This is a genomic window from Mycolicibacter acidiphilus (assembly GCF_018455725.1).
Lineage (GTDB): Bacteria > Actinomycetota > Actinomycetes > Mycobacteriales > Mycobacteriaceae > Mycobacterium > Mycobacterium acidiphilum.
Window position 1 is genome coordinate 1 of sequence record NZ_JAHCLR010000028.1, and the last position, 83525, is coordinate 83525.

The following is an 83525-nucleotide window of genomic DNA, read 5'->3' on the forward strand; positions in this document are numbered from 1 at the left end:
TCCGCAACAGCCCGGCGGGGCCGGGTAATTCTGCACGCCCGCTGTTGAGGAGTGCGCGTTTACGCGTGGTAGGGCTCGGCGCTGACCAGCGTCACCTTGACGGTCTTGCCGTTGGGCACCGTGTAGCTGCGCTCCTCGCCGACCTTGGCGTCGAGCAGGGCGCCGCCCAGCGGTGAACTCGGCGAGTACACCTCCAGCTCGCCGTCGTTGGTACGGTCCTGGCGGGTGGCGATCAGGAAGGTCTCGGTGTCCCCGTCGTCGTAGCGGACGGTCACCACCGAACCCGGCAGGGCCACCCCGGACTGCGTCGGCGCCTCGCCGACCTTGGCGTTGTTGAGCAGCTCCTGCAGCTGGCGGATGCGGGCCTCCTGCTGGCCCTGCTCCTCGCGGGCGGCGTGGTAACCGCCGTTCTCGCGCAGGTCGCCCTCTTCGCGGCGGTCGTTGATCTCCGCGGCGATCACCGGACGGTTGGCGATCAGCTGGTCGAGCTCGGCCTTGAGCCGGTCGTGTGACTCCTGCGTCAACCAGGTCACCTGAGTGTCCGTCATCTCACTGTGCTCCTTGTGTCGTCGGCCCCGGGCAGTTCGGAAAGCGGGTTTGCGCATGCCTGGGGGTACCGGCGCCGAACGGGTTCGGCGCAGGCCGACGCCGTTTTCTTGACGTCGTTCTAATGCAGCAATACACGGTCCCAGTCGGGGACCGTGTATCCCAAGAGCCTACCACCGCGGTCTCAGGGCGAGCGCAGATAACCTGGCACGTCGGTGCCGCAGCCGTAGACGTCGCCCATCATCGGGCGCTGGGAGGATTTCACCGTCGTCGTCACCTGGACGGTTGCCGAATCCGACGGAGGGACCAGCACCTCGCGCCGGCCGGTCTCACTGCCGTCCACCGCCCGCACCCGCACGATGCACACCACCGGCTGCGACGGATCCGACCGCGTCACGGTGATCTTCACCGACACCGTCTGGTCATCGATCACCTGGTAGCCGAAGAGTTCGCCCTTGACGTCGGCGCCCGACAACCGGTGATACCCGAGGATCGCCAGCCCGGTGATCGTGGCCACGGCCAGGGCGGCCAGGGCGATCGCCACCAGTCGCCGTGGGGTGGCGCGCAGTCCGGTGTTGCCGTAGCGGGCGGGGGTGGGGTCGGTCATGGTGCGGGGCGTCCCAGGGTCACGAGTCGAGTCGGGATCGGTTACCGCGCCCGGCGAACATGGTGGAACTATGGGGACCGGAAACCATCTGGAACTATAGGGCCCCTGCCGGGAACCGGCGGCCGGAAGTAGGCGGAACAGGGAATGCGCAGATGAGCGGGGCACGGCTGATGGCGGTGCACGCCCACCCGGACGACGAGTCCAGCAAGGGGGCGGCGACGCTGGCCCGCTACGCCGAAGCCGGCCACCGGGTGATGGTGGTGACGCTGACCGGCGGTGAGCGCGGCGACATCCTCAACCCCGCCATGGACCTGCCCGACGTGCACGGCCGCATCGCCGAGATCCGCCGCGATGAGATGGCGAAGGCCGCCGAGATCCTCGGCGTCGAGCACCGGTGGCTGGGGTTCATCGACTCCGGGCTGCCCAAGGGCGACCCGCTGCCGCCGCTGCCGGAGGGCTGCTTCGCGACGGTGCCGATGGAGGGGCCCGTCGAGGCGTTGGTGCGGGTGGTGCGCGAGTTCCGGCCGCATGTGATGACCACCTACGACGAGAACGGCGGCTACCCGCACCCGGATCACATTCGCTGCCACCAGGTTTCGGTGGCCGCGTTCGAGGCCGCCGCCGACTACCGGCGCTACCCGCAGGCCGGGCCGGTGTGGTCGGTCGCCAAGCTGTACTACAACCACGGGTTTCTGCGGCAGCGGATGCAGTTGCTGCAGGACGAGTTCGCCAAGCACGGGCAGGCTGGCCCGTTCGGCAAGTGGCTGGAGCACTGGCAGCCCGACCACGACGTGTTCGCCGACCGGGTCACCACCCGCGTCGAGTGCGCCGAATACTTCAGCCAGCGCGACGACGCACTGCGCGCGCACGCCACCCAGATCGACCCGAACGGTGACTTCTTCGCGGCGCCGATCGACTGGCAGCAGCGGCTGTGGCCCACCGAGGAGTACGAACTGGCGCGCTCCCGGGTGCCGATCACGCTGCCCGAAACCGACCTGTTCGCCGGAATCGAGGACGACCAGTGACTCACCTCGCGCTGCAGGCGCTGTCGATCCTCGCCGACGACGGGCCGCACAACACCGGGCCGGACTTCGGCAAGGCCAGCCCGTTCGGCCTGCTGGTGATCGTGCTGCTGCTGCTCGGCACCTTCGCGCTGGTGTGGTCGATGAACCGGCAGTTGAAGAAGGTGCCGGAGTCGTTCGACCCGGAGCATCCGGCGGCCGATCAAGCCGCCGACGAGGGCACACTCGATGACGGTGACGGTGCCGGTGACGACGAGGCGTCCTCGATGCCGTAGGGCATAGGGTTGGACGGTGGTCAACCGTCTCGCCGAATCCACCAGTCCGTACCTGCGTCAGCACGCCGACAATCCGGTGCACTGGCAGGAGTGGACGTCGCAGGCACTGACCGAGGCCGCCCGGCGCGACGTGCCGATCCTGCTGTCGATCGGCTACGCCGCCTGCCACTGGTGCCACGTGATGGCGCACGAGTCGTTCGAGGACGAGCAGGTCGCCGCGGTGCTGAACGACGGTTTCGTCTGCATCAAGGTCGACCGCGAGGAACGCCCGGACCTTGATGCGGTGTACATGAACGCCACCATCGCGCTCACCGGGCAGGGCGGCTGGCCGATGACCTGCTTCCTCACCCCGGACGGCAGACCGTTCTACTGCGGCACCTACTACCCGAAACATTCGTTCCTGAAACTGCTTTCGGCGATCTCCAACACCTGGCGCAGCCGCCGCGACGAAGTGGAGCACGCGTCCACCCGGATCGCCGACGAACTGCGGTCGATGGCGGCGAGTCTGCCCGACGGCGGCCCGCCGGTCGATGCGATGCTCTGCGATCGCGCGGTGCAGCGGGTGCTGCGTGACGAGGACGTCGAGCACGGCGGATTCGGCGGTGCGCCGAAGTTCCCGCCGTCGGCGCTGCTGGAAGCGCTGCTGCGGCACTACGAACGAACCCGGTCCGTTGCGGCGCTGGACGCCGTGACCCGCGCGGGCTCGGCAATGGCACGCGGTGGGATCTACGACCAGCTCGCCGGTGGGTTCGCCCGGTACAGCGTCGACAAGGCCTGGGTGGTACCGCATTTCGAGAAGATGCTGTACGACAACGCGCTGCTGCTGCGGGCGTACGCGCACTGGGCGCGGCGCACCGCGGACCCGGTGGCGATCAGGGTGACGCAGCAGACCGCCCGGTTCCTGCTCGATGAGCTCTCCGACCGGGACATGTTCGTCTCGTCGCTGGACGCCGACGCCGACGGCCGCGAGGGAGCCAGCTATGTGTGGACGCCGGCGCAACTGACCGGGGTTCTCGGGGTGGACGACGGGGCGTGGGCGGCAACGGCTTTCGGCGTGACCGCGGCCGGCACGTTCGAGGCGGGGGCCTCGGTGCTGCAGGCCCCGGAAGGTGCCGTCGACCCCGACGATCCTCGCCTGGAGCGGATCCGCGGCGCGCTGCTCGCGGCGCGGCGCGCCCGCCCGCAGCCCGGCCGCGACGACAAGGTGGTCACCTCCTGGAACGGGCTGACCATCACCGCCCTGTCCGAAGCCGGTGTGGCGCTGCGGGATCCGGCGCTGATCGAGGCGGCCCGGTCCTGCGCTGCGGCCGTGGTGGATCTGCACCTGGTGGACGGCCGACTGCGTCGCGCCAGCCTGGGTGGTGTGGTCGGGGAGAGCGCGGCGATCCTGGAGGACTACGGTGCGCTGGCGACCGGGCTGCTCAGCGTCTTCCAGCTGACCGGTGAGGCACGCTGGCTGGCGACGGCCACCGACCTGTTGGACAGCGCGCTGAGCCATTTCGCCGACCCGGAGCGGCCCGGCCGGTGGTTCGACACCGCCGATGACGCCGAACAGCTGATGCTGCGCCCCGGCGATCCGCTGGACGGTGCCACACCGTCGGGGGCGGCGCTGATCACCGAGGCGCTGCTGACCGCGGCTCACCTGGCCGGCGCGGACCGGGCCGACCGCTACCGGCAGGCCGCCGACGCCGCGCTGGCCGCGCACGCGCCGCTGCTGGACTCCGCGCCGCGTTCGGCCGGGCACTGGCTGGCGGTCGCCGAATGCGCCGTCGCCGGGCCGCTGCAGATCGCCGTGGCCTGCGACCCCGCCGATTCGGCGCTGCTGACTGACGCCCGCCGGCTGGCGCCGGGCGGCACGATCGTCGTCGGCGGGGCGCCGGACTCCTCGGAGCTGCTGACCGGGCGGGGCCGGGTCGACGGCGCCGACGCCGCCTACGTCTGCCGCGGTCGGGTCTGCGACCTGCCGGTGCGCGGTGCCGCGCCGTTGGCCGCGGCCCTCGGAGTGCCGGCCGGGCCGCCGGTGTAACCTGCGGCACATGACGAGCGCACCCGACCGGGCCCAGGCCATCACCGCCGCCGTGCACCGCTACATCGAGTTGCTCAACAGCGGCGGTGCCGATGACTTCGCGGCGCTGTACGCCGACGACGCCACCCTGGAGGACCCGGTCGGCGGTGAGGTGCACATCGGCCGTCAGGCGATCCGCAACTTCTATGCGGCGATCGAGAACCTGGATCGCGCAGCGGAGTTGGTGACGATCCGGGTCGCGGGCCACGAGGCGGCGTTCGCATTCAGCCTGGTCATCACCAACGGCGACCACCGGATGCGGATCGAGCCGATCGACGTGATGGTCTTCGACGGCGACGGCAAGATCGCCGGGATGAAGGCCTACTGGTCGGCGGCGAACATCACCCAGCTGTAAGGGGGCTCAGTACAGCGCCGCGAACCAGATCGCGATGTACTGACAGATCGCTGCCACCGCCGTGCAGGCGTGGAAGAACTCGTGGTAGCCGAACGTCTCCGGCCACGGGTCCGGCCACTTCAACGCGTACATGATCGCGCCGATGCTGTAGAGCGCACCGCCGACGGTCAGCAGCACCATCGCGGCCACCCCGGCGTTGTGCATGATCGTGGCGATGAAGAACGCCGACACCCAGCCCAGCAGCAGGTAGAGCGGCACACCCACCCATTTCGGTGCGGTCGGCCAGCAGACCTTCAGCAGCACCCCGGCCAGCGCGCCGCCCCAGACGATGCTCATCACCAGCCGTTCCTGTCGGCCGTGGTCCATCGCCAGCAGCGCGAACGGGGTGTAGGTGCCGGCGATGAAGACGAAGATCATCGCGTGGTCGAGCCGTTTCATCCGCATCCGGGCGGCGACGGTCTTCCAGGTGATCCGGTGGTAGGTCGCGCTGACCGCGAACATCCCCACCACCGAGATCGTGTAGACGAACGTCGCCAGGCCGGCTTCGAGCCCGGCCAGCGGCCAGGTCACCGAGATCAGCGCCGCGCCCGCGATGACCGCCACGATCGCCGAGACCAGATGAATCCAGCCGCGGGCGCGGGGTTTGGCGTGCGGTGCATCGGTAGCAGCGGGAACGTCGGCGGAATTGGACCCCGCGACCGTGTCGGTGCTCATATGCGCTTCCTGACTTCCAGCGGATTCCCCCCGGATTGCCGGTTATCTTCGTCGACCACAGTAGTCTCGGATTCCGTGGCGATCATCCCGGCGCGCCTGAAAGAGCCGCTGTATCGGATCTACGAGATGCGCCTCCGGCAGGAGTTGGCGGCATCGCGATCCGAGCTGCCCCGCCACATCGCGGTGCTGTGCGACGGGAACCGGCGCTGGGCACGCGACGCCGGCTACGACGACGTCAGCTACGGCTACCGGATGGGTGCGGCCAAGATCGCCGAGATGCTGCGCTGGTGCGCCGACACCGGCGTCGAGATGGCCACCGTCTACCTGCTGTCCACCGAGAACCTGCAGCGTGACCCGGGGGAGCTCGGGGTGCTGATCGGCATCATCACCGACGTCGTCGAGGAGATCTGCGCCCCGGCGAACCGGTGGAGCGTGCGCACCGTCGGCGACCTGGAGCTGATCGGCGCCGAACCGGCCCGCCGGCTCCGGGAGGCGGTGGAGAAGACCGCCCGGACGACCAACGGCGGGTTTCACGTCAACGTCGCGGTCGGCTACGGCGGTCGGCAGGAGATCGTCGATGCGGTGCGCGGGCTGCTCGGCAAGGAACTGGCCAACGGGGCCACCGCCGAGGAGCTGGTCGACGCGGTGACCGTCGACGGCATCTCGGAGAACCTCTACACCTCCGGCCAGCCGGACCCAGATTTGGTGATCCGCACCTCCGGGGAGCAGCGACTGTCGGGCTTCCTGCTCTGGCAGAGCGCCTATTCGGAGATGTGGTTCACCGAGGCGCACTGGCCCGCATTCCGTCGGGTCGACTTCCTGCGGGCCCTGCGCGACTACACCGCCCGGCACCGCCGCTACGGGCGCTGAGCACCGACCGCGTCGTGCAGTTCCGCCGGGGCGTCGTCGCCGAGTTCGGCGACCGCCTGCGCTGAGGTCAGGTCGTCGGCGTTCAGTTCGGTCGCGTTCTTGCCGCCCAGGTACTGGGTGAGGCCGGCCTTCTCGTAGTCGCCCTTGATCCGGTCGCTCATCAGCCCGATGTACTCCAGGTTGGGGATCAGCCGCTCGAACATGATCCGCCGGAAGCCCAGCGTGCTCGGCGCGTTCTGGGTGGCCTGATCCCAGGCCTTGAGCGGGAACTTGTGCGAGAACCACTCGTCGTAGATCTCGTGGGCCTTGAACCGGTTGCGCATCAGGATCGACACCTCGTACACCCAGTCCTCGCGCTCCCGGCGTTCCCGCTCGGAGAGCTGGGCGATGTGATCGCGCAGCGCCAGCACCCCGTAGTGCACATGCCGGGCCTCGTCTTGGATCACCATCTTCAGCAGCTGCTTGAGCAGCGGCTCCCGGGTGGTCTGGTACAGCGTGGTGAACGCGCCCAGCGCCAGGCCCTCGACCATGATCTGCATGCCGAGGAACTTGAAGTCCCACCGGCTGTCGCTCATCAGCGAGTCGATGATGACGAACAGGTTGTCGTTGATGGTGTAGGTCTTCTCCATCTTGGTCTGCAGGTAGCGCAGGAACACCTCCAGGTGCCGGCCCTCGTCCATCACCTGGGTGGCGCCGTAGAGCTTGCCGTCGACCCATTGCACGCATTCGACGGTCTGCGCGGCGGCGTACACCGCGCCCTGCTCGCCGTGCATGAACTGGCTGAGCATCCAGGCGGCGAAGTCCCAGGTGAATTGGCGTTCCTCGGCGGGGTTGAGGTGAACCCCGAAGCTCTCCACGATGTCGAACGGCACGAAGTCGCGGGACAGGATCGGGGTGGCCGGGTTGTCCCGGTCGACGTCGGTGTCCCACGGCAGGTCGGCGTCGCCGTCCCACTGGTTGCTCACCGCGCGCCGGTACAGCTCGTACATCTCGGCGAAATCGGTGCCGTAGGTGAGGCTGAAGTAGGTGCTGTGGTTGGCCTTCATCTCCACGAAGTCGCCGTGTTTGCCCTTCTCCAGCACCAGCCCACGCACCGCCGACGGCGCCATCGAGACCGCCACCTTCGGGTTCTTCATGCCGAGCATGATCCCGACCTGATCGAGGGTGGTGTAGATCTTGTTCTGGGCCTTGAGTGGCAGGCCTTCCACCATTTTGTCGACGGACAGGGTGACCATTTTTCTGCCTCCTAATCAGGGGTTATGCGTCTACGACAGCGGGTTCTAGGGCATAGGCGGAGCAGGCCAGCGTCTCACCGTTGGCCTTCTCGGCGTCGGTCAGGCAGTTCGGCTCGTCGATGCTGACCGCGCCGGAGACCATCCGCACCTTGCAGGCGCCGCAGCCGCCGACGGTGCAGCTGTAATCGAGTTTCACGCCGTGACGCAGGCCGGCCTCCAGGATCGTCTCGCCGGGCTGGGCGACGATCGTCAGATTCGACCGGCGGAACTCGATCGGCTGCGGGATCGTCGGCAGGGGAGTGGTGTGCTGAGCCGCGGCGAAGAACCGTTCGGTGTGGATGCGGCCGGCGCCGACGCCGTCGGCGAGCAGGGCGGCCGTCGTGGTCGCCATCAGATCCTCCGGCCCGCAGAGGTAGATCTCGGCGTCGGCGTGGGCCGTCAGCAACTGCGCGGCCTGCTCGGGCTCCAACCGACCGCGCGGGCCCGTCCAGTCCTCGTCGGGCCGGGAGAACACCCGGGTGATCGTCAGGCCCGGATGGTCGCCCTCGAGTTTGGCCAGCCGTTCGGCGAAGATCACCTCGGACTGCCGGCGGGCGGCGTAGACCAGGTCGATCACCCGGTCGGGGTCGTCGCGCAGGGCGGTGGCGATCAGCGCCATCACCGGGGTGATGCCGCTGCCGGCGGCCAGGAACGCCAGTGGCGCTGATGCTTTCGCCGGCAGCAGGAAGTCGCCGGTCGGGCCGATCACGGTGTACTCGTAGCCGACCGAGACGTCGTCGGCGATGAACTGCGACGCCACCCCGTTCGCGACGGTCTTGATCGTGCAGGCCAGCCGGTCGCCCTCGGCGGCGCTGATCGAGTAGGCACGTTTCACCGTCGCGCCGTCGATGTCCAGGCAGTGCGTCAGGTACTGCCCGGCCCGGAACGATATCGGCTTCCCGCCGACCGGTTCCAGCAGCAGGGTGATCGCGTCGGGGGTTTCACGCTCGATGCCGACCACCCCGACCCGGTGCCGGGGGATTCCGGTCGATTTCCCCCAGCGGGACGACGACTGCGTGGGCTGGGCGATGGTGATCGCGGGGCGGGACGGGGTGAATGCGCTGGTCAGCTTTCCGAACATGCGGCCTCCTCGGCCTCAAAAGTAGGAACGATTGCGTTCCTACAACGTAAAAGTGGTAACCGGGTGTGTCAAGATTGGATTCGTGACGAGTTCGCCCGTGGTCCGGCCGTTCCGGGGGGTCAGCGCCGAGCAGCGCCTGCAGCAGCGCCGGGCGGCCCTGCTGGAGGCGGGTCTGACCGTCATCGCCGACAGTGGCATGGCGGGCACCACCATCGAGGCGGTCTGCGCCAAGGCCGGACTGTCCAAGCGCTACTTCTACGAGCATTTCCGTTCCCGCGACGAGCTTTTCGCCGCGGTCGCCGACGGGCTGATCGCGCAGATCCTGGCCGGCGCCATCGAATCGGTAAGGGCGCACACCGAACTGGAGGACCGCTTCCGGGCCGCCTCATCCGGGGTGGTCACGTTCCTCACCGCCGACCCCCGCCGTGCGCGACTGTTCGTCGACGTGATCGGCAACGGGCAGATGTACGCCGCCGTCGGTCGCGCCGAACACGCCCTGGCGGAGTTGATCGTCGACGAGATCGTCAGGGGCACCGACACTTCGGAGAAGCAGCGGGCCCGGCAGTACGTCGTCACCGTCATCCTGGTCACCGGTACCGCGCAGGCCGTCACCGACTGGCTCGACGGCAGCAGTCAACTGACCCTGGACGACCTCATCGACACCGTCGCCAACCTGTCCACCGCGGCGATCCGGACCGTCCAGCCGAACCTGTGACCGGCCGCGGCGGCGGGGGCGCGGATGCACCCTCTACAGTTCGAAGCATGAAGTGGCAGTTGGCAGCGATGACGGTGATCCCGGCGACCCTGATCTCCGTTGCCGCACCGGCGCAGGCCGACGACGCGAGTTTCCTCAAGTACCTCGACACCCACGGGTTCAAATACCAGAACCAGCCCGGGCTCACCACCCCGGCGGGAGCGGTCCAGTTCGGCGGGATCATCTGCCAGAACCTGCGGCGGGGACGCCCGGCCAAGGACCGCTTCGGCACGAAGATCGCCAGCGGGATCAGCCAGACGTTGATCGACGCCGCGCAGCACGAACTGTGCCCGGACACCCTGACCAAGACCACGGCGCCGGTGACGACGGCGCCGGAGGTGCCGCCGACACCCGAGCCGGTGCCGCCGCTGCCGCCGGCACCGGAGCCGCCGCCTCCACCGCCGGCGCCCGAGCCGCCCCCGCCGCCAGCACCTGAGCCACCTCCGCCGCCCCCGGCGCCGGAGCCGCCGCCTCCGCCGCCGGCACCCGAGCCGCCGCCGCCACCCCCGCCGCCTACGCCTGAGCCGGCGCCGGGAACGCAGCCGCAGCCGTAGTCAGAGCTTGCGCAGGCGCAACCGGTTGATGGAGTGGTCGGCGTCCTTGCGCAGCACCAGGGTGGCCCGCGGCCGGGTCGGCAGGATGTTCTCCACCAGGTTCGGCCGGTTGATCGAGCGCCAGATGTCGCGGGCGGCGGCCACCGCCTGCTGATCGCTGAGCCCGGAGTAGTGGTGGAAATGCGATGCCGGGTTGGCGAACGCGGTGGAGCGCATCGCCAGGAACCGGGAGACGTACCAGTGCTCGATGTCCTCCACGCGGGCGTCGACGTACAGCGAGAAGTCGAACAGGTCGGAGACCATCAGCGTCGGCCCGGTCTGTAGGACGTTGAGCCCCTCCAGGATCAGGATGTCGGGGTGGCGGACCACCTGCTTGGCGCCGGCGACGATGTCGTAGCTCAGATGCGAATACACCGGCGCGCACACCTGATCCGACCCGGACTTCACCGAGGTGACGAACCGCATCAGTGCCCGCCGGTTGTAGCTCTCCGGAAACCCCTTGCGGTGCATGAGGTTCCGTCGTTCCAGCTCGGCGTTCGGGTACAGGAAACCGTCGGTGGTGACCAGGTCCACCCGCGGGTGGTGGTCCCAGCGGGCCAGCAGCGCCTGCAGCACACGGGCGGTGGTCGACTTGCCGACGGCGACGCTGCCGGCCACCCCGATGATGAACGGCACCGGCCGGTCCGGGTTCTGCTGCGGCTCGCCGAGGAATTCGGCGGTGGCGGCGAACAGGCCCTGCCGGGCGGCGACCTGCAGGTGCAGGAGTCGGGCCAGTGGCAGGTAGACCTCTTCGACCTCCAGCAGGTCGACCTGCTCGCCGAGGCCGCGCAGCGCGACGACCTCTTCCTCGATCAGGGGCAGTGGCGTCGACATACGCAGTGCCCGCCACTGCCGTCGGTCGAACTCCACGTAGGGACTCGGCTCGCTAAGCCGCCGCATGACCACACAGTCTTGCAGCCGCGGTTGCACCCGCCGCGGCGGGGGCGGTCGACTAGGCCCGATCCGCGGCGGCGCCGGAAAGCTGCGCCTGGATCCGCGAATGCGTCGCCACCGCGTCCGCACGTGCGAGCTGGACCGTCGCCACGGTCATCGCCACCACCGCCAGCGCCAGCACGGCCATGCCCAGCGGGCCGGTGTTCAGCGTCTCGCCGAGCACCACGACCCCCAGCGCTGCCGCCACCAGCGGCTGCGACACCTCCAGCGTCGGCATCGATGCGGTCAGCGACCCTGCCCGGAACGCCGACTGCTCCCAGGCGAATCCGCCGATCGCGACCAGCAGCCAGGCGTACAGCTCCGGCGACGTCGCCGCAGCGATCGGGCCGTGGTGCAGCTGGGCCATCACCCCCTTGGTCAGCACGGCGAACACCGCCCACAGCGACCCGGAGACGAACGCGAGCAGCACGGCGGCCAGCGCACCGCCGCGGATCCGCGCGGCCACCACGCAGCCGGCCAGCAGCGGCACCAGCACCCCCGCCACCAGCGCCCAGGTCTCCGCCGTACCGCGAGCCTGGCCGGCCTGCGGGTTGCCGACGGTGACGATCACGATCACGGCCGCCGTGAGCACCGCGGCCCAACTCCACTCGAAGCCGGTCACCCGGCGGGGCACCATCCGGGCGCTGATCGGCAGGGCGAACAGCAGGGAGAGCACCAGCAGCGCCTGCACCAGCAGCACCGATCCCTGATCGAGTGCCTCGGCCTGTAGCGCGATGCTCACCAGCAGCAGCGTCGCGCCCCACCGCCAGCGCCGGTTGTGCAGCAGTGTCGCGTAGAACCGCAGTCCGCCGACCGCGGTGTTGGTGAGGCGTTGCGTCGCGCGCTGCTGCAGCACGTCGCCGACTGCGACGCATAGCGCGGAACCCAGGGCGAGTGCGGCAGCGGTTCCCACTGAGGACATCGGCATTCCCCGACGCTAACAATCCGGACCCTGCCGACTTCCTGTCATATCCGTACGGTTGACGGTCATGGAGTTGATCCGGGAGTACCTGCTGCTCGGTCTGCGCTTCGACCGGGTCGAGTCCGGTTACGTCGATGCGTTCACCGGCGATCCGGCGCTGCGCCGGCAGGTGGAGAACGAACCGGCGCCTGACCCGGCCGATCTGGCCCGCCAGGCGGAGCGGCTGCTCGGCGCGCTGCCCGCCGGGTTGGATGCCGCGCGCAGCGACTACCTGCGGGTGCATCTGCGCGCACTGGCGTGCGCCGGCCGCAAGTTCGCCGGGCAGCAGGTCGGCTTCGTCGAGGAGGTGCGCGACTACTTCGACGTCGATATCGCCAAGGGCGACCCGGACCGCTACCGGGCCGCGCACGCCCGCCTCGACGAGGTGCTGGGCGGCAGCGGGCCGCTGGCCGAGCGGATGGCGGCGCACCGCCGGGCCGACGAGATCCCGCCGGAGCGGCTCGAAGCGTGCATCCACGCGTTCTCGTCGGCGCTGCGCGACCGGGTGCGCGCCGAGTTCCCGCTGCCCGACACCGAGACCATCAGCTACGAGGTGGTCACCGACAAGCCGTGGTCGGGGTTCAACTACTACGAGGGCGACTACCGCTCCACCGTCGCGGTCAACGCCGACCTCAAGCAGTTGATGGCGACCCTGCCGCGGCTGGTGGCCCACGAGTCCTACCCCGGCCATCACACCGAGCACTGCCGCAAGGAGGCCGGCCTGGTGCATCGCGACGGTCAGGCCGAACAGACGATCTTCCTGGTCAACACCCCGCAGTGCCTGATGGCCGAGGGCTTGGCGGATCTGGCGCTGTATGCCGCGGTCGGGCCCGGCTGGGGTGCCTGGGCCGAGGAGATCTACGCCGACCTGGGACTGCGGTTCGACGGGGTGAAGGCCGAGGCGGTGTCCGAGGCCTCCGCCGCGCTGGCCGACGTGCGCCAGGACGCGGCGCTGATGTTGCACGACGAGCACCGCGACGCCGACGAGGTGGCGGCCTACCTGCGGCGCTGGCTGCTGATCTCCGACGACCGGGCGCGGCAGTCGTTGCGGTTCCTGTCCTCGCCGCTGTGGCGGGCCTACACCTCGACGTATGTGGAGGGCTACCGGCTGCTGCGCGGCTGGCTCGACGCGCGTCCGACCGGGGTGAGCCTCACCGCCCGGTTCGGCCGGCTGCTCGATGAGCCGTTGATCCCGTCGTCGCTGCGGTCCGAGCTGGCTCTATAGACTGTCCGGCGTGACTGCAGCCCCCCACACCCGCCCTGCCTCCACGATGTCGACCCCGCTCGCCGAGCTCGACCCCGACATCGCCGAACTGCTCGGCAAGGAGCTGGGCCGCCAGCGCGACACGCTGGAGATGATCGCGTCGGAGAACTTCGTGCCGCGCGCGGTGCTGCAGGCGCAGGGCAGCGTCCTGACCAACAAGTACGCCGAGGGCCTGCCGGGCCGGCGCTACTACGGCGGCTGCGAGCACGTCGACGTGGTGGAGAACATCGCCCGCGACCGGGCCAAGGAGCTGTTCGGCGCCGAGTTCGCCAACGTGCAGCCGCATTCGGGTGCGCAGGCCAACGCCGCGGTGCTGCAGGCGCTGATGGAGCCCGGTGAGCGGCTGCTCGGCCTGGACCTGGCCAACGGCGGGCACCTCACCCACGGCATGCGGCTGAACTTCTCCGGCAAGCTCTACGAGAACGCCTTCTACGGCGTCGACGCGGTCACCCACCGCATCGACATGGACGTGGTGCGGGCGCAGGCCAAGGAGTTCCAGCCGAAGGTGATCATCGCCGGCTGGTCGGCCTACCCGCGGATTGTCGACTTCGAGGCGTTCCGGTCGATCGCCGACGAGGTCGGCGCCACCCTCTGGGTGGACATGGCGCACTTCGCCGGTCTGGTCGCCGCCGGACTGCACCCGTCGCCGGTGCCGCACGCCCAGGTCGTCTCCACCACCGTGCACAAGACCCTCGGCGGCCCGCGCTCCGGGCTGATCGTCGGCAAGAAGGAATTCGCTAAGCAGATCAACTCCGCGGTCTTCCCCGGTCAGCAGGGCGGCCCGCTGATGCACGTAATCGCCGCCAAGGCCGTCGCGCTGAAGATCGCCGGCACCCCCGAGTTCGCCGAGCGTCAGCAGCGGGTGCTCTCCGGCGCCAAGATCATCGCCGAGCGCCTGCTCGCCGCCGACGTCGCCAAGGCCGGTGTCTCGGTGGTCTCCGGCGGCACCGACGTCCACCTGGTGCTGGTCGACCTGCGCGACTCCCCGCTCGATGGGCAGATGGCCGAGGATCTGCTGCACGAGGTCGGCATCACGGTGAACCGCAACGCCGTGCCCAACGACCCGCGGCCGCCGATGGTCACCTCCGGCCTGCGGGTCGGCACCCCGGCGCTGGCCGCGCGCGGCTTCGGCGATGCTGAGTTCACCGAGGTCGCCGACATCATCGCCACCGCGCTGGCGGCGGGTAAGGCGGCCGACGTGCCGGCGCTGCGGGCCCGGGTCGCCAAGCTGGCGCAGGACTTCCCGCTGTACGACGGCCTGGAGGACTGGAAGCTCGTCTGACCGGGCGCGGCGGGGTCGGTGACACACACCACGATCCCGATTGCGAGAAACGTGTGAATTCGGGTTACAGTTACTTTCATGGCGCAGAGACCCGTTGCTAACGCACTGATCGTCGAACTGGAACCGGTCGTCGACGCGAACCTGAATCGGCACATCGAGTCCGTCGACCCGTGGTACGCGCACGACTACGTGCCGTTCGACCAGGGCGAGAACTTCGCGTTCCTCGGCGGCAAGGACTGGGACCCGTCGCAGGTCACACTGCCCAAGGTGATCACCGACGCCACCGAGGTGCTGCTGATCATCAAGGACAGCCTGGCCGGCTACCACCGCGAACTCGTCGAGCACTTCATCCTCGAGGACAAGTGGGGCCGCTGGATCGGCCGGTGGACCGCCGAGGAGCACCTGCACGCGATCGCGCTGCGCGAGTACCTCATCGTGACCCGGGAGATCGACCCCGACGAGAACGAGCGCGTGCGCATGCAACACGTGATGAAGGGCTACCGGGCCGAGCGGTTCAGCCAGGTCGAGACGCTGGTGTTCATGGCGTTCTTCGAGCGCATCCACGCCGAGTTCTGCCGCAACCTGGCCGACGCGACCGAGGAACCGGTGCTCAAAGGCCTGATCGGCCGGATCGCCGGTGACGAGGAGCGCCACGAGGAGTTCTTCGCCAACCTCGTCGCGCACTGCCTGGACTACGTGCACGACGAGACGGTGGCCGCCATCGCCGCCCGCGCCGCCGAACTGGAGGTGCTCGGCGCCGACATCGACCCGTACGCCGACCGGCTGCCCGGCATCGCCGAGGCCGGCATCTTCGGCCCCGACCAGCTGCGCCGGGTGATCTCCGACCGGATCAGCGCCTGGGGGCTGGCCGCGGACCCCGCGCTCAAGCAATTCGTTATCGCCTAAAGACCGCGCCGTGACACGGCGCGCCTGCCCGATTGGTGGGCGGGGCCGGGAGTACCGTCGCAATCGATGGCTAGCCAGATGCTTTGCTGTCGAAGCGGCACCTTCCGTTACGACTACGGCAGGACCGGCCCCGGTCCTGGTGTCGCAGCCCCGTTCACACGCACGTGCGGGGCCGCGCGCGCCATCCCCGCAGGAGCGCCCCGTGGCTGAAATCCGGACATATGTGCTGGACACCTCCGTGTTGCTGTCGGATCCGTGGGCTTGCACCCGGTTCGCAGAGCACGAGGTGGTCGTTCCGCTCGTGGTCATCAGTGAACTGGAAGCCAAACGTCACCACCATGAGCTCGGGTGGTTTGCCCGCCAGGCGTTGCGGCTCTTCGACGACATGCGCCTGGAGCACGGTCGCCTCGATCAGCCGATTCCGGTCGGCGCTCAGGGCGGCACGCTGCATGTCGAGCTCAACCACAGCGATCCGGCGGTGCTGCCGACCGGGTTCCGCGGCGACACCAACGATTGCCGGATCCTGACCTGCGCCGCCAACCTCGCGGCGGAGGGGCGACGAGTCACGTTGGTGAGCAAGGACATTCCGCTGCGGGTGAAGGCGTCCGCACTGGGGCTGGCCGCCGACGAATACCACGCGCAGGACGTCGTCGTCTCCGGCTGGACCGGGATGGCAGAGGTGGACGCCGCCGCTGAGGACATCGACACGTTGTTCGCCGACGGTGAGCTCGACCTGGAGGGTGCGCGGGATCTGCCCTGCCACACCGGAATCCGGTTGCTGGGGGGTAGTTCGCACGCGCTGGGCCGGGTCAACGCCGCCAAGCGGGTGCAGTTGGTCCGCGGTGATCGGGAGGTGTTCGGGCTGCGCGGCCGCTCCGCCGAGCAGCGGGTGGCGCTGGATCTTTTGCTCGACGAGTCGGTGGGCATCGTCTCGCTGGGCGGCAAGGCCGGCACCGGCAAGTCGGCGCTGGCGCTGTGCGCCGGACTCGAAGCGGTCCTGGAGCGGCGCACCCAGCGCAAGGTGGTGGTGTTCCGCCCGCTGTATGCAGTCGGTGGCCAGGAACTGGGCTACCTGCCCGGCAGCGAGAACGAGAAGATGGGGCCGTGGGCGCAGGCGGTTTTCGACACTCTGGAGGGCCTGGCCAGCCCTGCCGTGCTGGAGGAGGTGCTCTCCCGCGGGATGCTCGAGGTGCTGCCGCTGACCCACATCCGGGGCCGGTCGCTGCACGACTCGTTCGTGATCGTCGACGAGGCGCAGTCGCTGGAGCGCAACGTGCTGCTGACTGTGCTGTCCCGGCTGGGCACCGGGTCGCGGGTGGTGCTCACCCACGACGTCGCCCAGCGCGACAATCTGCGAGTCGGCCGGCACGACGGTGTCGGCGCAGTCATCGAAAAGCTCAAGGGGCACCCGCTTTTCGCGCACATCACGCTGCTGCGCAGTGAACGATCGGCGATCGCGGCGCTGGTCACCGAGATGCTGGAGGAGATCAACCCGGAAGCACTGCCGTGACTTCCCGTTGACTCTGCGCCCACGGCGGGGATCACTCGAACTTTTCCGCCGTGGCCGCAGAGTCAACGCCCGGTAGGCTGCCGGGATGCGGATCGTCACCGGTATCGCCGCTGCGCTCGCCGCCGTGACGCTGGGCGCGTGCACCGGCGGACCGGAGCATGCCGTCGACAGCGGAGCGGTGGACTGCGCGGCGGTCAAGTGTGTGGCTCTGACCTTCGACGACGGCCCTGGCCCCTACACCGATCGGCTGCTGAAGATCCTCACCGAGAACGACGCGCGGGCCACCTTCTTCCTGATCGGCAACAAGGTGGCCGCAAATCCGGCGGGCGCCAAGCGGATCGCCGACGCCGGGATGGAGATCGGCAGCCACACCTGGGAGCACCCCAACATGACCGCCATCCCGGGCGACGACATCGCCGGGCAGCTGTCGAAGGCCAACGAGGCGATCCAGGACGCGACGGGTGCGACGCCGACGCTGTGGCGCCCCGCCGGGGGCCTGACCAACAACGCGGTCAACGAGCAGGCCGACAGCCTGGGGCTGGCCGCGATCCTGTGGGACGTCATCCCGTTCGACTGGATCAACGACTCCGACACGGCCGCCACCCGGTACATGCTGATGACGCAGATCAAGCCGGGCTCGGTGGTGCTGTTCCACGACACCTACTCGTCCACCGTCGATCTGGTGTACCAGTTCCTGCCGGTGCTGAAAGCCAACGGCTACCACCTGGTGACGGTCAGCCGGCTGCTCGGTGAGCGGGCTCCGGGCAGCGTCTACGGCGGCCGGGAGAACGGTCCGCCGGTCAACGAGCTGCACGACATCCCGGCGTCGCGGATTCCGGAGTTACCGGTGACGCCGTCGCCGCCGCCGATGCCGAACTTCCCGATCACCGACATCCCCGGCGCGAACTCGGGCGGGCCGAACAACGGGGCGTGACCGGGGCGTGCCGAGTCGGCCGGAGCAGTTCGCGGCGCAGGTAGTGCTGGTTGGAGGGTGATGCCGCTAGCGCCACGGCAATGGTATTGCCGGTCGGTCCTGCGTGGCGGCGGATGCGCTTGTCGGCCTTCGCCCACGGGTAAACGCTCGCGGGGTTAGGGCAGGGGAGTGAGCTCGGTGACCCTGTCCCGGGTCGCCGCCCACAGTGTCCCGGGCGGGGTGCGCAGTTCCGGATGCCGGGTCGTCAGTTCGACGTCCACGGGTCGCGGGGCGCCGTCGGCTCCGCTCGGCGCGGGCTCGGGCGGCAGCGGCCTGCCCAGCAGGCCGGCGATGTACTCCACCCACCCGGCTTTCGTCACGACGTCGGACCCGACGGCGTGGTAGATCCCCGAACCGGTGTCGGGGGCGATGACCCGGGCGGTGGCGCGCGCGACGTGCGTCAGCGGGATCGGGAAGCGCTGTCGATCATCGACCGCCAGCGGGGAACCGTCCAGCACCGCGCGGACCGCTGCGCCGACGAAGTCCCGCGCCCCGAACAGCAGCGGCAGCCGCAGCACCACGTTGTCACCACAGCTCAGCACCGACCGCTCGGCCTCGACCTTGTGCCGGCCGTAGATCTGCAGCGGCGCCACCGGGGCGGCCTCGGCGTAGCGTCCGGGCGCACCGAACACGTAGTCCGTCGAGTAGTAGATCAGCCGGCCGCCGAGCCGGGCCGTGATCGTCGCAACTCGCTGCGCGCCAACCACATTGGCCAGATGTGAGGCCTCCGGATCCTGTTCGCAGCGATCCGGGTCGGCGATCGCGATGGCGTACACCACCGTCCGGGCGCCAGTCGACTCGATGCAGTCCGTCAGCGCCGCGTCGTCGCCCAGATCCACCTCGTCGCGTGTCAGGCCGCGCACCGTCAGCCCGTAGCCGGGCAGCAGCCGGCACAGTGCCGCGCCGACTCGACCGCCGGCGCCGAGGACCAGCACGTCGGTGCTCACGCCGAGGCCGTTATCCGGCCCAGCCACTCGGCCACCGCAGCCGAGCCGGGTCCGGGGATGTGTTCGTGCGCAGCGGCTTTCGCCGACTCGGTGGCGTTGCCCACGGCGATGCCGTACCCGGCCAGCGCGAGCATCGGGGCGTCGGAGTCGCTGTCACCGAACGCGACCACCGCCTCCGGGGTGATGCCCAGGTCCTGACACAACTCCTGCATTGCGGTGGCCTTGTCCACCCCGCGAGCCTGGATGTCGCAGCAGTCCGGGCCGCTGGTCATCGCGGTGAGGCCGGCCAGGTCGGCCACGGCAGACAGCAGTTCCGCGCGGGCCGCGGTGCTGCCGCGGCACATCACCTTGAACGCGGACTCATCGGCCAACTCCGACAAGCGATCCGGCGTGCTGCGACGGTCGGCGGTCAGGCCGGTCGCCTGCTCCTCGTGGTCGGTCGCGGCGGCTGGACCGACGGCCAGCCAGCCGGCCGGCTGGTAAACGTTCACCGCGCCGCCGCTGTCGGCGAAACGGCGCAGCAGCTCCGTCAGCAAGGTGTCCACGACGAAGGTCTCCGCGACCAGCTGCCGGCCCGCCGTCGACGTCGCGACGGCGCCGTTGAACCCGATCAGGTGTGCGGTCACCCCGAGGTCGCGGGCGAACAGTGCCAGGGATTCGATCGGCCGTGAGCTGGCGAACGCCAGCTGCAGACCCCGGTCCTGCAGATCGCGCAGCGCGCCGACGGTGCCCGGCGAGACCGGGTTGTCCGGGTCGAGCAGGGTGCCGTCGATGTCGAACACGACAAGACGCGCGCGCACAGCAGACATGGTCTGTTCCCGGCGCCCGATCAGCTCAGGAAGCGCCACTCGACGGCGGCCCGGTCGGTGATCCGGGTCAGCGCGTCGTGGTGCAGGTTCGTCGAGAAGTCCGGCTCGATCGAGAAGTCGTCCAGAACCTGCGCGAGAAGCAGTGCGCCGGTGGCGTAGATGGCTGCGGCGACGTTCGGGGCCGCTTCGGCGTGAATGTGGAACGGCATGTCCGAGCAGAAGTGCATCGCCTCGTTGAACCGGATCCGGGATTCGACTTGTTCGAAGTCCGTGTCCAGGATGTCGGCGATGCTGCCGCGCATGATCCGCCCCAACTGGTTGTAGACGCTCTCCAGATGTGGTGACCGCAGCGCGAAGTCCAGGATCGCGGTGTCGCCGCTGACCATGTGGCTGACCTCGTGGCGCCCCTCGTGCAGCAGGTCGTAGTGCCCGTTGTAGCTGTGCGACAGCTTGCCGAGGTCGTAGTAGATGTCGCAGACCGGATATCCGCGCGGATCGACCAGCCAGAACTTGTCCGACTCCTGGTCGTAGAGGATGTTCTCCAGGTGCAGGTCGCCGTGGATGTGCGGGGAGACGCCCTCGGGCGTGAGCCGGGTGACCGCGTGGGCGTCCCGCTCCAACTGCAGCAGCATCGCCGGCACGTTCGGCATGACGCGCCCGTTGACCTGCAGCCGCTGGCTGCGGATCAGTGGTGCGAAGTCCGGGTCGAGGTCAATGGTGACCGCAAGCCGGTTCCACACCCGGGTGAAGTGGTAGTCCTGCAGGTAGTTCGCCGGTGTCGGCGTCGAATGCGCCCGGTAGGCGTGGCGGTATTCGTAATCCAGCACCTGCTCGAGCACGGATGCGGCATGTCGCGGGGTGATCTGCAGGTTGAGCAGCAGGTCGCGCAGGTTGGGGTGCCCGACGTAGTCCAGCCCCAGCCGAGTGGACTCACCATCGACCTGCGAGAACAGCACCTGCGGGTAGCTGTCGCGCAGCGCCCTGGGCAGGCTGGTGTAGAACCGCGCCTCGTCGCGCAGTTTCACCGAGCCGCGGCCGGTGGCCTGCTTGTGGAAGTACGGCCGGACCCCGGACTTGGCGAACGAGCCGCCGACCCGGATCGCGTCGTTGGCGGTGACGTTCTCGAAGTCGTACCGGTGCAGCTTGCGGATCTCGGCGAGTTTGCGCAGATCGTCTTCGAAGTCGCGGTGGTTGCGGTGGTTGAGCTCCGCCAGGTCCGCCCGCGCCACCCGCGCGGCGATGATCCGCCCGTCGTCGTCGGGGTTCCGCACGATGAAATGTGCCGGGACGCGCACCGAGCGCAGCGTCAGCAGGCGGATCACCGGCGGCGTCAGTTGCTCCGCGGCACAGATGACGACCACGTCGTCGGGTGCGGTGGCACCGTCGATCACGTCATCGATCTCGTCGTCGGGGGCCAGCTCGACCAGCGTGCTGATGCCGTACCGCTGCAGCTGGGCCCGGGTGATCGCGGTTAAATCGTCCGGATCGTCGGCAGCGGTCCCGCGCTCGTGTTCATCAACGATGACTCCAAACATGCGCGGGCAGCTACTTAGCCCCGGCGGTGGCCGGATCGATCACGGTTGTACCGTCCTGTTCCCGCAATCCGGTGAAATGGCGGCGTCGATGACTCGTAGAACTCGGGCTGACGACGGGTGACCGGCTTACGTTAAGGTTTGCTCCCCGGCGTGCCAGGCTACCAGCGGGTAATGCAGAACTCCTAATGCGTGGCTCAGTGAGTTGCCTCCCATCCGCGCAACCGCGCCTCATTCTCATATACCGTGGGGGGTATACCAACCGGATGGGAGAATCATCGTGTACGACCAGCAAACGACTCCGTCGACGCAGCACACCTTCGACATGCCGAAGCCCCACGGGTGGCCGATCGAGCGGATCACCGGCCTGGTGGCAGGGGTGGTGGTGCTGCTGACCCTCGGCCTCGGACGGCTGCACACCGGCCGCTGGCGGGTGATGACCGGCTGGGTCGGGGTCAACCTGGTACTCAACGCGATGGTCGGATGGTGTCCGCTGAGCGTGGTGCTGCGCCGCGCCGGCATCCCGCTGGCCGCCGAGCAGGGCGGCAGCTGCCGAGCCTGATCCGTCAGCCCGGGGTCGGGACGAAACCCGCGCCGGCGCCACCGCGGGCGTTGAGATCGGCTATCACCGCGTTGATCGAGGTGATCTCCGGGCGGTCCCGCAGCGGGATCTTGCGAACCCAGACCTTGCCGGTGAACCTGCGCTCCGGGCAGCGTCCCGGGTCGGGGAAGTTGCCGCGGATCATGCCGACCAGCAGGCCGTCGACCGTCACCGGGGCGCCGGCGTCGTCGGGATCCCCGCAGACGTGCAGCAGCGTGGTGTCCGGGTCGGCACCCGGGGCGATCGACACCGACTTGCAGATCACCCCGGACTCCCGGCTGTTCTTGCAGGCCTGCTGACCGGGTGCCGCGTCGGGCCCGATGCCGTTGATCGGATACCCGGCGAAGTCCGCGGTCGGGGTCACCTTGGTGCGGTCGAAGGTGACCACCGCGTAGTCCAGGTCCTCGCTGGTGGCGGTGACCGTACCCAGTTCGCCCGGCGCCCAGCCGGCGGCCACCGGCGTGCCGGGAGCGCCGCAGGACGCCGAGGTCAGCCCGACGATCGCGCCGCCGCCGTCGGTGCCGATCGTGGTCAACGTGCACGGCTCGGCGCCCACGGTGATCGCGGCGCCGCCGCCCAGGATCACCGCACCGTCGGCACCGGCTGCCGGAGTGCCCATGACCGACAGCGCGACGGCCCACCCGGCGACGACCCGATACCCGATCCGCATAGCGGCGACGGTACCGACCGCAGAATGCAGTCAGGGCTGCGACCCGGTGACGGTCACAGCCCTGACGGCGATCTCAGCCGGGGTCAGGCGTCCTTGACCTTCGCCATCGCCAGCACGTCGAGGCGCTTGTCGAGCTCGGCCTCCGACAGCTTCTCGCCGATCAGGCCGCGGTCGATCACGGTCTGACGAATCGTCTTGTGCTCCTTGAGCGCCTGCTTGGCCACCGCGGCGGCCTCCTCGTAGCCGATCGCCGAGTTCAGCGGCGTCACGATCGACGGCGACGACTCGGCCAGCTCCTTCAGGTGCTCGACGTTGGCGACCAGACCGACGATGCACTTCTCGGCGAACAGCCGGGACACGTTGGCCAGCAGCGTGAACGACTCCAGGATGTTGCGGGCCATCATCGGGATGTAGACGTTGAGCTCGAACGCTCCGCCCGCGCCGCCCCAGGCCACCGCCGCGTCGTTGCCGACCACCTGCGCGGCGACCTGCGTGACCGCCTCGGGCAGCACCGGATTCACCTTGCCCGGCATGATCGAACTGCCCGGCTGCAGGTCCGGCAGCTGAATCTCGGCCAGACCGGTCAGCGGACCCGACCCCATCCAGCGGACGTCGTTGGCGATCTTGGTCAGCGACACCGCGATGGTGCGCAGTGCACCGGATGCCTCGACCAGCCCGTCCCGGGCGGCTTGGGCCTCGAAATGGTTCTTGGCGGCCCGCAGTTCGCTCAGGCCGGTCTGGGCTACCAGCGCCGCGACCACCTTGACGTCGAAACCATCGGGGGCGTTCAGCCCGGTGCCGACGGCGGTGCCGCCGATCGCCAGCTCACCCAACCGGGGCAGCACCGACTGCACGCGCTCGATGCCGGCCTCGACCTGACGGGCGTAACCGGAGAACTCCTGGCCCAGGGTGACCGGAACGGCGTCCATCAGGTGGGTGCGGCCGGACTTGACGACGGTCTTCCACTCTGCGGCCTTGCCGGCCAGTGCGGTGCGCAGCTCCTCCAGCGCCGGGATCAGGTGGCGCACAGCGGCTTCGGTGGCCGCCAGGTGGGTGGCGGTCGGGAAGGTGTCGTTGGAGGACTGCGACATGTTCACGTCGTCGTTGGGGTGCACGTCCACGCCCGCGGCCCCGGCGATCGACGCGATGACCTCGTTGGTGTTCATGTTCGAGCTGGTGCCCGAGCCGGTCTGGAACACATCGATCGGGAACTGGTCGTCGTGCTTGCCGTCGGCGATCTCGGCTGCGGCGGCGATGATCGCGTCGGCCTTGTCGGCGGCGAGCAGGCCGAGGTCCTTGTTCACCTGGGCGCAGGCCGCTTTGAGCTGGCCCATCGCCCGGATCTGGGTGCGCTCCAGACCGCGGTGCGAGATCGGGAAGTTCTCCACGGCGCGCTGGGTCTGGGCACGCCACAGGGCGTTGACGGGCACCCGGACCTCGCCCATGGTGTCGTGTTCGATGCGGTACTCAGTCATGCAATGTCCTCGCTAGATCGGTGTCAGGGCAGGGGGTAGGCGGCGTGTGCGTCGCCAGTGAAGTCGACCGCCGAGTACTCGTTGAGCTTCGACAGCCGGTGGTACGCCTCGATCATCCGGACCGTGCCGGACTTCGAGCGCATCACGATCGACTGGGTGGTGCAGCCGCCGGGGTAGTAGCGCACCCCCTTGAGCAGGTCACCGTCGGTGACGCCGGTGGCGCAGAAGAAGACGTTCTCGCCGGAGACCAGGTGCTCGGTGGTGAGCACCTCGTCCAGGTCGTAGCCGGCGTCGATCGCCTTCTGCCGCTCGGCGTCGTCGGTGGGCGCCAACTGGGCCTGGATCGCGCCGCCCATGCAGCGGATCGCCGCGGCGGCGATGATGCCCTCCGGGGTGCCGCCGATACCGGCCAGCATGTCGGTGCCCGAGTCGGGCCGGCAGGCCGAGATGGCGCCGGCGACGTCGCCGTCGGTGATCAGCCGGATGCGCGCTCCGGTGGCGCGTGCGTCGTGGATCAGTTGGGCGTGCCGGGGCCGGTCCAGGATGCAGACGGTCATGTCGCGGGGCGAGAGGCCTTTGACCTTCGCGACGGCTTTGATGTTCTCGGCGATCGGCTTGGTGATGTCCAGCACGTCGGCGGCGTCCGGCCCGACGGCGATCTTGTTCATGTAGAACACCGCCGACGGGTCGAACATCGCGCCGCGCTCGGCCACCGCCAGCACCGAGATGGCGTTGGGCATGCCCTTGCTCATCAGCGTGGTGCCGTCGACCGGGTCGACGGCGAAGTCGCAGTCCGGGCCGTCGCCGTTGCCGACCTCTTCGCCGTTGTAGAGCATCGGCGCGTGGTCCTTCTCGCCCTCGCCGATCACCACCACACCGCGCATCGAGACCGAGTTGACCAGTTCGCGCATGGCGTCCACGGCGGCGCCGTCGCCGCCCTCCTTGTCGCCGCGGCCCACCCAGCGGCCCGAGGCCATGGCCCCGGCCTCGGTGACACGCACCAGTTCGAGGGCTAGGTTGCGGTCTGGGGCTTCACGTCGAGAGGGTCCTGTCACGGTTGCCGATTCTCCCAGAGACGGGTTGGCGACCCTTAGCTGGGATACTGGCACCCGTGACCGCGGAGCCCTCACCCCCAGCCGGCCCAGTGCCCAAACCGGCGAAGCCGCGCCTGCTGCAGGACGGCCGGGACATGTTCTGGTCGATCGCCCCGCTGGTTCTGGCCTGCATCGCGCTGGCGGGACTGGCCGGGACCTGCTCGTTTCGCCCCGGCGGCGCCAGAACCGGCCCGCCGCCGTCCTACGACGTGTCCGCCGCGTTGAACGCCGACGCACAGCAATTCGGCTTCCCGGTGCGGCTGCCGAAGCTTCCCGACGGCTGGCAGCCCAACTCCGGGGCCCGCGGCAGCATCACCGACGGGCGCACCAACCCCGACGGCGGCCCCCGACTGCGGGCGCTCACCTCGACCGTCGGCTACCTCAGCCCGACCGGGATGTACGTCAGCCTGACCCAGAGCGACGCCGACGAGACCCCGCTGGTCGCGTCCGTCCACCCGGGCATGCACCCCACCGGCACCGAGGACGTCGACGGCACCGGCTGGGTGGTGTACGCCGGCGACGGCGAACCGGTGTGGACCACCCGGCTGACCGGCAAATCCGGGGCCGCCCAGCTCGCGGTCACCGGCGCGGGCACCGTCGCGCAGTTCCGCACGATGGCCGCGGCCGTCCAGTCGCAGCCCCCGCTGCCGGCGCGCCGATAGGGCGTCAGCGAGGCGCTGCCCGCCGCAGCCGGAACCGCCTGGGCTGCTGCGGCTCGTCGTCGTGGACCTGCAGTTCCACGCCCTTGTAGACAGCCAGGTACACGTCGATGGTGGTGACGATGATGATCATCAGCACCGGGCCGATCACGATGCCCCAGAAGCCGAACATGCCGATGCCGGCGAACACGGCGAGCAGCATCAACGCTGAATTCAGCCGGGCGTCGCGCGGGACCAACACCGGTCGCAGGAAGTTGTCGATGTTGGTGACGACGAGCAGGTGGAACACGAAAACGAACACCCCGCCGACGACGTTGCCGGTCAGCGCCATGCCGACGCCGAACGGCATGGTCACGATGCCGCCGCCGAGCGGGATGATCGACAGTGCGGTCAGCAGGATGGCGAAGACGAAGAACGCCTGGTGGAAGCCGCCGATGTAGATCGAGGCGGCGCCGGCCACCCCCTGACAGAACGCGATGACGAACTGCCCGCCGACGGTGCCCCGCACCATTGAGCCCATCTTGGCCAGGTACAGGTCGGTGACCTCCTCGCCGAGCGGGTTGAGCTGGCGGATCAGGGTCTGCACCTCGTCGCGGTGGGTCAACAGCGCGAGGAACACGTAGAGGAAGATGATCGCCGAGGTCACCGCCCCGACCACACCGCCGGCCGCCCCCTGCAGGACGTGCAGCAGCAGTTCACCGCCCTTCTGGGCGACCTCCACCATCGCGTGCCGCAGGGTGTCCATCGTCAGCTCGACGTGCCCGAACGGCACCCGGGCCAGCAGGTCGTTGACGAACCGCAGCGCCTTGTCGCCGAGGGCGTTCATGTCGGTGTGCTGCGCCCAGTCGGCGACGTCGCCGGCGGTGCGGGTGATCTGCGCGACCGCCAGGAACACGCACACCCCGACCGGGATGACGACGACGATGATCGCCGCCAGCAGCGTGATGGTCGCGGACAGGCCGGCGGGCAGCCGTCGGCGCAGCAGCCGGAACAGCGGGGTGAACAGGTAGGCGAACACCGCAGCCACCACGATCAGCACGAAGTAGCCCCACAGGAAGTACGCGCCGAACAGCACGCTGATGACGGTGAAGACGGCCAGGGCGCGGCGCTGCGTGAGCGTGAATTCGCTGTTCATGTGGGTACTAGCTAAGCACGGTTTTGCGGCGCACCCTGTAGATGAGGTGATTGCAATGTATGACCGTATTTTGAACACGAACTGGCGTGTCGACGTCGAATTCGACGAAGACACCACCCACACTCACGCGACGCTGCGACTGCACCTCGACGACGGGCAGACCATGACCACTCGGGGGGATGCCTACCGGCATCCCACCGATGCCAGTCAGCCGACCGTCGGCGAGGAGATCGCAGCGGCCCGCGGGCTGATCGCACTGGGCACCGCGCTGCTGGAGACGGCGTCCGCGCAGATCGAGCAGACCACCCACCATCCGGTGCACCTGTACCGGTGAGGCGGGTTACGCCTTTCCGGCGGCAGCCTTGACCTCGTTGAACAGCTTCTCGTAGTAGGGCAGGCAGTCCTTGATGGCCTGCTCGGTGGTGAACGGCGGCACGTAGCCGAGATCGCGGTGCGCCTTGTCGATCGAGAAGTAGTTGTCCAGGTAAAGCCGTTCCACCGCACCGGGTTCCAGCATCGGCTTGTGGATGCCGAACCGGAAGTGCAGCCACTGCCAGACCACCATGACGTCGCGGATCAACCGGCCCGAGATGCGGAACCGCGGCCACGTCTCGCCGAGCGCGGTCATGATCGGCCGGGCGAACTCCAGCATGTTGATCGGCTCGCCGTCGTTGATGAAGTAGGCCTGCCCGGGGGCGGTGCCACCCGGCACCAGGTGCTCGGCGGCCAGGATGAAGCCGTGAATCAGGTTGTGCACGTAGGAGTTGTCGAGCTTGGCGCTCTCCTTGCCGATCAGCACCTTGACGTGACCGGCGACGACGCTCTCGAACAGCTTGCGGAACATGGTCTGGTCACCGGGACCCCAGATGCCGCTCGGCCGAATCGAACAGGTCAGCATCCCGTCCACCCCGTTCTGCGCGAGCACGAACTGCTCGGCGACCACCTTGGTCTCGGTGTAGAGGTCGTTGAACTTCGTGGTGTAGGGCATGGTCTCGTCGCCGCCGGAGATCGACTTGCCGCCCATCACCACGCTGTTCGACGCGGTGTAGACGAACCGCTGCACGCCGGCCTTCGCCGCGGCGCGCACCAGGTTCTTGGTGCCGTCGACGTTGATCGAGAAGCTGCGCTTACGCAGTTCGTCGGTGACCGCCGCCCCGCCGGCCAGGTCGATGATCGCGGCGGTGTGGAACACGGTGTCGATGCCCTCGACCGCCTTGGCCACCACGTCGGCGTCGCAGATGTTGCCCTGCACCGTCTCCAGGTTGGGGTGCTCGGGCAGCGGTGACGCCGCCAGGTCGAACGAACGGACCTGGTAGCCGCGGTCCAGCAGGGTCTTGACGAAGTTGGTCCCGACGAATCCGGATCCGCCGGTGATCAGTACCCGCCCCAGCTCAGTTGTCAGCGATGCGTCAGCCATCGGGCGAGCATAACTGAACGTGTTCCAGTTTTGTGCGTCACGTCACGCCTGACCGTCGTCCTCGGCGGCCAGCGCATCGGTCACCCGACGGCGCGCACCGGCCAGATGCTCCTCGCAGCGCTTAGCCAGCTGCTCGCCGCGCTCCCACAGTTCCAGGGAGGCATCGAGGTCCAATCCGCCCTGTTCCAGCCGCTGCACGACGTCGATCAGCTCGTCACGGCACTGCTCGTAGCCGAGTTCGCTGACGGCTTTCACCGGTTCGGGTTTCTCAACTGCCATCGGCTCGTCCTTCACTCGTCGCTGCCACCGCCCCGTCGGATACACGTATTCGCAATCGTGTCCCGGCGGGGGCGTCGTCCGTCGATCGCAGCACCCGGCTCGGGCCGGCCGCCGGGACGGTCTGCACCACCGCGTAACCGCGGGCCAGGGTGGCCGCCGGACCCAGGGTGGCCAGCCGGGCGGCCAGATGCCCGACCCGTTCGGTCTGCACGTCGATCAGCCGGGTCACGTCGCGGCGCACCGCCGCCAGCGCGCGGGTGATCTGCTCGCCGCGTTCGGTCAGCGCCCGCAGTGGGTCGGCCAGCACCGGACGGCTGCGCAACTGAGCCAGCACCCGCTCCTCCCGCAGCACCCAGTTGCGCAGCGCCTGCGCGCCGCGACGGCGCAGATCGTCGACCAGCGCCTGCTCGGCAGCGGTGTCCGGGACGATCCTCTTCGCGGCGTCGGTGGGGGTGGCGGCCCGCAGGTCGGCGACCAGGTCGCAGAGCGGGTTGTCGGGCTCATGGCCGATGGCGCTGACCACCGGGGTGCGGCACGCGGAGATCGCCCGGCACAGCGTCTCGTCGTAGAACGGCAGCAGATCCTCCACACTGCCGCCGCCGCGGGCCAGCACGATCACTTCCACGTGCGGGTCGTCGTCCAGTTCGCGCAGCGCCGCCACGATCTGCGGCACCGCCGTCGGCCCCTGCACGGCGGTGTTGCGCACCGCGAAGTGCACCGCCGGCCACCGGGTGGCCGCGACCGTCATGACGTCGTGTTCGGCGGCGCTGGCCCGGCCGGTGATCAGGCCGATGGTGCCCGGCAGGAACGGGATCGGCCGTTTGAGCCGCGGGTCGAAGAGCCCCTCGGCGTCCAGCAGTTTGCGCAGCCGTTCGATGCGGGCCAGCAGTTCGCCGATCCCGACGGTGCGGATCTCACTGAGCCGCAGGCTGAAGGTGCCGCGGCCGGTGTAGAAGTTCGGTTTGCCGCGGACCACCACCTGGGTGCCCTCGGTCAGCTTCACCGGTGCGCCGGTCACCAACTCGGGGGTGCACGTCACGGTCAGCGACATGTCGACCGTCGGATCCCGCAGCACCATGAACACCGTGCGCATGCCGGGCCGCATGTTGATCTGGGTGAGCTGTCCCTCCACCCACACCGTGCCGAGCTTGTCGATCCAGTTCTGCACCCGGATCGAGACCGCGCGGACCGGGAACGGATTCTCCGCGGCGGTTCCCGGGTCGGGTGCGGTCACTTCGCGGAGGCGCGGGTGATCCTGTTGGCCAGCAGCGTCTGGAACGGTGCCCGCGCCTTGGTGGCCTCCTCGTAGGCCAGCAGCGTCTCCAACTCGTCGATGCTCAGCGAGTTCAGCCGGGCCCGCAACTGGGCCAGGGTCAGCGTGCCGTAGTCGAGTTCGACGACCAGGTCCGGCGTGACGGCCGGTGAGGTGGTCGCCTGCGGCTTCGCTGCGGCCGTGGTCGCGGTGCCGGGCGCGGGCCGGTCGTCGTCGCTGAACGAATACAGCGCGAACCGGCCGTCGCCGCGCTGGTCGCCCGCGCCGCCGTCGACCGTCGGCTGCGGTTGGCCCGCATCGTCGTCGGGCAGATCCTCGTCGAACGTCGCCCACTCCGGCTGCTCATCCTTCGGCGGGAACAGCGACTCCAGCGTCGAATCGCCCTTGTTGACCAGTTCGGCGATGCCCTGCTGCCACGCCATCACCATGTGCGCGGCCTGGCTGGCCAGCGTCATCGGATACATCAGGATGGTGTGCGGCAGCTTGATGGTCTCCTCGACGGCGACGGTTGCCGCGCCCACCAGCAGCCGGACCCCATACGGTGCAGTAGCCATGCCAGACAGACTGCCTTAACGGTCGGTCTTCGCCAAGTAAGACCCCCGGTTACGAGTTGGCGATCCGCATTCGGCACGCCGTACGCTGGCCACCATGTCGTCGACGCTGAACGTGGAGACCTCCGGCAGCGCAGCGGCCGGCACGGCCGGCCTGCCCGCCGGCAAGCGGGTGCTGCTGGCCGAGCCGCGCGGGTACTGCGCCGGGGTGGACCGGGCTGTCGAAACCGTGGAGCGGGCGCTGGAGAAGCACGGCGCGCCGGTCTACGTCCGCCACGAGATCGTGCACAACAAGTACGTGGTCGAGACGCTGACGAACAAGGGCGTGATCTTCGTCGACGAGGCCGCCGACGTGCCCGAGGGCGCCATGGTCGTGTTCTCCGCACACGGTGTGGCACCGACCGAGCATTCGACGGCCGAGCAGCGCGGCCTGCGGGTGATCGACGCGACCTGCCCGCTGGTGTCCAAGGTGCACAACGAGGCCAAGCGGTTCGCCCGCGACGGCTACGACATCCTGCTGATCGGCCACACCGGCCACGAAGAGGTCATCGGCATCATGGGCGAGGCGCCCGACCATGTGCGCCTGGTCGACGGCCTGGCCGGGGTGGACACGGTGACCGTGCGCGACGAGAACAAGGTGGTGTGGCTGTCGCAGACCACGCTCAGCGTCGACGAGGCCATGCAGATCGTCCTGGCGCTGCGCAAGCGGTTCCCGAACCTGCAGGACCCGCCCAGCGACGACATCTGCTACGCCACCCAGAACCGGCAGACCGCGGTCAAGGCGATGGCGCCGGAGTGCGAACTGGTGATCGTCGTCGGGTCGAAGAACTCGTCGAACTCCAACCGGCTGGTCGAGGTGGCGCTGACCGCCGGTGCGAAGGCGGCCTACCTGGTCGACTACGCCGAGGAGATCGACCCGGCGTGGTTGGCGGGTGTGGAGAGCGTCGGGGTCACCTCGGGGGCGTCGGTCCCGGAGATCCTGGTGCGCGGTGTACTGGAGCGGTTGGCCGCCGACGGTTTCGGCACGGTGTACCCGGTGGCGACGGCCAACGAGACGCTGGTGTTCGCGCTGCCCCGGGAGATCCGCGCCTGACGTCGCGGCAGCGTCAGATGTCGTACTCCCAGGAGTCGGCCTCGTCGCCGTTGCGCGGTTCGCGGGTGCGGCGCCGGGGCTCGGCGGCGTCATCGCCGGCCGCTTTGCGGTAGCGCACCTGGGAGATCGGGTGGTGAGTCGAGTCCGAGCCGTTGGTGCCTGCCGAGGCCGGACGCCGACGCGGCCGTGACTCGAACGACTCCCCGGACTGGTCGGTGTCTGCCCAGCCGTTGCGCGCGGCCGGCCGGCCGACGGTCGTGTGCGGAGCCCGGCGGGGTCGCGGCGGCAGGTCGCCGCGGTCGAGATCCTGCGGCGGGCGGGGACGGCGCCGTTGCATCTGCTCGTCGGCCGAGCGTGGGGTGGGTCGACGTCGCCGCGGCAACTGCTCTTCCTCAAAGCCGGCCGCCGGGCGCCGCCGTGGCATCGGCTCACCGGATTCCGGGGCGAGGCGACGCCGCCGGGGGCGTTCCATCCGCGGGTCGGCGTCGTCGTCGAGTGGCGGCCGGACGTGGCGGGAGCGGGTCGAGTCGAATCCGGCCCGAGTGGGGCGGCGCGTTCCGGTACGGGTGACCCCGGATCGCCCTGTCGTCGAACGGCCGGTGCGACGCGCTTCGGCTCGCGCTTCCGCGGTCGCCCGACGCGGTCGGTCACCGCTGCGACGCTCCCGAGGCGAGGCGGTCTCGATGGCATGGGCCGGGTCGCGGTTGAGCGCGGCGGAGACCAGCGCGCTGACCTTCTCGAAGACGCCGGATCCGCGCCCGGCGGTTTCGCCGGCACCGGCCGCGAGGTCCTTCGCGGACCGCGTCATCATCCCGAGGTACCACCGGATCATCCCGAGCAACAGCACGGCCGCGGCGGTGAACAGCATCAGCGGGAACCGCTCGATCAACGGGTAGCCGCAGTTGATCAGAATGTTCTTGACCCCGGGGAACCCCGCGCCGTGGAACAGCCAGTAGGCGCCGGGCACGGTGCAGAACAGGATCAGCGGCGGTTGGATGACGGCGGTGAACACCCCGGACTGCCGCACGGCGAGTACCGCGACGACGCAGCCCAGCACGTACAGCGTGGTGAAGACGGTGGTCAGTTCCTTGTCGCCGGATCCGGCGTCGAACGCGAAGCCGACGGCCGATGCGAACAGCGCCACCGCGACCGCACCCCACCACGGCAGACCGGGCACGCTCGGGAGGACCGAACGGTGGTCAGCCGCCACCGCTGACCCCACCCGCTGCGCTGACACACGTCGACGGTACCGGTTTTGCGTGTCGCATTCCGCAAGGCCTCGCCGGTTCGCCCGGTCGGTGCGCGGGGCCACACCCTAGACTTGAGTCCCCGTGAGCCTGAGTCTGGGAATCGTGGGTCTGCCCAACGTCGGTAAATCGACCCTGTTCAACGCGCTGACCCGCAACAATGTGCTGGCAGCCAACTACCCGTTCGCGACGATCGAACCCAACGAGGGTGTGGTGTCGCTGCCCGACCCGCGGCTGGACAAGCTCGCGGAGATCTTCGGCTCGGAGCGCATCCTGGCCGCGCCGGTGACGTTCGTCGACATCGCCGGGATCGTGAAGGGTGCCTCGGAGGGGGCCGGGCTGGGCAACAAGTTCCTGGCCAACATCCGCGAGTGCGACGCGATCTGTCAGGTGGTGCGGGTCTTCGCCGACGACGACGTGGTGCACGTCGACGGCAAGGTCGACCCCGAAGCCGACATCGAGGTCATCGCGATGGAGCTGATCCTCGCCGACATGCAGACGCTGGAGAAGGCGGTGCCGCGGCTGGAGAAGGAAGCCCGCAACAATAAAGACCGCAAACCGGTGCTGGAGGCGGCCGTCGCCGCCCAGCAGGTGCTGGATTCCGGTAAGACGCTGTTCGCCGCGCAGGTGGATCCGGCGCCGCTGCGCGAGCTGAACCTGCTCACCACCAAGCCGTTCCTGTACGTGTTCAACGCCGACGAGGCGGTGCTGGGCGACTCGGGCCGGGTCGCTGCGCTCCGTGAGCTGGTGGCGCCCGCCGACGCGGTGTTCCTGGACGCCAAGATCGAGTCCGAGCTCGTCGAGTTGGACGACGAGTCGGCGATGGAGCTGCTGGAGTCGATCGGGCAGGCCGAGCGGGGCCTGGATGCGTTGGCGCGCGCCGGCTTTCACACGTTGAAGCTGCAGACGTACCTGACCGCCGGGCCGAAGGAGGCCCGCGCCTGGACGATCCACCAGGGTGACACCGCGCCGAAGGCGGCCGGGGTGATCCACACCGACTTCGAGAAGGGCTTCATCAAGGCCGAGATCGTCTCGTTCGACGACCTGGCTGAGGCCGGCTCGATGGCCGCGGCCAAAGCCGCCGGCAAGGTGCGCATGGAGGGCAAGGACTACGTGATGGCCGACGGCGACGTGGTGGAGTTCCGGTTTAACGTCTAGAGATCCTCGTAGCGATCCCGAGCGGGAAAACCGCGACGGCGGCACCGCGTGTCGCGTCGTGGTTTTCCCATTCGGCCGGCGATTCCGGCCGAGGCCGACTCATCGCTGAGAAGTCGCCGATGCGTGCCGTTTCGGTGACCTGACCGCGACGGGGGCAGGGGAGCCTCATCGTCATGACGGTGATCGAGACGATCTATCTGGTGGCGGCGACGCTGTGGATTCTGGTGGTGGTGGCGGCGTTGGCCATCGGAGGTCGCTACCTGCTGAAGCTGCGGGCCCGGCGGCGCAGGGTGACTCGCCTGATCGACAGCGTGCGCCTTTCCGTGGAGCGTGTCGCCGACCCGTACCGGGTTATCGCAGGCGGGTGTGCGGCCTTTCTCCAGCAGCGGGTCGGTGGATCCGGTCCGGCCCGACGGCCGGTCCTCTCCTCGGCGAGGGGACGGCGATAGCGTGGTCGAAGCGCTCGGCGGAGCAACTGACGTGCTCGCGCCGTGCGACGTGGGCCTGCCGGCCGGGCTGGGTGAGCAGGGCTTCTACATGTCAGACATGGGTACTACACTTGTGTCATGTCTACGGTCACGAAGCGTGAACTCAACCAGCGCACCGCGGTCGTGCTGGATCAGGTCACTGAGACCGACGACGTCGTGGTGACAGAACGGGGCACGCCTCGCTGGCGGGTGAGTGCGTTCCGTGACCACAGTTCACGGTTGGCGCGGCTGGAGCGTGAGGGCCGGTACTCGCCGCCGTCGCCGGATCCGACTCCTTGGCCCAGCCTCCCCGGAGGGCGGCCCTACACCAATGCCCAGGTCGAGGCACTGCTCGGCGAGATGAGCGGTGACCACTGAGCGTGGGCCTCGTCTATATCGACTCCTCGATCGCCGTCCGCACGATCCTCGATGTGCCCGAGCGAGTGCGACTGCAGGAGTGGATGGCGACCCCTGGAACCACGTTCGTCTCCTCGCGACTGCTCCGCACTGAAGTGATCCGGGTGCTGCGGCGCGATGGCAGGCCGCTGAATGACGCGGCCGCACTGTTGGATCGGATCGGGATGTTCGACATCACCAGGGAGACGCACAGCGTCGCTGAGTCCATCGAACGGCACATCAAGACGCTTGACGCACTGCACCTGGCGACGGCCCTCTTGATCGGGGAACCGGTCGCGGTAGCCAGTCATGACGTGACGATGAAAGCGGTGGCTGGGTATTTGGGTCTCGGGGTTGTGGACCCCGTGGAAGCGGGCTGATGGCCTGGACGCGACCAGGGCGGCTCTCACTAGGCTGGCGACGACGAAAGGATTTCCCCGTGACCACCTCCACCAGTCGCCTGGCGAGCGTCGTCGCCGCCAGCGAGGCCCCCGCCGCGGCCGATCCCGCCAATGCCCAGGTCGTCTTCCGCGCGTCGGCGACCGCCCACGATGCGGTGGCCAGCACCGTCAAGCTCGGCCGGTACAGCGTCGAGGTCGACGAACCGCCGACGCTCGGCGGCGAGGACACCGCCCCCAACCCGGTCGAGTACTACCTGGCGTCGCTGCTGTCCTGCCAGATCGTCACCTGGCGGTTCTGGGCGCAGAAGCTGGGCATCGCGGTCGACGACATCAAGGCCCGCGCTGAAGGCGACCTGGATGTGCGGGGCTTCTTCGGGATCGACGACGCGGTGCGCGCGGGCTTCGGCGAGGTGCGGGTGGTGGTGACGGTGACCGGGCCGGAAACCCCGCAGCGCTACCAGGAGCTGCACGAGATCGTCGAAAAGCACTGTCCGGTGCTGGATCTGACCGTCAACCCGACACCCGTGCGGACCACCGTGGAGGTCCGGCCATGATCTTCATCGTGGTGAAGTTCCAGACCAAGCCGGAGTGGGCGGAGCGCTGGCCGCAGCATGTCGAGGAGTTCACCGCCGCCACCCGCGCCGAGCCCGGCAACCTGTGGTTCGACTGGTCGCGCAGCCTGGACGACCCGTGCGAATACGTTCTCGTCGAGGCGTTCCGCGACCAGCAGGCCGGCACCGAACACGTCAGCAGTGCGCACTTCACAAAGGCGATGGCCGAACTGCCCAGGGCGCTGACGGCCACCCCGAAGATCATCAGCCAGACCGTCGACGCCACCGACTGGTCGCCGCTGGCCGAGATGAGCGTGGATTAGCCTGGGACGACGGTGATCTCGCGTCCCAACTGGTAGCCGGGCGTCAACGGCAGGATGTCACCGCTCCAGAACGATCCGGGGTCGAACCAGTTCGGATTCTTGTCGGTGGACAGTAAACCCATCTCCTCGTAGGTGATGGCGACCGTCTCCGCGCAGTACGCAGTCTGCAGGGCGACGCTGCCCCGGCGCGCCTTGCGACGCTGCGTCGCCTCTCGCACCTTGCGGTCCAGCACCGGGATGCCACGGGTCCAGTCGCCGGCGGTCGGAACCCGCCCGCGCAGCCACCGTCCGGTGAGCCGCGCGGTAGTCGGGAACGCCGTACCGTCCATCCGCGCAATCACTTTCAGCAGCCGATCCTCCTGCGCGCGGGTGACCTCCCCGTTGAGCTGGCGCAACCAGCAGCGCTGCCCGTACCGGTGCATCCACTGCTCGACGGCCTGTCCGGCATCGTTGAGCTGCACCCCCCGGTGGTGGGTGCCGGTCCAGCAGTCGATCAGCTTGTCGCCGAGTTCGGCGTGCCAGATCAGCGGCGGCAGGTCGTCGATCGCCACCGTCATCCCGACGTGGTTCACCGGCGCGTTGGACAGGGTCTGGATGGCACGGTCCGGCCCGGAGCGGCCCCGGAACAGCCACACGTCACCGGTGCGGGTTTCGGCCAGGGCGCGCGTGAGTGTCACCGTGTGTTGGTCCACGACAGCACCATAGGGTGTGAGGGTGCGCAGCATCTGGAAATGGATCGGCCTGGCGGGTGCGGTCGGCGTGGCGGCCGGGGGAGTGCTGGTGGTGCGCGACCAACGGCGGCGCCGCGCCTACACACCTGACGAGATCCGGTCGCGGCTGCATCAACGGCTGGCCGAGGCTGCACCCGACCGCACCGACTAGGCCGACTCCACCGGGTACAGCCGGTGCGTGCCGGCGAAACCCTTCAACTCGACATCGCGCCCGTCGCCGATCGTGATTTCCGCACAGGTCTTCACGGCGTCGCGGACTGGGCCGCTGACCAGCACCTGACCGCCGTCGGCCGCCGCGGCCACCCGGGCGGCCATCGCCACGTTGCGGCCGAACAGGTCGTCGCCGCGGCGCACCGAACGGCCCATGTGGATCCCGATCCGGACCCGGATCGGGTGCTGCGGTTTCCGCCCGCGCTGCAGCGCACGCTGAATGTCGAGGGCGCACCGCACGGCCTGGTCGGGTTGGGCGAACGCGATCATGTACCCGTCACCCTGACTTTTCACCACGTATCCGGAGTGCGCGGCGACAGCGCGGTGCACCAACTGGTCGTGCCGAGCGATCAGCTTCACGAACGCACGGTCGCCGATCCGCTCGTTGAGTGCGGTGGACTCCTCGATGTCGCTGAACAACAGCACCACCCGACCGTCCCGGGCGACCCGCGCCAGGTCGGGGCGCTCCACCTCGGCCCAGTCGGCGAGGTCTTCGATGGAACTGCGCACCGCGGCGCCGAACCCCTGCTTGCGCACCAGATTCGCGGTCTGCCAGACGGTCTTGACGGCCTCCCGCCCGCCGGACAGCAGCCAGGTGGCCGGGTCGGTCTTCTGGCGGAGCTCCGCGTTCTCGTCCCGTGTGCGCCGCAGCTGCCGCAGCAGGACGGCCAGCGCGACGGCCTCGCCCAGGGCAATGGAGGACAGCAGGTAGACCGCGATCATCGGCGGTGCCAGCCAGGTCCCCATCGACGTCCTCTCGCTCGACCGCGGCTGAGGTTAACCGTGGCCGTCGGGCTCTCAAGATGGTAGATAGTTTGGATCGGCCGGCGGGCGAAAACGTCACCCGCCGCGTGTGCGGGGGCCGACTGGAATCGAGGGCGTGACGGTGCCACTTCCTGAACCGCGCTGGATCGACGTCGCCGCCCCGGCCGTCCAACTCAAGGCGCTGACCTGGGGCGCGCCGACCGCCCCGATCGCACTGTGCCTGCACGGGTTCCCCGACACCGCCTACGGCTGGCGCAAAATCGCCCCGCGACTGGTCGCCGACGGCTGGCGGGTGGTCGCGCCGTTCCTGCGCGGTTACGCGCCGTCGTCGATCCCGACCGACGGCAGCTATCACATCGGCGCGCTGATGGACGACGCACTGCGCGTGCGCGACGCCGCCGGCGGCACCGATCGCGACGTGGTGATCGGGCACGACTGGGGCGCGATGACGGCCGCCGGCCTGGCCGCGATGCCCCAGAGCCCGTTCGCCAAGGCCGTGATCATGTCGGTGCCGCCCGCAGCAACGCTGCGCCCGGACCGGCTGATCGAGCGGCTCCGGCTGGCCCGGCAGCTGCCCGGGCAGGCGCTGCGCAGCTGGTACATCGGCTACTTCCAGCTGCCGCGCCTGCCGGAACTGTCCGCCCGGTGGGTGCTGCCGCTGCTGTGGCGCCGCTGGTCGCCGGGGTATCACGCCGCCGACGATCTGCGGCACGTCGAAGCCGCCATCGGCACACCGGAGGGCTGGCACGCCGCGCTCGGACCGTACCGCGCGCTGCGCAGCGGCCGCCCGCCCGAGCCGTACGCCGACCTGCACCGATACTGGCTGACCTCACCGCGGCTACCCAGCCTGTACCTGCACGGCCGCGACGACGGTTGCATGACAGCCGATTTCACGCGCTGGGTGGAGCAGGCGCTGCCGGTCGGCGGCGCGGTGGCCGTCGTCGACCACGCCGGACACTTCCTGCAACTCGAACAGCCCGACGAGGTGGCCGATCTGGTGCTGGACTTCATCGGCTCCGCACGCCGCTGATGCGCGGGCAGCGGATGGCCGCCGCCGACGCGCAGTTCTACTGGATGTCGGCGAAGCTGCCCAGCGACCAGTTCCTGCTCTACGCGTTCGCCGGGGTGCCCGATGATCCTGCTGCCGCGATCGCCACGGCGCGCGACCGAGCGCGACGCGTCCCGGACCTGACGATGCGGGTTGCCGACGCCGGCGCGCTGAGGTACCCGCGGTGGGTGCCGTCCGCCTGCTGCGCCGACGCCGTCCGGCATGAGGTCGACGACTGGGCGGGCTGTCTGGCGGCGATCGTCCGGCTCACCGAGACCCAACTCGATGCCGCGGTGGCGCCGTGGCTGCTGCATGTGTTCACCCCGGTGCACGCCATCCCCGGTCATGATGGGGCCGGCACGGTGGTGGTGCTGCAGATCGCCCACGCCCTCGCCGACGGAGCGCGAGCCTCGGCGTTGGCCGCCTGGATGTTCGGGCGTGCCGAACCGGTGCCCGCCGTCCGCGCCCCGCGACCGGGCTTGCTGCCGGTGCGTGCCGTCGGCGCCGCCCGTGCGTATCGCCGCCAGCAGGCCGACGTGGCCGCCGGCCTGCTGCCGCCGCCGGCCGGCACCCGGCCGGCGCTGTCGACCAACAACCGGCCCGACGGCCCGCGGATCGTCCGAACCCTGGTGCGCAACCGTGCGCAGTTGGGCGGGGGAACGGTCACGGTGGCGGCGCTGTCCGCGGTGGCCACCGCCCTGTCGGGCTACCTCGGCGAGCCGTGCGCCACCCTCGGCGCTGAGGTGCCGATGACCAAATCCGTTGTGCGCCAAGCCCGCAACCACTTCGGCAATGTCTCGGTCGGCCTGCACCCGCAGTTGGACCCGCCGGAACGCAAACAGCGGATCGCCGCCGAACTGGCAGACCGCCGCCGCCGGCTGCAGCATCCCGCGGTGACCGCGTCGGATCGGGCGCTGGCGGTGGTGCCGGCTGCGCTCCTGCGTTGGGGGGCCGCCCAGTTCGACCCGCAGCTGCGCTCGGCGCAGGTGACCGGCAACACCGTGGTGTCCAGCGTGTATCGCGGGGCGGCGGATCTGCGGTTCGGCGGGATCCCGGTGCTGCTGACCGCCGGATTCCCGGCGCTGTCACCGATGATGGGCTTGACCCACGGCGTGCATGGAATCGGCGACACCGTCGTGGTCAGTGTGCACGCGTCACGGTCGGCGATCGCCGACATCGACCGATACGTCGGACTTTTGGACGAGGCACTTCGCTGAGCGTTAGTTTGACGTATGGCTACCGACGTCGCGCTGCTGATCCTGCGTCTGGTCCTCGGGCTGACACTGGCCGCACACGGGCTGAACAAATTCTTCGGCGGCGGCCGGATTCCCGGCACCGCGCGGTGGTTCGAGAGCATCGGTATGAAGCCCGGGCGACTGCACGCACTGGCCGCGGCCTGCACGGAGATCGCTGCGGGGCTGGGTCTGGCCGCCGGGCTGCTCACCCCGATCCCAGCGGCCGGTTTCGTCGCGCTGATGGTGGTCGCGGTCTGGACGGTGCACCGGCCGCACGGTTTCTTCGTCTTCCAGGAGGGCTGGGAGTACAACCTGGTGCTGGCGGTCAGCGCCGTGGTGGTCGCGATGCTCGGGGCCGGCCGCTTCAGCCTGGACCGTGTGCTGTTCTGCCAGGACTGGTGCGCCGGCTGGCCGGGCCTGCTGATCGCGACCGGACTCGGGTTGGCGGGCGCGATCGGACAACTGGTGCTGTTCTATCGGCCGCCGGTCAAGACGGCCGAATGACCGGCGAATAGGGCAGTCCGCTGCTGGCGTTCTCGTCGACGACGACGCGCCGGCCCAGGTAGGGGAATGCGCGCTGGGCGCAGTCCTCCCGCGGACAGATCTTGCAGCCCGCGCCGATCGGCACGACGGTGGTCGGGTCACCCAGTGCGACACCGGTGGAGTACACCAGCTTCTCGGCGTGCACCAGATCGCAGCCCAGCCCGATCGCGAAACTCTTGCGCTGCCCCAGGTAACCGCGGCCCTCCGGAACGGTGGTGGTGGCGATCCAGAAGTACTTGCGTCCGTCGGGCATCTCCGCGACCTGGGTGACGATCCGTCCGGGCTGGGAGAACGCATCGTGCACCACCCACAGCGGGCAGCTGCCGCCGACCCGACTGAAGTGAAACCCGGTGGCGGACTGCCGTTTCGAGATGTTGCCGGCCTTGTCGGTGCGGACGAAGATGAACGGCACACCGCGATGCCGCGGCCGCTGCAGGGTGGACAGCCGGTGGCACACGGTCTCGAATCCCACCTCGAAACGGCGGCCGAGCAGGTCCACGTCGTAACGCAGTTCCCGCGCCGAGCGGTGAAACATCCGGTACGGCAGCAGAAAAGCCCCCGCGAAATAGTTCGCCAGCCCGATGCGCGCGACGTCGCGGGCCTCCGGGCTGAGCTGCTGATCGTCCGCGATGATCTCCGACATCAACTCCGACTGGGTGAGCAGTGCCAACTGGGTGGCGATCTGAAACGCGCGCTGACCGGGCAACAGTGAGTGCGCGATCCGCAGCACCCGGGCGTCGGCGTCGAAGACCCGTTTAGCGGGGCCGTCCAACTCGTCGGAGACCACCACGGTGATCCCCAACTCTTCGGCCAGCAGCGTCGCCAACTGGCCGTCGAGGCCGCCGATCCGCATTCCGTTGCCGACGAACATCTGCTCGGCGGCCGAATCCAGCTCGTCGATGTAGTTGTTGCGGTCGTAGAAGAAATCGCGGACCTCTTCGAACGGCATCGGGCGTTGCGGAAGTTGCGAAGTCTCGGTGACCGCGTGGGACCGGTATCCCTCCAGTTCCTCGGTGGCATCCCGCAGCCGGCGGTGCATGGTGACCAGACTCTGTCCGACCGCCGGCATCCGCGCCACCAGCTCCTCGATCTCGGGATCGCTCGCCGCATGCTCACCCGCCGCCGCGGTGAACACCTCCCGCAGGTCCGCGACCAGCCGGGCATCGGAGTCCGGCGAGAAATACTGTGCGGGCAGGTCGAATCGCTCCGTGAGCACCAGCAGCACCGAGACCGTGATCGGCCGCTGGTCGTTCTCCAGCTGGTTGACGTAGCTGGTGGACAGGTTCAGGCTGCGGGCCAACGCCGCCTGCGTCAGGCCGCGTTCTTCGCGCAGCCGCCGCAGTCGTGCCCCGGAAAACATCTTCGCCATTGTCGACACAGTACCCAACGGGTGCATTCACAACATTTGCAAACGCTGGCGAATGAGGACGCATAAATACGCTTCTACAGGTGATTTCGGGGTTCAGATTTCGGGCGTACTGTGCGAAATATGTTGATGCACTCCGTTCGAACACACCGCAGCGCAGAGGATTTCCCCCGCACCGAGCAACTCGCCTGGAAGATCGCGGAGGTCGCCGTCGACCCGGTCACGGTGCCCGCCGAGACCGAGGCCATGGTGATCAACCGGATCATCGACAACGCGGCCGTCAGCGCCGCCTCGGCGGTGCGCCGCCCGGTGACGGTGGCCCGGCAGCAGGCACTGGCGCACCCCGCCCATCCGGATAAGTCCGGCGGCGCCCAGGTATTCGGTGTGCCGGGCAGCTACTCCGCGGAGTGGGCCGCCTGGGCCAACGGGGTCGCGGTACGCGAACTGGACTTCCACGACACGTTCCTGGCTGCCGAGTACTCCCACCCCGGCGACAACATTCCGCCGCTGGTCGCCGTCGCCCAGCAACTCGGGGTCTCCGGCGCCGACCTGATCCGCGGACTGGCCACCGCCTACGAGATCCAAATCGACCTGGTCAAGGGAATGTGCCTGCACGAGCACAAGATCGACCACGTCGCCCACCTCGGCCCGTCGGCAGCCGCCGGGATCGGCACCATGCTCGGGTTGGACACCGAGACCATCTACCAGGCGATCGGCCAGGCGTTGCACTTGACCACCGCCACCCGCCAGTCCCGCAAGGGGCTGATCTCCAGCTGGAAGGCGTTCGCCCCGGCCCACGCCGGCAAGATCGCGATCGAGGCGATCGACCGGGCGATGCGCGGCGAGGGCGCACCGGCACCGATCTGGGAGGGCGAGGACGGTGTCATCGCCTGGCTGCTGTCCGGGCCGGACCACACCTACCGGATCCCGCTGCCCGGCCCCGGCGAAGCCAAACGGGCGATCCTCGACAGCTACACCAAAGAGCACTCGGCGGAGTATCAGAGTCAGGCGCCGATCGACTTGGCCCGCCGGATGCGGGGGCGCATCGGCGATCTGGATCAGGTCGCGACGATCGTGCTGCACACCAGCCACCACACCCACTACGTGATCGGCACCGGTTCCGGTGATCCGCAGAAGTTCGATCCGGACGCCTCGCGAGAGACCCTGGACCACTCGCTGCCCTACATCTTCGCGGTCGCCCTGCAGGACGGCAGCTGGCACCACGAGCGGTCCTACGCACCGGAGCGGGCGCACCGGCCCGACACGATCGAGTTGTGGCACAAGATCTCCACCGTCGAGGACCCGGAGTGGACCCGGCGCTACCACTCGACCGACCCGGCCGAGAAGGCGTTCGGCGCCCGCGCGGAGGTCACGCTGAAGAACGGTGAGGTGATCTCCGACGAACTCGCGGTCGCGGACGCCCACCCGCTCGGCGCAAGGCCGTTCGCCCGCCCGCAGTACGTACACAAGTTCACCGAACTCGCCGAGGGGGTGGTGGATCCGGCTGAGCAGCAACGGTTCCTGGCCGTCGCCGAGGGCATCGCCGAGGCGAAAGCCGGCGAGCTGGGGGCGCTGAACCTGCTGGTGGACCCGCGAGTGCTGGACAAGGCGCCGACGACCCCGCCCGGGATCTTCCGGTGAGCGGTCTGCTGGGCGCCGCCGCCAGCCCCGCGGAGAAGCGGTCCCGGTTCCGGGCGGGGTTGAACTCGGGCCGGCTGCAACGGTTCCCGGGTGCGTTCTCCCCGCTGGTGGCCAAACTGATCGGCGAGATCGGCTTCGAGGGTGTCTACGTCTCCGGTGCGGTGCTGTCGGCGGACCTGGGCCTGCCGGACATCGGGCTGACGACGCTGACCGAGGTCGCAGGCCGCGGCGGGCAGATCGCCGCGGTCACCGACCTGCCCGCGCTGATCGACGCCGACACCGGGTTCGGTGAGCCGATGAGTGCGGCGCGCACCGTCACCGTGCTCGAGGACGCCGGCCTGGCCGGCTGTCACCTGGAGGACCAGGTGAATCCGAAGCGGTGCGGGCACCTCGACGGCAAAGCCGTTGTGCCGGCAGCTGAGATGGTCAAGCGGCTGCGGGCGGCGATCACCGCACGCCGCGATCCCAACTTCGTGATCTGCGCGCGCACCGACGCCGCCGGCATCGAGGGTCTCGACGCGGCGATCGACCGGGCCAAGGCTTACGCCGACGCCGGCGCGGACATGATCTTCACCGAGGCGCTGTCCGGTCCGGCGGAGTTCGAGCGGTTCCGCGGCGCGGTCGACGTGCCGCTGCTGGCCAACATGACCGAGTTCGGCAAGTCGGAGCTGCTGACCGCGGCGCAACTCGGCGACCTGGGCTACAACGTGGTGATCTACCCGGTCACCACGCTGCGGCTGGCGATGTTCGCCGTCGAATCCGGTCTGCGGGAAATCGATTCCGCGGGAACCCAATCCGGTCTGCTGGATCAGATGCAGCACCGCAGCCGGCTCTACGAGCTGCTGCGCTACGCCGAATACAACAAGTTCGACGACGACATCTTCAACTTCACGTTAGGAGCTTCGCAGTGACGTCACTCGCCCCCGCCGAACCGCACATCTACAAGGGACTGGCCGGCGTGGTCGTCGACACCACCGCGATCTCCAAGGTGGTGCCCGAGACCAACTCCCTGACCTACCGCGGCTATCCGGTGCAGGATCTGGCCGCGCACTGCAGCTTCGAGCAGGTCGCCTATCTGCTCTGGCACGGCGAACTGCCCTCGGACGCCGAACTGGCGCTGTTCAGCCAGCGTGAGCGCGCCAACCGCCGGGTGGACCAGTCGCTGCTGGCGCTGCTGGCCAAGCTGCCCGACACCTGCCACCCGATGGACGTCGTGCGCACCGCGATCAGCTACCTGGGTGCCGAGGATCCCGCCGAGGATGACTGCACCGAACCGGCGAACGTCGCCAAGGCACTGCGGATGTTCGCGGTGCTACCGACCATTGTCGCGGTCGACATGCGCCGTCGCCGTGGGCTCGAACCGATCGCCCCGCACAGTCATCTCGGCTACGCGCAGAACTTCCTGCGGATGTGCTTCGGTGAGGTGCCCGACCCGGTGGTCGTCTCGGCGTTCGAGCAGTCGATGATCCTGTACGCCGAACACGGTTTCAACGCCTCGACGTTCGCCGCCCGGGTGGTCACCTCCACCCAGTCCGACATCTACAGCGCGGTGACCGCGGCGATCGGAGCCCTCAAGGGTTCGCTGCACGGCGGGGCCAACGAAGCCGTCATGCACGACATGATTGAGATCGGCGACGCCGGCAAGGCCGCGGAATGGTTGCACGGCAAGCTGTCCCGCAAAGAGAAGGTGATGGGCTTCGGGCACCGGGTGTACAAGCACGGCGACTCGCGGGTGCCCACTATGAAGCAGGCGTTGATCCGCGTCGCCGCTGATCGTGACGGCGGACGCTGGCTGGACATCTACCGGGTGCTGGAAACGGAGATGTTCAACGCCACCGGTATCAAGCCCAACCTGGATTTCCCGACCGGCCCCGCCTACTACCTGATGGGCTTCGACATCCCCATGTTCACACCGCTGTTCGTGATGAGCCGGGTGGTGGGCTGGACCGCCCACGTCATCGAGCAGACCGCGGCCAACGCGCTGATCCGGCCGCTGAGCGCCTACTCCGGCCGGCCGCAGCGCACGGTGAAGGTGGTCTGAGGGGTTAGCCTGTGGCCGCGACGCGGGCGGCGGCCGCCCGCTTCGCGTCGCGCTCCAGCAGGTGCGCCCGGCGCTCCTCGAAGCGGACGACGTCGCTCTGCAGCTTGTCCAGGAACTCGCCCAGCTCGTTGCGGTACTGGTCGCCGCGCGCGCTGAAATCGTTGCGCTCGAACACCTTCCACGTCCGCAACAGCGGCATGAGCACCTCGTCGAGGTGCTGGCGCAGATCGTAGATGCCGTGTTTGACCATCAGCACACCGTTGCGCCGCCAGTCGCGCATCCCGCGGCCGGGCATATCGAACTCCCGGATCACCTTGGTCACCGCCTCGATGGCCTGATCCGGCGCCAGGTTGAACCCCGCCTCCAGGATGTTGCGGTAGAACACCGCGTGCAGGTTCTCGTCCTGCGCGATCCGCTTGAGCATGGTGTCGGCGATCGTGTCGTTGCAGACCCGGCCGGTCTGCCGGTGGGTGATCCGGGTGGCCACCTCTTGGACCGTGACGTAGGCGAGCTGGATGAGCAGTCCCTCGAACTCCTCCGGCGCGTGCACACCGCGGGCCACGTGCTCCATCCGGTCGATCTCCAACTGCACCGGGTCGACGCTGCGGGTCACCACCAGGTAGTCGCGGATTGCGATGCTGTGCCGGTTCTCCTCGGCCGTCCACCGGCCGACCCAGGTTCCCCAGGCGCCGTCCACCGACAGGTTCTCGCCGATGTAGCGGTGATAGGACGGCAGGTTGTCCTCGGTCAGCAGGTTGGTGACCATCGCGACGCGGGCGACCTCGGAGAGCTTCGACTGGCTCTCGATCCAGTCCCGCCCGCCGAGCGCGGCGAAGTTGCGACCGTCGCCCCACGGCACGTAGTCGTGCGGATTCCAGGCTGCGGTGATCGCCAGATGGCGGTTCAAGGAGTCGGCGACGACCGGCTCCAGCTCAGTGAGCAGTTCAGCCTGGGTCAAGTCCTTGACCATCAATGTCCCCATTTTCGTTACGGCGTTCAGCCGTTTGGCCCCCTCGACGAGGCTACACGTGCTAGAGCTTAGGGCCACCTTCCCGCGCCGGGTGATACCGCGGGTACTGTGCGCGACGATCGTCGCACCTGCTGCGGCCGTGACCAAATCTGGAGGTAGCCATGTCGAAGCTGTTCCCCGATTACCGCCCGACCTGGGAGACCGACGCCCATCGTGACCTGCGGAAACATGCGGCGGCGTTCATCGAGAAGGAAGCCACGCCGCACCAGGAGCGCTGGGTGGCCCAGCACGGCGTCGACCGGGACTTCTGGAACAAGGCCGGTGACGCGGGTCTGCTCGGCCTGGATTTGCCCGAGGAGTTCGGCGGGGCCGGCGGTGACTACGCCATGCACTCGGTGGTGCAGGAGGAACTGGTCTACGCCCACGACCAGTGCTTCGGATTCTCGGTGCACTCGCCGATCGTCGCGCACTACCTGTACGCCTACGGCAACGACGAGCAGCGCAAGCGCTGGCTCCCCACGGCCATCACCGGGGAGTCGGTGCTGGCGATCGCGATGACCGAGCCGGGTACCGGATCGGACCTGCAGTCGGTGCGGACCACCGCGGTGCGCGACGGCGACCATTACGTCATCAACGGGTCGAAGACGTTCATCTCCAACGGCACGCACTGCGACCTGGTGGTGATCGTCGCCAAGACCGACCCGGCGCAGGGTGCGGCCGGGGTGTCGCTGATCGTCGCTGAAACCAAGGACCTGCTCGGCTTCGAGCGTGGCCGGGTGCTGCAGAAGATCGGCCAGCACGGCCAGGACACTCGGGAACTGTTCTTCTCCGACATGCGGGTGCCGGTCGCGAACCTGCTCGGTGAGCAGGAAGGGCTGGGCTTCTACCAGCTGATGGAGCAGTTGGCCCGAGAGCGGCTGATCATCGGCACCCTGTGCGCGGCGTTGGCGGAGGCGGCGGTGCTGGAAGCCATCAAGTACTCCAAGGAGCGGGAAGCCTTCGGTCGGCCGATCGCCAACTTTCAGAACACTAAATTCGTTCTGGCCGAGTGCAAGACTGAGACGCTGGCGATCAAGACCATGGTGGACTACGCCATCCAGCAGTACGTCGACGGCAAGAACGACCCGATGACCGCGTCGATGGCCAAGCTGTTCGCCGCGGAGAAGTCCGACCAGGTCGTCGACAAGTGCTTGCAGATCTTCGGTGGCTACGGCTACATGGCCGAGTACCCGATCGCGAACATGTACACCGGCTCGCGGGTGAACCGGATCTACGGCGGCACCAGCGAGATCATGAAGGAGATCATCAGCCGCTCGCTGTGATCAGCAGCCGCCCGGATGCGCCTCGCAGTACGGGGTGACGCCGCGGAACCGGTACCGGTGGGAGGCCACCCACCGGTAGGCGGCGTCCTCGACGAATCGGACGCCCGGCAACCGATAGAGCCGCAGTGGCAACCCGGTGCCGAGCGCGGTCGCGACCGCTGCGCTCATCGCCTCGGCGCCGGAGTACACCGCGCCGGAGGCGTCCAGCCAGCGCGCCGAGTCGAGGAGCCGGTCCGGCGGGATGCCCAACCGTTCGGCGGTGCCTGGGCTTTGCAGCGGTTCGATGTCGAGACCACCGGTGCGGTCGAGTCGGCGTATCCGGTACACGGCTCGGGTGCACATGCCGCAGCCGCCGTCGAAGAACAGCGTGCCGGACACGTCGCACCTCCCGTCGCGCGATGGTTGAGCCTCCAGCGTAAACCGCCCCCCGAACGGCTAGAACAGGTTCTAATCTGTCCGGATGGGATTTCTGAAGCCGGAACTGCCCGTCGTCGACTTCGCTGAATGGAGTCGGGGCACCCGCGCCGAGAAAATCCGCCCGATGGCGCGGCACTGGGCCGAGGTCGGGTTCGGCACCCCGGTGGTGCTGCACCTGTTCTACGTCGTGAAGATCGCGCTGTACATCCTGGGCGCCTGGCTGGTGGCGCTGAGCACCCGCGGCATCGACGGGTTCACCGCGGTGGGGCAGTGGTGGAGCGAGCCGATCGTCTTCGAGAAGATCGTGCTGTACACGATGCTGTTCGAGGTGATCGGGCTGGGCTGCGGCTTCGGGCCGCTGAACAACCGGTTCTTCCCGCCGCTGGGATCGATCCTGTACTGGCTGCGGCCCAAGACGATTCGGCTGCCGCCGTGGCCGGGACGGATTCCGCTGACCCGGGGCGACACCCGCGGGCCGGTGGATGTCGCGCTGTACGCGACGCTGCTGGTGCTGCTGCTGGTGGCGCTGTTCTCCGACGGCACCGGGCCGGTCGAGGCGCTGCACACCACGGTCGGGGTGCTGCCCGGCTGGCAGATCGCGGCGATCCTGGGCGTCCTCGCGCTGGCCGGTCTGCGCGACAAGGTGATCTTCCTGGCCGCCCGTGGCGAGGTTTACGCCCCGCTGGCCGCGGCGTTCCTGTTCACCGGCGCGGACATCGTCGTTAGCGCCAAGCTGACCTTCATGGTGATCTGGATGGGCGCGGCCACCTCGAAACTCAACCGGCACTTCCCGTTCGTCATCTCCACGATGATGAGCAACAACCCGCTGATGCGGCCCCGCTCGCTCAAACGACGTTTCTTCAAACACTTTCCGGACGACCTGCGGCCCGGCCGGCCGTCGATGGCGCTGGCGCATTTCTCCACGCTGATCGAGATGTGCGTGCCACTGGCGCTGTTCTTCAGCCACGGTGGCCGCCCGACCGCGATCGCCGCGTTCGTGATGGTCTGCTTCCACCTAGGGATCCTCATCGCGATCCCGATGGGGGTGCCGCTGGAGTGGAACGTGTTCATGATCTTCGGGGTGCTGACGCTGTTCGTCGCGCACGCCGATCTGGGGCTGACCGACCTGCACAACCCGGTGGGTGTCGTGCTGCTGTTCGCGGCCAGCGCCGGGACGGTGGTAGTCGGAAATCTGTTCCCTCGCAAGGTCTCCTTCCTGTGCGGGATGCGCTACTACGCCGGTAACTGGGACACCTCGCTGTGGTGTGTGAAACCGTCGGCGGCGGAGAAGATCGAGCGCAACATCGTGGCGATCGCCAGCATGCCTGCCGCGCAGTTGGAACGGTTCTACGGCAACCCGGAGTCCGCGCAGATCCTGATGTACATGGGATATGCGTTCCGCGGCTTCAACACTCACGGCCGGGCCCTGTTCACGCTGGCGCACCGGGCGATGGCCGGCTGCGACGAGGACGAGTACACGCTGACCGACGGTGAGCGGATCTGCTCGACGGCGGTCGGCTGGAACTTCGGTGACGGCCACATGACCAACGATCAGTTGATCGCCGCGCTGCAGAGACGCTGCGGGTTCGAGCCGGGCGAGGTGCGGGTGGTGATCCTCGATGCGCAACCGATCCAGCACCAGACCCAGCGCTACCGGCTGGTGGACGCCGCGACCGGAGAGTTCGAGCACGGCTATGTGCGGGTGGCTGACATGGTGGACCGGCAGCCCTGGGCTGACGACGTGCCGGTGTTCGTGGATCCTGATCCTGTTGTGTCAGTTGATGATTGACAATTAACTTAGAGAAATATGATAAATTCTTCGCGTTCAACTTAATGATCGAGCGTGGAGGTTGCCGGCGTGAAGCGTGTCCAGCGCGAACCCCGGCGTGTGCAATTCGATGACCGGGTGCCGGCCGCAGGTTCGGTTGTCGCGGCACTGGCCGCCTGCGGTGTCATCGCGCTGACCGGCTTGCCGGCGGCCGGCGCGGATCCCGTGGACTGGCTTGCCGACCTGGCCGACCCAATATCCGGTTCGGCGGCCGGTAGCGACGTGGCGCTGGGTTCTCTGACCGATGGCTCGTTCGGTGCGTGGGTGGAGAACACGGTCTACCTGCCGCTGCATTCTGAGGTTGAAGCTTGGATGCACAGCGATGCCGGTGAGCGAGAAGACGGTCTCATCAACCGACTGGCGGGTGTCTACCTGATCGGTGACGGGGCCGACGGAACCGCAGCGCATCCCGATGGGGGCAATGCCGGACTGCTGTTCGGCGACGGCGGCAACGGCTACGGCGCGACGGGCAGTGGCGGGAACGCGGGCTTCTTCCTCGGCAACGGCGGCAACGCCGGAACCGGCGACCTCCCGCTCTCAGGCGAGACAGCCGGTGCCGGTTCCGGGAACTTCGACACGGCTCCGGCCGGCCCGGTCACCCCACTGAACGGCGCGGTCGGCCATGGCGGCAACTCGGCATACCTGTGGGGCAATGGCGGCAACGGCTCCAACGGTGGTGACGGTGAATTCGGCGGCCACGGTGGTGCGGGTGGTGCCGGCGGCAACAGCGGCCTCTACGGCGGCAATGGCGGCAACGGCGGCGACGGCGGTGCGGGTGGCGCCGGGGTCGTCGGCGTCGGCAACGGTACCGGCGGCGCCGGTGGCGCGGGTGGTGCCGGCGGTCACGGGGGACTGTTCTACGGCGGCGGCGGTAACGGTGGTGACGGCGGTGCGGGTGGCGCCGGTGCTGCCGGCGGATTCGGCCATGCGGCCGTCATCGGCCCGGGCGGGATCGGTGACACCGGAGCGGTCGGCGGGGTCGGTGGGGCCGGCGGCAATGGTGGTGAAACCTACTTCGGCACAGCAGGAAACGGCGGCGAAGGTGGAATCGGAGGTGCCGGGGGAACCGGAGGGACCGGCGGCAACGGCGACTGGATTCGCGACCATGGTGCCGGTGGCGTCGGCGGTACCGGCGGAAGCGGAGGTGCCGGCGGTGAAGGCGGTGCTGCCGGTCGCGCCCTCGAATCCGCCGGCACTGCTGGCCACAGCGGTTCCGGTGGCGAAGGCGGGGTCGGGGGTGACGGTGGCCTGGGCGGTGCGAACTTCACCGGCGGTGTTGCCGGCGCCGGCGGCGCGGCCGGCGGCGGGGGACTCGGGGGCGCCGCGGGTACCGGCGCCGGCGGTGACTCCGGTGCGGCCGGCGGTGCCGGGGAGCGGGGATCGACGGGCCCGCTCGGCGACCTGCTGCCAAAGGGCTCGATGCCGGCGGGTCAGATGCCGATGTGGGGAAGGAGCACGTTCATCTCGGTCAACGGCGGGCCGACCATCGCGGTCACCTTCGACACCGGATCGTCGTCCCTGGTCATCCCCGAGAAGGATGTGGGTGACCTAGGCAGTCTCGGTGCGCCGATCGGGCACGGTCAACTGGCCTACGGGACGGGAACGAACGAACACGGCCGGTATTACCAGTACGACGAGTACAAGACCACGGTTGATCTCGGCAACGGGATGGTCAGCGGGCCGGTTGTGGTGGATGTCGTGCAGGGAGCGGACGGGGTCGCGTTGGGCGGCGTTTGGGGCGTCGGCGATGATCCGAACCATCTCGCGGAGAACGTGATCAAGACGCTGCCCGGCGACCTGAGCCAGGGGGCACTCATCAACGAGTCGCAGGGGTACCTGCAGCTCGGTGCGAACCCGCTGACACCGCAGGTCACCGTCGACGGGATGCCGGGGAGTTCATTGGACGTCTCCATCAACGGCGGCGCGCCGCACCTGGTGAACGTGGTGTTCGACTCGGGCGGCGTCAACGGCACGATTCCGAGTTCCCTGGTCCCCGGTGTGCCGATCGGCCACGCGGTTCCGGCGGGCACACACGTGGAGATCACCAAGCCCGACGGAACGCCGGTGTGGTCGTTCACCACCGGGAAGGAGGAGTCGCCCTCGGTGGCGGACTCGAACGGGTTCGTGATCCCCGGGAGCTTCAACTATCCGGCGAATCTCAACAGCGGGGCGTGGCTGTTCGCGAACAAGCCGATCTACATCAGCGAGGTCGGTTCCGGCTCGCTCAGCATCGACAAGCAGTAGCTACCCGGGTGGGTGTCGCGCTAACTGCGTGGCACCCACTCGTTGTAGAACGGCGGCATCGCCGAGGCTCGGGCGGTGAACTCCGGGTCGCGCTTCTCCAGGAACGACTGCACGCCCTCGGCGCCGTCACCGATGCTGGTGTAGAACATCGCCAGCGAGTCCACCCGGTGCGCCTCCACCGGATGCGGCTGGGCGGAGTTGCGGTAGAGCATCTGCCGGATCAAGGCGAACGACACCGGGGAACGGTTCTTCGTCCAGGCGTCGGCCAGGGCACGAGCCTCGGCGATCAGCGTCTCCGGTTCGTACACGGCCTGCGCCAAGCCGACAGCGTGCGCGGCCTGCGCGTCGAGGATGTCCGCACGGAACATCAGGTCCAAAGCGGTTGGCAGGCCGACGATCCGGGGCAGAAACCACGTCGAGCAGGCTTCCGGAGCGATGCCGAGCTTGCCGAACACGAACCCGACCCGCGCCTTGGCCGACACCAGGCGGGCATCCATCGCCAGCGTCATCGTGGCGCCGATGCCGACGGCGGCACCGTTGATCGCGGCGATCACCGGCTTGCGGCAGTTGTAGATCGCCAGCGTCACCCGGCCACCGGTGTCGCGCACCCGGGCCAGCGCCGGGTCGTCGAGGTCGGCCATGTCGGCCAGCGACGGCGACTGGTCCCCGTCGAGCCCGAACACATTGCCGGCCTTCGACAGGTCCATGCCCGCGCAGAACGCCCGGCCGGATCCGGTGACGATCACCGCGCGGACGTCGTCGTCGTCATTGACCGCGGTGAACGTGTGCTCCAGTTCCTCGGCCATCTCGACGGTGAACGCGTTGAGGTGGTCCGGGCGGTCCAGGTAGACGGTGAGGATGCCGTCCTCCACCTCATGGCGGATCGTGTGGAAGTCCATGCCTACTCCTGTCCTGGGTTCGACGGTTCGACACTAGTCGTCAGGAGGTACTGAACGATACGACCGATGTGGCGGGAGACCGGCCATGCGGTCGAGGATATGTATCAACGGTCGATTCCGGATAAACTCACCGTTGTCCTGCGGGCGGGTGGTGCCCCACTGCCGCCGGCGAAAGCGAGGAGTTGACGTGGCTGAGTCGGTGCCGGCGGAACCCAGGGCGTCGGGACGGGTGGCCCGTCGACGGGACCGGCGCAAGGCCGAAATCGTGCGCACCGCTACCGAATTGCTCTCCCGGCACGGCTATCAGGGGATGAGCCTCGAAGACGTCGCCGAGCGAACCGACATCGCCAAAGCCACCCTGTACCACTACTTCTCGGGCAAGGATGAACTCGTCGCCGCGGTCCTCGAGGCACTGACGGTCGATGTGAACAGCCGGTTGGAGGCGGAACTCGAGGTCGTGGACACCAGCAGCCACCTCGACCAACTGCGCGCGTTGATCCGCGAGCAGATCCACATCCTCACCGACACCGCCCCTGAGGTTGCCGCCGTGTTCTCCTGGCCGACCTCCTGGCCCGCGTCGTTCGAGGGGATCATCAAGGACAGTCGACGCCGCCACGACGCGATCTTCCGTCGTGTGGTGCAGGCGGGCGTCGCGGCGGGGGAGTTCGATTGCCCGGACCCCGACGTTGCGCTGCACTGCCTCTACGGCGTGCTCAACCAGTCGCCGCTGTGGATTCGCCCATCGCTGCCGGAGGCAAAGCGGGTTGAGCTGCGGGAGGCGGTCGTCGACACCGCGGCCCGGATGTTCAGCCTGGGCGTCTGACGCCCGCCGCTCAGCCGGCCATGGTCAGGCCGCCGCTGACGCTGAGCACTTGGCCGGTGATGTAGTTCGCGTAGTCCGAGGCGAAGAACAGCACGGCGTCGGCGATTTCGTCGGGCGTGGCCAGCCGACGGAACGGGATCGCCCGGATCAGGCCGGTCCGGACTTTCTCCGGCAGCGTCGCGAACAGCGGGGTGTCGGTCGGCCCGGGGCAGACACAGTTGACGTTGATGCGGTGGCGCGCCATCTCACGTGCCAGTGACTTGGTGAACGCGATGACGCCGCCCTTGGTGCCGGCGTACACCGTCTCACCGAGGCTGCCGACCCGTCCCGCGTCGCTGGCGATGTTGACGATCTTGACGGTGCGTTCCTCGGCGAGCGCACGCTCCAGGAACGCATGGGTGAGCCGGACGGGGCCGAGGAAGTTCACCGCGACCAGTGATTCCCACAGCGCGTCGTCGTTGTCCATGAACGGCTCCACCCGGTCGAAGCCGGCGGCGTTGACGATGATGTCCGGCACGCCGTGTGCGCCGATGACCTCGTCGCGCAGGGCCAGGATCGCCCGGGGCTCGGACAGGTCGACGCAATGAGCCGAGGCTCGCTCTCCGATGGCGCGCACGGTCTCGCTCAGACCGTCAGGGTCTCGGTCGACCGCGGCGACCTTCGCGCCGGCTTTCGCCAGTGTGACGGCCGTGGCGCGGCCGATCCCCGACGCGGCGCCGGTCACCAGTGCCAGCTTGTCGTTGAGTTCCACGGGTGCCTCCCGGATGCGTGGTGGACCTTGAAGAAGATGCCGACCGATTACTTGATTATTCGACTTGAGGGTCGATAATATGTTCCGACGGTTGGGCTGCACAAGCCCTGGCTGACGCAACCCACGAGGAGAGTCACGATGACGTACGAGGACTACCGCCAGTTGACGTTCACGCGTCGTGCCAACGGCGTTCTGCTCATCACGATCGACCGGCCGGAGAAGTACAACGCCGCCGACGAGGAGATGCACGGCGAACTCGCTCGGGTCTGGAACGACGTGTCGGCGGACCCCGAGACCCGGGTCGCCGTCATCACCGGTGCGGGCAAGGCCTTCTCCGCCGGCGGCGACCTGGCCATGGTGGAACGGATGGCCGGCGACTACGACCGGGTCACCCACATGCTCAAAGAGATGAGCGACATGGTGTACGGAATCATCAACTGTGAGAAGCCGATCGTGTCCGCGATCAACGGCGTGGCCGTGGGCGCCGGAACGGTCGCCGCACTGCTGGCCGACGTCGCGATCGTCGCCGAGGATGCCAAGATCGGTGACGGGCACGTCAAACTCGGCGTCGCGGCCGGCGACCACGCCGCGATCATCTGGCCGCTGCTGGCCGGGATGGCCAAGGCCCGCTACTACCTGCTGACCGGTGAGATGATCACCGGCGCCGAGGCCGAGCGGATCGGCATGGTTGCCAAAGCCCTTCCCCGCGAACAGGTTCTCGATGAGGCGCTGCGTGTCGCCGATGTTCTGGCGACCGGGGCGCAGCAGGCGATCCGGCTGACCAAGCGCGCCTTGAACAACTGGCTGCGCAGCGCCGGTCCCACCTTCGACCAGTCCGCGGCCTACGAGATGCTGACCTTCCTCGGCCCGGACGTCGTGGAGGGCTACACCGCCTTGCGCGAGAAGCGCCCGCCGCGCTTCCCCTCGGCCCAGAACTGAGGGCGTACGCGATGAAGATCGGGCTGGTGGTCATCGACGAGAACCCTGCCGAGGCACTGAAGATCGTCCGGGCGGCCGACCGCGCCGGCGTGCACTCGCTGTGGACGATCGACTACTACAACCGCAGCAGCCTCACCCGGGCCGCGGCATTCGCGGCCGCCTCGGAGCAGGCGATCGTCGGCACCAACGTGACTCCGCTGTTCGCCCGCTCCGCGCTGGCGCTCGCCTCGTCGGCATCCGACATCCAGGCGATCGCGGGTGGCCGCTTCGTGCTGGGCGTCGGCAGCAGCACCCGCCGGATGAACCAGGACTGGTACGGGGCCACCATGGACCATCCCGCCCCGCAGGTCCGGGAGCGGATCGACCTGATCCGGCAGCTGATCGCCCACCGGGATGGCCCGTTCCACTATCAGGGCCGGTTCGACCGTGTCGCGATGGCGCACTATGAGCGCACCGCGCTGCCCGACACGATGCCGATCTTCGCGGCCGGGGTGGGGGAGCACATGGTCGGCGTGGTCGGGGAGTGCGCGGACGGATTCGTCGGGCACACCATCGCTTCCGCGGACTACCTGCGCGACGTCGCGCCCCCGCTGCTCGCCAGGGGCGCGCTGCGGTCGGGCCGCGACCTTGGGCAGCTGTTGATGACGACGCAGATCGTGGCGTCGGCCGGTGCCGACCGGTCCGCGGCCCGCCGGGACGCCGCCGCCCAGGTCGGTTTCTACTCGACGCCGAAGGGTTACGACGCGCTGTTCCCGAATGGTCAGTTCGCCGCCGAGCGGGTCGCCGCGCGGGATGCCGTCATGCGCGGTGATGCGGCCGGCGTGATCGCGGCGGGTGAGGCGATGGTGGAGGAACGGGCGGTGTTCGGCACGCAAGAAGACGTCGCCGAGCAGTTGCGCCGCTACGACGGCGTCGTCGACTGGGCGATCCTGTATCCGCCGAACTACGGGGTCGACCCGGATGCCGTGCACGCCAACGAGTTGCAGCTGATCGAGGTGGCCGCCAACTGGGCGTCGTGACCGTGCCCTGAGCAAAGGCCCCCGAAACCAGGCGGTTTCGGGGGCCTTCGCCGTACTCGCGCGGTTACACGCTGGCGCGGGCCTCCTTCGCGGCGGCGACCAGGTTGGCCAGCGAAGCGTTGACCTCTTCAGCCCGACGGGTCTTCAGGCCGCAGTCCGGGTTCACCCAGAGGCGCTGCGCCGGAACGGCTTCCAGTGCCTCACGCAGCGATTCGGCCATCTCCGCGGTGGACGGCACCCGCGGCGAGTGGATGTCGTAGACACCCGGGCCGACCCCGTTGGAGAACCCGATCGCGTTGAGGTCGTCTAGCACCTCCATGTGTGAGCGGGCCGCCTCGATCGAGGTGACGTCGGCGTCCAGATCGGCGATCGCACCGATGACCTCACCGAATTCCGAGTAGCACAGGTGGGTGTGGATCTGGGTCGCGTCGGACACCCCGGACGTCGACAGCTTGAACGAGCCGACGGCCCAGTCCAGATACGCTGGTTTGTCGGCGTCGCGCACCGGCAGCAGCTCGCGCAGCGCCGGCTCGTCGACCTGGATCACCGCGATGCCGGCCTTCTCCAGGTCCACCGTCTCCTCGCGGATCGCCAGCGCCACCTGGTAGGCGGTGTCGGCCAGCGGCTGGTCGTCGCGGACGAACGACCACGCCAGGATTGTCACCGGACCGGTCAGCATGCCCTTGACCGGCTTGTCGGTCAGCGACTGCGCGTAGACGGCCCAGTCGACCGTCATCGGGTGCGGGCGGGTGACGTCGCCGTAGAGCACCGGCGGACGCACACAGCGGCTGCCGTAGGACTGCACCCAGCCGTTGGCGGTGGCGAAGAAGCCGTCCAGCTGCTCGGCGAAGTACTGCACCATGTCGTTGCGCTCCGGCTCGCCGTGCACCAGCACGTCCAGGCCGAGCTGCTCCTGCAGCTTGATGACGTCGGCGATCTCCGCCTTCATCCGCCGGGTGTACTCGGCCTCGTCGATCTCCCCGGCGACCAGTGCGGCGCGGGCCTTGCGGATCTCGACGGTCTGCGGGAACGAGCCGATGGTGGTGGTCGGTAGCGGCGGCAGGTGCAGCCGCTCGTCCTGCGCGGCGCGGCGAGCCTCGGCCGACCCGCGGTGGGTGCCGGCGGCACGGATCGCCGCGATCTCGGACCGCAGTGCGGCGTTGTTCAGCCGCGGGTCCGACTTGCGTGACGCGACGGCGGCATTGGACGCGGCGATCTCGTCGGCCACCGCGTCCCTCCCGTCGCGCAGGGCGCGGGCCAGGGTCGCCACCTCGTGAACCTTCTCCGCGCCGAACGCCAGCCAGCTGCGCAGCGCGTCGTCCAGGCCGGTCTCGGGCTCCAGCGAGTAGGGCACGTGCAGCGTCGAGCACGACGTCGACACCGCAACCGCCGCAGCCGATCCCAGCAGTGTCGCGAGCTTGGCCAGTGCGGCCTCCAGGTCGGTGCGCCAGATGTTGCGACCGTCGACCACCCCGGCGACCAGCGTCTTCCCGGCCAGCTCGGGCACCGATGCGATTGCGGTGTCGGCTCCGTAGACCAGGTCGACGCCGATCGCCTCGACCGGCGTGCGGGCCAGTGCGGGCAGACCGGCGCCCGGGTCGCCGAAGTAGGTGGCGACGAAGATCGCCGGCCGCTTGCTCAGTGCGCCGAGGCGGTTGTAGACCTGCTCGGCCAGGGCCGGAGCCGCGTCGGAGATGTCGGTGACCAGCACCGGCTCGTCGATCTGCACCCACTCGGCGCCGGCGTCGGCCAGCTTGCCCAGCAGGTCGGCGTAGACGTCGACCAGCTCGTCGAGGCGGAAGATCGGGGCCGGGGCGCCGTCGACAGCCTTGCTCAGCAGCAGGAACGTTACCGGGCCGATGATCACCGGGCGGGCCGGAATGCCTTGGCCCTGCGCCTCTTTGAGCTCAGCGAGCACCTTGGCCGGGTTCAGGGCGAACTTCGTGTCCGGGCCGATCTCCGGGACGATGTAGTGGTAGTTGGTGTCGAACCACTTGGTCATCTCCAGCGGGGCGATGTCGGCGTTGCCGCGGGCGGCCGCGAAGTAGCGATCCAGTTCGTCGGCGACACCGGCGACTCGCGCCGGGAGCGCCCCGAGGAGCACCGCGGTGTCCAGCATCTGGTCGTAGTAGGAGAACGTGTTGACCGGCACCGAGTCCAATCCGGCGGCGGCCAGCTGCGCCCAGGTGTCGCGGCGCAGGCCGGCGGCGACCTTCTGCAGCTCAGCCTGGTCGATCCGGCCGGCCCAGTAGCTCTCGGTGGCGCGCTTGAGTTCGCGGCGCGGCCCGATGCGTGGGGACCCGACGACGGTGGCGGTAAACGGTTGAACGGTCACGGTTGATCCTTCAATTGACGAGGGTGGTCACCGCCAGCGGCCGTCCAGCCATTGGGGTTGCGTGCAATTTACAGCACTACAACCCTCTAAACCAGACGCCCATTCCGCGAGGCGACGATCCGCTGGGCGCGGCGCGCCCAGCACAACTGGCAGGTCTTCGGACTCGCAGGCGCGCACCGTCGGTGCCCCTAATGGCCGTCGCTTCCCAGTCTCGGATAACCCGCTGACCAGTGCCTTTGACGGCGGTCGTTCCTGCATACCGCTGCGGGACAGTCCCGGATTCTCACCGGGTTCCCTCTTGCGACACATGACGTACATGCGTCGCTCGATGTCGACATCGTCGAAGTGACATTGCCGACAGACCAGCTGCAATCCCTAGGCTACCTGTCAGTTGCCAGCGCTGCGGCGATGGGGACGTCGCCGTCGTTGAACTCGATCGTGCGGCGAATCGTCGTGTCGTCGGCCAGCGCCGCGGCGATCACCAGGGCGACGTTGCCCCGGGACACCTCGCCTTTGCCGGTGCCCGAGCCGACGGCGATCCGGCCGGTCGCCGGCTCCACCGTGAGGCGGCTCGGTCCCAGCACTGTCCAGTCCAGCCCGCTCGCCCGCAGGTGGGCGTCGGCGGCGGCCTTTGCCTGCGCATACGGGTAGAAGCTGTTGTCCTCCGGCACGCCGTGATCGGGTCCGGCGCCGAAGTAGGACACCATCACGAACCGGCTGACCCCGGCCTGCGCGGCCGCGTCGACGGTGCGGATGGCGGCGTCGCGGTCCACCGCGTAGGTGCGGGCCGGGTTGCCGCCCCCGGCGCCGGCGGAGAACACCACCGCATCGTGGCCGGCCAGCAGGTCGGCCAGCGCGGTGGTGTCGAGCTGCTCGATATCCGCGACGACGGGAGTGGCGCCGGTCGCCGCCACCTCCACGGCGTGATCTGGGTTGCGGAACACAGAACTGACCTCGTCGGTGCGTTCGGTCAGGATGCGGCTGAGCAGCAGGGCCACCTTGCCGTGTCCGCCGAAGACGATGATGCGTGCCATGGTCGCGACGGTACGCGGCCAGCACGACGGCTGCGGTTCGACGGACTTCCGCTTCACGGCATATCCGGCAGCCCGCAGGAGCGTCGGTGATGCATTAGCATCAGATGCATGCGCACCACACTGTCGATTGATGACGACGTGCTGCTCGCCGTGAAGGAACGGGCCGCTCGGGAGAAGCGGACGGTGGGGCAGGTGCTCTCCGACCTGGCCCGTCAGGCGCTGACCGGTCGACGCCCCGAATCACCGTCACCCGAGGTTGACGCATTCTTCGGATTCGAGCCCCTGCCGCATCGCGGCGGAGCCGTTTCGAACGCATTGATCGACCGACTGCGCGACGACGAAGCGATCTGATCGGATGCGTGCGCTCCTCGACGTCAACGTGGTGCTGGCCCTGCTCGACACCGATCACATCGACCATGATCGTGCCCGCAGCTGGATCGTTGAGGAGATTGCGCACGGCTGGGCGTCCTGCGCGATCACCCAGAACGGCTTCGTTCGAATCATCAGCCAGCCCCGTTATCCCAGTCCGATCTCGCCCAGTCGCGCGATCGACCTGCTGTCTGGCGCCACCCAGACCGTGCATCACGAGTTCTGGCCCTGCACGGTCAGTATTGCGAACCCCGCGGTCATCGACCGCTCGCGACTGCACGGCTCGAAGCAGGTGACCGATGCGTATCTGTTGGCGCTGGCCGTGGCGAACGGCGGGCGGTTCGTGACCTTCGATCGGTCGGTGGCCCAGCATGCCGTGCGAGGAGCGGACGCGAGGCATCTGGTCACCCTGTAGTGACGCCCGCCACTGCTTGACCCACAATCGACGCACGAGTCCGGATCCCCGAAGGAGAATGCCCATGGCCGAAGCCGTCATCGTCGAAGCGGTCCGCTCACCGATCGGGAAGCGCAACGGCGGACTGTCCGGGATTCACCCGGCCGAACTGTCCGCCCAGGTGCTCAACGGACTGGTGCAGCGCGCCGGGGTGGACCCCGAACTGGTCGACGACGTGATCTGGGGCTGCGTCATGCAGGCCGGCGAGCAGGCGCTGGACGTCGGTCGCACCGCGCTGCTTACCGCGGGCTGGCCGGAGTCGGTGCCGGGTGTGACGGTGGATCGCCAGTGCGGGTCGAGTCAGCAGTCGGTGCACTTCGCCGCCGCCGGGGTGGTCGCCGGGCACTACGACGTCGTCGTCGCCGGGGGAGTGGAGTCGATGTCGCGCACCCCGATGGGCTCGTCGCTTGCCAATGGCGGCCGGCCCTACCCGGCGGCGTTCAAGGCGCGCTACGCCCAGACCCCCAACCAGGGCCTCGGCGCGGAGATGATGGCCGCCCAGTGGGGACTGGACCGCACCGCGCTCGACGAGTTCTCGCTGGCCTCCCATGAGAAGGCCGGCGCAGCACAGGATTCCGGTGCCTTCGACGACGAGATCGTCGCGATCAAGGACGACGACGGCGGCGTCGTCACTAAGGATGAGGGCATCCGCCGCGGCACCACCATGGAGAAGATGGCACAGCTGAAGCCCGCCTTCAAAGAGGACGGGGTGATCCACGCCGGCAACTCCAGCCAGATCTCCGACGGGTCGGCGGCGCTGCTGTTCATGTCCGCCGACAAGGCGAAAGCCCTGGGGCTCACCGCGATCGCCCGGGTGCACACCGCCACCCTGGCCGGTTCCGACCCGGTGATGATGCTGTCCGGCCCGATCCCGGCCACGCAGAAGGCGCTGCAACGGTCCGGGCTGAGCGTCGATGAGATCGGGGTGTTCGAGGTCAACGAGGCGTTCGCCCCGGTGCCGATGTCCTGGCTGGCCGAGATCGGAGCCGACCCGAAGAAGCTGAACCCCAACGGCGGGGCGATCGCACTGGGGCACCCGCTCGGCGCGTCCGGTGCCCGGATCATGACCACGATGCTCTACCACATGCGCGCCAACGGGATTCGGTACGGCCTGCAGACCATGTGCGAGGGCGGCGGACAGGCCAACGCCACCATTTTGGAGCTGCTGTGAATGCGCCCGCCGTCCTGGTCGAGCAGACCGGCAACGTACTGGTCATCACGATCAACCGCCCCGAGGCGCGCAATGCGGTCAACGGTGCGGTCAGCGCGGGGATCGGTGACGCGCTTGCGCACGCCCAGGACGACGACGCTGTGCGTGCGGTGGTCATCACCGGCGCCGGCGACAAATCCTTCTGCGCCGGAGCCGATCTCAAGGCGATCGCCAACCGTGAGAACATCTACCATCCGGAACATCCCGAGTGGGGATTCGCCGGCTACGTGCAGCACTTCATCGACAAGCCGATCATCGCCGCGGTCAACGGCACCGCCCTGGGCGGTGGCACCGAGATCGCGCTCGCCAGCGACCTGGTGATCGCCGAGCAGCGTGCGCAGTTCGGCCTGCCGGAGGTCAAGCGCGGTCTGATCGCCGGGGCGGGTGGGGTGTTCCGCATCGTTGAGCAGTTGCCGCGCAAGGTCGCCCTGGAACTGCTCTACACCGGGGACCCGATCTCGGCGGCGGACGCTGCGCGCTGGGGCCTGGTGAACCGGGTCGTCGACGACGGCACCGCGCTCGCCGTCGCCCTCGAGTTCGCCGAGCAGATCGCCGGCAACGCACCGCTGTCGGTGCGGGCCAGCAAACGGATCGCCTACGGCGTCGACGACGGTGCCATTCCCGGTGAGGAACCCGGCTGGGCCCGTACCGCAAGGGAATTCACCACGTTGCTGAAATCCGAGGATGCCAAGGAGGGGCCGCGGGCGTTCGCGGAGAAGCGCGCCCCGGTCTGGAAGGCGCGGTGAGTGCGATGTCGCAACCGCTGATCGTCACGATCGCCGGGCACACCCCGCAGGTGCCCGCCGAATCATGGGTCGCCCCCAACGCCAGCCTGCTGGGACAGGTGAATCTGGCTGCTGGAGTCAGCGTTTGGTACTCGGCCACGCTGCGTGCCGAGATGGAGCCGATCGAGATCGGCGCCGACAGCAACATTCAGGACGGGGTGACCGTGCACGTCGACCCCGGCTTTCCCTGCCGGGTCGGCAGTCACGTCAGCGTCGGGCACAATGCGGTGCTGCACGGCTGCACTGTCGAGGACGGGTGCCTGATCGGGATGGGTGCGATCGTCCTCAACGGCGCCGTCATCGGCGCCGGTTCGCTGGTGGCGGCCGGTGCCGTCGTCCCGCAGGGCATGGTGGTGCCGCCCCGGTCGCTGGTGGCCGGGGTGCCGGGCAAGGTCCGGCGCGAACTCAGTGACGCCGAGGTGGAGAGCAACCGGCACAACGCCGTTGGCTATCGCCTGCTGATGGACGCCCACCGCGGGGCACTGCCGGGTTCGTCGAACTGACGCATTCGCCCCACCGCCCGCGTTCGGGCCGCTACGTTCAAGGGACGTTGCCAACCTGATGCCGAGGGGACGTCCCGTATGACCCAGTCCAGCCCGACCCGGCCCGGCCTGCTGCGCGAGCTGACCACGATCCTCTCCAAGGTGTCGGCTCCCTACCACGAGCCACCGGCGGTGGTGCTGCGCCGGCGCATCGTGGTGGCCGTGGTGCTGGTGCTCGGCGCGGCGGTGCTGGGGTTCATGCACACCAAGAACCCCGGTGAGCCGGCGTTCTACTGGCTGTCCCTGGCGTTGGCGGCGGTGTGGGCGGGGGGCGCGTTGCTGGCCGGGCCGATGCACCTGGGGATGGTGCGGTTCCGGGGCCGCAATGAGCGCCCGGTGTTCACCGGCACCGGCGTCGGCCTGGTGCTGGGCCTGGTCTTCCTGCTCGGCGGGCTGGTGATCAAGCACATTGCGCCGTTGAACGACGGGGCTACGCAGATCCTGGAGTACACCACCCATGTGTCGTGGCGACTGGTGGTGTTGATCGCGATCGTCAACGCGGTGGCTGAGGAGATGTTCTTCCGCAGTGCGCTGTTCACCTCGTTCGGCCGGCACTACCCGCTGGTGTTCTCGACGCTGCTCTATGTCGCGGCGATGATGGCTGCCGGGAACCCGGTAGTGGGTCTGGCGGCGCTGGTGCTGGGGACCGTCTGCGCCATCGAGCGCCGCGCCACCGGGGGAGTGCTGGCCTCGGTGCTGACCCACCTGGTGTGGGGGTTGATCATGGTGCTGGCGTTGCCCTCGGTGTTCGGGATGTAACCCGCGCCCTGTCCTGACCGTGCAGAGTTGTCCGGGCCCACCTGGGCGGATGCCGGTCGACTCTGCACGTTCGCGCAGGGGTCAGGAGTCGGTGAAGTTCGGGGTGCGCCGATCCTGAAACGCCCGGGCACCCTCGCGGAAGTCGTGGGAGTTCAGCAGCGTCGACTGCCCGACGTACTCGCGGTCCAGGGCGCCGTCCAGTTCGGTCAGCGTCGCGGCGTTGACGGCGTGCTTGGTCTTGGCCAGCGCCACCGCCGGACCGGTCAGCAGCGCCGCCAGCACCTTGTCGACCTCGCCGTCGAACTCCTCGGCCGGGTACACCGCGCTGATCAACCCCCAGTCCAAAGCCTCAGTGGCGGTGAGTCGCTCGGCCAGCAGCGCCAGGCGCATCGCCCGGATCCGGCCGATCGCCGCGGCCACCAGAGCCGACGCGCCGCCGTCGGGCATCAGCCCGATCTTGGTGAACGCCAACAGGAAGAACGCCTTGTCCGACGCCAGCACCAGATCGCAGGCCAGTGCCAGCGACACCCCGACCCCGGCGGCCGGACCCTGCACCACCGCCACCACCGGGTGCGGCAGCGCGGTGATCGCCCGGATCGCGCGGTTGGCCTCGTCGATGATCTCGGTCGGCACCCCGTCGTTGGCGTCGTCGGCGCTGATCCCGGCCCCGGAACTGAAGCCGCGCCCGGCGCCGCCCAGGCGCACCACCCGCACCTGAGGATCCCGGGCGGCGGCCTCCATCGCGTCGGCGATGCCCGCCAGGACCGGCGTCGTCACCGAGTTCAGGCTGTCGGGGCGGTCGATGGTCACCGACAGCACGCCGTCGGTCAGGGCCACCGACAGGCCGTCAACGGGTTTCAGGGAGTCCAGTGCGGTCATGGGCATCACCATAGGCAACCGGCCTGCACCGACCTCACCGACGGCTGCGAAGATGCAAGCCACCACATAACACCGGAGGTCGAACATGGCGGGACCACTGCACGGATTGCGGGTAATCGAACTGGCCGGGATCGGCCCCGGGCCGCACGCGGCGATGATCCTCGGCGACCTCGGCGCCGACGTGGTGCGGGTGGACCGGCCACCGAAATTCGGCGCGGAGCCGTCCAAGGACCAGATGCTGCGCAACCGCCGCTCGGTGACCGCCGACCTGAAATCGCCGGAGGGGCGCGACCTGGTGCTGCAGTTGGTCGCCAAGGCCGACGTGCTGATCGAAGGGTTCCGGCCCGGCGTCACCGAACGGCTCGGGCTGGGCCCCGAGGACTGCGCCAAGGTCAACGAGAAGCTGATCTACGGCCGGATGACCGGCTGGGGACAGGACGGCCCGCGGGCCCTGCAGGCCGGCCACGACATCAACTACATCTCGCTGAACGGGGCGCTGCACTCCATCGGCCGGCGGGGGGAGCGGCCGGTGCCGCCGCTGAACCTGGTCGGGGACTTCGGCGGCGGGTCGATGTTCCTGCTGGTCGGGATCCTGTCCGCACTGTGGGAGCGACAGACCTCCGGCAAGGGGCAGGTCGTCGACGCCGCGATGGTCGACGGCTCCAGCATGCTCTCGGCGATGATGTGGAGCTTCCGGTCGCAGGGGGTGTGGAAGGACGAGCGCGGTGTCAACATGCTCGACACCGGCGCCCCGTACTACGACACCTACGAGTGCGCCGACGGCGGCTACGTCGCGGTCGGCTCGATCGAGCCGCAGTTCTACGCCGAGTTGCTGGCCAAGCTGGGTCTGGACCCGGCCACCCTGCCCGCGCAGAACGACGTCAGCCGCTGGGCCGAGTTGCGGGCGGTGTTCACCGAGGCGTTCGCCGCCCACGACCGGGACCACTGGGCGAAGGTGTTCGCCACCTCCGACGCCTGCGTGACGCCGGTGCTGGCGTTCGGCGAGGTGCTCACCGACTCGCACATCGCCGAGCGGGACACGTTCTACGAGGTCAACGGCTACTTGCAGCCGAAGCCGGCGCCGCGGTTCTCCCGCAGCACCCCGGACACCCCGGCCCCGCCGAAGGCGCCGGGTGCCGACAACGACACCGTGCTGACCGACTGGGTATAGTCCCAACCAACCATCCGGTTGGGATGGGCGTGCTGCAGGAAGGGACGACGCGATGAGCCTCACCACCAAGTTCACCGAGGTGTTCGGTGTCGAGCACCCGATCGCCCAGGGCGGCATGCAGTGGGTGGGCCGCGCGGAGCTTGTTGCGGCGGTGGCGAACTCCGGGGCGCTGGGGTTCCTGACGGCGCTGACCCAGCCGACCCCGGCGGATCTGGCCAACGAGATCGCCAAGACCCGCGACCTCACCGACCGCCCGTTCGGGGTGAACCTGACCATCCTCCCGACCATCAATCCGCCGCCGTACGACGAATACCGCCAGGTGATCGTCGACGCCGGCATCAAGATCGTCGAGACCGCCGGGTCCAACCCCGCCCCGCACCTGCCGATGTTCCACGACAACGGCATCAAGGTGCTGCACAAATGCACCTCGGTCAGGCATGCCGTGAAGGCGCAGGACCTGGGTGTCGACGGCATCAGCATTGACGGCTTCGAATGCGCGGGGCACCCCGGTGAGGACGACATTCCGGGTCTGGTGCTGATCCCGGCGGCGGCCGCCAAGATCGAGATCCCGATGATCGCCTCCGGCGGCTTCGCCGACGCCCGCGGCCTGGTGGCGGCGCTGGCGCTGGGCGCCGACGGCGTCAACATGGGCTCGCGGTTCATGTGCACCGTCGAGTCGTGCATCCACCAGAACGTCAAGGAAGCGATCGTCGCGGGCACCGAACGCGACACCGAGCTGATCTTCCGGCCGCTGCGCAACACCGCCCGGGTGGCGTCCAACACCGTCTCGCGTGAGGTCGTGGCGATCCTCAACGATGGTGGTCAGTTCCCGGACGTGCAGGAACTGGTCGCCGGGGTGCGCGGCCGGCGGGTCTTCGAGGAAGGCGACGTCGAGGCCGGCATCTGGTCGGTCGGGGCCGCGATGGGGCTGATCAACGACATCCCGACGGTCGGTGAGCTGGTGTCACGGATGGTGGCCGAGGCCGAGGAGATCATCGCCGGCCGACTGGGCGGCATGGTCGAGGACAACGCTCAGGAGAACGTCGCCTGACAGTTGATACCAATCCGGTATCATCGCGATCATGGGTATGACCCTGCGCACCAGCGATGAGCAGGCCGAAGCTCTGCGTCGTCAGGCCGCTGCGGAGGGGCGGTCGATGCAGGCGGTAGCACTGTCCGCGATCGACGAGTACATCGCGCGGCGCACGCATCAGGCCAACGTTGCGACGGCCTTGGACCGGGTGCTGCGCGAAGAGGCCGGAGTCCTGGAACGCCTCAAGGACGCATGACGTCGCATGGCCGAGTACCTGGATCTCGAGGATCTGCTTGCGATCGCCCGGCGAACCGTCGGTGAGGATTTCGCGGTTCGGGACTATGGGCTGTTGGAATCGGCGCTGGCCCGTCCGAGGGCCACGGTGTTCGGCGAGGATGCATACCCGGACCTGCATCTCAAGGCTGCTGCGCTGATGCACTCACTGGCGCGCAATCGCGCCCTGGTCGACGGCAACAAGCGGTTGGCGTGGACGGTCTGTCGGACGTTCCTGGCCGTCAACGGTCAGTGGATCAGTGCGCCCGAGGATGACCGGTTCGAGTTCGTGATCGGAGTCGCCACCGGCGTGCTTTCCGAACTCGACGTGCTTGCCGCCCAACTGCGCGCCTGGAGCTATCAGGACAGCTGACGGCCGGCGCGGCGGCGTCGCGCTGCCGCGCAGCTCGTCGGCCTTGATCACCGGGCTGCGGACCGCCCGGGATGCGCACCGCTCATTTACCGGCCTCGATCAGGCGGCGGGCGGCGTCGAGCACCGCATGTGCGTGCAGTTCGAACTGTGCTATCAGGTCCACCGAATCGCCGTCGATCTCATGGGCGATGAACAACCCGTCGGCGCCGGCCATCGCATAGGTGGCGAGCTGACGTGCGTCGGCGTCGGTCAGTTCCGGGTTCAGCTCGACGATCGTCCGGGACAGTTCGGCGAAGGTCTGTGCGCGGGCCTGCAGGAACATCGCCCGGGCTCGCGGTTCGACGGGCCGGCGCTCCAGCGCCAGCATCAGGCCCAATCGGATGAAGTCGGAGGATTCCAACAGTGACTTGGCGACCTGCACCGCCAGGGTCACGATGCGATCGGGCGCGGTGCCGTCCGACGGTACCTGCCAGGCGGCCAGCCAACTGGCGAAGCTGCGCTCGATCACCCCGGCGATCAGGTCGTCCTTGTTCTTGAAATGCCAGTAGATCGAACTGGCCGGCAGATCGCATTTGGCGCTGACCAGCGCGATGCTGGTGCCCTCATAGCCGCGTTCGGCGGCGATCTCGGCGGCCGCGTCCAGGATGCGCGCCCGGGACAGCTCCCCATCCGCACGCTTGCGGCGCTTCGGTTGATCTTCGACTGCCATCTGCGTCCCTTCCGTCCGGGGCTTGACGCTGTAGCGATCACTACATTAGTGTAACGATCACTACATTTCAAATGAGGTGACATCAGTGACCGTTGAGCAGTGCTATGACGTGGCCGTCGTCGGCTACGGGCCGACCGGTGCTACCGCCGCGAACCTGCTGGGTCAACTGGGGCTGAAAGTCCTTGTGATCGAGCGCGATGCAGACGTCTACAACCGTGCGCGGGCGATCTCCACCGATGAGGAGGTCATGCGGATCTGGCAGTCGGTGGGCCTGGCGGACCGGTTGCAACGTGACATGCTTCCCGATCGGCCGACGGCCTTCGTCGACGCCGACGGTGTGCCGTTCATAGAGATGAAGATCGCAGCCCGAGGGGCCGGCCACCCGCCCCAGCAGTTCATCTATCAGCCGGCGGTCGATCACGTGCTGCGCGACGGCGTGGCCCGGTTCTCGAATGTCGGGGTGCTGATCGAACATGAATGCCTGCGGGTGCTTCCCAAGGGCGACCAAGTCGAATTGATGGCGGCCGACCTGCGCACCGACACCTTCAAGCGCTTCCGTGCGTCCTACGTCATCGCCGCCGACGGCGGATCGTCCCCCACCCGAGGGCAGTTGGGGGTCGGCTACACCGGGCGCACCTACGGCGAACGGTGGGTCGTCATCGACACCAAGGTCCTCAAGGAGTGGGATGCCCACGACCGGCTGCGCTTTCACTGCAACCCGTCTCGCCCCACCGTCGACTGCCCGACCCCGCTGGGCCACCATCGCTGGGAGTACCCGGCGCGTGACTGCGAGGACGAACAGGAGTTGCTGCGCGACGAGGCGATCTGGCAGGTCCTGCACGATCAGGGCATCACCGAAGAGCACGTCAAGATCCTGCGAGCCGTGATCTACCGCCACCACGTCCGGGTTGCCGACCGGTGGCGGGTGGGCCGGGTCTTCCTGGCCGGGGACGCCGCGCATGCCATGCCGCCGTGGATCGGCCAGGGCATGTCCGCCGGGGTGCGCGACGCGGCCAACCTGTGCTGGAAGCTCGCCGCCGTGATCAACGGTTCTGCACCGGACTCACTGCTGGACTCCTACCAAACCGAGCGCAAGCCGCACGTCACCGAAGTCACCCGCCGCGCCTGCATCGGCGGACGGATCATCACCGAGCACAACCGGTTCGCAGCCGCCGTTCGCAACCGCGCTCTGCGCGCGCTGACCCGAATCCCCGGCGCGCAATCGGTCCTCCAGAAAGTCATGTGGATTCCCGACGCCCGATACCGCGACGGATTTTTTGCCGCCAGCAAGCACCGCGCGGTGGGCTGGCAGATCCCGCAACCCCGGATCACCGACGCGGCCGGCGACGCTGTTCGCCTCGACGACGTCCTCGGCGGACGATGGACGATCCTGCACACGGGCGCTGCACCGGGCGGCGCGTCGGCTTGGACTGAGCTGGGGGTGCCCGCGCTCCGGATCGACGAACCCACACTGGTTCGCTGGCTGCGCCGCAAGAACGCCGACGCCGTCGTGCTGCGCCCGGACGGATTCATCTATGCCGCAGCGGAATCGGAGCAGATGCTCCCCGAACCACCCACCGGACTCATCCCCGCCACGATCGGAGTCACCGCATGATCGCCTCCCTGACCGAGCGCACCGTTACCGTCGCCGGCAAACCGCTCTTCGTCGCCGAAGTCGGCGCCGGGCCGGTGCTGGTGCTGCTACACGGCGGGGGACCGGGTGCCTCCGGAGTGTCCAATTTTTCCCGCAACATCGACGCACTGGCGTCGCACTTCCGGGTCGTCGTGCCGGATATGCCCGGGTACGGCCGCTCGGCGAAGGGGGTGAACCAGGTCGACCCGTTCGGCTACCTCGCGGACATGATCCGCGGCCTGCTCGACGAACTCGGCGTCGACACAGCGCATCTGGCCGGCAACTCCTACGGCGGCGCCGCCGCGCTGCGGCTGGCACTGGACACCCCGCACCGGGTCACCAAGCTGGTGCTGATGGGACCCGGCGGAATCGGGACCACGCGCGGAGCCCCGACCGCGGGGCTGAACAGCCTGCTGTCCTATTACGGCGGTGACGGCCCCAGCCGCGCCAAACTGGAGGCATTCCTCCGCACCTACCTGGTGTATGACGGGGCATCGGTCCCCGACGACCTGATCGACCTGCGGTACCAGGCATCCATCGACCCGGAGGTGGTGGCGGATCCGCCGCTGCGCCGCCCGTCCGGACCGATGGCACTGCGCACCCTGTGGCGGATGGACCTCACCCGAGACAAGCGGCTGAAGCGCCTGACCACGCCGACCCTGGTGCTGTGGGGCCGCGACGACAAGGTGAACAAGCCCTCCGGTGGCCCGATGCTGCTCAACACCATGCCCAACGCCGAACTGGTGATGACCTCGCAGACCGGGCACTGGATGCAATGGGAACGCGCCGAGGTGTTCAACCGGCTGGTCACCGAATTCCTGTGCACACCATCGGTGTTCGACCGATGATGTTCGGCCGCGTCCAGTTGGGCTACGTCGTCATCGAGACCGGCAGGTTCGCCGACTGGCGCCGGTTCGGTCGCGACGCCATCGGCCTGCACGTCGACGAGGCGCTGCGCGATGTCATGCGGTTCCGGCTCGACGACAACGACTGCCGGTTCCTCCTGCAGCGCGGCCCGGCCGAGGACGTCACCGCACTGGGCTGGCAGATCGACGACCACGCCGCCTTCGACGAGGTGCTATCCCGGGTCACCGGCCACGGGGTGCCGGTGGTCGAGGGTGCCGCTGAGGAAGCCGCGCTGCGCGGCGTCGAGCGCCTCGCGCGCTTTCCCGGCCCGAACGGACTGGCCCAGGAGATCTTCACCCGGGCCGGCGTCATCGACACACCGCTGGACATGGCGGTGCGTGGCGGCTTCGTCACCGGGGAGGCCGGGATCGGACACGTTGCGATCACCACGAAGCATCCCCAGCAGATGCGCGGCTACTACAACACCGTCTTCGACGCCCGGCTGACCGATCGCATCGACGAGACGATCAGCGGGCTCAAGATCAAGGTCCGGTTCCTGCGGGTCAACCAGCGCCACCATTCGGTGGCGATCGCCGCAGTGGATCGACTGCCGCTCAACCCGATCCGCACCCGCATCCAGCACCTCAACATCCAGGTCGCCGACCTCGACGATATGACCGACTCGTATCGGCGGGTCAGGCAACTCGGCTTCCGGATGGCATTGGCGGTGGGGCAGCACACCAACGACCGCGAACTATCCTACTACGCGATGACACCGTCGGGCTTCGAATGGGAAGTCGGCTGGAACCCCATCGTCGTCGACGAATCCACCTGGGAGCCCGCGACGTATCAGGGCATCAGCCTCTGGGGGCATACCCCGGAGGGGCAGACCATCGTCGACAAACTCGCACAGTTCAAAACCGCGGCACGCTCGCTGCTGAACCGTGAAGACACCGTCGCCGCGCTGTGCGGTCCCGGTATCCCGGATACCCGATAGGAAGGCCGGCCGTGCTGCGCATCGACACCCATCAGCATCTGATTCCACCCGACTACCGGAAAGCCCTGCGCAAAGCCGGGATCGATGAAGCCGGCGGGCGGGCGTTGCCGGACTGGAGCCCGGAAGCGGCGCTGCAGACCATGGCCGATCTCAACGTCGGCACCGCCGTCGTCTCGGTGTCCACCCCCGGCACCACCTTTTTCCCCGGCCGCGCCGACGCCGCCGCGCTGGCGCGCGACCTCAACGACTACACCGCGCAGCTGGTCAGCGATCACCCCGATCGGTTCGGGTTCTTCGCCACCGTCCCGATGCCGCACGTCGATGCCGCCGTCGCCGAGACGGTCCGCGCCCTCGACGACCTGAAGGCCGACGGGGTGGTGCTGCTGGCCAATAACGCCGGCACCTACCTGGGCGAAGACGGCCAAGACGTACTGTTCGAGGTTCTCAACGATCGCGCGGCGGTGGTGTTCATCCACCCGGCCGACCTGCCCGGCCCGACCGTGCCCGGCGTCGCGCCGTTCGCCGCCGACTTCCTGCTCGACACCACCCGGGCCGCCTACCTGCTGGTGCGCAACGGCGTGCGCCGCCGGTATCCCGACATCCGATTCATCCTCAGTCACGCCGGCGGGTTCGTGCCGTACGCCAGTCATCGGATGGCGGTGGCGATCATGGCCGACAGCGGTGCCAGCCCGGCGGACTGTCTCGACGACTTCGCCGGCTTCTACTTCGACACCGCGCTCTCGTCCAGCGCCGCCGCGCTGCCGACGCTGCTGGCCTTCGCCGAACCCGGGCACATCACCTTCGGGTCGGATTGGCCGTTCGCGCCCGTCGCCGCCGGCAAACTGTTCGCGGCCGGGCTGGAGGTCTACCCGGGTCTTGACGAAGCCGCACATCGCGCGATCGACCGGGACAACGCGCTGCGGCTCTTCCCCCGGTTCGGCTCCGCGCCGCCTCCCGCCCCGCGACCGGCGGTGGCCGGGCTGCGGCATATCGCCAGCCGGGCCGTTGTGCGCGGCCTCGCCAGGGTGCTCAATGCCCGCTGAGCTGGGCACTTCGTCGGCGGCGAGCCAGATTGCGGGCACGACAGCACCACCCGGAAAAACCGCAGAGATGAAATAACTCGCGCGATGCGACCGGACGAAGACGGCCCGGATCGCGGAATGACGAAAGGCGCCGCGTGCGCGGCGCCGATCAATCAGCTTGCCAGCGAGTGCAAGTCGTCGAACTGCTCGGAGGTGTCGCCTTCGACCAGGAAATCACCGTGGTAGAGAGCTTCGAAGTCGACCTTGATGACATCGGCACTTGAGTCGTCGATCCACATGTCCCTGAGCGTATGGGTCACGATTAAGGGATCTTTGAGTCACCATTCGGGAAATCGTGGCAATACTACCGACCGGTAGCGTTTGCCGGGGCCCGGGCTGAGACGGGCGACGCCCCGCGATGGACGGTGCGATCCGGGTCACGGCGGCGACGGGCTAGGGTGCTGACATGACCGCACCCGTGGACCTCGAAAGCCCGCTGTTCGCCCGGATCTGGACGTTCCTGTCGAGCCGTGAGACGGACTGGCTGCGCGACCGCCGCCGGGAGAACCTGGCCGGTCTGACCGGGCGGGTGCTGGAAGTCGGGGCGGGCACCGGGAGCAACTTCGACTGCTACCCGGCCACCGTCACCGAGGTGGTGGCCGTCGAGCCGGAGCCGCGGTTACGGGAGTCCGCCCGGGCTGCGGCGGCGGCCGCGCCGGTGCCGATCACGGTGGTGCCCGGCACGGTGGCGGCCGTCAAGGACGACGGTCCGTTCGACGCGGTGGTTTGCTCGCTGGTCTTGTGCTCGGTGGACCAGCCCGACGAGGTGCTGCGCGGACTGCATGCGCTACTCAAGCCCGGCGGTGAACTGCGGTATTTCGAACACATCGCCAGTGCCGGAGCGCGCGGGGTGCTGCAGCAGGTCGCCGATGCGACGTTCTGGCCGCGACTGTTCGGTAACTGCCACACGCATCGCGACACCGAACAACTGATCGCCGACGCCGGCTTCCAGGTGCAGACCTCCCGCCGCGGCCACCAGTTCCCGGCGTGGGCGCCGGTGCCGGTGTCGGAGTTCGCGCTCGGCTGCGCCCGCCGGCCGGCCTGACCCGCTACCCGAGCAGCGTGGGAAGCCGCTGCAGCAGTCCCGGCAGTGCTGTGGAGGCGGTGTCGCGCAGACTCACGGTGGCATCGGCGGACAGCGGCGTCGGCTCCGGGTTGACCTCGACCACGGCCGTGCCGCGCGATAGCGCCATCTCCGGCAACCCGGCCGCCGGGTAGACCAGCCCGGAGGTTCCGACCACCACCAGCACGTCGGCGGCCTCGGTGGCCTGCACGGCACTGCGCCACGCGGCGTCCGGCAACTGCTCGCCGAACCACACGATGTCCGGTCGGATCAATCCGCCGCAGCCGCACAGCGGCGGCGGCACTTCGATCGTCGGCTCCGGCATGTCCGGCAGGTCCCCGGTGTACACCGCACCGCATGTGGCGCAGCGGAATTCGAACAAGCTGCCGTGCAGATGGTGGACTTCGGAGCTGCCTGCGCGCTCATGCAGGTCATCGACGTTCTGGGTGATCACCGTGACGTCGGCGTACCGCTCCCAGTCGGCGACGGCCCGGTGGCCGGCGTTCGGTTCGACCTGGCCGACCAGGTAGTGCCGCCACAGATACCATCCCCAGACCCGTTCGGGGTGCTGCTCCCAACCCTCGACACTGGACAGTTCGTAGGGGTCGAAGCGGGCCCACAGGCCGACCTTGTCGTCGCGAAAGGTCGGCACCCCGCTCTCCGCGGAGATCCCCGCACCACTGAGCACCGCGACCCGCACGTCACCAAGATAGCGGGCCTCGGCGAACTCGGGTGATACTGGGTCGATGGATGTCGCGGCGCTGCTGGCAATCGATCTCGCGGTCGACAAGCCGCTGTTCGACCAGGTCAGGACGCGGATGATCGACGCCGTGCGGGACGGGACGCTGCCGGCCGGCACCCGGTTGCCGACCGTGCGGGACCTCGCCGGCCAGCTGGGGCTGGCGGTGAACACGGTGGCGCGCGCCTACCGGGAGCTGGAAGCCGCCGGGATCGTCGAAACCCGCGGGCGCCAAGGGTCGTTCGTCGCCGGCAGTGACCCCGCCGATGCCGCGATGACGGTCGCGGCCGGGGCGTTCGCCGACGCGGCCCGGGCGGTCGGGCTGGGCAAATCCGATGCGCTGCGCTACCTCGATGCTGCCTTCGATGCGCGGTAGACGCCCTTGGGGCTCAGCCGAATTCGAGCAGGGTGAACGACGGGCGCAGTTCGTCGAGCGGGCGGAACCAGTGGCTGGCCGAGAGCAGGGTGTTGAAGATCAGCCCGCGGCCCAGCGGTAGCGGAATGTCCCGAACGGCCCGGACGCCAGGCACCGTGTTCACCAGGTTCGCCGCCTCGGCGGCGGACAGCGTGAACGGCATCGGCGGCGCCGTGTAGCGCATCGACGTCCGCACGCCGCGGCGCAGCAACCAGCCGAACAGCGACGGCGGTACGTCGAACATCATCGCGCCGCCCGGGAACCGGCGGGCGCATTCGGCGATCAGCCCCATCGACTCCTCGGGTTGCAGGTACATCAGCAGGCCCTCGGCGGTGATGAACACCCCGTCCGCGGTATCGACCTTGTCCATCCAGCTGTAGTCCAGGGCGGACTGCGCGCACAGCGACACCCGCGGCGACGACGGCAGCAGTTTGCTGCGGACGTCGATCATCGGCTCGAGGTCAACTGTGAGCCAACGGAATTGCGCGTTCGGGATGGCCGCGTCCAGGCGCCAGAAACTGGTCTGCAGGCCTTCGGCCAGGGCGACCACGGTGGCTTTCGGATGCTGCTGCAGATAGCCGCGGGTCTGGCCGTCGAAAGCCAGGGAGCGCAGTGCCATGTCCTGACGGGTCGTGCCGAACTTCGCGAAGTCGAAGTCGATCGAATCGACCAGTGCCACTGCCCGCGGGTCGTCGAGGATCCGGTCGGGGCGGCGGGCCTCCCGGGCCCGGGAGTTCAAGGTCAGCAGGGCGGTCTCGGAGACCCCGGTGAGAATCACCTTCTCCTTGGCCGTTCCGGCACTGTCGGCGTTGTTCATCGAGGTGAACCCTACCGGCCGCCGGCCAGTGCGAGCATCTTGTGCAGGGTGCGCAGATTGCGTGTGGTGGTCGACGATGCATAGCGCTTGTTGCTCAAGGCTTTACCCGTGGTACTGGCCAGGGTGTCGCCTTTGCGCACCTGCCAGTAGAGCACGCCGTCGCCGCGGACAGCGCCGGGCACGACGAGATCGCCGAAGACTTCGGTGTCGCTGACGAACGTGACGTAGGAGTGGTGTCCGGGCACCTCGGGTTCGAACGGGAAGGCGTCGACGAGACGGCGCAGCCTCTCGATGTCATACACCAGCACCCAGGCCTGGTAGTCGAACCGCGCCCGCAACGCGGCCTCGGCGATGCCGCGCACGGCGCCGGGATCACCCGGGGAGTCCACCAGCACATTGCCGCTGGCCAACAGTGTGTGGACGTCGCTGAACCCGGCGTCGCCGAGTGCGGCGGAGACGTCGGACATCCTGAGGTTGACACCCCCGACGTTGACGCCGCGCAGCAACAGCGCGAACCGGGTCACCGTGCGGACTCCCTTCGGGTATCGCCGTGCTCCTGACACCGCTGCCCATGGATCGTAGGCTTCCGACATGAGCCGCCAGGTTTTCGACGACAAGCTGTTGGGGTTGATCAGCGGGAGTTCCCTCGGTGTGCTGGCCACCATCAAGCGCGACGGCCGTCCGCAGCTGTCCAACGTGCAGTACCACTTCGACCCGCGGGCACTGACCGTGCGGGTCTCGGTCACCGAGCCGCGGGCGAAGACCCGCAACCTGCGCCGCGACCCGCGGGCGTCGATCCTGGTCAGCTCCGACGACGGCTGGTCCTACGCGGTCGCCGAGGGCGATGCGCAGCTGACCCCGCCGGCCGCCGCGCCCGACGACGCCACCGTCGAGGCCCTGATCGCGCTGTACCGCGACATCGCCGGTGAACACCCGGACTGGGACGAATACCGGCAGGCCATGGTCGACGACCGGCGGGTGGTGCTGACCCTGCCGATCACGCACCTGTACGGGATGCCGCCGGGAATGCGCTGATCGCGTTAGGCTTCCGGGCATGGCCGAATCAGATTCCACCGCCGCGGACGATGCCAAGCGCCAGTTCCGTGAAGCGCTGGACCGCAAGAACTCGAAGTCGTCGAGCGGGGCTGCGCACAAGGATGGCGGCGCCAAGCAGCCCCACGCCCACGGTGCGGCGGGTGGCCGCCGGGAGTTCCGTCGCAAGAGCGGTTAGCTACTGCACCGGGCAGGCGTACTTTCTGGCCACGTCCATCAGTCGCTGATCCGCCCCGGGGCCGACGACGCCCTGCGCAATCAGTTCCCAGCCGATGAATCCAGGTAGGCCGCCCTCGCAGGCCTGGTGGGCGACCCGCCAGGCGGTGTCCGGATTCAAGTTGAATCCGTTGCGCTCCAAGCCCTGCATGTACTGGTCGAATTCCGGCGTGCCCTGATCCGGGATCGCCCAGGCCGGGCCGGCCAGGGTGACGGCGGCAATCGCGGCTCCGGTCAGAGCCATCATCACGCGTCTCATGTCCATCCTTCGGGTGTGGATGTCGGCTGCTGGCTACACACTCGCGCGGTCCACCGACGCGGACCGCTGAATCGTGAATGGTACGGCCGGTTCTGTACGCGGCCCTCAATCCTCGTTCGGTGACAGCCCGCCGGGTGCGTACGGACCGGTCACCAGACCCGAACATGCGGCGAACGGGCCGACCATCGTGCCGGTGTCCGGGCAATAGCTCACCGACCCGAGATCCCCGCACAGCCTGTCGTCGAAGCAGGACGGCTCCAACGGGTCCGCCGATGCCGCGGGCGCGACGTGGAGCAGTGCGGCGAGCGCGACCAGGGTTCCCACCAGCTGACGTTTCATGGTCACCTTTCCTTGACTGTCGGACTCAGGTCTACCTGAGCACACCGACAGGGGTGTGTCCCGACGGATTGGGCGCCTGGAGCCTCGGTCCGCGCAGATGTTCGCAGCGTGGCAGGTTGGTAGCATCCGTCCGCCATGCTCGTCTTGCCTATACAGATGGACGAATAGTCGCCTATGCCCAGCGTTTTCAGCCCCGGTGGGGCCATCGATGACGTCGTCGGTGTGGAGGTGACGATCGACGGCATGTTGGTCGTCGCCGACCGCATGGGCCTCAAGGATTTTCCGAGTTGTCTGGGGATCTGGCAGAACATCCCGAGCGCGGAGGTGCGCCAGATCGTGTGGGGTCAGGTCCGGCGTGATCTCACCGAGCAGGGGGTACTCGATGGTCTCGGCAACCCTCACCCGAGCGTTGCGGCGATGGTCGACACCATAAGCGGGCCGGACCGCACGCTGGAGGCCCGGTGGTTCCGACGTACCGGCACCGGCAGCACCCTGGCGCGTTTCGTGGTGTGCCGCAAGGGGGAGCGTCACGTCCTCGCTACCCGCAACGGCGACCTGCTGAGCCTGCAGCTGTTGGCGCCGCAGATGGGCCTGGCGGACATGGTGACGGTGGCGCTGGGGCCCGGCGAACCGGCGGAGGTCGATCCATCGACGGCCGATGCGGCCAGTGTGGCCGCGTGCCGGACGCCCGAGGATCTGGTGCGGATCGGTGTTCCCTCCACGTCGGCTCACACCTTCGCCGCCATCATCGCTGCCCCGGACAGCTGGGTGGAGATCACCGCGAGCGAACGCCTGCCCGGCGGCACGTTCACCCGGACCCGGGTGGCCGTGGGGATCGCGGATTCTCGGCATGGCCGGCTGGTGTCCGTCCCGCGCTACATCAGCGGCAAGCTGCACGGGAGTTTCCTGTCCGGGACGACCGAGAGCCTGCAACGCGCGCTGGACGGCCTGGTCGAATTCCTGCCGTCGAAATCTTGGTAGGCGCAACGCAACAACTTCGGCTGATTCCCAGCCGCGGATGCCGCGCGGGCGCGTCGGGATCGGGTGTCGGAAGCAACTGTCTGGACATTTCCTGAATGTTATATATGGCCAGCTCAGCATGTGGCACATCCGGAGTCGGGTCAAGGTCAGCAAAGAACCCATCAAGTTGGGTATGTCGACTTATCCGGTGGGGTGTTTCAACGCCGGAATGAAGGTGCTACGGTTCCAGTTCGCTAGGCTCCGTTGGGAACTCATGGCGTGGGGGGATATCGCGTTGCCGCCGAGAGTATGGCTGCCCGGTCTCCATGCGCATGTGATATCGCTGAAAGGCAATTGAATGCAACCAATGTCGTTTGAGCCGGTCGTCGACGGTATCGGCTCGCAGGTCGTCGGCAACGCTGCCGACGGTCTGGCGGCCGCAACGACGGCCACCCCCGCGGTCACCGGGTTGTTCCCCGCGGGCGCCGATCTGGTGTCGATCCAGGCCGCCGCGGCGTTCGGGATCGACGCCGTCGAGACACTGGAGCAGCATGCGCTCGCGCAGGAGAAGCTCGGCCAGACCGGCGCCGCGTTCGTGCAGATCGCCGGCATCTACACCACCGTCGATAACACGAACGCCGGCGTGCTGGCCTAGCTGATGGCATTGCCACCGGTACCGCCGATCTGGAATGCCCTACCGCCGGAGGTCAACACCGCGCTGTTGATGGCGGGTGCCGGGCCGATACCGATGGCGGAGGCGGCCACGGCGTGGGAGGCGTTCGCGGGTGCGCTCGAGGCGCAGGCCGCGGAGTTATCCGGTCTGCTGGCGTCGCTTTCGGTGGCCTGGACCGGTGGTGCCAGCGAGCGGGCGATCTCGGCGGCCGCACCGATGGTGCTGTGGTTGCAGACCATGGCTGAGCAGGCGCAGGATCGGGCGGCGCGGGCGTCGGCGCAGGCCCTGTCCTACACCGTGGCGCGGTTCACCACTCCGCCGCTCGTGGAGATCATCGCGAACCACGTGACGGAGGCGACGCTGATCGCCACCAACTTCATGGGTGTCAACACCGCCGCGATCGCTGCATGCGAAGCCGACTACGTGCGGATGTGGATTCAGGCTGCCGTCGTCATGGATGTCTACGACATGGAGACCGCTGTCAACACGTCGTTCGTGCCGGTCGAGCCGATGACGCCGATTCTTGTGCCGGGTGCCGACGCTGCAGGCGCAGCCTCCACCAGCGCAGTCGTAGCGCGGGTCTCGGCCAGTGCGCCCGCGGCTCAGGCGCGTGACGCGGGTATCTCCCACACCACCGAGCAGGCGACGGGGGAGTCGACGATGCTGACGGCCGGTCGGCAACACGACCTGGCCGAGATGCAGGAGACCCAGGCGGAGGGGCAGGCCAGCAAGGCCAACAACATGCTGCAGAGCGGCGCCCAGCAGGCGGAGCGGATGGCCGTGGAAGCCGAGACGCGGGCGATGACCACCGCAGCCCGGGCCGACGTCGAGTCAACGCAAGTCGCACTGCAGATGGCGCAGGCCGGCGTGCAGCTGACGGCGTCCGCCGTTCAGCTGCCCGAGCAGTTGTTGGAGAACCTGCCGTTGGGCGCACAGATCGGAGCGCAGGCCGTGCAGCTGCCAGGGCAGTTGGCGCAGCTCCCGGGGCAGCTGGCACAGGCCCCGCTTTCGCAGCTGTCCCAGCCGGTGCAGCAGATGACATCGATGCTGAGCCACGCGGGGCAGCTGACCAGCAGCCACGGGTTTTCGCGGATGGGCATGCTCGGAGCCAATCCGGTGTCCAGTCATCCCAGCGCCGGTGGGTCCGGACCGCGGTCTGGTGCGGGGCTCGTGCGGGCGGCTTCGCTTCCGGGGGCGGGTGGGTCTGCCGCACGCAGTCCCCTGATGACGAAGATGCTGGACAAACCGGTTGTGGCGTCCGGTGCCGCAGCCGGGCCGACGGTGCGTGGTGGCTCCGCTCCCGTGGGCAGCGGTGGCGGTGGCGGCGGCGCCCCGGTCGGTCAGCCGCGGCGCGACAAGAAGGCCGAATCCACTTGGAAGAAGGGCTTGCGGGGCGCTCCGGAGCTGTACTACGACCTCGACGAGGACGAAGACGACGATTGGGAGAAGCCCGCCGAGCGGGCTCGTGGCAACCGGGTCCGCGACGTCGACAACAAGTACCAAGCACTCGGCGGCCCTAAGCAGAGTCCGCCACCCGCACCGGCTCCGGCACCTGACCCGGCTCACGGCGAGCCGTACGGCGCAGACGGCGGCGCCGGAGCGCTGGATGGGTCTGGAATGACCGGTCCCGCACTGCAGCCCGGCGAAGTTCGTAATCTCGGCCCCGTCGCCGGCACCGGCGCGGACCCCGGCATCCCCAACATCAAGGCTGCGGACCTGGGCGAAGTCGTCCAACTGCCAAACGGCAGGTTCGTGGCGATATTCGGGGACTCGTTCGCCGGCAACAAAGTGGGCGAGGGCGACCATTACCATTCGGTCGCGGTGCCGGTGTGGTTCGAGAACGGCAGGATGGTCATCGCCGGCCCACCGCTGACCGGACGCTACGGGAGTGGACGTGAATTGTTCCCCACTCCGTCCGGCAAAACGGCATACGACGTGTTCGGTGGGATTGTTTCCTCGAATAAGGACACGCTGCCCGCCGGGACGATCCGCATGGCCAACGGTGACACTTACATGATGGTCGCAGGCACCTCCGGTCTCAAACCCGATGGTGGCTCCTGGCTGGTGAAAGTCACAGACCATCCGGGCGACCCCCAGAACGGTTGGCAGTACGTCGACGACTCGTGGCGCCCCTGGACCCACACCGTGCCCGACACCCGCCCCGACCACGAAGGGGAGCGTGTGTCCACACCGCAGAGTCAGCCCACCCAGATCAGCGGCTACCAAGCCTCCGACGGCTACGTCTACATCGCCGCCGACTCCTTCGACCGCAGCCAAGGCGTCACCATGTACCGCGTCGACTCGGGTCACGTCACCGATCGCAACGCCTGGCAACCCTGGACGGGAATCGACTGGGGTAAACCCGGGCAACAAGCCGCACTGATAAGCGGAAGACAGAGATTCGGCGAACTCAGCTTCCAAGAGATTGACGGTAAGTCCGTTCTATCCGGGTTCAACTCCTCAACCAATAACACGGAGGTACGGGTCGCCGACGGCCCCACTGACATCTTCAATCCCAATACGCCGACGACCGTTGTCGCACAGGGCGGCAACTGGGGCGACCCGGGTAAGGTGGCGCAGAACTATGGCGGCTACATCCTGCCCGGATCAACCCTCGACGATATGGGCATCCTGGTAAGCCAATGGAACACCGGCAGAGACGCGAATCACGTTCCGTTCGGTACCCCGTATCTCGTAGGACAATTCCAGGTCAACCCGCACCGCTAATGACAGGAAACCCATGGTCGCCAAAATGCTTGCCGCCGTCGTTGGAGTCGTCGGTGTCACTCTGGCCGGAAACTGGATCGCTCACGCGGATGTGCCGCCCTTCCCCGACCTGAACAGCTATATGGCAGTTAATGTACAAGACTACGAAATAGACACCTCCACGCCGGGAATCGTCGCCAAGCAGGTATTTTTTCTCACCCCGGCCGGCATTGAGTGTGATTTAAATGCTTCGTCCGCAGGGTGCTCAGGAAATAATTTCCCCAAGGTACCTCCACAGGTCTGGAACCCCGCTGCTGGAATTACGGGTGTGAATACGATCAGCACCGACTACGGACTGAGTGCAACGAACGCCGCTTACCCGTTCGGCCACAAAGTCCACGGGCGGCTGGTTAAAACCCTTCCGCCCCTCCATTTCATCGCGGTGGACGGCGTGGTTTGTGGCGCGGACGATAAGCAGATGGTTGCGTGCAAAGACGCACAGGGACGCGGGTTCATCCTGTCCCCGTCGTGGTCCGGTTGGCTTCCCCATGTGTGACGGGTTTCAGTCCCGTCGTCTCCGCCAGGCCGCCGTTTGCCATGCTCCGTTGGACTGCTGCCCACGGAAACGTCAGGAGATCCACAAATGACCCACCGCCCCGACCCCCATTTCGTCACGGCGAGGACGCACATGCGGATCAAGGCGCTCATCGTCAGTGCAGGCATCGCGACTGCCCTCAGCAATGTCGCATGCGCCCACGCCGAACCGTCCCACTTCCCCGACCTCAGCCATTACACCCCGGTCAACCCCAACGACTACATCATCACCATCGACACACCAGGAATATCCACCTACGGAACCTACTTCCTCACCCCTGGCGGCGTGTTCTGCGCGATTGAACCGGGTATGGATGGGCGGTGTCATAGCGTCGTAGCAACGAGGTGCCGA

Annotated in this window: 93 protein-coding genes, 1 pseudogene and 1 riboswitch; of the genes and pseudogenes, 58 read left to right on the forward strand and 36 right to left on the reverse strand. The window is 68.6% G+C overall.

Annotated elements, in window-relative coordinates; translation table 11 throughout:
* Positions 1 to 59: 59 nt before the first annotated feature.
* Together greA and KIH27_RS13805 are read right to left on the reverse strand one after the other, a co-directional pair.
* The gene (gene greA, locus KIH27_RS13800) at positions 60 to 548 is read right to left on the reverse strand and encodes a transcription elongation factor GreA (protein WP_214093531.1); all 489 of its coding nucleotides are present in this window, start codon (positions 546 to 548) and stop codon (positions 60 to 62) included.
* Positions 549 to 730: 182 nt separating this feature from the next.
* A complete protein-coding gene (locus KIH27_RS13805; protein WP_214093532.1) occupies positions 731 to 1153 on the reverse strand; it encodes a DUF4307 domain-containing protein in 423 nt (140 codons plus the stop codon).
* Between the two features lie 152 nt (positions 1154 to 1305).
* Between KIH27_RS13805 and mca the strand changes: the two genes are divergently transcribed.
* The 4 genes from mca to KIH27_RS13825 are packed head-to-tail and all read left to right on the forward strand — an operon-like array spanning position 1306 to position 4870.
* The gene (gene mca / locus KIH27_RS13810) at positions 1306 to 2178 is read left to right on the forward strand and encodes a mycothiol conjugate amidase Mca (protein ID WP_214093533.1); all 873 of its coding nucleotides are present in this window, start codon (positions 1306 to 1308) and stop codon (positions 2176 to 2178) included.
* Positions 2175 to 2450 (forward strand): hypothetical protein, encoded by a 276-nt coding sequence (locus KIH27_RS13815; RefSeq protein ID WP_214093534.1) that lies wholly within the window; start codon positions 2175 to 2177, stop codon positions 2448 to 2450. Before mca ends, KIH27_RS13815 begins: the two co-directional genes overlap by 4 nt.
* Before the next feature lie 16 nt (positions 2451 to 2466).
* Positions 2467 to 4476, forward strand: coding sequence for a thioredoxin domain-containing protein (locus KIH27_RS13820; RefSeq protein WP_214093535.1), 2010 nt, complete (start codon positions 2467 to 2469; stop codon positions 4474 to 4476).
* 10 nt (positions 4477 to 4486) lie between these two features.
* Complete coding sequence (locus KIH27_RS13825) at positions 4487 to 4870, forward strand: nuclear transport factor 2 family protein (protein WP_214093536.1); 384 nt, start codon at positions 4487 to 4489, stop codon at positions 4868 to 4870.
* A 6-nt stretch (positions 4871 to 4876) separates the two neighbouring features.
* Here KIH27_RS13825 and trhA read toward each other — a convergent pair whose 3' ends face one another.
* Positions 4877 to 5584: a PAQR family membrane homeostasis protein TrhA gene (trhA, locus tag KIH27_RS13830; protein ID WP_214093537.1), complete on the reverse strand. Its 708-nt coding sequence runs from the start codon at positions 5582 to 5584 to the stop codon at positions 4877 to 4879.
* A gap of 75 nt (positions 5585 to 5659) precedes the next feature.
* On the opposite strand from trhA, the gene KIH27_RS13835 reads away from it, so the two are divergent.
* A complete protein-coding gene (locus KIH27_RS13835) occupies positions 5660 to 6454 on the forward strand; it encodes a (2Z,6E)-farnesyl diphosphate synthase (RefSeq protein WP_214093538.1) in 795 nt (264 codons plus the stop codon).
* On the opposite strand, the gene KIH27_RS13840 is transcribed toward KIH27_RS13835, so the two are convergent.
* Both KIH27_RS13840 and KIH27_RS13845 read right to left on the reverse strand, forming a co-directional pair.
* Positions 6442 to 7689, reverse strand: a complete 1248-nt coding sequence (locus KIH27_RS13840) for a ferritin-like domain-containing protein (protein WP_214093539.1) — start codon at positions 7687 to 7689, stop codon at positions 6442 to 6444. The two genes, KIH27_RS13835 and KIH27_RS13840, sit on opposite strands and share 13 nt — an antisense overlap.
* A 22-nt stretch (positions 7690 to 7711) precedes the next feature.
* Entirely contained in the window at positions 7712 to 8809 is a 1098-nt protein-coding gene (locus KIH27_RS13845) for a ferredoxin--NADP reductase (RefSeq protein ID WP_214093540.1), read from the reverse strand.
* A gap of 82 nt (positions 8810 to 8891) precedes the next feature.
* Between KIH27_RS13845 and KIH27_RS13850 the strand changes: the two genes are divergently transcribed.
* Both KIH27_RS13850 and KIH27_RS13855 read left to right on the forward strand, forming a co-directional pair.
* A complete protein-coding gene (locus KIH27_RS13850; protein WP_214093541.1) occupies positions 8892 to 9524 on the forward strand; it encodes a TetR/AcrR family transcriptional regulator in 633 nt (210 codons plus the stop codon).
* 47 nt (positions 9525 to 9571) lie between these two features.
* A complete protein-coding gene (locus KIH27_RS13855) occupies positions 9572 to 10117 on the forward strand; it encodes a DUF732 domain-containing protein (protein ID WP_214093542.1) in 546 nt (181 codons plus the stop codon).
* On the opposite strand, the gene coaA is transcribed toward KIH27_RS13855, so the two are convergent.
* The gene (gene coaA, locus KIH27_RS13860) at positions 10118 to 11056 is read right to left on the reverse strand and encodes a type I pantothenate kinase (protein ID WP_214093543.1); all 939 of its coding nucleotides are present in this window, start codon (positions 11054 to 11056) and stop codon (positions 10118 to 10120) included.
* Between the two features lie 52 nt (positions 11057 to 11108).
* Positions 11109 to 12017, reverse strand: a complete 909-nt coding sequence (locus KIH27_RS13865) for a DMT family transporter (protein ID WP_214093544.1) — start codon at positions 12015 to 12017, stop codon at positions 11109 to 11111.
* A gap of 61 nt (positions 12018 to 12078) precedes the next feature.
* On the opposite strand from KIH27_RS13865, the gene KIH27_RS13870 reads away from it, so the two are divergent.
* From KIH27_RS13870 to KIH27_RS13890, 5 genes are all read left to right on the forward strand, one after another.
* Positions 12079 to 13275: a DUF885 domain-containing protein gene (locus KIH27_RS13870; protein WP_214093545.1), complete on the forward strand. Its 1197-nt coding sequence runs from the start codon at positions 12079 to 12081 to the stop codon at positions 13273 to 13275.
* Between the two features lie 46 nt (positions 13276 to 13321).
* Positions 13322 to 14596, forward strand: coding sequence for a serine hydroxymethyltransferase (gene glyA, locus KIH27_RS13875; protein WP_214093618.1), 1275 nt, complete (start codon positions 13322 to 13324; stop codon positions 14594 to 14596).
* 78 nt (positions 14597 to 14674) lie between these two features.
* The gene (locus KIH27_RS13880) at positions 14675 to 15502 is read left to right on the forward strand and encodes an acyl-ACP desaturase (protein WP_214093546.1); all 828 of its coding nucleotides are present in this window, start codon (positions 14675 to 14677) and stop codon (positions 15500 to 15502) included.
* Between the two features lie 202 nt (positions 15503 to 15704).
* On the forward strand, positions 15705 to 17012 hold the full coding sequence (phoH2, locus tag KIH27_RS13885) for an RNA 5'-3' helicase PhoH2 (protein WP_214093547.1): 1308 nt from the start codon (positions 15705 to 15707) through the stop codon (positions 17010 to 17012).
* Positions 17013 to 17097: 85 nt separating this feature from the next.
* Complete coding sequence (locus tag KIH27_RS13890; protein WP_214093548.1) at positions 17098 to 17946, forward strand: polysaccharide deacetylase family protein; 849 nt, start codon at positions 17098 to 17100, stop codon at positions 17944 to 17946.
* A gap of 155 nt (positions 17947 to 18101) precedes the next feature.
* On the opposite strand, the gene KIH27_RS13895 is transcribed toward KIH27_RS13890, so the two are convergent.
* Genes KIH27_RS13895 through KIH27_RS13905 form a run of 3 tightly spaced genes read right to left on the reverse strand, consistent with a single transcriptional unit; the run spans position 18102 to position 21276 of the window.
* Positions 18102 to 18959, reverse strand: coding sequence for an SDR family oxidoreductase (locus tag KIH27_RS13895; RefSeq protein ID WP_214093549.1), 858 nt, complete (start codon positions 18957 to 18959; stop codon positions 18102 to 18104).
* The gene (locus KIH27_RS13900; protein WP_214093550.1) at positions 18929 to 19741 is read right to left on the reverse strand and encodes a Cof-type HAD-IIB family hydrolase; all 813 of its coding nucleotides are present in this window, start codon (positions 19739 to 19741) and stop codon (positions 18929 to 18931) included. Before KIH27_RS13900 ends, KIH27_RS13895 begins: the two co-directional genes overlap by 31 nt.
* Before the next feature lie 20 nt (positions 19742 to 19761).
* Positions 19762 to 21276, reverse strand: a complete 1515-nt coding sequence (locus KIH27_RS13905) for a hypothetical protein (protein WP_214093551.1) — start codon at positions 21274 to 21276, stop codon at positions 19762 to 19764.
* Positions 21277 to 21598: 322 nt separating this feature from the next.
* On the opposite strand from KIH27_RS13905, the gene KIH27_RS13910 reads away from it, so the two are divergent.
* A complete protein-coding gene (locus KIH27_RS13910; protein ID WP_214093552.1) occupies positions 21599 to 21835 on the forward strand; it encodes a YgaP family membrane protein in 237 nt (78 codons plus the stop codon).
* Between the two features lie 4 nt (positions 21836 to 21839).
* On the opposite strand, the gene KIH27_RS13915 is transcribed toward KIH27_RS13910, so the two are convergent.
* The 3 genes from KIH27_RS13915 to glpX form a co-directional block, all read right to left on the reverse strand.
* Positions 21840 to 22544 carry a chymotrypsin family serine protease gene (locus tag KIH27_RS13915; RefSeq protein ID WP_214093553.1) on the reverse strand — a complete coding sequence of 235 codons (705 nt, stop codon included), beginning with the start codon at positions 22542 to 22544 and terminating at the stop codon, positions 21840 to 21842.
* 83 nt (positions 22545 to 22627) lie between these two features.
* Positions 22628 to 24019, reverse strand: a complete 1392-nt coding sequence (locus KIH27_RS13920) for a class II fumarate hydratase (protein WP_214093554.1) — start codon at positions 24017 to 24019, stop codon at positions 22628 to 22630.
* 23 nt (positions 24020 to 24042) lie between these two features.
* The gene (glpX, locus tag KIH27_RS13925) at positions 24043 to 25128 is read right to left on the reverse strand and encodes a class II fructose-bisphosphatase (protein ID WP_372451384.1); all 1086 of its coding nucleotides are present in this window, start codon (positions 25126 to 25128) and stop codon (positions 24043 to 24045) included.
* A gap of 2 nt (positions 25129 to 25130) precedes the next feature.
* Here glpX and KIH27_RS13930 point away from each other — a divergent pair, with 2 nt between their 5' ends.
* Positions 25131 to 25775, forward strand: coding sequence for a DUF4245 domain-containing protein (locus tag KIH27_RS13930; protein ID WP_214093555.1), 645 nt, complete (start codon positions 25131 to 25133; stop codon positions 25773 to 25775).
* A 4-nt stretch (positions 25776 to 25779) separates the two neighbouring features.
* On the opposite strand, the gene KIH27_RS13935 is transcribed toward KIH27_RS13930, so the two are convergent.
* Positions 25780 to 26907, reverse strand: coding sequence for an AI-2E family transporter (locus tag KIH27_RS13935; RefSeq protein ID WP_214093556.1), 1128 nt, complete (start codon positions 26905 to 26907; stop codon positions 25780 to 25782).
* A 55-nt stretch (positions 26908 to 26962) separates the two neighbouring features.
* Here KIH27_RS13935 and KIH27_RS13940 point away from each other — a divergent pair, with 55 nt between their 5' ends.
* Positions 26963 to 27241, forward strand: coding sequence for a DUF1876 domain-containing protein (locus KIH27_RS13940; protein ID WP_214093557.1), 279 nt, complete (start codon positions 26963 to 26965; stop codon positions 27239 to 27241).
* Positions 27242 to 27247: 6 nt separating this feature from the next.
* Here the strand turns inward: KIH27_RS13940 and KIH27_RS13945 are convergent, their stop codons facing one another.
* From KIH27_RS13945 to KIH27_RS13960, 4 genes are read right to left on the reverse strand one after another with little or no spacing between them, the layout of a single operon-like run.
* Positions 27248 to 28324, reverse strand: coding sequence for a 3-beta-hydroxysteroid dehydrogenase (locus tag KIH27_RS13945; protein WP_214093558.1), 1077 nt, complete (start codon positions 28322 to 28324; stop codon positions 27248 to 27250).
* A 42-nt stretch (positions 28325 to 28366) separates the two neighbouring features.
* Complete coding sequence (locus tag KIH27_RS13950) at positions 28367 to 28603, reverse strand: exodeoxyribonuclease VII small subunit (protein WP_214093559.1); 237 nt, start codon at positions 28601 to 28603, stop codon at positions 28367 to 28369.
* Positions 28593 to 29837: an exodeoxyribonuclease VII large subunit gene (gene xseA, locus KIH27_RS13955; RefSeq protein ID WP_214093560.1), complete on the reverse strand. Its 1245-nt coding sequence runs from the start codon at positions 29835 to 29837 to the stop codon at positions 28593 to 28595. The genes KIH27_RS13950 and xseA overlap by 11 nt, the downstream gene beginning before the upstream one ends.
* A complete protein-coding gene (locus KIH27_RS13960) occupies positions 29834 to 30430 on the reverse strand; it encodes a lipid droplet-associated protein (protein ID WP_214093561.1) in 597 nt (198 codons plus the stop codon). The genes xseA and KIH27_RS13960 overlap by 4 nt, the downstream gene beginning before the upstream one ends.
* A 94-nt stretch (positions 30431 to 30524) precedes the next feature.
* On the opposite strand from KIH27_RS13960, the gene KIH27_RS13965 reads away from it, so the two are divergent.
* Positions 30525 to 31520 carry a 4-hydroxy-3-methylbut-2-enyl diphosphate reductase gene (locus KIH27_RS13965; RefSeq protein ID WP_214093562.1) on the forward strand — a complete coding sequence of 332 codons (996 nt, stop codon included), beginning with the start codon at positions 30525 to 30527 and terminating at the stop codon, positions 31518 to 31520.
* Positions 31521 to 31533: 13 nt separating this feature from the next.
* Here KIH27_RS13965 and KIH27_RS13970 read toward each other — a convergent pair whose 3' ends face one another.
* Entirely contained in the window at positions 31534 to 32757 is a 1224-nt protein-coding gene (locus tag KIH27_RS13970) for a DUF6542 domain-containing protein (protein WP_214093563.1), read from the reverse strand.
* A gap of 94 nt (positions 32758 to 32851) precedes the next feature.
* Here KIH27_RS13970 and ychF point away from each other — a divergent pair, with 94 nt between their 5' ends.
* From ychF to KIH27_RS14000, 6 genes are all read left to right on the forward strand, one after another.
* A complete protein-coding gene (ychF, locus tag KIH27_RS13975; RefSeq protein WP_214093564.1) occupies positions 32852 to 33925 on the forward strand; it encodes a redox-regulated ATPase YchF in 1074 nt (357 codons plus the stop codon).
* A 173-nt stretch (positions 33926 to 34098) separates the two neighbouring features.
* Positions 34099 to 34374 (forward strand): hypothetical protein, encoded by a 276-nt coding sequence (locus tag KIH27_RS13980; protein ID WP_214093565.1) that lies wholly within the window; start codon positions 34099 to 34101, stop codon positions 34372 to 34374.
* A 117-nt stretch (positions 34375 to 34491) separates the two neighbouring features.
* Entirely contained in the window at positions 34492 to 34770 is a 279-nt protein-coding gene (locus KIH27_RS13985; RefSeq protein ID WP_214093566.1) for a type II toxin-antitoxin system Phd/YefM family antitoxin, read from the forward strand.
* Positions 34771 to 34772: 2 nt separating this feature from the next.
* Positions 34773 to 35168 carry a type II toxin-antitoxin system VapC family toxin gene (locus KIH27_RS13990; protein WP_214093567.1) on the forward strand — a complete coding sequence of 132 codons (396 nt, stop codon included), beginning with the start codon at positions 34773 to 34775 and terminating at the stop codon, positions 35166 to 35168.
* A 59-nt stretch (positions 35169 to 35227) separates the two neighbouring features.
* The gene (locus tag KIH27_RS13995; protein ID WP_307856879.1) at positions 35228 to 35743 is read left to right on the forward strand and encodes an OsmC family protein; all 516 of its coding nucleotides are present in this window, start codon (positions 35228 to 35230) and stop codon (positions 35741 to 35743) included.
* Positions 35740 to 36063: a putative quinol monooxygenase gene (locus KIH27_RS14000; protein WP_214093569.1), complete on the forward strand. Its 324-nt coding sequence runs from the start codon at positions 35740 to 35742 to the stop codon at positions 36061 to 36063. Before KIH27_RS13995 ends, KIH27_RS14000 begins: the two co-directional genes overlap by 4 nt.
* Here the strand turns inward: KIH27_RS14000 and KIH27_RS14005 are convergent.
* Positions 36060 to 36788: a guanylate cyclase gene (locus KIH27_RS14005; RefSeq protein WP_250150130.1), complete on the reverse strand. Its 729-nt coding sequence runs from the start codon at positions 36786 to 36788 to the stop codon at positions 36060 to 36062. The genes KIH27_RS14000 and KIH27_RS14005 overlap by 4 nt on opposite strands.
* On the opposite strand from KIH27_RS14005, the gene KIH27_RS14010 reads away from it, so the two are divergent.
* Positions 36778 to 36945: a hypothetical protein gene (locus tag KIH27_RS14010; protein WP_214093571.1), complete on the forward strand. Its 168-nt coding sequence runs from the start codon at positions 36778 to 36780 to the stop codon at positions 36943 to 36945. The two genes, KIH27_RS14005 and KIH27_RS14010, sit on opposite strands and share 11 nt — an antisense overlap.
* On the opposite strand, the gene KIH27_RS14015 is transcribed toward KIH27_RS14010, so the two are convergent.
* Complete coding sequence (locus KIH27_RS14015) at positions 36942 to 37751, reverse strand: adenylate/guanylate cyclase domain-containing protein (RefSeq protein WP_214093572.1); 810 nt, start codon at positions 37749 to 37751, stop codon at positions 36942 to 36944. The genes KIH27_RS14010 and KIH27_RS14015 overlap by 4 nt on opposite strands.
* A gap of 139 nt (positions 37752 to 37890) precedes the next feature.
* On the opposite strand from KIH27_RS14015, the gene KIH27_RS14020 reads away from it, so the two are divergent.
* Genes KIH27_RS14020 through KIH27_RS14030 form a run of 3 tightly spaced genes read left to right on the forward strand, consistent with a single transcriptional unit; the run spans position 37891 to position 40556 of the window.
* Positions 37891 to 38799, forward strand: coding sequence for an alpha/beta fold hydrolase (locus KIH27_RS14020; RefSeq protein WP_214093573.1), 909 nt, complete (start codon positions 37891 to 37893; stop codon positions 38797 to 38799).
* Positions 38799 to 40034 carry a WS/DGAT domain-containing protein gene (locus KIH27_RS14025; protein ID WP_214093574.1) on the forward strand — a complete coding sequence of 412 codons (1236 nt, stop codon included), beginning with the start codon at positions 38799 to 38801 and terminating at the stop codon, positions 40032 to 40034. Before KIH27_RS14020 ends, KIH27_RS14025 begins: the two co-directional genes overlap by 1 nt.
* 15 nt (positions 40035 to 40049) lie before the next feature.
* Positions 40050 to 40556, forward strand: a complete 507-nt coding sequence (locus KIH27_RS14030) for a DoxX family protein (protein WP_214093575.1) — start codon at positions 40050 to 40052, stop codon at positions 40554 to 40556.
* Here the strand turns inward: KIH27_RS14030 and KIH27_RS14035 are convergent.
* Positions 40540 to 41964 (reverse strand): short-chain fatty acyl-CoA regulator family protein, encoded by a 1425-nt coding sequence (locus tag KIH27_RS14035; protein WP_250150131.1) that lies wholly within the window; start codon positions 41962 to 41964, stop codon positions 40540 to 40542. The two genes, KIH27_RS14030 and KIH27_RS14035, sit on opposite strands and share 17 nt — an antisense overlap.
* A gap of 120 nt (positions 41965 to 42084) precedes the next feature.
* Between KIH27_RS14035 and prpD the strand changes: the two genes are divergently transcribed.
* The 3 genes from prpD to KIH27_RS14050 are packed head-to-tail and all read left to right on the forward strand — an operon-like array spanning position 42085 to position 45643.
* On the forward strand, positions 42085 to 43602 hold the full coding sequence (prpD, locus tag KIH27_RS14040; RefSeq protein WP_214093577.1) for a 2-methylcitrate dehydratase PrpD: 1518 nt from the start codon (positions 42085 to 42087) through the stop codon (positions 43600 to 43602).
* The gene (gene prpB, locus KIH27_RS14045; protein WP_214093578.1) at positions 43599 to 44513 is read left to right on the forward strand and encodes a methylisocitrate lyase; all 915 of its coding nucleotides are present in this window, start codon (positions 43599 to 43601) and stop codon (positions 44511 to 44513) included. Before prpD ends, prpB begins: the two co-directional genes overlap by 4 nt.
* Positions 44510 to 45643 (forward strand): bifunctional 2-methylcitrate synthase/citrate synthase, encoded by a 1134-nt coding sequence (locus KIH27_RS14050; RefSeq protein ID WP_214093579.1) that lies wholly within the window; start codon positions 44510 to 44512, stop codon positions 45641 to 45643. The genes prpB and KIH27_RS14050 overlap by 4 nt, the downstream gene beginning before the upstream one ends.
* Before the next feature lie 4 nt (positions 45644 to 45647).
* Here the strand turns inward: KIH27_RS14050 and KIH27_RS14055 are convergent, their stop codons facing one another.
* Positions 45648 to 46613 (reverse strand): acyl-ACP desaturase, encoded by a 966-nt coding sequence (locus KIH27_RS14055; RefSeq protein WP_214093580.1) that lies wholly within the window; start codon positions 46611 to 46613, stop codon positions 45648 to 45650.
* Positions 46614 to 46774: 161 nt separating this feature from the next.
* Here KIH27_RS14055 and KIH27_RS14060 point away from each other — a divergent pair, with 161 nt between their 5' ends.
* Entirely contained in the window at positions 46775 to 47935 is a 1161-nt protein-coding gene (locus KIH27_RS14060; RefSeq protein WP_214093581.1) for an acyl-CoA dehydrogenase family protein, read from the forward strand.
* On the opposite strand, the gene KIH27_RS14065 is transcribed toward KIH27_RS14060, so the two are convergent.
* Positions 47936 to 48313: a thiol-disulfide oxidoreductase DCC family protein gene (locus KIH27_RS14065; RefSeq protein WP_214093582.1), complete on the reverse strand. Its 378-nt coding sequence runs from the start codon at positions 48311 to 48313 to the stop codon at positions 47936 to 47938. It abuts the gene before it with no gap.
* 82 nt (positions 48314 to 48395) lie between these two features.
* Between KIH27_RS14065 and KIH27_RS14070 the strand changes: the two genes are divergently transcribed.
* A complete protein-coding gene (locus KIH27_RS14070; protein WP_214093583.1) occupies positions 48396 to 50141 on the forward strand; it encodes a DUF3556 domain-containing protein in 1746 nt (581 codons plus the stop codon).
* 69 nt (positions 50142 to 50210) lie between these two features.
* The gene (locus KIH27_RS23195; protein WP_214093584.1) at positions 50211 to 52424 is read left to right on the forward strand and encodes a PecA family PE domain-processing aspartic protease; all 2214 of its coding nucleotides are present in this window, start codon (positions 50211 to 50213) and stop codon (positions 52422 to 52424) included.
* 20 nt (positions 52425 to 52444) lie between these two features.
* On the opposite strand, the gene KIH27_RS14080 is transcribed toward KIH27_RS23195, so the two are convergent.
* Positions 52445 to 53323, reverse strand: coding sequence for a crotonase/enoyl-CoA hydratase family protein (locus KIH27_RS14080; protein ID WP_214093585.1), 879 nt, complete (start codon positions 53321 to 53323; stop codon positions 52445 to 52447).
* A 187-nt stretch (positions 53324 to 53510) separates the two neighbouring features.
* On the opposite strand from KIH27_RS14080, the gene KIH27_RS14085 reads away from it, so the two are divergent.
* Positions 53511 to 54146, forward strand: coding sequence for a TetR/AcrR family transcriptional regulator (locus tag KIH27_RS14085; protein ID WP_307856880.1), 636 nt, complete (start codon positions 53511 to 53513; stop codon positions 54144 to 54146).
* A 10-nt stretch (positions 54147 to 54156) separates the two neighbouring features.
* Here KIH27_RS14085 and KIH27_RS14090 read toward each other — a convergent pair whose 3' ends face one another.
* A complete protein-coding gene (locus KIH27_RS14090; protein ID WP_307856881.1) occupies positions 54157 to 54897 on the reverse strand; it encodes an SDR family NAD(P)-dependent oxidoreductase in 741 nt (246 codons plus the stop codon).
* 138 nt (positions 54898 to 55035) lie between these two features.
* Between KIH27_RS14090 and KIH27_RS14095 the strand changes: the two genes are divergently transcribed.
* Together KIH27_RS14095 and KIH27_RS14100 are read left to right on the forward strand one after the other, a co-directional pair.
* A complete protein-coding gene (locus tag KIH27_RS14095) occupies positions 55036 to 55836 on the forward strand; it encodes an enoyl-CoA hydratase/isomerase family protein (protein ID WP_214093587.1) in 801 nt (266 codons plus the stop codon).
* 11 nt (positions 55837 to 55847) lie between these two features.
* Positions 55848 to 56855 (forward strand): LLM class flavin-dependent oxidoreductase, encoded by a 1008-nt coding sequence (locus tag KIH27_RS14100; protein ID WP_214093588.1) that lies wholly within the window; start codon positions 55848 to 55850, stop codon positions 56853 to 56855.
* A 64-nt stretch (positions 56856 to 56919) separates the two neighbouring features.
* Here the strand turns inward: KIH27_RS14100 and metE are convergent, their stop codons facing one another.
* Positions 56920 to 59190, reverse strand: a complete 2271-nt coding sequence (metE, locus tag KIH27_RS14105; protein ID WP_214093589.1) for a 5-methyltetrahydropteroyltriglutamate--homocysteine S-methyltransferase — start codon at positions 59188 to 59190, stop codon at positions 56920 to 56922.
* A 131-nt stretch (positions 59191 to 59321) separates the two neighbouring features.
* Positions 59322 to 59534: riboswitch (cobalamin riboswitch) on the reverse strand.
* 36 nt (positions 59535 to 59570) lie between these two features.
* Positions 59571 to 60224 carry an SDR family oxidoreductase gene (locus KIH27_RS14110; protein ID WP_214093590.1) on the reverse strand — a complete coding sequence of 218 codons (654 nt, stop codon included), beginning with the start codon at positions 60222 to 60224 and terminating at the stop codon, positions 59571 to 59573.
* A 108-nt stretch (positions 60225 to 60332) separates the two neighbouring features.
* Here KIH27_RS14110 and KIH27_RS14115 point away from each other — a divergent pair, with 108 nt between their 5' ends.
* The 6 genes from KIH27_RS14115 to KIH27_RS14140 all read left to right on the forward strand — a co-directional run bounded on the left by KIH27_RS14115 (position 60333) and on the right by KIH27_RS14140 (position 64343).
* Complete coding sequence (locus tag KIH27_RS14115; protein WP_214093591.1) at positions 60333 to 60575, forward strand: antitoxin; 243 nt, start codon at positions 60333 to 60335, stop codon at positions 60573 to 60575.
* A 4-nt stretch (positions 60576 to 60579) separates the two neighbouring features.
* Positions 60580 to 61008: a type II toxin-antitoxin system VapC family toxin gene (locus tag KIH27_RS14120; RefSeq protein WP_214093592.1), complete on the forward strand. Its 429-nt coding sequence runs from the start codon at positions 60580 to 60582 to the stop codon at positions 61006 to 61008.
* A 64-nt stretch (positions 61009 to 61072) separates the two neighbouring features.
* A complete protein-coding gene (locus KIH27_RS14125; protein WP_214093593.1) occupies positions 61073 to 62218 on the forward strand; it encodes a thiolase family protein in 1146 nt (381 codons plus the stop codon).
* On the forward strand, positions 62215 to 63003 hold the full coding sequence (locus KIH27_RS14130) for a crotonase/enoyl-CoA hydratase family protein (protein ID WP_214093594.1): 789 nt from the start codon (positions 62215 to 62217) through the stop codon (positions 63001 to 63003). The genes KIH27_RS14125 and KIH27_RS14130 overlap by 4 nt, the downstream gene beginning before the upstream one ends.
* A 5-nt stretch (positions 63004 to 63008) precedes the next feature.
* Positions 63009 to 63545: a gamma carbonic anhydrase family protein gene (locus KIH27_RS14135; RefSeq protein WP_214093595.1), complete on the forward strand. Its 537-nt coding sequence runs from the start codon at positions 63009 to 63011 to the stop codon at positions 63543 to 63545.
* 78 nt (positions 63546 to 63623) lie between these two features.
* Complete coding sequence (locus tag KIH27_RS14140) at positions 63624 to 64343, forward strand: CPBP family intramembrane glutamic endopeptidase (protein ID WP_214093596.1); 720 nt, start codon at positions 63624 to 63626, stop codon at positions 64341 to 64343.
* A gap of 81 nt (positions 64344 to 64424) precedes the next feature.
* Here the strand turns inward: KIH27_RS14140 and KIH27_RS14145 are convergent, their stop codons facing one another.
* Positions 64425 to 65228, reverse strand: a complete 804-nt coding sequence (locus KIH27_RS14145; protein ID WP_214093597.1) for an enoyl-CoA hydratase — start codon at positions 65226 to 65228, stop codon at positions 64425 to 64427.
* Positions 65229 to 65307: 79 nt separating this feature from the next.
* On the opposite strand from KIH27_RS14145, the gene KIH27_RS14150 reads away from it, so the two are divergent.
* From KIH27_RS14150 to KIH27_RS14165, 4 genes are read left to right on the forward strand one after another with little or no spacing between them, the layout of a single operon-like run.
* On the forward strand, positions 65308 to 66393 hold the full coding sequence (locus tag KIH27_RS14150; protein WP_214093598.1) for a CaiB/BaiF CoA transferase family protein: 1086 nt from the start codon (positions 65308 to 65310) through the stop codon (positions 66391 to 66393).
* A gap of 52 nt (positions 66394 to 66445) precedes the next feature.
* Entirely contained in the window at positions 66446 to 67444 is a 999-nt protein-coding gene (locus KIH27_RS14155) for an NAD(P)H-dependent flavin oxidoreductase (protein ID WP_214093599.1), read from the forward strand.
* A gap of 31 nt (positions 67445 to 67475) precedes the next feature.
* Positions 67476 to 67682: a CopG family transcriptional regulator gene (locus tag KIH27_RS14160; protein ID WP_214093600.1), complete on the forward strand. Its 207-nt coding sequence runs from the start codon at positions 67476 to 67478 to the stop codon at positions 67680 to 67682.
* 6 nt (positions 67683 to 67688) lie between these two features.
* The gene (locus tag KIH27_RS14165) at positions 67689 to 68072 is read left to right on the forward strand and encodes a type II toxin-antitoxin system death-on-curing family toxin (protein ID WP_214093601.1); all 384 of its coding nucleotides are present in this window, start codon (positions 67689 to 67691) and stop codon (positions 68070 to 68072) included.
* A gap of 82 nt (positions 68073 to 68154) precedes the next feature.
* Here the strand turns inward: KIH27_RS14165 and KIH27_RS14170 are convergent, their stop codons facing one another.
* Positions 68155 to 68781, reverse strand: a complete 627-nt coding sequence (locus KIH27_RS14170; protein WP_214093602.1) for a TetR/AcrR family transcriptional regulator — start codon at positions 68779 to 68781, stop codon at positions 68155 to 68157.
* An 85-nt stretch (positions 68782 to 68866) separates the two neighbouring features.
* On the opposite strand from KIH27_RS14170, the gene KIH27_RS14175 reads away from it, so the two are divergent.
* From KIH27_RS14175 to KIH27_RS14190, 4 genes are read left to right on the forward strand one after another with little or no spacing between them, the layout of a single operon-like run.
* Positions 68867 to 70396 carry a bifunctional 3-(3-hydroxy-phenyl)propionate/3-hydroxycinnamic acid hydroxylase gene (locus KIH27_RS14175; RefSeq protein ID WP_214093603.1) on the forward strand — a complete coding sequence of 510 codons (1530 nt, stop codon included), beginning with the start codon at positions 68867 to 68869 and terminating at the stop codon, positions 70394 to 70396.
* The gene (locus tag KIH27_RS14180; RefSeq protein WP_214093604.1) at positions 70393 to 71262 is read left to right on the forward strand and encodes an alpha/beta fold hydrolase; all 870 of its coding nucleotides are present in this window, start codon (positions 70393 to 70395) and stop codon (positions 71260 to 71262) included. The genes KIH27_RS14175 and KIH27_RS14180 overlap by 4 nt, the downstream gene beginning before the upstream one ends.
* Positions 71259 to 72257, forward strand: a complete 999-nt coding sequence (locus tag KIH27_RS14185; RefSeq protein WP_214093605.1) for a VOC family protein — start codon at positions 71259 to 71261, stop codon at positions 72255 to 72257. Before KIH27_RS14180 ends, KIH27_RS14185 begins: the two co-directional genes overlap by 4 nt.
* An 11-nt stretch (positions 72258 to 72268) precedes the next feature.
* Positions 72269 to 73300 carry an amidohydrolase family protein gene (locus KIH27_RS14190; RefSeq protein WP_214093606.1) on the forward strand — a complete coding sequence of 344 codons (1032 nt, stop codon included), beginning with the start codon at positions 72269 to 72271 and terminating at the stop codon, positions 73298 to 73300.
* Between the two features lie 152 nt (positions 73301 to 73452).
* Here KIH27_RS14190 and KIH27_RS23020 read toward each other — a convergent pair whose 3' ends face one another.
* The gene (locus tag KIH27_RS23020; RefSeq protein WP_284144738.1) at positions 73453 to 73578 is read right to left on the reverse strand and encodes a hypothetical protein; all 126 of its coding nucleotides are present in this window, start codon (positions 73576 to 73578) and stop codon (positions 73453 to 73455) included.
* Positions 73579 to 73745: 167 nt separating this feature from the next.
* Here KIH27_RS23020 and KIH27_RS14195 point away from each other — a divergent pair, with 167 nt between their 5' ends.
* On the forward strand, positions 73746 to 74384 hold the full coding sequence (locus KIH27_RS14195; protein WP_214093607.1) for a class I SAM-dependent methyltransferase: 639 nt from the start codon (positions 73746 to 73748) through the stop codon (positions 74382 to 74384).
* A gap of 4 nt (positions 74385 to 74388) precedes the next feature.
* On the opposite strand, the gene KIH27_RS14200 is transcribed toward KIH27_RS14195, so the two are convergent.
* Positions 74389 to 75102 carry an NAD-dependent deacylase gene (locus KIH27_RS14200; RefSeq protein WP_214093608.1) on the reverse strand — a complete coding sequence of 238 codons (714 nt, stop codon included), beginning with the start codon at positions 75100 to 75102 and terminating at the stop codon, positions 74389 to 74391.
* Positions 75103 to 75148: 46 nt separating this feature from the next.
* On the opposite strand from KIH27_RS14200, the gene KIH27_RS14205 reads away from it, so the two are divergent.
* Entirely contained in the window at positions 75149 to 75517 is a 369-nt protein-coding gene (locus KIH27_RS14205; protein ID WP_214093609.1) for an Rv1152 family transcriptional regulator, read from the forward strand.
* Between the two features lie 13 nt (positions 75518 to 75530).
* On the opposite strand, the gene KIH27_RS14210 is transcribed toward KIH27_RS14205, so the two are convergent.
* Both KIH27_RS14210 and KIH27_RS14215 read right to left on the reverse strand, forming a co-directional pair.
* Positions 75531 to 76373 carry a class I SAM-dependent methyltransferase gene (locus KIH27_RS14210; RefSeq protein WP_214093610.1) on the reverse strand — a complete coding sequence of 281 codons (843 nt, stop codon included), beginning with the start codon at positions 76371 to 76373 and terminating at the stop codon, positions 75531 to 75533.
* A gap of 11 nt (positions 76374 to 76384) precedes the next feature.
* Positions 76385 to 76897: a DUF1697 domain-containing protein gene (locus tag KIH27_RS14215; protein ID WP_214093611.1), complete on the reverse strand. Its 513-nt coding sequence runs from the start codon at positions 76895 to 76897 to the stop codon at positions 76385 to 76387.
* A gap of 67 nt (positions 76898 to 76964) precedes the next feature.
* Between KIH27_RS14215 and KIH27_RS14220 the strand changes: the two genes are divergently transcribed.
* Positions 76965 to 77408, forward strand: a complete 444-nt coding sequence (locus KIH27_RS14220) for a PPOX class F420-dependent oxidoreductase (RefSeq protein ID WP_214093612.1) — start codon at positions 76965 to 76967, stop codon at positions 77406 to 77408.
* A 19-nt stretch (positions 77409 to 77427) separates the two neighbouring features.
* Positions 77428 to 77604, forward strand: a complete 177-nt coding sequence (locus KIH27_RS14225; protein ID WP_214093613.1) for a DUF5302 domain-containing protein — start codon at positions 77428 to 77430, stop codon at positions 77602 to 77604.
* Here the strand turns inward: KIH27_RS14225 and KIH27_RS14230 are convergent, their stop codons facing one another.
* The gene (locus KIH27_RS14230; protein WP_372451388.1) at positions 77605 to 77901 is read right to left on the reverse strand and encodes a DUF732 domain-containing protein; all 297 of its coding nucleotides are present in this window, start codon (positions 77899 to 77901) and stop codon (positions 77605 to 77607) included.
* A gap of 105 nt (positions 77902 to 78006) precedes the next feature.
* Positions 78007 to 78240 (reverse strand): hypothetical protein, encoded by a 234-nt coding sequence (locus KIH27_RS14235; protein ID WP_214093615.1) that lies wholly within the window; start codon positions 78238 to 78240, stop codon positions 78007 to 78009.
* A gap of 174 nt (positions 78241 to 78414) precedes the next feature.
* Between KIH27_RS14235 and KIH27_RS14240 the strand changes: the two genes are divergently transcribed.
* The 5 genes and pseudogenes from KIH27_RS14240 to KIH27_RS14265 all read left to right on the forward strand — a co-directional run.
* Complete coding sequence (locus KIH27_RS14240; RefSeq protein WP_214093616.1) at positions 78415 to 79221, forward strand: ESX secretion-associated protein EspG; 807 nt, start codon at positions 78415 to 78417, stop codon at positions 79219 to 79221.
* 346 nt (positions 79222 to 79567) lie between these two features.
* Positions 79568 to 79855: a PE domain-containing protein gene (locus tag KIH27_RS14245; protein ID WP_307856882.1), complete on the forward strand. Its 288-nt coding sequence runs from the start codon at positions 79568 to 79570 to the stop codon at positions 79853 to 79855.
* A gap of 3 nt (positions 79856 to 79858) precedes the next feature.
* Positions 79859 to 82600 carry a PPE domain-containing protein gene (locus KIH27_RS22630; RefSeq protein WP_250150133.1) on the forward strand — a complete coding sequence of 914 codons (2742 nt, stop codon included), beginning with the start codon at positions 79859 to 79861 and terminating at the stop codon, positions 82598 to 82600.
* 13 nt (positions 82601 to 82613) lie between these two features.
* A complete protein-coding gene (locus KIH27_RS14260) occupies positions 82614 to 83135 on the forward strand; it encodes a hypothetical protein (protein WP_214093622.1) in 522 nt (173 codons plus the stop codon).
* A 132-nt stretch (positions 83136 to 83267) separates the two neighbouring features.
* Positions 83268 to 83525 (forward strand): annotated as a pseudogene (locus tag KIH27_RS14265) (hypothetical protein); the annotation flags it as partial.

What these genes read in the sequence shown, in the direction of transcription:
- greA (WP_214093531.1), bottom strand. Translation starts at nt 548, where the DNA reads ATGACGGACACTCAGGTGACCTGGTTGACGCAGGAGTCACACGACCGG.
- KIH27_RS13805 (WP_214093532.1), bottom strand. Translation starts at nt 1,153, where the DNA reads ATGACCGACCCCACCCCCGCCCGCTACGGCAACACCGGACTGCGCGCC.
- mca (WP_214093533.1), top strand. Translation starts at nt 1,306, where the DNA reads ATGAGCGGGGCACGGCTGATGGCGGTGCACGCCCACCCGGACGACGAG.
- KIH27_RS13825 (WP_214093536.1), top strand. Translation starts at nt 4,487, where the DNA reads ATGACGAGCGCACCCGACCGGGCCCAGGCCATCACCGCCGCCGTGCAC.
- trhA (WP_214093537.1), bottom strand. Translation starts at nt 5,584, where the DNA reads ATGAGCACCGACACGGTCGCGGGGTCCAATTCCGCCGACGTTCCCGCT.
- KIH27_RS13840 (WP_214093539.1), bottom strand. Translation starts at nt 7,689, where the DNA reads ATGGTCACCCTGTCCGTCGACAAAATGGTGGAAGGCCTGCCACTCAAG.
- KIH27_RS13845 (WP_214093540.1), bottom strand. Translation starts at nt 8,809, where the DNA reads ATGTTCGGAAAGCTGACCAGCGCATTCACCCCGTCCCGCCCCGCGATC.
- KIH27_RS13855 (WP_214093542.1), top strand. Translation starts at nt 9,572, where the DNA reads ATGAAGTGGCAGTTGGCAGCGATGACGGTGATCCCGGCGACCCTGATC.
- coaA (WP_214093543.1), bottom strand. Translation starts at nt 11,056, where the DNA reads ATGCGGCGGCTTAGCGAGCCGAGTCCCTACGTGGAGTTCGACCGACGG.
- KIH27_RS13865 (WP_214093544.1), bottom strand. Translation starts at nt 12,017, where the DNA reads ATGCCGATGTCCTCAGTGGGAACCGCTGCCGCACTCGCCCTGGGTTCC.
- KIH27_RS13870 (WP_214093545.1), top strand. Translation starts at nt 12,079, where the DNA reads ATGGAGTTGATCCGGGAGTACCTGCTGCTCGGTCTGCGCTTCGACCGG.
- glyA (WP_214093618.1), top strand. Translation starts at nt 13,322, where the DNA reads ATGTCGACCCCGCTCGCCGAGCTCGACCCCGACATCGCCGAACTGCTC.
- KIH27_RS13880 (WP_214093546.1), top strand. Translation starts at nt 14,675, where the DNA reads ATGGCGCAGAGACCCGTTGCTAACGCACTGATCGTCGAACTGGAACCG.
- KIH27_RS13890 (WP_214093548.1), top strand. Translation starts at nt 17,098, where the DNA reads ATGCGGATCGTCACCGGTATCGCCGCTGCGCTCGCCGCCGTGACGCTG.
- KIH27_RS13900 (WP_214093550.1), bottom strand. Translation starts at nt 19,741, where the DNA reads ATGTCTGCTGTGCGCGCGCGTCTTGTCGTGTTCGACATCGACGGCACC.
- KIH27_RS13905 (WP_214093551.1), bottom strand. Translation starts at nt 21,276, where the DNA reads ATGTTTGGAGTCATCGTTGATGAACACGAGCGCGGGACCGCTGCCGAC.
- KIH27_RS13910 (WP_214093552.1), top strand. Translation starts at nt 21,599, where the DNA reads ATGCCGAAGCCCCACGGGTGGCCGATCGAGCGGATCACCGGCCTGGTG.
- KIH27_RS13915 (WP_214093553.1), bottom strand. Translation starts at nt 22,544, where the DNA reads ATGCGGATCGGGTATCGGGTCGTCGCCGGGTGGGCCGTCGCGCTGTCG.
- KIH27_RS13920 (WP_214093554.1), bottom strand. Translation starts at nt 24,019, where the DNA reads ATGACTGAGTACCGCATCGAACACGACACCATGGGCGAGGTCCGGGTG.
- KIH27_RS13935 (WP_214093556.1), bottom strand. Translation starts at nt 26,907, where the DNA reads ATGAACAGCGAATTCACGCTCACGCAGCGCCGCGCCCTGGCCGTCTTC.
- KIH27_RS13940 (WP_214093557.1), top strand. Translation starts at nt 26,963, where the DNA reads ATGTATGACCGTATTTTGAACACGAACTGGCGTGTCGACGTCGAATTC.
- KIH27_RS13945 (WP_214093558.1), bottom strand. Translation starts at nt 28,324, where the DNA reads ATGGCTGACGCATCGCTGACAACTGAGCTGGGGCGGGTACTGATCACC.
- KIH27_RS13950 (WP_214093559.1), bottom strand. Translation starts at nt 28,603, where the DNA reads ATGGCAGTTGAGAAACCCGAACCGGTGAAAGCCGTCAGCGAACTCGGC.
- KIH27_RS13960 (WP_214093561.1), bottom strand. Translation starts at nt 30,430, where the DNA reads ATGGCTACTGCACCGTATGGGGTCCGGCTGCTGGTGGGCGCGGCAACC.
- KIH27_RS13965 (WP_214093562.1), top strand. Translation starts at nt 30,525, where the DNA reads ATGTCGTCGACGCTGAACGTGGAGACCTCCGGCAGCGCAGCGGCCGGC.
- KIH27_RS13980 (WP_214093565.1), top strand. Translation starts at nt 34,099, where the DNA reads ATGACGGTGATCGAGACGATCTATCTGGTGGCGGCGACGCTGTGGATT.
- KIH27_RS13985 (WP_214093566.1), top strand. Translation starts at nt 34,492, where the DNA reads ATGTCTACGGTCACGAAGCGTGAACTCAACCAGCGCACCGCGGTCGTG.
- KIH27_RS14000 (WP_214093569.1), top strand. Translation starts at nt 35,740, where the DNA reads ATGATCTTCATCGTGGTGAAGTTCCAGACCAAGCCGGAGTGGGCGGAG.
- KIH27_RS14005 (WP_250150130.1), bottom strand. Translation starts at nt 36,788, where the DNA reads ATGCTGCGCACCCTCACACCCTATGGTGCTGTCGTGGACCAACACACG.
- KIH27_RS14015 (WP_214093572.1), bottom strand. Translation starts at nt 37,751, where the DNA reads ATGGGGACCTGGCTGGCACCGCCGATGATCGCGGTCTACCTGCTGTCC.
- KIH27_RS14025 (WP_214093574.1), top strand. Translation starts at nt 38,799, where the DNA reads ATGCGCGGGCAGCGGATGGCCGCCGCCGACGCGCAGTTCTACTGGATG.
- KIH27_RS14030 (WP_214093575.1), top strand. Translation starts at nt 40,050, where the DNA reads ATGGCTACCGACGTCGCGCTGCTGATCCTGCGTCTGGTCCTCGGGCTG.
- KIH27_RS14035 (WP_250150131.1), bottom strand. Translation starts at nt 41,964, where the DNA reads ATGGCGAAGATGTTTTCCGGGGCACGACTGCGGCGGCTGCGCGAAGAA.
- prpD (WP_214093577.1), top strand. Translation starts at nt 42,085, where the DNA reads ATGTTGATGCACTCCGTTCGAACACACCGCAGCGCAGAGGATTTCCCC.
- KIH27_RS14055 (WP_214093580.1), bottom strand. Translation starts at nt 46,613, where the DNA reads ATGGTCAAGGACTTGACCCAGGCTGAACTGCTCACTGAGCTGGAGCCG.
- KIH27_RS14060 (WP_214093581.1), top strand. Translation starts at nt 46,775, where the DNA reads ATGTCGAAGCTGTTCCCCGATTACCGCCCGACCTGGGAGACCGACGCC.
- KIH27_RS14070 (WP_214093583.1), top strand. Translation starts at nt 48,396, where the DNA reads ATGGGATTTCTGAAGCCGGAACTGCCCGTCGTCGACTTCGCTGAATGG.
- KIH27_RS14080 (WP_214093585.1), bottom strand. Translation starts at nt 53,323, where the DNA reads ATGGACTTCCACACGATCCGCCATGAGGTGGAGGACGGCATCCTCACC.
- KIH27_RS14095 (WP_214093587.1), top strand. Translation starts at nt 55,036, where the DNA reads ATGACGTACGAGGACTACCGCCAGTTGACGTTCACGCGTCGTGCCAAC.
- KIH27_RS14100 (WP_214093588.1), top strand. Translation starts at nt 55,848, where the DNA reads ATGAAGATCGGGCTGGTGGTCATCGACGAGAACCCTGCCGAGGCACTG.
- KIH27_RS14110 (WP_214093590.1), bottom strand. Translation starts at nt 60,224, where the DNA reads ATGGCACGCATCATCGTCTTCGGCGGACACGGCAAGGTGGCCCTGCTG.
- KIH27_RS14115 (WP_214093591.1), top strand. Translation starts at nt 60,333, where the DNA reads ATGCGCACCACACTGTCGATTGATGACGACGTGCTGCTCGCCGTGAAG.
- KIH27_RS14120 (WP_214093592.1), top strand. Translation starts at nt 60,580, where the DNA reads ATGCGTGCGCTCCTCGACGTCAACGTGGTGCTGGCCCTGCTCGACACC.
- KIH27_RS14125 (WP_214093593.1), top strand. Translation starts at nt 61,073, where the DNA reads ATGGCCGAAGCCGTCATCGTCGAAGCGGTCCGCTCACCGATCGGGAAG.
- KIH27_RS14135 (WP_214093595.1), top strand. Translation starts at nt 63,009, where the DNA reads ATGTCGCAACCGCTGATCGTCACGATCGCCGGGCACACCCCGCAGGTG.
- KIH27_RS14140 (WP_214093596.1), top strand. Translation starts at nt 63,624, where the DNA reads ATGACCCAGTCCAGCCCGACCCGGCCCGGCCTGCTGCGCGAGCTGACC.
- KIH27_RS14145 (WP_214093597.1), bottom strand. Translation starts at nt 65,228, where the DNA reads ATGCCCATGACCGCACTGGACTCCCTGAAACCCGTTGACGGCCTGTCG.
- KIH27_RS14150 (WP_214093598.1), top strand. Translation starts at nt 65,308, where the DNA reads ATGGCGGGACCACTGCACGGATTGCGGGTAATCGAACTGGCCGGGATC.
- KIH27_RS14155 (WP_214093599.1), top strand. Translation starts at nt 66,446, where the DNA reads ATGAGCCTCACCACCAAGTTCACCGAGGTGTTCGGTGTCGAGCACCCG.
- KIH27_RS14160 (WP_214093600.1), top strand. Translation starts at nt 67,476, where the DNA reads ATGGGTATGACCCTGCGCACCAGCGATGAGCAGGCCGAAGCTCTGCGT.
- KIH27_RS14165 (WP_214093601.1), top strand. Translation starts at nt 67,689, where the DNA reads ATGGCCGAGTACCTGGATCTCGAGGATCTGCTTGCGATCGCCCGGCGA.
- KIH27_RS14170 (WP_214093602.1), bottom strand. Translation starts at nt 68,781, where the DNA reads ATGGCAGTCGAAGATCAACCGAAGCGCCGCAAGCGTGCGGATGGGGAG.
- KIH27_RS14180 (WP_214093604.1), top strand. Translation starts at nt 70,393, where the DNA reads ATGATCGCCTCCCTGACCGAGCGCACCGTTACCGTCGCCGGCAAACCG.
- KIH27_RS14185 (WP_214093605.1), top strand. Translation starts at nt 71,259, where the DNA reads ATGATGTTCGGCCGCGTCCAGTTGGGCTACGTCGTCATCGAGACCGGC.
- KIH27_RS23020 (WP_284144738.1), bottom strand. Translation starts at nt 73,578, where the DNA reads ATGTGGATCGACGACTCAAGTGCCGATGTCATCAAGGTCGACTTCGAA.
- KIH27_RS14195 (WP_214093607.1), top strand. Translation starts at nt 73,746, where the DNA reads ATGACCGCACCCGTGGACCTCGAAAGCCCGCTGTTCGCCCGGATCTGG.
- KIH27_RS14205 (WP_214093609.1), top strand. Translation starts at nt 75,149, where the DNA reads ATGGATGTCGCGGCGCTGCTGGCAATCGATCTCGCGGTCGACAAGCCG.
- KIH27_RS14210 (WP_214093610.1), bottom strand. Translation starts at nt 76,373, where the DNA reads ATGAACAACGCCGACAGTGCCGGAACGGCCAAGGAGAAGGTGATTCTC.
- KIH27_RS14220 (WP_214093612.1), top strand. Translation starts at nt 76,965, where the DNA reads ATGAGCCGCCAGGTTTTCGACGACAAGCTGTTGGGGTTGATCAGCGGG.
- KIH27_RS14225 (WP_214093613.1), top strand. Translation starts at nt 77,428, where the DNA reads ATGGCCGAATCAGATTCCACCGCCGCGGACGATGCCAAGCGCCAGTTC.
- KIH27_RS14230 (WP_372451388.1), bottom strand. Translation starts at nt 77,901, where the DNA reads ATGAGACGCGTGATGATGGCTCTGACCGGAGCCGCGATTGCCGCCGTC.
- KIH27_RS14235 (WP_214093615.1), bottom strand. Translation starts at nt 78,240, where the DNA reads ATGAAACGTCAGCTGGTGGGAACCCTGGTCGCGCTCGCCGCACTGCTC.
- KIH27_RS14240 (WP_214093616.1), top strand. Translation starts at nt 78,415, where the DNA reads ATGCCCAGCGTTTTCAGCCCCGGTGGGGCCATCGATGACGTCGTCGGT.
- KIH27_RS14245 (WP_307856882.1), top strand. Translation starts at nt 79,568, where the DNA reads ATGTCGTTTGAGCCGGTCGTCGACGGTATCGGCTCGCAGGTCGTCGGC.
- KIH27_RS22630 (WP_250150133.1), top strand. Translation starts at nt 79,859, where the DNA reads ATGGCATTGCCACCGGTACCGCCGATCTGGAATGCCCTACCGCCGGAG.
- KIH27_RS14260 (WP_214093622.1), top strand. Translation starts at nt 82,614, where the DNA reads ATGGTCGCCAAAATGCTTGCCGCCGTCGTTGGAGTCGTCGGTGTCACT.